The following is a 113,859-nucleotide window of genomic DNA, read 5'->3' on the forward strand; positions in this document are numbered from 1 at the left end:
TACCGCAAGATTGTAGAGGAGAACCGCGATCTTGCTTTTAATGACCAGCTCACATCCTTGCTCAATCGCAGTGCATTCAGCACGAAACTGCGCATACATCTTGAAGGAAAACGCAAAAACGGTTCAAGATTAGGTTTGGTTTATGTAAACATCGACCGATTGCGCAATGTCAATGACTCCTTCGGCCAGGATTCGGGGGACTATGTGTTGTCGGTTATCGCGGAGCGGTTGAAAACTATACTTTGCGCGGAGGATATCATCGGACGTATATCGGGTGATGAATTTGCATTTACACTAACGCAGGCGGTGAATGAACAGGAAGCGCTGCGGCTGACGGAGGAAATAAAGGCTTGCTTGGAAAACCCGATTAGCATTCACGGTGAACTATGTACCATTTCCATTAGCTGTGGGGTTGCACTCTTTCCGAAACATGCAACGACAGCGTCGGAGCTTATAAGAAGAGCGGAAAATGCGCTTCATGACGTGAAGGAGAATGGCGGCGGGAACTATAAAATGTATGAGCCAGGAATAGCGACCAGAACATTGGAACGCATTTTATTGGAAAACGAATTAAGGAAAAGCGTTAAATTGGGGTATTTCACATTGGAATATCAGCCAAAGATGAATTTGTCACGCCGAAACTTATCGGGAGTTGAGGCATTGGTACGCTGGAATCATCCGGATCTTGGCCGGATTCCGCCGGATAAGTTCATACCTTTAGCGGAGGAGACGAAAATCATCCTCCCATTAGGCGAGTGGATTTTGCGGGAAGCTTGCAGGCAGGCAGCCGAATGGAAACGTCAAGGATGCAGCCCTGTCCGCATTGCGGTGAATATGTCGACCGTTCAGCTTGAAGATCCGGAAATCATTGAAACGATCAAGCGGATTTTGTTTGAAGAGAAAGTTGAGCCAGAGCTAATTGAAATTGAACTGACTGAGACATCTTTCGCGGACCGGGATGAGATGCGTGAGACTATTCAATGGATAAGGGATTTTGGCATGCACGTCGCAATTGACGATTTCGGCACGGGATACAGCACGTTCAGTTATATTAAGGAACTGCCGGCAGACGCAGTGAAAATCGACATGTCATTCGTGAAGGACATTGATGTGAATGAAAACAGCAGAGCAATCATCAAAGCGATTGTCGCGTTGGCGGACACGGCCGGGCTCAATGTCATTGCAGAAGGGATCGAGACGGAAGAGCAGGCGAAAATCCTTCACAGTTTAGGGTGCCGGGAAGGGCAAGGATATTACTTCAGCAAACCTGTGCCACCGGCGGACTGTGAATTCTTATTTTCGGAACGTGCGAAAAATGAATAAATATCCGAAAACTTGTCAGGTTGAGCCATTCCATTGAACGAATTACAATAGGAATGGGGGGCTGAACATATGAGAAAATTGGATATATCAGTAATAGGGGTTCCGCTTGATTACGGACAAAGCCGCAGAGGCGTTGACATGGGACCAAGCGCCATCCGTTATGCGGGCGCGATAAAAAGATTGGAAGCGATCGGACATACGCTGAAGGATGAGGGAGATGTCCAAGTAAGCGCAGTCGAGCATAAAGATCGCGAAGCTACGAACTTGAAAAACTTAGAGGAAGTCGTCCAAGCAACAAGTGAACTTGCAAATCGGGTTGCGGAAGTCGTAGAAAAAGGGAACTTTCCGCTCGTTCTCGGGGGCGATCACAGCATTGCCATCGGGACGATTGCCGGCTTGTCCTCGAAATATAAAAACCTTGGCGTCATCTGGTATGATGCGCATGTTGACATGAATACGGCGGAAACGTCACCTTCAGGCAATATCCATGGAATGCCGCTAGCGGTTCTGATGGGGCGGGGCCACGAAAGATTAGTGAATATTTATAAGGATGGGCAGAAAGTGAAGCCTGAAAACATTGTCATTATCGGAGCCCGTTCAGTCGATCCGGGTGAACGTATATTGATAAAAGATTTGGGAATGAAAGTGTTCACGATGCATGAGATTGATCGGGACGGCATGACTTCGGTCATGAAGGAAGCGATTGCTTATTTGCAATCCAAAAATGTGGATGGCGTCCATCTATCCTTGGATTTGGATGGTCTCGATCCGCTCTACACACCTGGAGTCGGGACGCCGGTGCCTGGCGGAATCAGCTATCGGGAAAGCCATCTTGCAATGGAGATGCTTGAGGATTCGGGCATGATTACATCCGCTGAATTCGTCGAGGTCAATCCGATTCTCGATGAAAAGAACAAAACTGCAGATGTCGCAGTCGGACTGATGGGATCATTGTTCGGAGAAAAATTATTATGAGAATGCGCGCTTGGATTCCGATCCAGGTGCTTTTTTCTGAACTAATTTCCCAAAACAACGGAAATAATTATCAATCTTTGGTAAAATAAAAAATATGGATTAAAAAATGAAACCTGTTGAACCCTTCAATCGTATAGAAGGAACAGCCGCATAGAGCGGAGGATGAAAGTCATTGGATGAATTGGTCAATAAAAGAATAAATCAAGTGATCAAAGGCGATCAGGATGCATTCGAAGAAATTGTCACCATGTTTCAACATCGGCTGTATCATGTTTGTTATCGAATGCTCGGCAATCCCCAGGAAGCGGAAGATATAGCTCAAGAAGCATTTGTACGTGCATATGTGAATATCCATACGTACGATCAGAAACGGAAGTTTTCCACTTGGCTATTTCGGATTGCAACAAATTTATGCATCGACAGAATCCGCAAAAAGAAGCCGGATTATTATCTCGATGCGACAGTGCCGGGAACGGACGGACTGAACATGTACTCGCAAATTGCAGCGGACGGCGACTTGCCGGAAGAAGAAGTGGAGCGTATGGAGGCGCAGGATCGTGTCCAGTATGAGATTGGACGGCTGCCCGAAAAATACCGCACCGTCATTATTCTGCGCTATATGGAAGAATTGCCGTTGCAGGAAATCAGTGATATTTTAGAGTTACCGCTTGGAACCGTAAAGACCCGAGTTCACCGTGGACGAGAAGCGCTGCGGAAACAGATGGGTAATATGTAGGAGGGAATAAAGTATGAATACGTGTCAGGAACCAGTTATCCATTTAATGCACGCGTATTTAGACGGGGACATTAGCCGCGAAGATGAGCAGGTGCTGCAAAAGCATTTAGCTACATGTGAAGATTGCAGAGAAATGATGGATGATTTAAAAATGTCGGCTTTATTCCTGAAGGATGCTGCACCAATCCAAGCACCGGAAGGGTTTGTCTCAGGCGTCATGGCACGTCTCCCGAAAGAAAAAAAGCAAGCAGGCTTTCAGCGACTATTACGCAGGCACCCACTCGTGGCTGCGGCCGCACTATTTTTAATTTTAATGAGCGCGACGCTCTTTTCTAGCTTCGGCAATAATCAGCAGTTTTCATTCACAAAGCAGCCGAATCTCGTCGTCGAGGGTGAAACGGTTGTAGTTCCTGCAGGAGAAGTCGTGAAAGGGGACATCGTCGTCAAGAACGGCAATCTCCGGATTGAAGGGCAAGTGGATGGCAATGTAACCGTAATACGCGGATCAAAGTATATGGCTTCAACAGCTGTCGTTACAGGGAAAAGCGAAGAAATTGATCAGGCTTTCGACTGGCTGTGGTATAAGATCAAGTCGACCGTCAAGGATATCTTCCCATCTTCCAAAGAGGAGCCTGAAGCAGAATAGGTTGATAGCGACCGCCTTCCTGGCAACGGGAGAGCGGTCGTTTTTTAGAGTAAATGAACAAACGATCGACACATAGGTAGAGGAAACAAAACATCGACCAAAACGTTCCCATTAGTAACCGGTCCTTGTTCGTTTTCAGGAGCATTGAAACAAGGCTGTATGATATACTGAAGTAAAGAATTTGCGATGAAGGTGAGGGAAGCGCATGCCTGGTTGGGAAATGATTACAAACTCAAGTCCGATTGAAATACTGAAAAATATAGTGGATGTGCTTCTCGTTTGGTTTGTTTTCTATAAATTGATCACCATCATAAAAGGCACGAAGGCAGTACAGCTGTTAAAAGGGATTTTCGTCATTTTATTTGCCCGTATTTTTACTGAATATCTTGGACTTGATACATTGAAGTGGATGTTGGATCAAGTGTTGATGTTCGGTTTCCTTGCGATAATTATTCTCTTTCAACCCGAAATACGCCGTGCGTTGGAGCAGCTTGGAAGAGGCCGTTTGTTTGCGAGATCGGCAATGCAGGAAGAAGAGGAACGCGACCGTATGATTGAAGCGTTCACCAAGTCGGTAAGCTATATGGCGAAGCGGCGGATTGGGGCGCTCATATCGATTGAAAGGGAGACAGGTCTAAGCGAGTATATTGAAACCGGCACTCCGTTGAACTCGATTGTCACATCAGAACTGCTTATTAATATCTTCATTCCAAACACACCGTTGCATGACGGAGCAGTCATTTTGCAAAAGAATCGAATTGCGGCCGCGGGTTGCTATTTGCCACTCTCCGAAAATCCTTTCATTTCCAAGGAGCTTGGAACACGGCACCGGGCGGCCCTCGGCATCAGTGAAGTGACCGATGCCATTACGGTTGTCGTATCCGAAGAGACAGGAGCCGTCAGTATTACCGCTAACGGGGATATCAATCGGAATCTATCCATGGATGAGTTTGAGATGCAGCTTCGTCAAATATGGTTTGGGGCGGAAACCGAAACGTCTTCTACTCCATTCTGGAAATGGGGGAAACAAAAAAATGGTTGATAATTTAATGGATCGCCCATGGTTTCTCCGTTTCACGGCATTGGCGCTTGCGATCATCCTTTTCTTTTCCGTGCAGTCGGAGAATGAAAAAAAGATGAGCTCTACAATCGGTGATTCACACGATATCATTCGCGATGTGCCTGTGGAAGTCCTTTTTGATAATGAAAATTACGTCGTGACCGGAGTCCCTAAGACGGTCAATATGGCAATCGACGGTCCTTCCAGTCTCGTCCAGTCTACAAAACTGTTGAAGGATTTTACATTGAAGGTCGACTTGCGGGAACAGCGGATAGGACGACATACGGTCAAGATCCAAGCTGAAAACATATCAGATAAGCTGAATGTCAGATTGGAACCGGCCACTGTGGACGTCGTCATCGAAGAGAAAGTAACAAAAACGTTCCCAGTCGAGCCTGAATTTAATGAGCGGCTGCTTGCAGAAGGGTTCAATGCCGTGAAGAAGGAAGTCGAGCCTGCGACCATTCAAGTGACTGGCGCGAAAAGCGTCATCGAAGCAATCAGCTTCGTGAAGGTTTCGGCAACCGGAGATCCAGGCGTCAATAAATCATTTGAACAAAAAGCGCGTGTCCGGGTGCTTGACCGGGATCTGAATAAATTGAGTGTCACGATCGAACCCGAAGAGGTGAACGTAAAGGTAGAAGTGAAAGAAAATAGCAAAGAGGTTCCAGTTGTCCTCAGACAAAGAGGAATGCCGGGTGAGAACATCGTCATCGACTCGGTTTTCACCGATACGAATACGGTAACTCTTTTCGGTCCGCAGAAGACGCTCGAGTCCATTGACGAACTTCGGGTGGATGTCGATATCTCGAAAGTGAAGGAATCAGGAACAGTAGAAATAAACCTTCCAAAGCCAACGGGAGTTTCCAAGCTTTCTGAGGAGAAAATCAAAGTGAACATTAGCGTGACGATCTTGGATGGAGAGGATCCGCCGCCTGATGTATCGATGGAACCAACAACTGATGTGGAAAAGGATGTAACTAAGGAATTTAAAAACATCCCTGTCACTGTGAAAGGGCTGGATGAGAAATATAGCAGCACCTTTTTGAAACCTGCAAATGGAGTTGTCGATGTGACGGTGACTGCCAAAGAGGAAGTCATAAAATCACTCGAAAGTTCGGATTTTGATATTAGCGTCGATGCTTCCGGGACGGATCAGGAAGGGGAGCATTCATATCCGCTGACTGTAGTAGGTCCTGATAATATTGCTTGGAAGCTTTCAGAGAATGAAGTGACATTGGAAATTAGGCTTGCATGATGAAGAAGCTGATTAAGAGCATTGAAAGGGAGTATGGATTATGACAAAGTATTTCGGAACGGATGGCGTCCGTGGGATAGCAAATAAGGAATTAACGCCGGAGCTTGCATTTAAACTAGGCAGAATCGGCGGGCATGTATTAACGAAAGAATCCCAGGAGAAAGCACAAGTCCTTGTTGGACGGGATACCCGTATATCCGGCCATTTGCTGGAAAATGCATTAATTGCAGGTCTGTTGTCGATGGGAATCGAAGTGATGAGGCTCGGAATCATCAGCACACCGGGTGTCGCATATTTGACGCGCGCCATGAACGCACAGGCAGGTGTCATGATTTCAGCATCCCACAATCCTTTCGAGGATAACGGCATCAAGTTTTTCGGTGCTGACGGGTTCAAATTGACGGATGAGCAGGAAGATGAAATCGAATCCCTCTTGCATGAAGAGTCGGATCAACTGCCTCGTCCGGTAGGTGCGGATGTCGGCACAGTGACGGATTACTTTGAAGGCGGCCATAAATACATCCAATACTTGAAACAGACAGTGGATGAAGACTTCACGGATCTTCATGTCGCCCTTGACTGTGCGCATGGTGCAACTTCATCATTGGCAACCCATGTCTTTGCTGATCTGGATGCGGATTTGACGACAATCGGTGCGTCCCCGAATGGCTTGAACATCAATGACGGCGTCGGGTCGACTCATCCGGAAGGCCTCAGCCAGCTTGTGGTAGATAAAGGCGCAGACATCGGGCTAGCGTTTGATGGGGATGGAGACCGTCTCATTGCGGTCGATGAACTAGGACGGATCATTGACGGTGACCAGATCATGTTCATCATTGGCCACCATCTCCAATCGAAAGGCCGATTGAAATCCGACACGATCGTTTCCACGATCATGAGCAACCTCGGCTTCTACAAAGCATTAGAGCGCCACGGGATGACGAGCGTCAAAACTGCTGTCGGTGACCGTTACGTCGTCGAGGAGATGAGAAAAGGGAATTACAATCTCGGCGGGGAACAATCTGGCCACATCATCTTCCTCGATTATAATACGACAGGCGATGGCCTCTTGACTGCCTTGCAACTTGTCAACATCATGAAGCGGACAGGTAGGAAGCTGTCCGATCTTGCAAGTGAGATGACGGTTTATCCGCAGGAGCTTGTCAACGTCCGGGTGACGGATAAAAACAAAGTGACTGAAAATGCAAAAGTCGCAGCGGTTATCAAGGAAGTTGAAGAGGAGATGGCTGGCAACGGCAGAATCCTCGTCCGTCCATCCGGAACGGAGCCGCTCGTCCGCGTCATGGTCGAATCACCGAATCACGACGACTGCGAACGCTTCGTCAACCGCATCGCGGAAGTTGTTCGTGAGGAAATGGGTATAGAAGAATAAGAAATGTGATGGATGAAGGAAAGTGTTACAACTTTCCTTCATCCTTTTTTTTGGAGCTGTTATCAGGCGGTCACCATGCTGCATTAGGCGGTTTGAGCGGATTATCAGGCAGTCACCGTGTCACTTCAGGCGGTTATGTAACGAATTAAAAAATCGCACCCTCAATCGGATGCGATTAGAAAACACGATTAAAACACACGCTGGAATTTATTCCGGATAATGATCGCCGTGGAATTCAAAACGAACAACGCCACTAGCAAAACAATAATCGTGGCGGCTGCCAAATTGGCATATTCCGCGACCAACGAAGCATCCAGTGTCCAGTAATAGATCTGCATAGGCAACACTGTAAAGCGGTCCAAGATGCCGCCCGGGAACGGAATGAGCAATGCCGGGATTCCGATGACGACGAGCGGGGCCGTTTCACCGATTGCACGGGACAAGGAAAGAATCGCGCCCGTCAAGATTCCTGGAAGTGCAGCCGGCAAGATGATCCGTTGAATCGTTTGCCATTTCGTTGCGCCCAGTCCGTAAGATGCCTCGCTTAAATAGAATGGGATGGAGCGGATCGCTTCCTGGCTCGCGACGATGACAATCGGCAAAATCAACAGCGACATCGTCAAACCGCCGGCAAGGACAACATTACCAAGATCTAGCGCCCGAACGAATACAGTCAAACCGAGAATTCCGTATACGATGGAAGGGACACCGGCTAAATTGGAGATATTCGTTTGAATGAAACTGACCAAGCGGCCTTTTTTCGCATACATCTCCAAGTAAATTGCCGTGCCGACTCCGACGAACATCGTAACGGGGGCGACGACCAGCATAAGCCAAAACGTTCCGAGAATCGCGCCCATGATGCCTGCGCGTCCCGGTTGCGTCGATAATTTTCCGGTCAAGAAATCCAAATTGATGGAACCGATACCGTCACTCACAACTTTGACGAGCAATACGACAAGAAAGAACAGTCCAAAGAACGCGGATAGCATGAAAATGGACTTTGAAAACCGGTTCAGGAATAAACGGCGTTTCGTCCGCCGTACATGTTGTTTTTCGCTCAGTTGATTCATCTTAATATTCCTCCCTGAACTTTTTGGAAACAGCTCTTGCAATCAAGTTCATCACAAGTGTGAAAACGAACAGCGTCATTGCCACTGCATACAAGCTGTAATAGACCGTCGATCCTGCAGCGGCGTCCCCGCCTGTCACTTCGACGATATAAGCGGTCATCGTCTGCATCGATTTTGTAATATCGAAAGTGAAGTTTTTCGTACTGCCGCTCGCAATCGTCACAATCATCGTTTCCCCGATTGCACGGGAGATCCCTAGCACGAACGAAGCAATGATGCCCGATAATGCCGCTGGGATGACAACTTTACGAGTCACTTCAAGCTTCGTCGCTCCTAATCCATAAGCGCCTTCACGCATTGCGTTCGGCACGGAGCTCATCGCGTCTTCGGATAGGGAGGCGATCATAGGGATGATCATGACACCCATCACCAAGCCGGGGCTAAGAATATTCGTCGCTTGGAGGCTTGGAATGAATTCACGTAAAAGCGGCGTGACAAAAGTGAATGCGAAAAATCCATAGACGATTGTCGGTACTCCCGCCAGCAGCTCAAGCACAGGCTTGACGACTTTCCGTACTTTCGGGGAGGCGTACTCACTCAAGTAAATGGCTGCCATCAGCCCGATCGGAACAGCTACCGCCATCGCAATCAAAGATGAAGTGACGGTGCCCATCAATAAAGGAAGCACCCCAAATTCAGGGTTCTGGCTCAACGGTTTCAGGACGGTGCCCGTAAAGAAATCGAGGAATGGCACCCGCTTGAAAAACTCAACCGTTTCGGATAACAGTGTCCAAATGATGCCGATAGTCGTCAGGACGGATAATGAGGCGAGCAATGTGAGGAAGATGGGAATAAGCCGTTCAATTCGTCTTCTAATCGAATTACCGTGTTGGTTTTGGTCGATCATGTCCCGAATATTCGTTTTTTCTGCTTTTGGTAGTTCTTGATTTATCATTAATGATACCCCTTCCGGTAAGATGCAAGAGGATGAAGGCTTATGCCTCCATCCTACCCTCATCTAGACTCCAGCGCTTTTGATGCTATTACAGGCCTTCTAGGAAGCTGATGTTTTCTTTTACTTCAGTTTCCGGAATCGGTGCAAATCCTGTTTCGCCTGCGAATTTATTAATATTGTTCATGACGTAAATGGCAAAGTCTTTCACTTGTGGCTTTTCTTTTGCTTGATTCACATTCAAGTATGTGAAGACCGGGCGGGTGAAGTCTGCATAAGCTCCATCCTCGGCGATCGTATCTAGCGCCGGCTCGACAGGTCCGTTTCCGAAGTCCACTGCAACGGCATTCATCTTGTCTTTGTTATTGACGTAGTAGCCGAATCCGAAGAACGCGATACCGTTCTTATCTTTAGATACAAGGTTTACAAGTGTCGAATAATCCTGTTGCAAGTTCACTGAGCTGTCCATATCTTGTTTATCCAAGATTTTTTCATAGAAGAATTCATATGTTCCGTGGTTTTCGTTCGGTCCCATTGCATTGATTTTTTCGTCTGGCCAATCTGGGTTGATGTCCGACCATTTTTCAACCTTGCTATCAGCAAGGAAAATGCTGATCAATTGTTCAGGCGTCATTTCAGTAGCCCAATCATTTTCTTTATTAATAACGAAAGTAAGGCCGTCTAGGGCAACTTTCAATTCTTTCACTTCGATGCCGAGCTTATCCGCTTCAGCTGCTTCTTCGTCTTTGATTTGTCGGGAAGCGTCGTTGAAGTCCGTTCCGTTTTCAACGAGGAATTTCTTGAAGCCTGCACTCGTGCCCGCACGGCTCACTTCTACGGATACGTTCTCTTGTTCGTTCACCATATACTCCTCAGCTAGACGTGCCATAAGCGGGTACACTGTTCCCGAACCGTCAATAGCGACACTGCCTTCCAGTTCCGCACCTTTCGCAGATGCATTGTTTTTGTCCGTGGAGCCGCCATCTTTGCCACATGCTGCAAGAACAACTGCAAACGCAGCGATGATCATGAATAAAAGAGACTTTTTGAACTTCATTGATAAATCCTCCCCTAGGTTTATGTTCTAATGTCGATGAAGGAATCTCCCTCACAACTACATATTAATGGCTTATTGTTAAGTGAGTATTGTTAATATGTAAAGGTATTGTAAATTAGTGTTAATTAATAAATAAAAACCCGCTCATATGTTGAGCGGATTCTGAATTCATCCAGCTATGGACGCCAGCCCCTCGAGTCGCTTCGGTCTTGCATCAAAAGGCAAAAATCACCTTTTGTTTCAAGACCTCCAGCGCTTGTCGGGGCTAGGCAGGCGTCCTTCGCTTTTGTTTTAGCCAAAACGGCCATTAATATAGTCGTCTGTCAATGTATCTGAAGGATTGTTGAAGATGGTTGTCGTCCGATCTTCTTCGATGACTTCGCCGTTCAGGAAGAAGGCGGTGCGATCGGAAATCCGTGCAGCTTGTTGCATATTGTGGGTAACGATAGCGATTGTGACATCGTTTTTAATGGAGCTGATCAGTTCTTCAATTTTATGCGTCGAAACCGGGTCAAGTGCGGATGTCGGTTCATCCATCAAAATCACTTCCGGATCAATGGCAAGACATCTTGCGATACATAGCCGCTGTTGTTGTCCGCCGGAAAGGCTGTACGCACTTTTATGGAGACGGTCTTTCACTTCATCCCATAATGCTGCTTTTTTCAAGCTTTCTTCCACGATCATGTCGAGTGTCGCCTTGTTGCGAATGCCATGCACTTTCGGTCCGAATGCGACGTTTTCGTAAATCGACTTCGGGAAGGGGTTCGGCTTTTGGAACACCATGCCGACTTTGGAGCGAAGAATTTCGACAGGCATTGCCTTGCCCAAAACATTATTCCCTTTGAACGTGACATTGCCTGAGATGGAGACGTCAGCCGCTGTTTCCACCATTCGGTTCAATGTTTTCAGGAACGTCGATTTTCCGCAACCCGATGGACCGATGATGGCGGTCACTTCGCGTTCATTTATTGAGAGATCAATGTTTTTTAAAGCATGCGACGTGCCGTACCAAAGGTTCAAGCCGTTCGTTTCATAAATCGGCTTATGCCAGCTTTCGTTTCGTACGACTGATAATGGTTTTTCTTTTATACGATCAAGTAGTAATGTCATTTAAAATCCTCCTAGTTGTTTTGAGGCTTACGTTTAGTGTACGGGAGGATTATTGAGGGAGTATGAACGAAGTGTAAAGGTTTTGTAAATGAATAAAAAGGCCATCCCCACTCGGATAGCCTTTTCGTTCATTCAAAAATATAATGCAATGCCTTCACGGCTTGGTCGACGGTTTCAACCGTTGCATGCGCTTTGCGGGAAAGCTCCTTCAATGGATGGTGATGCTGCTCGGAACGGATAAGGATGAGCGGCTTGCCGTACGCAACCGCGGCGCTCGCGTCCATCGCCGTGTTCCATTGCTTGTACTGCTCGCCGAAAAGGGCGATGACTAGATCGGCTTTCTTCATTAATAGCTCCGTCCGCAAATTATTGAAGCTGGAGGCGGCTGCGTCCTTGAAAATCGCATTCGGCTGCTTGCCTAAAATCTCCTCTCCGATATTATCAGAGCGGTCGTGATCTTCCATTGGTCCAACGAAGTCAATTGGCAAATTCAAAGCCGCAACTTTCTGTTTCACCTCTTCACGCCAAGACGTATGGATTTCCCCTGCAAGATATACAGTCAATCTCATAAAAAAATCCCTCCCTGTAATGATGGTTCCATTATAGCATTCCCTCGAATTAGATTGCTCAACGTTGCACGAAAGTTTAGAATTAAGGAAAGAAAAGGGGGAGTCAGGATGAAAACGATTTGGCATAACGGCAAGCTGTATACGATGGAAAAGGAAGGGGAAACCGTGGAGGCGTTACTGACTGAAAACGGAAAGATCATCGCGGTGGGCACATATGAGGAGTTGAAGAGTGAAGCCGAAAATGAAATCGACCTGAAAGGGTCAGTGCTTTATCCCGGGTTCATTGACAACCATATGCATATGATCGGGCACGGGCAGAAGTTGCTCAGCCTTGACTTGTCGAAAGCGAAATCCTCGGATGAAATGATGGATATGCTTATGAACGCCTACCCTGATTTGAAAGAGGATGAGTGGTTCATCGGCGAAGGGTGGAATGAAAACAATTTTGCGGATAAAAAGATTTTCACACGTTATGAATTGGATAAAGTGACGAATTCTCCAATGTACTTGAAACGGACGTGCAGGCATGCGGCAATCGTTAATTCGAAAGCGTTGGAGCTAGCCGGCATTACGAAAGATACACCAGATCCGGATGATGGGGTCATTGAGCGGGATGAAAACGGAGAACCGACAGGCGTATTGAAGGAAGGCCCAATGGATCGCGTGCTGCAACTTATACCGGAGCCGACGGAGGAGATGCTGACGAAGGCTCTTGAGAAATCGGTCGATGATCTGTTGTCACTAGGATTGACCGGCGCGGTGACGGATGACTTGGGCTATTACGGGGATTACCGCAACCCCTTGCAAGCATTCCGGAATGTCATCGGCGAAAAGAAGAAGTTTCGTGCGCATTTATTGCGGAGGTCGACGGTGTTTACCCAACTGATGGAGGATGAAGCGACGTATGACGAACCATGGATTGAGCCAGGGGAAATGAAATTCTTCATCGACGGTGCGCTTGGAGGAAGTACTGCTTTGTTAAGCGAACCGTATGCTGATAATCCGTCCACTTCGGGTAATGCAGTTTTGACAGATGAAGAGATTGATCGGAATGTGGCGACTGCTCGGAAATACGGGCAAGCGGTAGCCATGCATATGATCGGCGACGGAGCTGTTGAAAAAGGGTTGGACGCAATCGAAAGGCATCCGGTGCCGGAAGGGAAGCGCGACCGTCTCATCCATGTGAATGTGCTGCGGGATGACTTGGTCGAGCGAATGAAGAAACTTCCGGTCGTCTTGGACATACAACCCGTTTTCGTATCGTCCGATTTTCCATGGGTAATGGAACGTCTAGGGGAGAATCGCCTCGACTGGGCATATGCATGGAAGCGATTAATCGACGAAGGGTTCATCTGCGGCGCGGGCTCGGATGCACCGATCGAAGAAGTCGATCCGTTGCTCGGCATCTACGCGGCTGCAACGAGGAGAAAACCGGGGGAGACGCACGAAGGGTATTTGCCGAAAGAAAACCTAAGCATGTTTGAGGCGGTCAGTTTATTCACATCAGGAAGCGCGGCGACAATTGGCAAGGCAGATTCGCGCGGAAAGCTCGGCGTCGGTTTTGTTGCGGATTTCACGGTGTTGGATAAGGATTTGTTTAAGGCTGAAGAGGAGGAGATTCTTGACGCCACTGTTGTTATGACGGTCGTGGCAGGAGACGTCATGTATCAATTCCAAGGCTGATTTATTTTGAAGGAGGAGAAGGGATGCGGAGACTTTTACCGGGAATTGTATGTTTAGCAGTCATACTCATTGGTTGTTCAGATCAGTCTAACGGAGATCAGACACAAGAAATTGAGGAACTGAATAAGCAGATTCAGCAGATTTCTTTGGAAAATGAATCCCTAGTAAAGATGATAGAAGAACAAAAGACGGCGCTCGAATTGGTTGAAACGGATACATCGGATGAAACACCAATGTATCACAACGATGATTATGCTATGATTCCTGCAAAAACGATTGAAAAGTATCCGCAAACCCTTTATAAGAAAACCACTTTGGACATTGACGGGGATGGCGAAGAAGAAGCAATCGAATTGCATGTGAATGCTGGAAAAACAGATAGCGGCCTTTTTGCCTGGGACGATGGACAGAACTGGTTATTAGTAGTTAAAGACGGAGAGAAAACGTACCCGCTATTTGATGATTTTGTTCAGCTTGGTTCAATCGATTTCAGTACAGGCATGTTTGATCGGAAACCGGGAATCGTGATGATCAAAAGGTCGCATTCTGACAGAACAGTACAGAAATTCACATACGATCAAACTGAAGATGGCTATCAGAAAGAAACTTTTTACAAGAAAGAGAACACACATGATATCGATAATCGGCCTGCCTCCTATGCCTTTTTCAAGGATGCATTCAACTTATTGGATACGGCGTTTACAACAAAAACGGCAGCAGTTCTAGAAGCGGGTGAGGAGACTCTTCAGGACTCTCAGGAGAGAATGGCGATCATGTATCCAATCTTGGATGATGTTTATAATGCACAACGATTTTTGGAAATGGTCGCGGAGCTGAATCGAGAGATATATGTCTCTTTAAATGACGCGGTTGACTTGCTCCACCAAATGGTGAATAAGCCACCGGCAGACGAGCAATTGGGACAGTTGCAATTCATTCATGATGTGTTCAAAAGTATTGGCTCTGGTGAGTTGATCATTGAAGAGGAAAATCAAATTCATCCGGAGCTGAAGGAGAAGCTGCAAAGAATTAACTTTCATCCTTAAAAAGTAGACTCCGTCAATACAAAATCCATATCAAAATTACAACAGTGGGAAACGAGCATTCCCACTGTTTGTTTTGGGGAATTTGGGGAGGTGAACTAAATGACAATTGAAATTAGAACAATTCAACCAACAGATTTCAACGATTTAGTCGAGTTGATGAGTGAATTAGGTTATCCGACGACACTTGATGAATTAACGCAACGATTGGAGTTAATACGGAAACATATAGATTATGAAGGATTAGTGGCTGTTAAGAACAATCAGGTTATAGGTTTTGCAGGGGTGTGTAAGGCACTTGCTTTTGAATTTACTGGTATATATGTACGTATTACAGCGTTTGTTGTAAGTTCCAAACAACGTAAGCAAGGAATTGGAACAATGCTTTTAAAAGCTTGTGAAGAATGGGCAGTTCAAAAAGGTGCAATAGCTATAACTTTAAATAGTGGTAATCGGGAAGAGCGCCAAGCGGCACATGTTTTTTATACAAGTAACGGCTATGTAGGTAAAAGCACAGGATTTTCAAAAAGTATCATTTGAGATCATAGACATCAGCAGTCAGGCGAAAGCTGTGTACAGGATGTACCAGAATCGTCCCGGTAACATAATAACAAGTATTTTTTGGGGGGATACTATGTTTTATCGGAGAAAGTTTTATACTGTAAAAAAAGAGTTTGTGGAAATCTTTAATGAACATTTCAATAACACCAACTTGCCTAACCAACTGAAACACGGTTCCCGGTTAATCGGCCGTTGGATGAAGGAAAATGAGGACGATACTGCCGAGATCTTTGCTATATGGGAATATGACAGTTATGAAGATTATGTAGAAATTGAATCCAAGATACGAAGTGATCAAGCTCACGTAGAGCGCGTGAGAGACTGGTACGCAAAGAACGGCGGCCGCGATTACGTATTGAAAGAATACATACTGGAAATGAAAAATGAAGCGTTAATATCTACTGTAGATGAGAGGATGTAGTGATCTCTAACTAAAATCGTATAGGAGGGTGGATATGATACAGTCTTTGATATTCGATATGGACGGCACACTTTTTCAAACTGATAGAATCCTAGAAGTAGCTCTCGATGATACGTTTGAACACTTACGGTCAATAGATAAATGGAACAGTGCCACGCCTATAGAGAAGTACCGTGAAATTATGGGAGTTCCTTTACCGAAAGTATGGGAAACATTGATGCCCAAACATTCTAAGGAAGAGAGGGAACTCACTGATGCGTATTTTCTTGAAAGGTTGCTTGAAAATATAAGAAACGGGAACGGCGCTTTATATCCTAATGTAACGGAAGTTTTCACTTATTTAACAGAGAATAATTGCTCAATCTACATAGCAAGTAACGGGTTAATTGACTATCTCGAAGCCATAGTGAGCTATTATCGTTTGGATCGTTGGGTTACAGAAACATTCAGCATCGAACATGTTGAATCGCTGAATAAATCGGATCTTGTCCGGAGTATTGTTCAAAAGTATGGCATTACCAACGGAGCGGTAGTAGGTGATCGACTATCTGATATAAACGCAGCGAAAGATAACGGTTTACTTCCTATAGGTTGTAACTTCGATTTTGCAAGGTAAGACGAACTTGCTCAGGCGGATGTCATAATTGACGACTTAAATGAGTTGAAAATGATCATATGTGAGGACAGTTAGGAGGGGGAACGAAATGATAGATCTAAGACATAAACCGTTGATAGAAGGAGAAAAAGTCATTCTCAGACCAATTCAGTCTGAGGACTTTCCTTACATAAAGGAATGTCTAAAGGACCCTGAAGTACTGAAACTGACAGGAAGCACAACAGACTTTGACTGGGATATTACTCGCAAATGGTACGAAACAAGGAATGAACAAACCGATCGCTTGGATCTGGCGATTGTTGACACAACTCAAGGTATCTTTGTGGGAGAGGCAGTGGTCAATTTATACGATGAAAAGAATCATAGCATGAATTTCAGGATTCTAATTGGCCCGAGGGGGAGAAATCGGGGATTAGGAACGGAAGCAACTCAACTTCTCATTGATTATATATTTCAAACTACGACACTTAACAAACTTACCTTAAGTGTTTTTGACTTTAATCCTAGGGCAAAGCATGTGTATGAAAAGATCGGATTTGTCCAGGTGAGTGTTGATGAAAAAGATTTGGAGTTTGAAGGGGAATGGATTGATTCGATCAATATGAAATTGACGAGGGGAAATTGGTTAGAGCGCAAAAAGTTCACTGAACGCACATTGTAGCATAAAAGCGCTGAGACGATCTGAGGGAGGCATAGGACATGACTGAGTTTGAACATATTACTTTTTCACGATTGTACTTCAATGGATCTATCGAGTTTTTCTTCATTCAAGGTGTCAACAGCTATGAAAACTTTACATTATGGTGGGATGGAAGATCGTATAAGGTGGTAGGATATCTCGCTTCCTACTTTGATGCTGTAGAGGATGAGAGAAAGAGTATAATCTATCTTATTGAAAAAGAGGGGCGTGATTTTGACAGGATCATTAAACATACCCGAAAGTTCATCGAACAAATGAGTACATCCGGCCATTTATCCGAATGGGAAAATGCAGAAGTCGTCATGACGGGGGTCATTGGCGATTCAGTTCTTCCCCCTTTTACGGAATTCGTAAAAAAAGTCATTAAGCATGAAGTACCTCAATCCGTCTTGAATGAGATAAGGGAGAAACAGTAAACAGTAAACGAAGCAGAAAGGGGAGCGTTGCAGCCTTCCTGCTTCGTATTTCCTATTTATCCAATGAATACAGCTCAATAACTTCGCTCGCTGTCATCGGTTTATCAAACGGTAAAAAGCGGCTGTACACTTCCTTGAAATCAACATCTTCATCAAAGTGGTCAACTAGTTCAAACACGTCGAGAATGGTGACAAAACTCCAGGTCGTCTGTCCGCCAACTGCATTTTCATATGTGAGATTCACGAAATGGTCACGGATTTGCGTTTCGATATCGTCTTGACCGGATGCTCGGAGTAACACAATCGTTTCCTCGAACGTCTTTGATGAATTGTCATTTGGTATTACGGTTGATTCCAACAGGAGCTTGACTGAATAGAGTTTCATGAACATCCCCCCAATGTCTATTCCTTTACAAATAAAACACTACTCCGCAGTCCCAGTAATAATCCCTTCAATCTCTCCAATCGGCAAAGGTCCGTACTCTCGGCTATCGGATCCACGCCACCATTGATCGACAAGGATGAACACCGTATTTTCTTCTACAGTTACCGCTGCCATGTTCATATTGAAGTACTCTCTTGTAGCTTGTTCATTGACAATCACTTTGCTTGAGACCATATTGAAATACTCTTCCTCGCCCAAGCCGTGCATTGTTGCTTTACCATAAAACGTGTCAAGTTTCTTTCCATCAATATACACTTGGCCGCCTTTAATTTCGACCGTTTCACCGGGTAACCCAACTACTCTTCCGATATACATTTCAGGAACTGCCGGATTTTTGGCGATGACGGAAGACGGCATATGATAATAAACGGCTTGCCCCCGCTGTAGTTCGTCGAAATCCGTTGAAACGACAAGCTTTCCATGTTCCTGGGTATAAAAATCATGATCCCCTCGATCCATCGCATCCGAACCCCATTCAATCAGAAATGTATGTTCATTTTGAGGGGCAATTTCCAATCGTTCTGGTGTTATGTCATCGGTGATGTCCTCAAGTGTGTCCAAATAAATCCTTGTGGAATATTCGACACCGTCTTCACCTACAAGAATTCGAGGTCCTTTCTTTACCAAGTTGTAAGTGAATCCTGTCTCACCTTCGACCTTAAGAGTGTAGGTGCTGCCATTCTGTGTCATTGTGTAATTTTCGTACGTTCCAGGGATTAACAAAGGCTCCTTAATTTTATAGCCACGTAAGTATGCTTCCCTATCCACTTTATTTGATATAAAACTTGAACCAAGGAAATCATCTTTAATCGTCAATGAAGCTCCCTTGAATTCCAAAACATATCTTGTAGGGCTCGTTAGACTTGATTGTTCTAAAAGCATGCCATCCCATGAAGCCGTTACATTCGTTGTATCAGACCCACCAATGTTTACATATAATCCGATGCCGACCCAAAGTAGAACAATAAGTGAAACGATGGATGGAAGTAATGAATTTATGCGAAACCTCTTTTTAGGGTTGGGTGGATGGAAGACTAGACGGCGAACTTTCTCCTTTTGCATAGAAGTCGGTTGAAAGGCATTCACTAGCTTCTCCAACTCTTGCGCTATGTCATCATCGGATAAGTGTTTCATTCGTAAAACCACCTTTCTCTAATCCCTCTTTGAAAGCGGCGAGCGCCCTCGACAGACTCATCTTTACTTTTCCTTCCGACCATTTGAGGATGGTTGACGTTTCTTTTGTTGAAAACCCTTGGATCTTCCGTAAAATAATCACTTGCTGGTAACTTGGCTTTAGCTGGCTGAGGGCTTCGTAAAATTGCTTTTGCTGTGAATTAAGAAGGGCAATTTCCTCCGATGAACGTTCGTGCTTGGTGCTATGAGTATACAAATCAAAATAATACGTAATCGGATTCTTCTTTCTGAAATAACTCATCGTCGTCGTGTAGGCGATACGGAAAATCCATGTTTTGACGAGAGAGTCCCCCTTGAATTGATGTTCATTCCGGATAACTTTCATAAATGTGTCCTGGGACAAGTCCTCAGCTGTATGGGGATCTCTCACGAGCATGAGGATATAACTATAGACGGCATCATAATATTCATCGAACCACGCTTCACTGGACAAATCGTTCACCTCACTTATTACTTACTTAGACGCAAACTTTGAACATCGGTAACGTTTAAATCAATACTCTTAAATAAATAATATACTAATCGTTCAAACTACAACAAAAGGCTACATTCACACTTTTTGAAGACGTGTGAAAGCAGCCTCTACAAATATTGTCTAGTTTTCACCAAGCAACGGAACTTGCCATGGCTTTTCAACAGGGTTATAGAATGTCATCGAAACGAGGTATAGCGTCAATTCATCGGGTACTTCTTTCAAACCTTCTAATTCCAGAGATAATCTTGCATCATGGCGGCCGTTTGTGCCCGTCGAAACCGAAATGAAGGAGCCAGTGAGATTGGCAGTGTAGCTATTTCCTTTGTCGTCTACGGCTATCCAGTTGCCCATGTCTGAGTTAAGTGAGTTTATCCGACCATCCAAATAGATAGTGACAGATTTTTCTTGTCCGGACATTGGCTTTATCACCCTTTTGACCTTTAAATGATTTCCTTTATAGTCTAACGATACAGGATGTTTAGTAAGATCTTTCGGTTTGATTGTCAAGGCAATGTCTGTAAGTTCCTTTTTATAGACTCCATCCAATACAAAGGTCAATTGATCTTCATTCTTAGGGATGTATGAATGGGTCCAATTGGTGTGGCCGAATTTATCCATATTTTCGCCCATCCCTTGCAGCATGCCAGTTGTTCTTGAAAAGTGGCTCGATGAATAAATCACTTCGTTCTCTGCATTTTTAATATGATAGGAAATTCCTGAAGTATTCCCGCCGACAAGAAAACCCATTTTCTCTTTGCCGTACTTATCCTCAAACTCTCGCATTGCTCTTTCATATTTCTTTTTTTCCTCTTCTGTGAATGAGGTCTCGAAAAATAATCCAAAAGAAGAGGGGGCGATTTGCAGCTTCTTTAACTCGATTTGCACAGCGTGATGGACGGCGGATGCATCCTTTATATCCACCAGTTTTGTAAGCTTTCGATTTTCAGACAGATCGACTGGGACCTGTAACTGCCAAGTGCCCTTTACTCCATTTAGTTCGACAAGATCGAATTGAATCATAAGTTTTTCTATAGTATTGCCTTGATCATGAAGATTGAACTCTACGAATCCATAGCCACTCTCTCTATACCAGCCTGATCCTAATGGTCTCATTTCGTTGCCGTTTTGATCGAAGGCTGTAATTTTATTGTTCCACTTCAAAAAAGTATCTTGAGAAATTCCATATTCATTTAGCACTTTGTAGGAGAGTGTAACCCTTGAAGTATCGGCAATGACTTCTTCTACTACAAACGTCAGTCCCTGATCTTCAACTTGCAAATCAACCCGTTGCGTAAGCCCAGCCTCCGAAGCTATATTCAGCCCTTTATCGACATGGTCGGAAGAGAACAATCCACCGATAAATTGAGCAAAGGCAGGATTAACGGTTGCACCGATGCTTACCGCTAAAACAACACCCGCAGCAGCAAGTGCTACTCGTTTCCAAACGGATTTGCGTTGTTTATTCAATTTCCCATATGGCTCCAATTGATCCAATACAAGATCAGTGAAATTCTCAGGCAAGGTCGGTGTCTGCAATGTTTCTTCAATAAAACGCTGTTCCTCTTGAAATGCATTCACAACTTTTCCACAGGGAGTGCATGACTGTACATGCGCTTCGATTTCAGTCATCTCCTGTTTAGGTAGCAACTGGTCGACAAATTGTGAAATCTTATCCGCCGTTGGACAGTTCATGAAAATATCCTCCTTCACGTTTCACTGTTTCCCTCATCTTTTTCTTTGCCCGATGCAGTTTGTTGCGGACTGTTGATAAAGGCACGTCCATCACTTCACCAATTTCCTCGTAACTGATTTCATTCACATATCGGAGAAGAATGATCAGCCGTTCGTCTTCAGGCAAAGTGGCAATCAGCCGTTCCAATTGCCGGCTTTTCTCTTTCTTTAAGAAGACCACTTCTGGATGCTCACGATTGACCACTTTCGCTTCGTCTATTTCTACTTGGATTGTGGAATACCGTTTTTTCCGGAATTCATCCATGCAATGATTGATGGCCACCCGGTAGAGCCAGCTGGAAAATGAACCACTCGCGTCATATTTACCGAGGTTGCGGTACACTTTGATGAATGCATCTTGGACAAGGTCCTGCGCATCTTGTGGATTTTTCGTCATCCGCAAGATGGTCGCATATAGTTGGTTTTTATATTTGTTAATGATGTGTGCATAGGCTTGTTTATCGCCTGCCAGCACTTGCTGGATCAATCGCTGTTCGTCCTCCATGGTGACCTCCTAACTGAATCAGACATGCGCATGTCGATTAGTGTTTCATTAAGTATAACGGGTTTACTCACAGGAAAATTTCATTTTCAGAAAATTTTATATGATTTTGTAGTGTAAATGAAGTAAAACGGGGCGAGTCGGTTGTAAACTCCCGAGAGTCGGTGGTAACACCACAAGAGCCGGTGATAACGGATCCGCCTGGTTTGCGAATGGCTCTGTCAGGGACACGATATGATAAACTTAGGGAAATCATCGTGAAAGGGACGGATGGCTGATGACGAATTTTTGGCATGAGCGTTTTTCTACAGAGGAGTACATATACGGAAAAGAGCCGAATCAGTTTGTCGTGGAGGCTGCGCGCGTGCTGACGAAAGGGAAAGTGCTTTGCATTGCGGAAGGGGAGGGGCGCAATGCTGTCTACTTGGCTTCACTCGGATTTGATGTAACCGCTTGGGACTATGCGCAGGCAGGTCTGGATAAGACGCAGCAACTAGCGGAAGAACGCGATGTTTTCGTAAAGACAGAACTTCGAGACTTAGCTGAAGTGGAATGGCAAGAAGAACAGTGGGATGCAATCGTTCACATCTTCGGCCATTTCCCAGCGGATGTCATGGAAAGAACGTTGGCCGGCATTCAAAAGTCACTAAAAGTCGGCGGTTATTATATCAGCGAATTATATACGAAAGAGCAGCTCCGATATGGAACAGGCGGCCCACGCGATGCGGCAATGCTTATGGATCCAGCGGACATCCTAGAAAAGTTCGATGGATATTTCATTAAACATTTCCACGTCGGCGAAGTGAACCGTGAAGAGGGGCAGCTTCATACAGGAACGGCCCATGTCGTACAAAGCATATTTCAAAAGAGAGAGGAAGCGAACTAATGGACGGACGTAATCGAAGTGATGTGAAGCCGGGAATGAAAGTCGCGGTCATTTTGAAGAAGGATCAGCGAACAGGCGTGAAAACGGAAGGGGTCGTCAAGGATTTATTGACAAACTCAAGCTTTCATCCGCATGGCATCAAAGTGCGGCTGGAGGACGGACAAGTCGGTAGAGTAAGCGATATTTTGGAATAAGTTTTTTGGATCGTCCCCAATGAAGACAGTTCCACGCCCAAAGAGTCTGCCCGCGCGTTCAAAGAAGCGTGCTGTCGAACAAGGAACCATATAATTATAGGTGCTGAACGGATTCTTTCTGTTTGGCATCTTTTTTTAATTCAAAATAATGTATACTAAATGAAGGAGAGATTACGAGGGGGGAATAGATTGAAAACGTTTTGGGGTATATTATCTGTTTTATTCATATGGGCATTAGTATTTCCGTTTGCAGGCATGGCTGCGTTTTTATTATATATATCAAATAAAGGTTTTTTTGTACCGCTCGTTATCGCGGCCTACCTATCATTCGGTGCAATGCTTGTCATGGCCCGCTTTGAGCTGTTCAACTACAAAAAGCATTTCTGGCTCGGCGCAGCGGCTCTCATCGCTGTGTCGCTTCTGTTCACCATACCGGCTGTCTATGATAAAACACGGCCTATCATCACCGATGGCCAAGTTGAATTAGCCGCATATCAGCCGTTTGAAAAGAGAACAAAAGCCGTATCTTTAGATGAGCCTGCATCTTTGCACATCGAGGACGATTTGCCGATCATCGATGGAGCCACAGCGCTTTATCCGGTTTACGCGGCATTTGCGCAAGCTGTTTATCCTGAAAAAGAATACCAGCCTTATGACAGCGAAGTGATGTCGAATCGGACCGGAGCTGCCTATACGAACTTGAGAGAGGGAAAGGCGGATATCATTTTCGGTTTGGGTCCGTCAACAACGCAACTGAACCAAGCGGAAAACGCGGGCAAGGAGTTGAAACTGACGCCGATCGGGAAAGAAGCGTTCGTTTTCTTCGTCAATTCCAAGAACCCGGTGGATAGCTTGACGGAGGATGAAATCAAAGGGATTTATTCTGGAAAAATAACAAATTGGAAAGAGGTCGGCGGGAAAAACGATGAAATCCGTGCATTCCAACGTCCTGAAAATAGCGGCAGCCAAACGGCACTGCAGAATTTCATGGGCCTCACGCCGATCATGAAGCCGCCGACAGAGGATGTCATGTCCCTCATGGGCACGGTCATCGGAGAAGTTTCCGACTATAAAAACCATAAAAACGCAATCGGCTACACATTCAGGTACTACTCAACGACGATGGTGAAAAATAATAGGATCCGTCTTCTTGGCGTGAACGGTGTTGAACCGACGATAGATACAATCAAGTCCGGGGAATATCCGCTTACGAACGAATTCTATGCCGTGACGGCAGGAAGCGACAATCCGCATGTCGAAGCATTCATTGAATGGATTCTGTCGGACGAGGGGCAGGAAATTATCGAGAAGACAGGGTACGTGCCGGTAGGGAAGTGAAAAGGATGGGGAGCGATACTATGACTTTTACTGAAACTTTAGGAATCCAGCACCCAATCATCCAAGCTCCGATGGCGGGTGTGACGACGCCGGAATTCGTGGCGGCTGCGGCGGAAGCTGGCGCGTTAGGATCCATCGGGGCTGGCTATTTATCCGCGGAAGCGACTCGGGATTTCATCCGCGAAGTGAAGAAGCTCACGGATAAACCGTTTGCCGTCAATCTATTCGTCCCTGAACACGTTGAAATGGATCAAGAGCAGCTGCGCCAAGCATATTTGGCATTGCAGCCGATTGGCAAGAAGCTCGGGATGCCATTTTGGAAGGCGCCGCTGTCCGAACCATCATTCGACGAGCAGGTCGATGTCATTATTGAAGAAGGCGTTGGCATCTGTTCATTCACGTTCGGCCTGCCCGAAGAAACGGTTGTACAGAAATTAAAGAGGCATAATGTCTACTTGATCGGCACCGCAACGACAGTTGAAGAAGCTGTCCTGGCCGAACAAGTCGGAATGGATGCGGTTGTCGCACAAGGCAAGGAAGCCGGAGGACATCGCGGCTCGTTCATCGGCGAACAGCTAGTGCCGCTTGAAGAATTGCTGCCTTCAATCGTGGGGGCGGTCGGCATTCCGGTCATTGCGGCTGGTGGGATCGCTAACAAGGAGCATCTGGACCATCAACTCCTCCGCGGAGCGGCAGCCGTCCAAATCGGCACCGCATTGCTGGCGACGGAAGAAAGCGGGGCGCATCCGCTCTATAAAGAAGCCGTCTTGGCGTCTGTCGAAAATAACACCGTACTCACAAAAGCTTTCTCTGGAAAATCGGCACGAGGCATCCATAACGAGTTCATTGACATGACGGCAAGCGTTCCGATTGCTCCTTATCCATACCAAAACGACTTGACGAAGAAAATACGGAGCGAAGCGGCGAGGCTCGGAAAGCCGGAATTCATGTCGCTTTGGGCGGGGGAGAACGTGCGGGAGACGATGGGTGGAACGGTGAAGGAGATCATCGCAAAATTCATATGAAAAGGGAATTGGAAAGAAGCATGCGACTGAACTTACGCATGCTTTTTATATTTATTTGCGGGTCATTTACTCATCTGCAACATTTTGAAAAACCAGAAAATACGTTTTATTATAGGGTGAAATGAAGTATACTAGTTTCAAGCTTTCAGGTTCTGAAAGAAATAATGCCATTGGGGAGAGGGGAAGAAGAAATGGTCACGTTTTTATTCGGTGTCGTCTTATTAATCGTCGGTTATTTCACGTATGGCAAATTCATCGAGAAGATGTTTGGGGTGAAGGAAGATCGTGCGACACCCGCGTATACGAGTGGGGACGGCGTAGACTATGTGCCGATGAGCACGAAGAAAAACTCGCTGATCCAGCTGTTGAACATTGCGGGGGTAGGTCCGATATTCGGTCCGATCATGGGAGCGCTTTATGGTCCGATTGCTTTCATTTGGATTGTGGTTGGCGCGATTTTCGCAGGTGCTGTCCATGACTATTTAACAGGAATGATCTCCATCCGTAACCGTGGAGCTCATTTACCTGAGCTTGCAGGCAAGTTTTTAGGGAAATTCATGAAACATATCGTTAATGCTTTTGCAATTCTATTATTGGTGCTCGTTGGAACGGTTTTCGTTTCCGCGCCAGCAGGCTTGCTGTACAACTTGATGAACGGTTGGATGGCGATGGGCATTATTGTTACACTTATTTTTGCTTACTATATTCTTGCTACACTTTTGCCGATCGATAAAATCATCGGTCGCTTCTATCCGATTTTCGGTGCGCTATTAATCATCAGTGCTGTCGGGGTTGGCGGAATGATGGTCATCAAAGGAGTCCCTATTCCAGAGTTGACGTTTGCCAATATGCACCCTGACAAATTAGCAATCTTCCCGCTTTTATTCTTAACGATTTCATGTGGTGCATTGTCAGGCTTCCATGCGACACAGTCACCAATCATTTCACGTACAACGCAAAAAGAAGGACAAGGCCGTAAGATTTTCTATGGCATGATGATTGCGGAGGCAATCATCGCAATGATCTGGGCAGCTGCAGGAATGGCGCTGTTCAACGGGTATGGCGGGTTGAACGAGATGTTGGCTGCAGGCGGTCCTGCATTGATTGTCAGCGAAGCATCCACGATGATGTTGGGTGCTGTTGGTGGAACACTCGCAATCTTGGGTGTCATCATCCTTCCGATCACTTCCGGGGATACGGCTTTCCGTAGCGCACGTATGATCATTGCAGACTATTTCAAGTTACCGCAAGTGAAGATGGTGAGCCGTCTTTGGATTGCTGTACCGATGTTCGTCATTTCCATTGCGTTGACTCAAGTCGACTTTAATATTCTATGGCGCTACTTCTCATGGGCGAACCAATCAACAGCGGTCATTGCGTTATTCGTAGGTGCGATGTATCTGTTCATTGCACGGAAGAACTACTGGGTGGCGCTTATCCCGGGGACGTTCATGCTGATGGCGACGATGACGTATATTTTGAACGCGACGATCGGATTTGGCTTGCCGATGAATGTGGCATATATTGGGGCAACGGTCATTTCGCTATTCCTCGTCGTGCTGTTCTTCCTCGCCGCAGTCCGGGCAAGAGCTGCACAAATTCCATTGGAAGAAGACATTTCTCATTGGAAAGGTGCAACGACAAACTAATATCATTAATAAAGAGGTGGCCAAGGCCGCCTCTTTTTACATATACCACAGCAAATCATACTTCATCTTCTTCCCTTTCTCGCTATCTTGGTCAATGACTTTCCAAATGCCGTTCTCATTCAGGACTTTGTAATAATAATTGGTCCCGTCGGCTTTTTTGAACAGGATGAAGCCTTCATTCCCTCTAATGAACGTCACAGGGCTGATCACATTTTTATAGGGCGGTTGGATTTCCGTGCTAAGGATATTGATGACAATTTCTTCTGCGATATGTGCCAATGAATTGAACTCATTTTGCTTTTCCGCCTTGTACCGCAACTGGTTATATTCGTATCGTTCATAAGGAAGCAAATTTAAGCGGAACGACTTTTTAATGTCAATGATTGCATCCTTATAAAATCGGGACAATTTCTTTTCCTCTTCATCTCCGATATGTGTAAAATCGAGCAACTTGATGCCTTTCGGACTGATCCTGAATTGTAATGTCTCTTTTCCGTATGGCGGATTTTCCGCTGTTTCGAATGTATTCACCTGAACGTCGACAGTGAATGAAAATCCGCCTTTCCCCTCTCGATGGATACCCATGATTTTCGCATCGTGCAATCCGTATGATTTGTCATAGCCGTAGTAGTCGATGATTCCATCCGAAATGTATGGCGAAAGGGTTATCAGCAATGCATCCTGAATGGAGTGTTGGTCCTTATTGATCCGTTCAGCATGGGGTGTAAGAGGTTGGATAAGCATTGAAATCAAAATGAATGGAACTAGGAAATGTAAAAGTTTCAATCGGGAAACCTCCTAACCGTGTTTTATCCTTAGGTTTTCCTGTGTCGATGAAACGATACATGAATGAAATTTTCAAAACATGCCTTTGAATGATTACAGTTACGCTATAATGAAATAAATTAACTACTTTGAAACCGGGGGATTGTATGAAGAAGTATATTGGTGAAATTGGATTGCTGCTAACAGCAATTATTTGGGGAAGCGGGTTTGTCGGCAGTGCAGTTGCTTTGGATACATACACGCCCTATCAGATATTGGCAGGCAGGTTTCTAATTGGCGCTGTTTTATTATGCGCGGTATTTTATAAAAAAATGAAATTCATTTCAAAAAGCACATTGGTAAAAGGTGCGATATTGGGAGTCTTCCTGTACATAGCATTTGCGCTGCAAACGGTCGGACTTCAATTTACGACACCTTCCAAAAATGCATTTTTAACTGCCGTGAATGTCGTTGTTGTTCCGTTTATAGGGCTTGCGATTTATAGAAGGAAATTGGATTTATTCGAAGTCATTGGAGCCTTTCTCGCAATGTTCGGCGTGGCGGTCTTGTCGCTTCAATGGTCGGCGGGACTCAATATTGGCGATTTCCTTTCATTCTGCTGTGCAATCGGTTTCGCGTTCCATATTTTTTACACATCCCAATTCGTGAAGACGGAAGATCCGATCGCTTTGACGATTGTCCAAATGGCGACAGCGACGTTCATCGGCTTAATCGTTGTGCTGATGAAAGGCGAAATGGTATTTAGTACGCAGCCGGAAGGTTTGTGGTCGTTGCTCTATTTAGGCGTATTCTCGACGACGATTGCATTTTTATTGCAAACCGTCTCACAGAAATTCATTTCAGAAACAAAGGCAGCAATCATCCTGTCGACGGAATCATTATGGGGAATGGTCTTTTCCGTCATTCTTTTGAGCGAAATCCTTACGCTTAAGATGGGAATCGGGGCTGTTTTAATACTTGCTGCGATTATATTATCGGAAACGAAGTTGAGCTTCTTGGTGAAAGGGAGTCATCCTGCAAGGTTGGAATAAAACGATGAAGGGGTGGGTGTATGTATAGTGCTGACGAAAGAAACGATTTTTTTGCAAAAACGGTTAAGAGATTAGAGTCCTCCGATTTAATTGAAGGAATCGTTCAGTTAGGTTCCGGGACGATCGGATATAGGGATGAATACTCCGATATTGATTTAATGGTTTCGACTTCTAAAGCTGAAGATGTTGCAAGTACAAAAAGTACTGTTCATGAGATTCTTAGTGAGTTCAATCCCATCTATATAAAAGAGAAGCAGTTTAGCAGGGATATCTATTTGCTTATCGCATTCATGGAAAATTCATTGGAGTTCAATGTGTCTATTCTTCCAAGTGATTTATTGAATGTGAAGTCGCCTTTATGGAAAGTGATCGTTGATAAGACCGGATTCGTGTCCGAAAAGATGAATGCTGAAAATGAAGTTTTTCAAAATAAGCCAGTCAAATACGATGTGAACATCGATATCGCTTTTGAATTCGTCTATTGTGCGTTAAGTATGGACAAAGAGTTGAAACGGCATAACTTCATCTATTCAATGAAGATGCTTGAGAAAATGAGAGACTATTTACTGCTGGCACAAGCGATGAATGAAAACAAGAAACTGCACCAGTTTAAAGCATACGACACATTGGCCCCTTCGTTTATTGAGGCATATCTTTCAACTTACCCGGATGAAATCACTGTAGATAAATTGACGGCTTCATCAAAGAAGCTGAAGGAACTATTTACTGAAGTAGTCGGCCAAAGCTCCACTATCACGATGGATAAGGATTTACAACAGCTTTTAAATTCTTGATAGATAAGTGTTGACCTGTCCCTTGGAGGCAGGTTTAAAGTGAATGTAGAGGGAGGGAGGCTATGTTATCGATCGGGAAAACAGCACATCTTGTCGGGCTGACGGCGAAGGCCATCAAACATTATGAAGAGATCGGACTCATCGAGCCAGCTTATGTGAGCCCGGAGTCAGGATACCGGTTTTATTCCCAAAAAGAACAGCAACAGCTCGTGCGGATCAGGACATTGAGGAAGTTCGGGGTGTCCCTTTCCGACATTTTGCGCGAGGGGGACGAACAGATGGAACGTTTGTTGATGAACCGGAAAAGGGAAATCGTGAATGAAATCAATGAGCTGCAGGGGAAGATGGAAGGAATCGATCAATTATTAAGCAAAGGGGAGAAGGAAATGGAAACACGCATTGAAGTAAGCGAAGGGTTTACAGTAAAAGGGTATGAGGTAATGGGGCCAGTGTCCGCAATCCCGGCGGAATGGGATCGCTTGATCAAGGAAATTAATGAGAACGATGTTGCGGCAGAAGAATCATTTGGGGTCTGCTTGAAGATGGAGAATGACATCATCCATTATATTGCAGGGCTAAAATCAGAGTTGGCTGAAGGATTCCCGGACACAAAAGAGGTTGTCATTCCGGCAGGCAAGTTTATCGTTGCGAAAGTCGAAGGAGGAATTCCAGGCATCCCGGCAGCGTATGACTACATCATTCAAATGGACGATATCAAACTGAGGGATTGCTACGATTTCGAGCGCTACGTCCATCCGGCTGGGGTGTCGGAAGACGATATTGAGATTTGGATGCCGATTGAGTGAAGGGGATGGGAGAAATGGAGACACGTATTGAACATGTCGAGCAATTTACGGTTAAAGGCTATGAAATGAATGGGCCAGTAACGGATATACCGAAGCTATGGGATGAGTTGAACCGTATTATTGAAGAAAAGGGTGCTAAGCCTGAAGAATCCTTCGGGATCACGTTAGGAATGGGCAATGGTACATTCCACTACTTGGCGGGGATTAAATCGGAGGTGGCGGAAGAGTTTACGGATACCAAGGAATTATTGATTCCAAGCGGTAAATTTATTGTCGCAAAGGTCGAAGGCGGAGTGGATGCGATCCCGGCTGCTTTTGATGCATTGCTGCGCAATCCAGATGTGAAACTTAGACATAGTTATGGGTTTGAGCGATATATCCATCCTGCAGGTTCTACCGGGTTTGAGACGGAAGTTTGGGTAGCGATTGAGTAGCGGAGATCTGGCTTTTAGCCGGGTCTTTTTTTATTCATACCACTAATAGTGAATCCAAATGGATTATATACCGTAGATAGTAGTAGAAAAATTGACAAAGGAGGGGCATTCGAATGTGGATAATCATATTTTTACTTCTTATCATATCACTGTTGTTTTCTATATCTTACAGTCTATCAAAAATTATTGATCAATTGAAATTGATTTCAGAACACTTCAATGTGAAAGAAAAGGAAGAAGTTGTAATAAGTGATGAAGAAATTGAAAAGGAATTGGAAGATGAATCTAAGGAGAAATAGGCGTGGGATGCGACAGGGATTACAAGGAAAAAACCCACCAGGTTATGGTGGGAATAGTCATAATTAAATTTGTATGAGTAACAAAATAATCGAAGATAGACATAGACATGCACTAGCTAAAAACAAAAAGGCAAGAACCTGCTTTGGTTTCAAGCCAGCACGCAGTAAACGATAGTGGATTTGACTAGCATCTGCTTGGAAGATAGATTTGCCTTGCATATATCGTTTAACGACGACGAAGAGATTGTCAAAGATCGGCACTCCCAATGCCAAGATGGGAATGAACAATGAAAGAACAGTCGCTTGCTTGAAAGCTCCATCTAATGCGATGACCGCAAGCAAGAAACCTAGGAGGCTTGCACCCGCATCCCCCATGAAAATCTTGGCGGGAGGCTTATTAAAACGTAAATAGGCAACAGAAATTCCTACCAGCACAATGGCCATCATGGCGGAATTCGGTTGGCCTTTGGCAATCGCAACAATAAAAAGCGTAACAGCCGATATCGCAACAAGCCCACCCGCTAGCCCATCCATGCCATCCGAAAAATTAATTACCGTCGTCACTCCGAATATCCATAAGATCGTTAGAATGAACTGTAGAATAAATGGGAGGGTGACATATTCACCTGACAGCGGGTTGACGAAACCATTGAATGTTATACCCGACGCAAAAACTAGAATCGCTGCGGATATTTGCACAATGAATTTCGGAAAGGCAGGGAAATCCTTTCCTTTCGTTTTAAACCAGTCATCAATCGTCCCAATGGTTAACAGCAATACGCCGCCTCCAAAAAGCGCACCGGTTTCCCAATTAAACTCTCTAGTGAAAAGAAGATAGACAGAAAAAAAGCCGATAAAAAGTGCATAGCTCGCCGTTAGTGGAATCGGTTTACGGTGTAATTTACGTTCAACGTTTTCCTGGGGCTTGTCCACAAAATCGAGCTGGAAAGCAAGCTTTCGCAATGGGGGGATTAAAGTATATACGAATAGAAATGATACTAAAAATGCCAATATGTACAAGATTATTCTCACCACCATTTAAACAATTTTCTATTAATAGACATGTATAATAGTGGACGTATTACTTTTTGTTTGGTTCCCCGTTTACTCCAGTCATTTCCCATTTAATCATATCGCCGTCCTGGTTCGACTTTTTCATTCCCAACTTATCTAACAAACTAGATATCTGTTGTAAATTCTTTTTTAGTTTGTATTGACTCTCACGTTACGTCATACTCTATAGTCAATAGTGAAGGGAGGCGGGAGCTATGAAAGTGAAGGAAGTTGCGGATTTGACCGGTGTGAGTGTGCGCACGCTCCATCATTATGATGAAATCGGTTTGCTTGTTCCGGACAACGTGACGGAGGCGGGCTATCGGGTTTATTCCGATGAAAACCTGACGACCCTCCAGCAAATCCTGTTCTTCCGTGAAGTCGGCTTCCCTTTGAAGAAAATCAAGGAGCTGCTTGAGAGTCCATCTTTCAACCGGTTGGAGGCGTTCGAGCTGCAACGAGATATGTTAGTGGCAAAGCGCCGGCAATTGGAGACGATGATTGAGACAATCGACAAGACACTCCAATCGGAGAGAGGAGAAATGACAATGACGAACGAAGAGAAATTTAAAGGGTTCGACTTCAGTTCGAATCCATATGAGCGGGAAGCGAGAGAACGGTGGGGAGATGAAGCGGTCGACAAGGCGAATAAAAATGTCGCGCAGTTCGGCAAGGAAGCCCAAGAGGACATGAACCGCATTTATTTCAAACTCGCGGAACTCCGCAATACCGATCCTGCTTCAGCGGAATCTCAAGCTGCAATTGGCGAGTGGTATACTTTCTTGAATAAAATCGGCGATTATTCATTAGAAGCATTCGCTGGCTTAGGTGAAATGTATGTCGCAGACGAACGCTTTACGAAGAATATTGACCAATTCGGCGAAGGCTTGGCTGTATTCATGCAGGATGCGATGAAAGTATATGCGGAAAGAAAATAACTACTATTGGGCACCCGGATTTTCCGGGTGTCTTTTCAATATAAAGAAAATCGATATAGACGTCTCTAGTAAGTTGACGTATTATTTGAAGAAATACATTTTCGGGAGTGATTGCAGATGAACGTAGCGGAATTTTGCGAACGATATGCAGTGGAACGGAAAGGGACGAATTCATTAAAATGGGATGCGCTTGATGTACGGTTCGGCGACCCGGATCTCGTCGCCGCCTGGGTGGCTGATATGGAATTCAAAGCTCCGGAAGCAGTCTTGGACGCACTGCATCAACGGATTGCACATGGCGTGTTCGGCTACTCATTCGTGCCTGAATCCTTCTATGGGGCCTTCATTGATTGGGAGAAAAGCCGGCATGGCTACGAAGTGAAAAAAGAATGGATGCGTTTTTCAACTGGCGTCGTCACAGCACTATACTGGTTCGTCAATGCATTCACAAAGCCGGACGACGCCGTCTTGATTTTGACACCCGTCTATTATCCGTTCCACAACGCCGTGAAAGACACCGGAAGGAAATTGGTGACATGCGAGCTTGTGAATGAAAATGGGACTTATCAAATCGACTTCGACGGATTCGAGAAAAGCATCGTCGACAATGACGTGAAACTGTTCATCCACTGCTCGCCGCATAATCCGGTCGGTCGGGTGTGGACGGAAGAGGAATTGAAAAAGATCCTGTCGATCTGCAATAAACATAACGTTCTCGTCGTTTCTGATGAAATTCACCAGGATCTTGTCATGGAAGGGCATAACCATATTCCGTCGGCAATCGTCAATAACGGGGAATTCGCGGACCGGCTCATTACCGTCACAGCTCCTTCCAAGACGTTCAATCTTGCAGGGCTATTGACGTCGTTCATCATCATCGAGAATGAACAATTGCGATCGGAATTTGATGCGTATGTGAAAACGGTAAACCAGACAGAAGTGAACATATTAGGTCTTGCTGCTGCTGAAGCGGCTTATCGGCATGGGCAAGAATGGCTTGACGGACTAAATGCTGTTATCCGCCATAATTATGAGCATGTGAAGCAGCATCTGAATGAGAAGGCTCCAGGAATCATCATCTCACCTTTGGAGGGTACGTATTTGATCTGGCTTGATTTGCGTAATGTCATCGACCGGGAGAAAACGAAGGAATTCATTCAGGACCGTTGCCGGATTGCTGTCGACTTCGGTGAATGGTTCAGTGCGGAAGGAAAAGGATTCATCCGATTGAACATGGCGACGGAGCCACGTTTTGTCGAGCTCGCCGTTGAAAATATATTGGCGAATTTGGAAAAATGATAGGACGAATCGAGCGTACTTAAAAATTTTTAGGTACAATCGTCCCGTTTAGTAGTATAATAAGAAAACCATCGTTGGAAGACCGATTATTCTTTTCATAACCCCCAATACCCATTCCGAGATTCAAAAACTTACGGAAAATGAAACTCTACATATAGGTAATACGTATAATACATATATAGACAAAACCTTGACCTGTCCGCGCCCCGCATCTTGTCTACAACTTAGGACTTAGAAGGTTTCCGCCTGCAGACGGTTTAGGTTCCCGAAAATATTGTACATACTTGTAGAGAGAGATGAGTTAGGGGTTGGGATGATGGGGAAAACAATCTATATCGTACTTACTGACACGGGAACGTTGTTGTCAAAGGCGATTGGTATGTATACACGTAAAGATTTGAATCATGCATCCATTGCATTCGACGAGCAGCTGACCGAAATATATAGTTTCGGCCGGAAGCAACAATACAATCCGTTCATCGGTGGGTTTGTACGTGAGAATGTTGCGGAAGGCATTTTTCAGGAGGCCGATTGCGCTGTGTACCGTTGCGAAGTTTCTACAGAAGCGTATATGCGGATCCAGCAGAAAATCGTTCAATTCGAGTTGAATCAAAGGGACTATAAATATAATTTTATCGGTTTGTTCGGCGTGGCGTTGAATAAAGAGATTCGACGGAAGAGGGCGTTTTTCTGTTCGCAATTCGTCGCGACCGTCATGCAGGAGAGTGAGATGCACCGACTGCTGACGAGGCCTAGCCTGACAATGCCGCATCATCTGACGTATTTGCCGCATATGGAACTAATGTATGAAGGCGATTTAAAAACGTATTTAAATCATGTAAGAGGGCCGCAATTGGAACGTCCGCTTCGAATGGGACTATTGAAAAGTTTGGCGTTCCGCCTGCTTGCTTGATATGGAAGCTTCTCCGTTATGGGAAGCTTTTTTCATGTCCAGCTACTGGCGCCAGAGACTCGGGGTCATAAGGCAAAGCTGTTCTGTGGCAAAGAGCGCCACGCCACATCTTTGCCTTATGCCTGTCGTCTCTAAGCAGGCGCTCTTCGCTTTTCTACTGTCTTCATGCGATAATGAAAAAAAATGATGGAAAAAGGATGACACGATGACAAAAACAATTGATGTACAAGTGAACGCGCAAAGCATTGCGGCTTTTAAGAGGGGTTACCCCTTAATATTGAAAGACGCAGTATTGAATCCGGAAGTGTTAAAAGAAGAGGGAACAATCATCCGTTTGGTTGATAAATACCGCAAATTTGTTGCAAAAGGCTATTATGGCAATCAAAACAAAGGGATCGGCTGGGTATTGACAAGAGATGATAACGAGGAAATCGATTTCGCGTTTTTTGAATCAAAGATTTCTGCAGCGTTATCAAGACGCGAGTCCTTCTTCGAGGATAGCGAGACGACCGCATTCCGCGTCTTTAACGGCGAAGGCGATGGAATCGGCGGATTGACGATCGATTATTTCGATGGCTACTACATGGTGAGCTGGTATAGCGAAGGAATTTATTCCATTAAGCATCATGTGTATGGCGTATTGGACAAGCTTGTGGACTACAAGGCAGTCTATGAGAAAAAGCGATTCGATACGAAAGGTCAATACATCGAACAGGATGATTTCGTGAAGGGGACCCCTGGCGACTTCCCAATCATCGTGAAGGAAAACGGCATGAACTTTGCTGTCGATTTGAATGATGGCGCGATGACGGGAATTTTCCTCGATCAGCGTGACGTGCGAAAGGCGTTGCGCGACAAGTATTCAGAAGGCAAGCATGTGCTGAATACATTCTCGTATACGGGCGCGTTTTCGGTTGCTGCTGCACTTGGCGGGGCACGCGAAACGACGAGCGTCGATTTGGCGAAACGCAGTTTGCCGAAGACGATTGAGCAGTTCAGCGTAAATGGAATTGACTACGAAGCGCAGGACATCAAAGTGATGGACGTATTCGATTATTTCCGTTATGCGAAAAGGCATGAGCTGAAATTCGATGTTGTTGTTTTAGATCCACCGAGTTTTGCACGCTCCAAGAAATATACATTCAGCACGGCGAAGGATTACCCGGCATTGCTGAAGGATGCAATCGATATTACAGAAAAGAACGGCATCATCATTGCATCGACAAATAACGCTAGCTTCAGCATGAAGAAGTTTAAAACGTTCATCGAAAAAGGATTCACGGATGCGGGTTCGCGCTACAAGATCCTCGAGGAATCTTCATTGCCAAAGGATTTCCGCACAAACCGCGACTTCCCGGAATTCAATTACTTGAAGGTCGTCATTTTGCAGAAGTTGAAATAATAAATGAGAAGCCATCTCCGTTTAGGGGGTGGTTTTTTGGTTATCAATCTGTGGATGTTGCAATTATCAGAAGAAAGCCTTTCAATAGATAGAAAGAGAGAAGGGGGAGAGGGAATGATTGAGGCGGTTTTACATGGCGCCATTTTGGCACTGGGCTTGATATTGCCGTTAGGCGCTCAAAATGTGTTTGTGTTCAACCAGGGGGCATTGCAGCCGAAGTTGGTGAGAGCACTTCCCGTCGTGGTGACCGCAGGGATTTGCGATACGATTTTAATCGTGGCGGCAGTATCGGGCGTTTCCCTGCTAATCCTGACATTCCATTGGTTGGAAACAATCATGTTTGCCGTCGGTATCTTGTTTTTACTCTATATCGGAATTTCCCTTTGGCGGAGCGCTCCCGCGTCAATGGAGGCAGAAGCGGAACGGTTTTCTCCGAAAAAACAAATTCTGTTTGCAGCATCCGTCTCTTTACTGAATCCTCATGCCATCATCGATACGATCGGCGTCATCGGGTCGAATGCCTTAAGTTATTCGGGGGAGGCCCGTTTCGCATTCACGTTGACGACAATCATCATTTCATGGTGCTGGTTTTTCGGACTCGCACTTGCAGGAAGAATACTAGGCAAGTTGGATACAAACGGAAAATTCATCGGCATGTTGAATAAAATCTCCGCCGTGGTTGTCTGGGCAGTCGCCGTATACATGGCTATCCGTCTACTCGGCAAGTTTTTTTGACGGTGCCTGTGCATGACACATTTATGACAATTCAACAGCGTGGATATTAATACAGAATCAAAGCCGACGAAGATTGATTTCGTTGGCTTTAACATTACTCTTTATACAATTGTAGTTCATAATCTGAATAGTGTCTTGCACAGGCACCTAAATAAAAGTTACAATCCCCTCAGCTCATCATTCAATTGCGCCGCCTGCTTCTTGAAATACATGTAGAACGATAGCCAAATAATCGTGTAGAATACGATGAAAATGCCAAGCATTCCGATGAAGCCTTTCAATGTGAATGGAATCCATCCGATGACAAAGGCGACGATGAAAAACAACACAGTTACAGAAGTGAAATGCAATGTCGTTTGCACGGGCAATGTCAGTTTTTCATTTTCGAACAGTAAAGGAGTCACTGTGAAGAACCAGCCGCAAAAGACAGTGCCGAGCACATTTTTCCCGAGAATTGATGCATCTAGCATTTCTTTATTACCAATATAAATAACTGCTAGAATTGTAACGATTGCCAGGAATGAGCCGAAAAAGATGCCCAGAATGCTTCTCGTCAAGAACGTTTTCATCCGTTTTTCCTCCTGTTCATTTTGAGCGCTTCTTTGATGCCACTCACGTATGTCCGCGACACATACTCCTTCGCCCCCGATTTGAAATGGACGACCAACGTACCGTTAAAAGAAGCTTCGAAGCGGCTCAACTCATGGAGGTTGGCGATGACCGATTTCGATAGCCTGATGAATTTCGCGGGAGGCAGCATTTCCTCAAGCTCATAAAGCTTCTCCTTCAATGAAAAGGAGCCCTCAGCTGTGACTGCCATGACGCCTTCCTTTTCGGTATGGAAAAAATGAATGTCGTCGGGCTTTAAAATATGCTGCATCTCGCCATCTCTTCCGACGAGGAACTCCGTCTTCTTTCCCTTTAAAAAATCAAGGACTTCCTTTATCGAATCATCCACTTCATTGCAATGGATGGTCACTTTCGTCTCTTCGTAAATTTCATCAATGTCCAGTGTAACCTTCATCCCCCACATCTCCTCCTCGGTCCCTATTAGTAGGATACCATTTGAAGGAAGATTTTCGCAGACTATTTCCAAAACGAAGAACCAATAAGGAGATGGCTGTGACGATAATGATAAACCCGATTGATTTGAGCGTCTCCCCGTTCCATTCCAATTGTCCGTTCCAAACGGCGATGAAGATTTGATTCATATGATAGATCGGATTGAAATCGGCAATGACTTGAACGAATTTCGGCATCATGGCAATCGGCATTGTGAATCCACCGGTGAACATAACGATTTGGAAAATGACAATGGAGAAGACCAACGCGCCATTCATGCTCTTGAAGAACGAGTAGATCGCCGAAGAAATGACGAGCAATGCTGCATTCAACAACATGAACGTCCCAAATGCCAAGACGAAGTTGAGCGGCTGGAATGAAAGGTCATAAGCGATTAAGCCGATGAAAAAAACTAGAAAATAACCAAAGCTCGTTATGATGATCGACCTTAAAATATTCGATAACAGCAATGTCCTTTTTGGAACTGGTGATAAATTGATCCGCTTTTCCACTCCGGTCGTCCGGTTCATCACCTGGTCGAACCCGAATGCGAAAAAGACGACGCCGAATGTGATGAGCAGGATGAAGGATGGCGTATACGTTTCCGCATAACTGAGATTGCCGGCATACGTAGAGTCCCCGAAAAGCTGCCCCATGAATAAATACGAAACCGGCGGAATGATGATTGTGAACACCATATAAAAAATCTCCCTCGAAAACATGAGCAAGTCATATTTCAATTGAGTGAGTAACATGCAAATTCCTCCTTATATAGACACTTTTGATAAGTAAAAGTCATTGATTGATTTATAGCCCGTGGATAAAATCCCTTCCGTCGTATCAAACACTTCGTTAATGCCTTCATTCAACAGCATCACTTTATCGCAATACAATTCGACTTCATCCATATTATGTGTCGTCAAAATGACGGTTCCGCCCGTGCGTTTATTGTAGTCGGTAATATACGTCCACAGCATATTTCGCATATGCGGGTCGAGGCCTGTCGTCGGTTCATCCAAAATGAGCATTTTCGGTTCGGATAAAAAGGCGATTGCCAAGCTAACGATTTGTTTCCACCCGCCCGATAACTTATCGAAGTATTTTCTTCGATGCGGCTGGAGTTTGAAGTCGGCGATGATCTGCTCGATATCGACCGGTGAGTTGTAATACGCTTTGAACAGTTTCAGCAGCTCTACGACTTTCAATGTTTTGTAAAACTGTGTCGGCTGCAGAACGGCCGATATGTCTTTTCGTATTTGTTCAAGCTGGCTCGTGGATAAGACCCGAAGTTCTTTATCGAATAAAAGCACATTCCCTTCATCATAGGGCTTCAATGTCATCAAGATTTCAAGGAACGTCGATTTGCCTGCTCCATTTTTGCCGATGACCCCAATGACTTCCCCGGCATTCGCTGTAAACTCGATTCCCTTTAACACTTTGTTGTCCCCATACGCCTTTTGTAAATTGCTGACGCGCACGATCTCCATTCACAATCCCTCCGTCGCTGTTCTTTGTACACTTACTATATACAGAATCAACGAATGCGTATGCAGGTTTTCGATGACCGGTCGTTTTTCCCCGGTCAGTTGCAAAAAAGCACGTGTGAGTTGCATCGGACGGACAAGTCGTTGGGATTATGCGCGGATTTGGGGGAGTTTTGCTCGAGTTTGGGTATGTTATGCGCGAGTTTGATAGGCTTATGCTCGAATTCGGATGAGTTATGCGCGTTTTTGCTGTACTTATGCTCATCTTGGGACCTTTGATGCATCGCGAGTCATATGGTAATGAAGGATAATGGAGAAAATTCATTGAATTAAGATCAGGCTGGAGGTGGCTCTATTGGTTTCATTAAAACCGATTAGACGAAGCAAACTGAGGATTTTCGCAGGAAAGAAAGTATATAGACTGAAACGTTATGGTGAATGGCTCTTTGACGGGAAAAAGTATGCGAGTAAAAGGCTTGACGATAAACTTCCCTATGTAATTATGAAACATCGGACCCCTTTGCTGAGGCAATTGAAGGATGTCGACATGCAACTGCAAAGAAATAAAATAACGAATCTCCAGATTGCAGCAAAACGATTGCATAAAATCGTCATTGAGCCAGGCGAAACCTTTTCATACTGGCGCCTTATTGGCAATACGACGAAGCGGAAAGGGTATGTGGACGGCATGATCCTCCATTATGGAAAAGTGACTGTCGGGACAGGGGGAGGGCTTTGCCAACTGTCGAACTTGATTTATTGGATCACCTTACATACACCGCTGACCGTGACGGAGCGCTACCGCCATAGCTACGACGTCTTCCCCGATTCGAACCGGAGTCAGCCGTTCGGCAGCGGGGCGACTTGTGCTTACAATTATTTGGATTTGCAAATCAAGAATGAAACGCAAACTCCTTATCAGCTGATGATCTATTTGACAGATACACATCTCAACGGGGAGTGGCGTTCGATTGCGCCGGCAACCCGGACGTATGAGATTTACGAGAAAGAGCATCATTTCACACGAGAATTATGGGGCGGATACGTCCGACATAATTCGATTTTTCGGAAAGTTTTCGACGTTGAAGGGAACCAGATCGATGATGAATTCGTCACAGAGAATCATGCGATAACAATGTATGAGCCGTTTCTTACATATGAGGGAGATGGGGAATGATTGTCATGATCAATGGGGCGTTTGGTGTCGGAAAGACTTCCGTTGCTGATGAACTGCTGCGTAGATTGGACGGGGCAATGTTGTTTGATCCGGAAGTAGTCGGGTTCATGCTGAGGCATCTCATACCGGATGAAATGAAATTGGAAGGCGAAAAAACAGGGGATTTTCAAGACTTGGAAATGTGGAAGCCATTGACGGTCGAAGTGGCAAGGCAGTTACGTGTCACTTACGGCAAGGATTTGATTGTGCCAATGACGATTTACAATAAGGATTACTTTAATGCAATTCATGACGGGTTTTTAGAAATTGACCCCGAAACGTATCACTTCTGTTTGACTGCAAATAAGGAAACGATCCATGAGCGGTTGCTAGAACGCGGAGAAGAGGAAGGAAATTGGTGCTTTGCGCAGACGGATAAATGTCTCGCAGGCTATGAAGATGCGTGCTTTGAACAATTCATTTCTACGGAAGATGTCGGAATCGAAGAGATTGCCGAATTCATTTGCAAGGAGATTGGACAAAGAGCATCGTAAATACTTACGGGCAGAAGCGGGAGGCGGTAAAGATGAGCCATCAAGACATACCTTTGGAAAAGCAATCGAAGCTGAACATCTTAAGAGCCTTTAAACAACTTGTCCACTTCGGCTGGCAGCAGGCTCTATCCTGTTTGTTCCCGGTCGTGATTTTTGCGTCATTGGCGTTGACAAAAATCATTCCGCTTCCCATCCTGCCGCGATATGACTGGCTTTTGATCATTTGCGTTCTGATGCAGTGGTGGATGTTACGTTCAGGATTGGAAACAAAAGATGAACTAAAAGTAATTACGTTGTTCCACCTTATTGGACTGACCCTTGAAATTTTCAAGGTGAATATGGGTTCGTGGTCGTATCCGGGGGAAGGGTATTTCAAAATTTTCGGTGTGCCTTTATATAGCGGATTCATGTATGCAAGTGTAGCGAGTTACCTATGCCAAGCGTGGAGGAGGCTGGACGTCGACCTCATTAAATGGCCGCCATTTTGGATCGTCGTACCTCTTGCAGCTGCAATTTATTTGAACTTTTTCACCCACCATTTTTGGATTGACGTTCGTTGGTGGCTATCCGCGCTTGTCATCATCGTCTTTTGGAAATCATGGGTTATCTATGAAGTGAACGGAACTCAGTATCGGATGCCGATTGCCCTTTCCTTTGTCCTCATCGGATTTTTCATATGGGTAGCTGAAAATATCGCAACGTTCTTCGGCGCGTGGCAATATCCGAACCAATCCGATGCATGGAGTCTTGTTCACCTTGGAAAAGTAAGCTCGTGGCTTTTATTAGTTATCGTCAGCTTTCTGATCGTAGCGACGTTGAAACAGGTGAAAGGGAAAAACTTTGAGAATATCTGAGTAATGAGGCATAGGGGGAATTAATGATGAGAGCAATCATATTTGATTTTGATGGGACATTGGCGAATACATTGCCAATTTGTTATTACGCATTTCAAAGCGTATTTAAAGAATTTGATAATAGAGAGATTACGCCAAGCGAAATTATAGAGATGTTTGGTCCTTCAGAAGTTGGCATTATTAGAAAAAATCTTTTAAGCCCTCATAAGGAAGAGGCAATTGAACATTTCTATCAACAATATTCACAGTTCCATAAAGACTTAGTTGAAGCTAATCACGATATATATGAGTTAGTCACGTCTTTAAAAGGGACGGACATAAAGTTGGGGATTTTCACAGGCAAGGCAAAAAGAAGCTTAGACATCTCCTTGGAAAAATTACATATGGAAGGGTTGTTTGATGTTATCATAACCGGTGATGATGTACGCAATCCAAAGCCTGATCCAGAAGGGCTATTGAAAGCTTTATCTTTAATAGATGTGAAAAATTCCGAAGCGGTTTTTGTTGGAGATAGTGATGCAGATGTAATTGCCGGAAAGCAATCCGATGTTTTTACAATTGGAGTTCAATGGCTGCCTGAATATCAAGCTGCAACATTTAGCGAACAACCGAATCTGATGATGAATAGTGTGAAGGAATTTACGAATTACGTGAAGGCAGGGGTCAAATGAATACGCAATGGTTAGATTGGGCGAAAAGGATTCAGGCATTGTCCCAATCTGGGTTGGCGTTTTCCAAGGATATATATGATATCGAGCGTTATGAGGAGTTGCGTCAAATCAGTGTAGAAATTATGGCGGAGCATACCGATCTTGAAATACATAAAATTGAAGATTTATTCACGAATGAAACAGGCTACCAAACGCCAAAAGTGGACGTACGGGGCGTTGTTTTTAAAGATGGACAAATATTAATGGTGAAAGAAAGTATCGATGATAAATGGGCTCTGCCAGGCGGCTTTTGCGATATTGGATTATCTCCTTCAGAAAATGTAGTGAAGGAGATTCAAGAGGAATCTGGTTATGATGTGATGCCAGTGAAATTACTCGCCTTACTGGATAAAAACAAGCACCCTCATCCTCCAGAGCCATATCATTACTATAAGATTTTTATTTTGTGCGAAATTATCGGGGGAGAGCCTGCTGCAGGATCGGAAACAAATCAAGTTGAGTTCTTTTCGGAACACAATTTACCTTCGCTTTCCATCAATCGAAATACCGAGTCGCAAATTAAAACAATGTTTGAGTTCTTGAAGGACCCAAAAAAGGAAACGGTAATTGATTGAGTTCATTCCACCAGCAGTAGAATCAAGTATTCAACCAATAGTTGATAGGCGGCTAGAGGGCGATATGCTACGCTGAAGTTAACAGTGCGCGCTGAAACTTATTGGGGAGGTTGTAGGGATGTTGGATACAATGAAGGTTGGGAGCTTCATATCAAAGCTTCGAAAGGAACAGGACTGGACGCAAATGGGATTGGCAGATCGTTTGAACGTAAGCCATCAAGCTGTTTCGAAATGGGAGCGTGGTGATTCGTTGCCGGATATTGGAACATTGATGCAGATTGGACAAGTCTTCAATGTGACAGTCGATGAATTGATGAATGGGGGAGCAGACAGGGAAAGCCCGACTTATATCCACAATCTTGGCCGGATCATGACAGGGTTTACCGAAAACCGTCGAGATGAAGTTGCCGAAATGATCAATGCGGGGGAAGCAGATATGGAGGGGCTGATTGAAGTAGCACCCTTATTAAAAGCCAGTGAGTTGGCGGAAGTGACGGATAGAGTGGACAAGCGGCTATTCAATCAGGATTTAGTTGTGCGACTGGCTCCATTTGTCGAAACTGAACTATTGGATGGATTGGTGACAGGGGCGATGGATGAGGATGTAGATATGAAATTTGTTCAAAAACTGGCTCCGTTCGTTAGCAGAGAAGCTTTGCTCCGTTTAGTTGATAGAGCTAATAAAGATGGAATGGATTTGAATGTCGTTGTTCGGCTTGCACCGTTTATCGGGAAGGAAACCGTCGATAAACTCATTGAGCAAGCGGTAGAGGGAGGGATTGAATGGAAGCACATTGTTCGCTTGGCACCTTTCTGCAGTAGAGAAAAATTATGGAGCTTAGTGGATCGGACTGTGGATGGTAAGTTGGATTCAAGTTGTCTCGTTTCACTCGCTCCTTTTCTTGGAAGGGAATTTTTGAAACAGCTTGTGGATGAAAAGGAAATTAGCAATATGGATCCGGAGACAATTGCGCGATTAGCCCCTTTTGTCGACAAAACAACACTAAGCAAATGGATTCAAAGTCTATTGGTTAAGTGATGGAAGAAGGCAGTACCAAAGTCATTTTTGGTGCTGCTTTTTCTAATGATGGAGGATTTGCTTTTTGTTTTGTTGAATAGTAGCAGAAGAGAATGGAATTTGTATATTTATGTGTATTTGGCTGATGGCTGACTGGGGGATAAGAAATGATTGTGAAAAGTGAACGGCTGGCAATCAGGGAACTTAGTGAAGATGATAAATTTTTATTGGCCAAATGGCTGTCTGATCCTGAAGTTCTCCAGTTTTACGAGGGAAGGGACCGTCCGTTGGATCTAGCGCAAGTCGAAGAGGATTTTTACGGAGAAGCGGACGGTGAAACAAGATGCCTCATTTTGTACGACGAGGCGCCGATTGGGTATATGCAGTTTTACCCGGTCGTGGAAGAGGAAAGGCGGATTTATGGCTATTCTGATCCGGCGGAAATTCTCTTCGGGATGGACCAGTTCATCGGAGAACCCATGTATTGGAATAAAGGAATTGGAACGCAACTTGTCGAAATGATCGTTGCGTATTTGGTGGATGAAAAAAGTGCAGACCGCATTGTCATGGATCCGCAAACATGGAATGAGCGGGCGATCCGTTGCTATGAGAAGTGCGGGTTCAAGAAAGTGAAGCTCTTGCCGAAGCACGAGTGGCATGAAGGGGAGTACCGGGATTGCTGGCTGATTGAATATAGAAATGAAAGAATAGAAATCTGAAAAGTGGTTGGAGGAACCAAGAGTGAAAAGGATGAAAAGAATGAAAGCGCCATTTGCAGCCAAACGATTTGTCGATGAATACTTCCCCCATTGCCAGGCTGCGGTCCTGGCGGGAAGCGTCGTCAGAGGAGAAGAGACACCTACATCAGATCTGGATATCGTTGTTTTTGATAATCAAATCGAAGGACCCTATCGTGAATCCCGCATCGAATATGGCTGGCCGATAGAAATATTTGTACATTCTTTAACCTCCTATAAAACCTATTTTAGAAGTGATGCCGAAAGGGCGCGCCCCTCATTGCCGCGAATGGTCGCTGAGGGGATTGTTTTAAAGGATTCCGGTATTTTATCACTCATCAAAAACGAAGCTGCTGAACTGTTGAACGAAGGGCCAGCCCCTTGGTCGGAAGTAATTTTGTTGACAAAGCGGTATATGCTGACAGACGTGCTTGGGGATTTTCTTGGAACGCAAAATGAGACGGAGGCGCTTTTCATCGCCAATACACTAGCCGAAGCAATCCATGAATTTGTTCTTCGAACGAATAGGCAATGGATAGGTGCCTCCAAATGGATCGTTCGGGCGCTGAAACAATATGACGAGGACTTTGCTGAAAGATTTGTGGCGGCATTTCAATTATTTTATAAGACCGGCAACCGGGAAGGCGTCATTCAAATTACAGATGAAGTGTTAGCACCATTTGGCGGAAGATTATTCGAAGGGTATTCTGTAGGGAAATGAGGGGGCGGCAGTGACGGTTACGTATGTTGATTGGGGCGGACATCAGTTGAAGCTCACGTGGATGCAAGGTCTAATGCCTGACCGGGAATTGATCACAAGCGTCCATGCTTTTTGTTTTCATGAGGGGAAGCTGCTCATCGTTAATTTGAATGATCGCGGTTGGGATTTTCCCGGAGGGCATATCGAGACTGGTGAAACTGTGGAAGCATGCGTCAGTCGTGAAGTGATGGAAGAGGCTTACGTGGCGGGCGATTGCACGCTTTTGGGTGCAATTGAAGTGAACCATGAAGAAAATCCGCTATAGAGTGAATCCAGCCCCTATCCGAAAGTAGGCTATCAAGTGTTTTACCGAATGGATATTACAGAGTTTTTGCCATTTGACGCAGGTTTTGAATCATCGGAGCGGATGCTAATTCAGCCTGAAGAGGCAGCCCACTATCATAAGGGCTGGCAGAAGGGTTTTGATGAAATTATGGAAGAGGCAACCCGTGTTCGTGGATTCTCTATTGAATAACAAGGCTGGTGGCTCAAATGAAGATACGAAAATTGCAGCATGATGAAGTACCGCCTTATGATCTGCTTCTACTTGCCGACCCTTCACGGGAACTCGTAGAAGCGTATATAGCGGAAGGTGAATGTTATATTGCGGAGGAAAAAGACGGCATAATCGGGGTATTTGTTATCGTACCATTAACTAAAGAAACAGTGGAGATAAAAAATATCGCAGTCTGTGAAGACAAACAAGGCCGTGGGATTGGCAAGAAGCTGTTGTTAGAAGCAATCAAGGTCGCAAAAAGCAACGGCTATAATATTTTTGAAATCGGAACGGGCAATTCAAGCATCGGTCAGCTTGCCCTCTATCAAAAATGCGGATTCCGTATTTCGGGAGTGATCAAAGATTTCTTCGTGCAGCATTACGACACGGTCATCATGGAGAACGGCATTCAATGCAAGGATATGATTCGGCTTAGGTTGGAAATTTACTAAATGAAAAGGGGGATTACGATGCGAATACCAGAGAAGTTAAAGCGAGGAGACGAAATACGGATCATCGCACCGAGTCGCAGTGCGAGCCTTTTATCCGAGGAAGGCGTTCACGCTGCAAAGGAACGATTAGAGAATTTAGGTTTTGTCGTTTCATTTGGCAAAAACGTCTTTGACAATGACTTACAAAACTCCACTTCCATTCAGCAAAGGGTGGAGGATCTGCATGAGGCATTTGCTGATAAAAGTGTAAAAGGCATTTTAACGGTCATTGGCGGTTTCAATTCAAATGAACTTCTCCCATATATAAATTATGAATTGATAAAAGAGAATCCAAAAGTTTTCTGCGGATATAGCGATATAACGGCAATCGGAACAGCGATATCAACACAAACCGGAATGGTCACATACTCAGGTCCCCATTTCTCAAGCTTTCAAATGAAAAAAGCGCAGGAATACCAAACGCATTTCTTTAAACATTGTCTCATGCAGGATTCGCCGTTTGAATTGAAGCCATCTGAACAATGGAGCGATGATGCTTGGTATTTGGATCAGGAAAACCGGGTCTTTGAGGAGACGGCATGGAAGACGTATAATGCGGGGGCTACAAGCGGCGAGCTATGGGGCGGCAATTTGTGCACGCTTAATTTGCTGCAAGGGACAAAGTATATGCCAAGAATCGAAAATGCGATTCTTTTTGTTGAAGATGATGAGATGACAATCCCTGAAACGTTCGCAAGGGATTTGACGTCTTTATTGCAAAATACGCAGTCCATAAAAGCTCTCGTAATTGGCAGATTCCAACGGGCATCAAAAATTTCTGAGGAGCAATTGCTGTTCATTCTAGACAAACATCCAATGTTGAAGGAAATTCCTGTACTTTATGACGTGGATTTCGGGCACACACAGCCAATGTTCACATTCCCGATTGGGGGAGAGGGGCAAGTGGATGCTTCAAAAGGTTTCTTGAGACTTGAGAAGTTTTAAAGGTGTGAGGGAGGAGTATTCGTGTTAATGAATTTAAATGTATGGTCATTTATAGCCGCATTACTTTGCTTTCCTTTATTGTTATTTACAATATTCACTCCTTCCATCTTTAAACTGTTTCAAATGACTGGAACGCATCCATTAAATATCGTTTTTGGTATGACAGTGATTGTATTTTTCCTTAGTCTGATCGGCTTGAAAGACGTTAGTGAATGGAAATCAATGACAAGAAGTATGGTGTCCCTAATCCTAACAGGCTTACTGATGGTGTTAATTGGTTTTATTATAACTGTTGGCGGTTTGCTCGGTTGATGTCTAGCTCCAGCGGCTAGATGCGCGGGTCATAAGTCGAAGTTGCTACATGGCAAAAGGCGCCACTTCGCATCTTCGCCTTATGCCTGTCGCATCTGAGCGAGCCGCTTCCGCTTTTCTTGTCACAAATCTGTCGGGAGACAAACAGCGGCTTTCCAATTACGCTAAAGGTAACAGATGTGAAGTTTCCGTGGGGAGGTTACTGTGGTGAGGTGGATGTTAATTCCGATGTTGCTTTTTGCCGCTGTAATGATGACAGGTTGTGTATATGAGTATACGGAGGAAGATGGCTATCGGATGGCGGTCATCAATGAAGGGTTTCCGGTTCCGAAAAATGCCTATGAACTGAAGCCGGCAGACTGCACATCGGAAATTGCGAAGTCGGCGAAATATAAGTTGAAGGGCATTGGGGATGAAGAGGGGACCCCTCCCGCAGATTATTTGGAGGAAATCCAAAGATGGGGATGGAACGAGCTTGAAGACAAGCGGGTTGGCCATGTTCATTACTTCGAGAAAAAGGGTAAAATCATGTCGCTCATCATTCAGGAAAATGTGTTTGATGTGTTTGAGATGAGTGATGATGTTGAGCTATGACAGGGGATGAAGACGAATTGAGTCTTCATCTCCTGTTTTTAAGATGAATCTTCAAATAGTCATCCGTGCACCTTCCGCACGGATGGTAATAGTGTTATGATATACATATCAAAGGAAGGGGATGGTAAGAGTGGTGGAATCTGAAAAGATTACAATCAATATGAACGTCGTCGATTTGGGGAAAGTCGATCTATTGGTTGAACAAGGGTTTTATTCCAACAGGACAGACTTCATAAGGACTGCAATTCGCAGTCAATTGGAAACGCATGCTGATGAAGTCAAGGACATTGTCATCAGGAAATCGTATGTCGTCGGGGTAGTGCGATATGGAAGAAAAGAGTTGGAAGAACTTCGCGATTCAAGGACGAAAGTAGATGTGAAGGTTGTTGGATTGCTAGTGATTGCGGAGGATGTTGATGCGGAACTTGTACACCAGACATTGACTTCGGTGCAAGTAAGAGGTGTGTTGAAGGCGAATGCGGAAGTGAAATCGGCTATACAGCAGCTATAAAAAAACGCCTCCCGGTGAATTATGACTTGGGAGGCACTTATGTGTCATTCAAACAACGCAACTTCAGGGTCCTTCCCCACACAATGTAGAAGCATGGCATGCAACTGTCCGCGGTGATGATAGAGGTGGGAAGAGATTTCTAGCAGCCACTCGAACCGTGAATAGGAAACGCCCCAGTAGGAAGTTGTCGTTTGCATTAATTCGTCCTCGGTGTAATGAAGATACCGGTTTTCCAATAAAGCAAAGTTTTCGAGCAGGGCTTCTTTCATCTCAGATGTGTTTTGAAGCCGGTTTGAGGAATAAAAGTTGCGCATCTGTTCCTCGGAAGCTTCATCTGCAATGAGCAGATCCGCCTGGCAAATCAGGGAAATATGAGCTAGCAGCTGCCTGATGGAATACTTGTTTTCCATTGGTTGTACATCTAAATCGCCTGGTTCCAATTTGTCCACCATATCAGTGATGGAGCGCACTGCTATTGAGATTTGATTCAACGTTGCCTTCACATACGTATTCATATTGTCACCTGTTCTTTCTAAAACTAGTAGGAGCAGACTTCTATACGGTTTCCATCTGGATCTTGAGCTATAAGGTATTTTGCTCCGTCTTCCATGATATTGCTCACATCGGTACCGTGAGACGTAAGATAGGCTTGCGCTTCAACTATAGATGCCGTATACAAGCTGAATAGACTGCGATTCGTTTGTTGTTCATGTTCGTGTTGATTAGTGCATAGCGTGACAGATGTGTCTCCGAATGTCACTGCTTGATAGACTCCGTTATCGTCCTTCCAACCGGGTGTCCCGCCCAACACATCGACATAAAAATGCAACGCTGAATCAAGATTTCGAACGGGAATAAAAACTGTATCAATTTTTTCAAATAGCATTGTCCTCATAATCCTTCCTTTAGGAAATTGCATCAAATGCCCTCAGAACCTTCAGATTATCAAGCGTCAGCACACCGCTCCATTCCTGCTTTGCGGTTTCCCAAACATCTTCATATCGTCCCCATGCCCATGCAGGCTTCCAGCTGCCGTCTTCCGCTTGGTTGGAAGCGAGATGCCGGATGTTTGCGGGGATGATTTCCTTAAAGTCTTCATACAAAAAAGACGCTGGGGAAGACACGACTTGAAGAGGAAGCAGGCAATAATCATGCCATTTATCCGGATTTGTCGTCACGCTGTGGCGAGCAATCTCGCGAACCCTAACGGCAATCTTCTCTGCTTCTTCCACAGGTAATTCTTTCATCAATTTCACTAAGCACTGCAATTCATGGAAGTCGTTCGTCGCTTCTTCGTTGATATACTCAACTGCGTGGCCTTTCAGCTTTTCCAGAAAATCTTCTGGAACGAGACCTTTATAATGATGAAGCAATCCGGTCATCTCAGCGCTTGGATTTCCCCATGGCCAATCGCCGCCATAATTCCACCAGATGGCACGCGGCGCGTTCTCCACTTCTTTCGGGACAATCTCCCATCCTACCTTTTCTTCATCAAATGTATTGAGAGCATATTGAATAGCTTTTTGAACCATCGGCTCCGATTCATCCGCCCCAATGCGAATCAAGTGCTGAAGCCCAATTGTCGTCGCTAACGCTGAAGATGCCTCACACCTGAAATCGGGCTCTAATCCATTTCCGAAACCGCCATCTTCGCTTTGATAAACCTTCAATTCCTCCAACACTTGCTCGCGGCTGCCATTTTCAAATTCAAATTCGAATAGCGCTTTTTCCAATGGACGTGCTTTTGATTTGAGAAAATCTGTAGCTTGAAGATATTGTTCAGTCGATAATTTCTCCAAATGAACCCCCACTTTCGAGATGAATGATTGATATGAATACTTTCGCTGTTGTCGTCAGTTAATCCTTCCTTTACAGAAATAAAACCCTAAGGCGTTTCGACCATCTGAATCCGAGCTCGAACCGCCTAATAGCCGGATTTGGAATCATGCTACAAAATAGGAAAAAGATGAAGGAGGAATTCCCTTCATCTTTTTTCATTAAAACTCATATTCTGCAAGCACTTTCGCAATTGCGTCTTCTATCGGCGTGACTGGTCCTGTAATGTAATTGTTGATCATGATGGAGAAGACTAGTTCTGTGCCGTCTTTCGCGGTGACGTATCCGGAAAGGGTGGAGACGCCTGTGATGGAGCCGGTTTTCGCTGTAACATTTCCAGCCGTCAATCCACTGCCCATCCGGTTGCGGAGCGTGCCGCCGACCATCCGATCAGGGACGCCGGCAATTGGCAGGGACGCCTCGAATGCAGGGAACCAGCTTTTCCCTTGAACGCTATACAACAGTTTCGTTAATTCATCTGCTGAAACGAGATTCTTATGGGACATGCCTGAGCCGTCGCGAAGAACTACAGTGTCCGTGTTGACGCCGAATTGCTTCAGCTTCTCCTTCATGACTGCGAGACCTGCACTCCAACTACCTTCTCCGCGTTGCACTTTACCCATTTCCTTCACCAAAGTTTCAGCATGCCCGTTGTTGCTCAACTTCATGAATGGAATGAAAAGCTCATTCAGCGGCATCGATTTTTTCGATACAAGGACAGTTGCATTGCCTGGTGTAATACCAGTCTCCATTCCACCGTTTCCGACAAATTCGATGCCTTGTTCGGCGAGCGATTTCTTAAAGACGTCAAGCGCTAACCCTGTCGGCTCCCAAACAGCTGACCATGATTGGGATCTTGTACCTTCTACAGGAATTTTCCCTTCGATGATGATTCTGTTCGTTCCGTGCTCACGCGCGATGGAGATGCTTTTCGCTTCGCCTTTCGCCACTGTTGTCGCGCGGTTTACGATTTCTACATAGTTAGTTTCCGGAGTGAGTGTCACTTTCGGAAGATCTCCTGCTTTACTGCCAGCATTAACTTCGACGATGACAGTTCCCGCATCGTAGTCTTCGTTTGGAGAAAGCGTCAGTGCAGAAACTTGTGCTCCGACGTAATTATGCTCATCCGACCAGTTCAAATCCTGTGAATAGCGGTCATCGTCATACCAGCTGTCGTCTGCAATCAGGTTGCCGTTGATTTTTTCGATCCCTTTCGCTTTCAAATCCTTTGCAAATTGGTCCAAATCATTTTTCATCAATGTCGGGTCGCCTTTACCTTTCAGATAAAGATTCCCATGAATCATTTTCCCTTTCACTTCTCCGTCCGTCAGCACTTCTGTGGAAAACTGATAATCAGGACCCAATATGTCCATTGCCGTCGATCCTGTCAGCAGTTTCATATTGGAGGCAGGGCGGAGACGGATATCTCCGAAGTTGGAATAAATCTTTTCACCTGTATCGGCTTTCCGTACGCTGACACCGGTAATCCCCCCTTGGAGCTTCGGGTCTTTCAAGATGGCGTCTATTTTCTGATCTAAAGTTGTCGAAACAATGGATGCTTCGGGAGTTGTGTCCCCGGATGCGGCGGCAGTTGAAGAAAGTGATCCTTCATGTGCTACCGGAAATAAGGCGATCAAAGCAATAGCCATTGCCAGGAAGGCCCGTTTGAGAATACTTCGCTGTTTCATTAAAATGCTCACATCCTTTCATCCTTTGTAATTTGATTGTACTTCAACAACTATAAGGTGGGTAGATTAAAATGCAGAAAATTGGCAATTGAATCATTATGCCTAAGTGGGTAGGTAGTTTTTATTAATTATATGTTTGGACAGGCGTTGCTCATACATACTGGTTGTAAGTAGAAATGCGGAAGCGGCTTGTTCAGATGCGACAGGCATAAGACGAAGATGTGAAGTGGCGCTCTTTGCCACGCAACATCTTCGACTTATGACCCGAGCATCTAGCCGCTGGAGCTGGACAAGTGATTCAGGTAGAATTATGTATATTCATACTATAAGGAAGTGTCGGCGAAATGCAGTACACTTTGTCACCATTGGGCGACCAAGCTGTTGTCATTGAAGTTGGCAAGGAGATCAATGCATCATCCGAGCGGAGAGTGAAGGCGATTGTTTCCCGGTTGGAAGCAGAACCGCCCTCTTGGATGATTGAATATATCCCTGCTTATACGACGGTCACTCTTATTTATTCGATACAGTCCTTCTTGGAAGAGGACAGTCCGTATGAAGCGGTTTGCGAGCGGATCCGTGAATTACTGAAAAATGTTGAGGAAGCGAAGACCATGCAGCAAAAGGTTGTGAAGATCCCTGTTTTATATGGCGGCGAATACGGCCCGGATCTGGATTTTGTTGCAGCGCATAATGGTTTGACCCCGAGTGAAGTCATTGCAATCCATACATCTGGTGATTACACGGTACATATGATTGGCTTTGCGCCGGGCTTTCCGTTCATTGGCGGCATGTCCGAACAGATTGGTGCTCCAAGAAGGAAGACGCCGCGGTTGAAGATACCCGCCCGTTCAGTTGGAATTGCAGGCGTGCAGACGGGTGTTTATCCGATTGAAACACCAGGGGGCTGGCAACTTATCGGCAGAACACCGCTTGAACTGTTTCTTCCGAATGAAAATCCTCCGAGCTTGCTATCGGCAGGGGATAAAATACGGTTTTACAAGATTATGAGTGAAGAGTATGAGGACCTGCGAGGTGACGCGGAATGATTGCGGTTAGTAAACCTGGTATTCATGATACGATTCAGGATTTAGGAAGGTCCGGATACCAGAAATTCGGTGTTGTGGCGGGCGGTGTCATGGATTCGTTCTCCCATCGGGTTGCGAACATGCTAGTCGGAAATGATGAGACGGAAGCGACGCTTGAAATGACGCTCGTCGGTCCGCGGCTTTTATTCGAGGTAGATGCTCTGATCGCTATTGGTGGCGGGGATTTATCCCCGAACATTGAAGGGTTGCCTGTACCGATGTGGAAACCGGTATTCATTCGAAAGGGAAGCGAGTTGCGGTTTGGAGCGGCAAGGGCAGGTAGCCGGTCGTATTTGGCGGTCGCTGGCGGGTTTCATGTACCGGTTGTGCTCGGAAGCCTTTCGACGTATGTGAAGGCGGGGCTTGGTGGGGTTGATGGAAGGACGTTGCAGAAAGGGGATAGCCTTCATGTTGCTCCGCCATCTGTGCTTTCTCGGAACTTAAAGGAAAAGCTGGCATCTAGCATGCCGTTTCATGCGACAGACTGGCAAATTGCACAGAAGCTCCTTCCGAATCTATCGAACCATTATGAGATTCGGGTCATGAGCGGAAGGCAATATGAGCTGTTTGACGAAGAAAGCCAGGAAAGGTTTTGGAATGAACCTTTCACCGTCAGTTCGCAGTCGGATCGGATGGGCTACCGAATCAGTGGTCCTGCGTTGCAGCTGATAGAGCCGATGGAAATGGTATCAGAAGCTGTCACCTATGGATCCATCCAAGTCCCGCAAGATGGGAATCCGATTATATTAGCAGCAGATCGGCAGACGACAGGCGGTTATCCGAAAATCGGACAGATGGCGACGATTGATTTCACCAAGCTTGCGCAGGCGAAGGCGGGCGATCGACTTTCATTCAAGGAAGTAACGATTGAGGAATCACAAATGCTCTTTGCGAAACAGGACAGGAATTTGAAAGAATTACGTGCGGCAATACGGGTTAAATTCAGTTAGGAGTGAGTGAAATGGGGTTTGTCGTCGATTTGAATTGTGATATGGGCGAGAGCTACGGCGCATATGTAATGGGGAATGATGAAGCGATTTTGGAGACGATCACGTCTGCGAATATCGCGTGCGGTTTTCATGCAGGCGATCCCACGACGATGCGGAGGACCGTACGGATGGCGTTAGAGAAAAGTGTCGGCATAGGTGTGCATCCGGGTTTACCGGATCTAGCCGGATTCGGTAGGCGTGAAATGGCAATTACGGCTGAAGAAGCATTCGATCTTGTTGTTTATCAAATCGGCGCATTGTCCGCATTTGTTAAGGCGGAGGGCGGGCGTTTACAGCATGTGAAGCCGCATGGTGCACTATATAATATGGCCGCTGTGAACGGAAGTCTAGCCGGGGCGATTGCGGAAGCTGTGTATAAAGTCGATCCGGAATTAATTCTCTTCGGGCTTGCAGGCAGCGAGCTGGTGAGGGCGGGGGAAAGAAACGGGTTGAAGACGGCACATGAAGTGTTCGCGGATCGGACTTATCAAGCAGACGGGACATTGACATCACGAAGGGAGCCGAACCCATTGATCACCGACCACGAAGTCGCCATTCGCCAAATCGTCCGGATGGTGAAGGAAGGAAAAGTGCGTGCGACGGATGGAACGGATATCACAATCAAGGCGGATACGATTTGTATTCATGGGGATGGGAAGACAGCGGTGGAGTTTGCGAAGGTGATACCGGGTGCTTTACGTGAGGAAGGGATTGAGGTCAGGAAGATTGGCGACTTTCTATGAATGGAAGTCGTTCGATTTCAAGTGGTCCGTGTAATACATCAGGCGGTCACCCGATGGTTTCAGGCGGTTGACGTTGAACATCAGGCGGTCACTCGATGGTATAAGGCGGTTGGCGTTGAACATCAGGCGGTCACTCGATGATTTCAGGCGGTAAAGTTCAAACATCAGGCGGTTGCCCGATGATTTCAAGCGAACAATAAAAAAACCGCCAGTCGTGGCGGTTTTTAATGTGTTATTCACCTAAATCAACATTATGATAAACTTGCTGAACGTCTTCCAAGTCGTCTAGCGCATCGATCATTTTCTCGAATTGCGCTTGTGCGTCGGCATCCAACTCTACATCGTTTTGTGCCAACATTGTTAGTTCAGCTACAGAGAATTCAGTGATGCCGGCACCTTTCAAAGCTTCTTGCACGGCATGGAATTGGTCTGGTTCTGCATAGACGATGACTGTGTCTTCTTCTTCTAAAATATCGCGGACTTCAATGTCTTCTTCCATTAGAAGTTCGAGCACTTCATCCGCAGTTTTGCCTTCCAAACCGAAAACAGCAGTCGCATCGAACATGTACGCAACGGAGCCGCTAACGCCCATGTTTCCGCCGTTTTTCCCAAATGCTGCACGCACTTCAGAAGCGGTACGGTTGACGTTATTTGTAAGCGCATCGACGATGACCATAGATCCGTTCGGGCCGAAGCCCTCGTAACGAAGCTCGTCATAGTTTTCCTCAGCGCCGCCTTTTGCCTTCTCGATTGCGCGATCAATGATCGCCCTTGGCACATTGTATGTTTTTGCCCGTTCAATGACCATTTTAAGATTTTGGTTCAACTCGGGATCAGGTTCACCCTGTTTTGCTGCCACATATAATTCACGCCCGAACTTTGCGTAAATACGACTCGTATTCGCATCCTTCGAAGCTTTTTTCTCTTTAATATTATTCCATTTCCGGCCCATCTTTTTCACACTCTCTTTCAATCTGAGCATAGATTTCATCGAGCTATTATACACCCGTTGCATGAATGCTGACAAGCGAAAAATCCTTTAAATGGAATGGCGCGAGTTCTAGTTAAGCCTTAAACTTTGCTCCAATCAAGTTTTCACTTTTTATACGATGGAAAGTGCCTTATACTATAAGTGAACAAAGAACTTTGCTATATAAGATAGACTGAGCGCAGCGAGGGAGATTGAAGACTGCCTTAATTTCTGCAAAAAACGCAGAAATTAAGGCAAATCGAACTCTGCGTGGTTCGATTCACTACATTTTCGAATAGAGAGGAAACGTGGGCATGGAACTTGTTTATAAAGGAAAGACGAAAGATGTTTATAAATTGGAAGATGGCAATGTATTATTGAAATTTAAAGATGACGTGACCGGGGAGGATGGCGTGTTTGATCCGGGCGCGAATACAGTAGGATTGACGATTGAAGGCGCGGGGCAATCGGGCTTGCGCATGACGAAGTTCTTCTTTGAAAAGTTGGCGGATAAAGGGATTCCAACACATTATGTCGGTGCGGATATCGATGCGGCGACGATGACTGTGAAGCCGGCGACCGTATTCGGTAAAGGGCTGGAAGTCATTTGCCGTTTCCGCGCTGTCGGAAGCTTCCTTCGTCGCTACGGAGCATATTGCGAAGAAGGACAACCGTTGGACGCATTCGTAGAAGTTACAATCAAAGACGATGATCGCAACGACCCGCCGATTACGAAAGATGCGCTTGCACAGCTCGGGATTTTGACGAACGAGGAATATGATATCCTTGAGCCGCTTACGAAGGAAATTTCCTCCGTCGTGAAAGAAGAGCTTGCGGCGAAGGGGCTTGAACTGTACGACATCAAGCTTGAATTCGGACGTGATCCTGAAGGGAATATCATGCTGATCGACGAAATCTCCGGTGGCAATATGCGTGTTTATAAAGATGGGGTATATATTGCTCCACTTGATCTTGAAAAATTGATGCTAGCATAAATGAAAAAACGCTGTTCATTCCAATGAAAAGGAATGTGCAGCGTTGTTTTTTGTTCCCTTCTCGACAAATTGTCGGGAAAACTTACCACTCATAAATTTTCTCCAGTTGGGCATGCTTGGCAGGAATAAATGTGGAGGAGGAATCATTGTGAAACACAAACTGGTAGTTGTACTGTTAATTAGCGTCATTCTTGTGATTGCGGGATGTGGAAAAGCAAAGCAAAAGGTGCCTGTCAGCGGGGAACAGATGGAAGCGATAGTCTCTCCATTATTGAACACGGAAGGGGAGGAAATCGGTGAAGTGACATTGGTCCAGGAGGACAAAGGAGTGCTCATCACTGTGCAGGCGGAAGACTTGCCACCTGGGACGCATGGTATCCACATCCATGAAACCGGCGTATGTACACCGCCGGACTTCACTTCCGCCGGAGCGCACTTCAATCCGACAGGGAAGCAACATGGCTTTGACAATCCGAAAGGCTTCCATTTAGGCGATTTGCCGAATATCGAAGTCCCTGAAGACGGGAAAGTGTCCATTCAGTTGCCGACAGCTGAAATCACGCTGAAGAAAGGCAAGGAAAACTCCATTCTCGATCAGGACGGAAGCGCAATCGTCATCCATGAAAAGGCGGATGACTACAAAACGGATCCGGCAGGGAATTCGGGCGCGCGTATCGCCTGCGCAGCAATTACAGGGAAGAAATAAGAAAACGGTCCATGCAATGAATGCGTGGACCGATTCTTCTGTTTACGGCTTTAAAATCACTTTTATACACTCATCTTCATGTTCATAGAAATGATGATAAGCGGCTGAGGCTTCCTCGATCGGTACGACATGCGTGATGATTTCCGTCGGATCGAATTCGCCTTTCGTAATCTTATCAAACAATGTAGGCATGTAGTGGATGACAGGCGCTTGTCCCATCTTGAGCGTAATATTCCGTTCAAACAGATTCCCGAGCGGAAACATGTTATAAAGCGATCCGTAAACGCCCGTCAGATGGATCGTCCCGAACTTGCGGACGGCCTGATAGCCGATTTCAACGGCACTTAACGTACCTCCTTGCATCTTCAACTTCTGTCCGACCTTCTCCGCGATGTTTTTCTTTCCGTCCATCCCGACACAATCGATGACGATATCGACACCGCCGCGGGTGATTTCTTTAATATGCGCGCCCATATTATCATAGTCATCGAAATTGAACGCTTCCACCTTGTTCATCTTAATAGCGTGGCGGAGCCTGTAGGGGACATGGTCGACCGCGATGACGCGTTTCGCGCCTTTCATCCACGCGAATTTCTGTGCCATCAATCCGACAGGACCGCACCCAAGAACAGCGACGGTATCGCCTTTTTTCACGCCTGCATGCTCAACGCTCCAGTAGGCGGTCGGCAACACATCGGACAGAAACAGAAGCGCCTCGTCAGGAAGCTCACAAGATTCCGGTACGACGAACGGCGTGAAATTGCCATACGGGACGCGCAAATATTCCGCCTGACCACCGGGATAATCTCCATACCGTTCTGTGAATCCGAAATACCCACCTGTATCGACATGCGGGTTGCGGTTCGAATGATCACATTGGCTCTCCATCTGATGCTCGCAATAAAAGCATTGGCCGCAAGAAATATTGAACGGAATGATGACCCGGTCGCCTTTCTTCACTTTCGTCACGTTCGGACCGGTCTCCTCAACAATTCCCATCGGTTCATGGCCGATAACATACCCCTTATGCGTCGGCAAAGCGCCTAAATAAATATGCAAATCGGATCCGCAAATGGCTGTGGATGTTACCTTGACGATAATATCATCGGGCTTCTCGATTTTCGGCGCTTCAACCTTTTTCACTTGGATATCTTTCACACCTTGGAACGTTACAGCTTTCATTCGAACTCCTCCTTCTCTATCTGTTCCTTCCTATATTCCCCAGAAGGGAGAAATATAGTCGTGAAGGATTCATGGAAGGAAAAAGTTCTCCGTATAATACGGCTGTGATTTTTCATTGAAAGCGACGCCGATACCGAGATGGCTGTAATCTTTGATTAAAATATTCTCCCGGTGCCCTTTCGAATTCATCAGCCCTTCATGCGCGAAGATGCTGCTCGACTGTCCGTACGCCAAGTTTTCACCCGCCCTGCGGAACTTGATATGATCCGCTTTCATCCGATCGAAAGGCGACAGTCCCTGCAAGTTTTCATGGCTGAAATAATCATTGATCGCCATGTCCTGGCTATGCTTGCGGGCAGTTTCGGAAATCGCATCGTCCCACTGCAAGATCGAGCGTCCGTGCCGGACACGCGCGGCGTTCGTCAAATCGAATAGCTGCTGCTCGAACCCGTTGCGCAAAGATACATCCCCGCCTGCGTACATCCCGGATTTCCTTTGTTCCAATGCGGTCGTGATGAGCTGGATGGCTGTTACGGTTTCATTCTGATGAAGATCGTAAAAAACATACATATAGACATCGCCGACTTTAAAGAGATCCATCCCTTCATTTTCTTGCAGAACATAAATGCTTAAGCCTTTTCGGATCTCCTTCATTGGCTCGCCATAAGCTTTGCGGACATCGGCTTTCGGTGTACCGTACTGGATACCCGCTTTCGACGAAATGAGGTCGTCATTCGTGTAGATTGCATTCACTTTCGATTTCTCGTCGAAGGAAATCATGACGAAGTTCTGGTAATCCTCATGGTAAGTGAACCATTCCGTGCCGTATTCATTCAATGAATAGCTTTTCGGCTCGCCCAGTTCCGCTTTCACTTGTTCCTCTGTCGCGCCGATCTCGATGTTATGGATGGACATTGCGGAGTGATCGGGCTTATCCAATATCGGCCTAGCCACTTTATCGGGAATCATCTGCTCCACTTCTGAAGACTTCGAAGATATATAAAGGAAGAATTTATCGACTGTGTTAAGAATGGAGTTCATCGTGGATGTAACGGGTTCTTTCTCCAATACATTCTCTATCTTTTCATCGACCGGATTAAGGAAGGAGAGGTCGACGTATTTCGAAACGGGCTCTTCCCATAAAGGTTTTGCAAGATAAAGTGCAACTATGAAAATGATGAACAATAAAATCCGCTTCACGGAAATCGCCTCCTTTCTAGTATTGTACCCGCTGAAGGGGCGATAGATACAGTGGGACCTATTGATAGTTTGAGTCCGGGCGGAAAGGCGGTATACTGGTAGAACAATAATGGAACGGAGCATCTGAAATGAAATTGACGAAGAAAATGCAAAGCGCCCTAGTAATGGACAAAAATATAGGACTGTTTAAATGTCCGATTTGTTCCGTGGAAATGGAAATTGAGGAGCAATCGCGTCTCGTCTGCAAGAATCTGCACTCGTTCGATGTTGCGAAAAGCGGCTACGTCAATTTGGCGCCGCAAGCGCATTCGACGAAGTATGATAAATCGCTGTTCGAAGCACGAACGGCGGTTATGAATAGCGGCTTTTTCGGACCTGTCCTTGAAAATATCATTGTCCGTTTGGACAATCATTTGACGGGAGTTGAATGTCCTGTCATCTTGGACGCGGGCTGCGGGGAAGGGACCCATTTGCAGGCGGTCCATTCACGAATGCCGGTCGGAAGTGTCAGCATCGGCATCGATCTGGCGAAGGAGGGCATTGTCGCGGCTTCGAAAGCTTATCCCGGAATCATTTGGAACGTGGCGGATCTTGCAGCCATGCCATTTGCGGATTCCAGTGTGGACGCGATATTAAATATCTTGTCGCCCGCGAATTATGCGGAATTCAACCGGCTGCTGAAACCGGGTAGCATTGTCGTGAAAGTCGTGCCGGAAAGCGGGTATTTGCAGGAATTACGCGAAGCTTTCTATGACGGGAAACAACAGAAGGAGGAAGCCGACCCGGTGGAGCGCTTCCGCGAACAGTTCGACGCGGTCGAGACAGAGCCGGTGACATATACTTTTGCCTTGCCGGAAGATCTGCTTGCGCCATTGATCCGCATGACCCCGCTCACCTGGAATGCGCGTGAGGAGCGGGTGAGAGAAGTGCTTGCGACAGGAATGAAAGAAATCACGATTGATTTGCGGGTGATTTCGGGAGTTCGAAGATAAGCTAACCAGGAAAGGGAGAGGGTAGGATGTTCAGCGGGATTAGCGCGGTTCCGAGTTGGTTTTATATGATGGCTTTCGTTGTTGTCATACTGCTCGTCATTATTATTGAATGGAAGACAAGATAGGAGGGATTGCATGGCGGAGAAAAAGGACAAGCTTGTGAAGCCGAAATTGTCGGCGGAACATGAACTATTGAGACCATCCGACATATGGAGTAGGGATAGGTTTATTGAAAAGGCAAGGTTTGAAGGCGGAGAAATGCCAAGTGCAGACGGGGAGCGCCTTGTATTCGACAATTGCGTGTTCAAGGATATGTCATTTGCGAATAGTGATTGGAGAGGCGTGGAATTCGTCGATGTTTTATTCCAAACATGCGACTTTTCGAATGTCCAAATGGAAAGCGCCATGCTCCACCGATGCGAAATCATTAATTCGAAGCTGACGGGAGCGGATATGGCCAATACCAATTTGGGCCATCTTTTGATGAAGGAAAGTGACATCCGTTATGCCAACTTCAATTTTTCGGAAATGAAAGAAGTGGAATTCGCGGGAAGCAACTTGGAGGACAGTGATTTTTACGAATGCCAGTTCAATGAGGTCCGGTTTAAAAAGTGCAAGCTCGACAATGCGAATTTCTCGGAAACCGATTTGGATGGCGTAGATTTATCCGGCAGTACATATGACCGAATCGAAGTGACAGTGCCGAAGATTGCAGGGTGCATCGTATCGATGGAGCAGGCGCTCGGCTTTGCGCGTGCACTCGGTCTGACGGTGAAGGATGAATGATGGTATACTGGAAAGACATTTGACAAAGAAAGAGTGGCCAAAGCATGCTTACATTCGAACAAAAACAGCAAATCATTGAGGAGACTTTCCCGGAACTGGTGCGGAAAGAAGTGTCGATGAAACGGCTCAATTACCATTATGAAGATAGCCTATATGATAAAACGGTCGTCGTGCAGCATCTTCATCCGAACGGCAATGGTTTTGTATATGTGGAAGGAATTCAGGGCTATGAGACGGATGATCGCGGACTCGTCAACATCCGTGAAGCGACGGAAGAGGAATTGATTGCGACGATCCGTGACGCCATCGGTGCGCTATCCACTGGGGAAGAGGAAGAAGAGCCGATTGAGGAAGTATGGGTGAATGAGCAAGGCCAAAAGCTGACATTGCTTGAGGAAGAAGGCTTTTTCAATATTTATCATGGCTACAACTTGGAGGAAGGCTTCGGTGATTACAAGGAAGCTGTTGATTATTTGAAGGAAGAGAACTTCAAACTTAGCAGGGGGTGACGCCAAATGAAGGGAAAAACGCTTGTCATCGGGCTCGTCGTCTTCGTCCTGGCAGTCGTCGCTGTCATCTATTTCGCGATGACAGCACAGTTTGATAAAGATCGGCAGGAAGACGGGGTCACAACTACAATTGTGGATTAAAATGAAAAACTGTCCGGACAAGCGTCCAGACAGTTTTTTTATCGGTTATCATCCAGCTTCAGACGGCAGCCTCTCGGGTCGCTTCGATCTTGAAAGAAAAGGCAAAAAGCGCCTTTTTTCAAGTTCTCCAGCGAACGCCGTCACGCAGAACGGCGTTTGCGAGTAAAAGCGAAGCGTTACGAGCACTATGCACGATGCCTTTATTTCTGCAAAGAACGCAGAAATACGGCAAATCGAACCCTTCGCTGTTCGATTGGCTAAACGCCGCCTTCCGCATTTGTTTAATGCCAATTTCCAGCTTTATACGGACCTTTCCTGAAAGGCATCCACCAGTTCCATTTCCCGAACAGCTTCATCAAACTAGGTACAAGCAACAAACGGATGATCGTCGCATCGATGGCTACCGCAATCGCGATACCGACGCCGATCTGTTTGACGGGCATGACATCCGTGAACGCGAATGCCCCAGTCAAAACAATCATGATCAATGCGGCGGATGTAATGATCTTGCTCGTTGTCGCAAGACCCTCGACTGTCGAATGGTCATTATCGAATGTGTTCGCGTATTCCTCCTGCATGCGTGAAATGAGGAACACTTCATAGTCCATGCTCAAGCCGAAAACGAGGCTGAAGACGAGTATCGGTATGATGAGCGCGATCGTTCCGGGATGCATCCCGAAATGACCGTATTGGAAAATATAAACGAGAATCCCGAACGTCGCAGACAGCCCGACGATGTTCATCAAAATCGCCTTCAATGGTATGAGCACCGAGCGGAACGCAATCATGAGAATGATGAACGTAGATACGAGGATAATTGCCAGCACAGATACGATATTGCCGAAAATCTCATCGAAAATCTCCTGATTGAACTTCGCTTGACCGCCAATTAGCAGATTCCATTCTGTCTGCTCCGACCAATCCCGAACCCATTGCTGCGCTTCTTCTGACGTACCTTTAGCCTTTAGCGTTATAGGAATCAATAATTGATCATCTTTCACGAATGATTCAAGAAGCGGTTCAAGCTGCGCCTTCATTTCAGGGACTTGTGCCGCTTGCTCCCACTCTTCGGGAGAAACGACTCCGCTAGCGGTGAAAATTGTCGTCAGTTTGTCTACCAGGGGATCATCGGACAAATCCTTTTCCAGCGCCTTCATTGCCTTTAAGCCTTCCGCATCAGACCAGCCGCCGTCCCGTTCCGCGATCATGTACACATTCGAGCGCTTTCCGAGCCCGAACTTGTCATCCATCAATTCATACGAAGCCCGTGTATCATAAGAGGCCGGCAGCGAATCGATCTGGGGAATCGTCAAATCCATATTTTTCACGGGAATCAAAGCGATGCCTAGCAAAACAAGTGCTGCAATCGTAATAAGGACCGGCCGCTTAATCACCGCATTGGCGAACTGCCTCCATCTGTCGGAACCGTTTTCCTTCACTTTCAGAATGCGACCATTATTCAAACGGTCGCCAAGCAGTATCAAAATCGATGGCAGCAGTGTAACCGAGCTGAGCACCGCCATGCCGACGACAATCATGCCGCCGAGCGCGATATTCTGGAAAATCTCGACTTTTATAATGAACATCGCACCAAGCCCGATAAACACGCAAAATGCCGAAAAAATGACGGACCGGCCAGCCGTCCGGATCGTTGTCGCAACTGCTTCAAGCACATCGCTCTTCAATCGCTCCTCCCGGTAGCGGCTAATGAAGAGAAGCGAAAAGTCGATGCTCAAAGCAAGACCGAGCATTGGGACGATATTCAATACGAAAATGGCCAAATCCATCTGTCCGCCAACAAGCGCCAGTACACCGAACGTCGATATGACTGTCGCCACCCCGACAATCAACGGAACCATCGACGCCATAAGCGACCCGAATGCGAAGAGAAGGACGATGATTGCGATTGGCAAACCGATCGCCTCCGCCTTCATCAAGTCGCGCTGGCTCGCACTGTTGATATCTTTTGTGATTGCTGATTGACCGGTTAATACAATACCTTTTTTATCACCAATTGCTTTCCGGATATCCGTGACGACTTTGGACATGTCTCTGTCGTTCTTTTCAAAATGAAGCAAGGCATAAGAGACATCTTTCGTATATTGCTCATCATTTTCCAGTGGGGAAACGACTTCGGACGCGAGATTCAGCTTCTCAATATCCGCCAAAGTGGATGCAATCGTTTCGTCGTGTACTTTATCGAAAACGACAAACATCGTTTCCGCAGGCAAATCGAATTTCTCGGAAGCGATCTTCATCACTTCTTCATGCTCCGCATCCATCCTGAACCCATCGCCCGCAAGCAGCCCAGGCAATCGGATCGCCATAATGGCCATTGCAATGAATAGCGCAATCCAGGCAATCATGATTGTTTTATAATACTTCGTAACAAAACGCGCTAACGTGCGCATACCATCGTCCTCCCCGAATGAATCATATCTTTCTATTCCCTTATCATAACGAAGATGTATGGAATTGTCTTTTCTAAAGGAATAGTTTAGGAGAATCGTGTCTCATGCAGGCCGTCGCGCATCAAACAAGGTCTATAACAACGAAAAAAACCACTCCCCGAAGGAAGTGGTTTTGAATGGTTAATTCAAATTAGTTTTTTTCAACGTTAGTTGCTTGAAGTCCGCGTTGACCTTGTTCGATTTCGAAAGTCACGTCTTGGCCTTCTTCAAGAGTCTTGAAGCCGTCGCCTTGGATAGCGGAGAAGTGTACGAATACATCGTCGCCATCTTCACGTTCGATGAAGCCATAACCTTTTTCTGCGTTAAACCATTTTACTTTACCTTGTTCCATGTTTGTTTCCTCCTTGTGTGCTGTGCACACATTGTGTTACTATCCTTGCTCAAGTCTTGAAGCGGTCAAGCATTGCCGTGACCATCACGCCGAACAAAAATAATTCTTCTTTATCATAACAGAGGATTTTTGGCAATGCAAGTGAAAAGTTTTTTAAAATTTTTTTATTAGAAGAACAAGTTCAAAATTTGATATACGATTGCAGCAAGGGCTGCTGAAATCGGCAACGTGATCACCCATGTGATGACGATCTTCCTTGCGACTCCCCATTTTACCCCTTTAACACGTTGCGCAGAGCCGACGCCCATGATGGCGGAAGAGATAACATGCGTCGTGCTGACAGGCAAATGGATGAGCGTTGCGCCGAAAATGATCATCGCGGATGTCAAATCGGCAGCGGCGCCGTTGACAGGACGGATTTTCATGATTTTTCCGCCGACCGTCTTGATGATCTTATATCCGCCGATCGATGTTCCGAGACCCATCGCAGTAGCAGCTGCGATCCGGACCCAAAGCTGGATGTCATCGCCCGTCTGCAATTGCGCCGCAATCAATGCCATCGTAATGATCCCCATCGCCTTTTGAGCGTCGTTCGTACCGTGCGTGAACGATTGGAGAGCGGCTGTTCCGATTTGCAAATAGCGGATCCGTTTATTCGCCTTGAATAAATTCCTGTTCCTCAATAAAACCTTGAACAGCGACATCATGAGGAACCCGCCTGCAATGGCGATGAACGGGGACAGGATGAGGGCTTCCATGATTTTAATGAAGCCGCCATAATTCAAAATGCCGAACCCTGCAGCTGAAATGGCTGCACCTGCGATCGAGCCGATCAATGCATGCGATGAACTTGACGGAATCCCGTAATACCAGGTGATCAGGTTCCATGCAATCGCAGCAGTAAGGGCTGCCAAAATGACAAGTGATCCTTTATCCAACATAAACGGATCGACAATGTCTTTGGAAATCGTCTTGGCGACTCCTGTAAACGTTAACGCACCAATGAAATTCATCGTTGCTGCCATGTAAACCGCTGTACGCGGCTTCAATGCACGCGTCGAAACCGAAGTCGCAATGGCGTTTGCTGTGTCGTGGAATCCGTTGATGAAATCGAAAGCCAACGCAAAAACAACGACAGCAATCGTGAGAACTAATATCGTATCCATGAATAGCTACTCCTTACGCGTTTCGCATGATGATTGTTTCGATTGTGTTAGCCACGTCCTGGCAATGGTCCGCAATGTCTTCCAGCAGCTCATAAATATCCTTGAACTGGATGATGCGGATCGGATCCTTTTCGCGGATGAACAACTGTTTGATCGATGTGCGCAGGACTTCATCGCAAATGCGCTCATATTCTTTGATCAATACAGCATGATCACGCATTTGTACGAGCTTCCTCTTCGCCAGCAGCTCCATCGCCTTGACGATTTCATCGGAGCTTTTCACGATATTATCCATGAATTTCTGGACATACTCATCGATTTCCGTGAGTGAGAACATCTCCAGATTCGCTGCGAAATGTTCGATGCCATCTAGGATATCGTCCATTTTAATGGCCAATTGCAAGATGTCTTCCCGTTCAATCGGCGTCATGAATGAGATATTAAGCTTGGAGATGAGATCATGGATCATATCATCGCCGGATGTTTCGTATTCCTTTAGCTTAATGCTTACTTCCTTTAAGTCTGCTACTGATGTCACTTTATAGTCATTCGCATAGTGCATCGCTTCCTTGACATGCTCAGCAATCTCCAAAAGAGCTGCGAAAAAAGGATCGGTTTTACGTGGACTGAACATTTTTAAGCCTCCATCCGTTTCCGGAATCAATTTTTTAGTAGTCCTATCATAGCAAAAAATAATAAAAATAAGTACAGATATACTTCCTTATTTCTTATTACAAGTGACAATTTTGTTGAGTTTTAATATTGGAAAGTCCAAAAAATACTTCTGGGAATATTGAAACTTTATTACCGGCCGACCGTATGTATAGTAGAATTCAAATAGGAGAAGGCGAGGTGAGAGGATGGAAGTGTTCGGAATGCCGGTTATCAATGTCTATTTGACCGTGCTTATCATCGCGGGATTAGCAACCGTGCTGTATATTCTCTTCAGTGATATTGCAGAGGGGATAGGTGACGCGAGTCCACTTTTGGATCCCGCAGTCATTCTTGCATTCATTTCATTTACATCTGCAGTCGGTTATATTTTGGAGTTGACGACAGAATGGAATCATTTGCTGATCTTGATCATTGCACTTGTAGCGGCGACCGCATTGGACTTCCTTCTATATTTCTTCGTGCTCCTTCCTTTGAAATCCGCGGAAGTATCGCTTGCCTATACGGATGAATCACTCACGGGCCAAGTCGGCAAAGTCATCGTTCCGATTCCAGTTGACGGCTTCGGCGAAATCATCATCGAATCGGTAAATGGCATCATTTCGAAAAGGGCCGCCGGGTACGAAAACAAAGCGATCGACTACGGAAAAGAAGTGCTGATCATCGAAGTGAAGGAAGGAACGTTCATCGTAAAGGAATATGAGCCTTTCCGCTTCAAATGAGCAAATCAAAACTAATTAATTAAGGGGGAATCAGAATGCCAGGAATTTCAGGAATGTTTATTGTCATCGGGATTGTTGTATTCATTTTGCTAGCTGTCATCCTTGTCTACATTTCGAAGTACAAGACAGTCGGGCCGGATGAAGCGCTCATCGTGACAGGAAGCTATTTAGGGTCAAAAAACGTACATACGGATGACTCGGGCAACCGGATCAAAATCATCCGTGGCGGGGGAACGTTCGTCTTCCCTGTGTTCCAACAATCGGAGCCGCTCAGCTTGCTTTCAAGCAAATTGGAAGTAACGACGCCTGAAGTGTACACAGAACAAGGTGTTCCGGTCATGGCCGACGGAACCGCCATCATTAAGATCGGAGGATCGATTTCTGAAATCGCGACGGCAGCGGAGCAGTTTTTAGGAAAATCGAAAGCCGACCGCGAAAATGAAGCGAAGGAAGTGCTGGAAGGACATTTGCGTTCCATTCTAGGATCGATGACGGTCGAAGAGATTTATAAGAACCGTGATAAGTTCTCCCAGGAAGTGCAACGTGTCGCTTCGCAAGACTTGGCTAAAATGGGGCTTGTCATCGTTTCATTTACGATCAAAGATGTACGCGATAAAAACGGTTATTTGGATTCACTCGGTAAACCGCGTATCGCCCAAGTGAAACGCGATGCCGACATTGCGACGGTTGAAGCTGAGAAAGAGACGCGCATCAAGAATGCCGAAGCATCGAAAGAAGCGCAAAAAGCTGAAATCGAACGTGCAACTGAAATTGCGGAAGCAGAGAAGGAAAATCAATTGAAAGTCGCTGACTATCGCCGCGAGCAAGATATTGCGAAAGCGCGCGCCGACCAAGCGTATGAGCTAGAATCCGCACGTGCGAAGCAGGAAGTTACGGAGCAGGAGATGCAAGTCCGCATCATCGAGCGTCAAAAGCAGATCGAATTGGAAGAGAAAGAGATTCTGCGCCGTGAGAAGCAATACGATTCCGAAGTTAAGAAGAAGGCCGATGCGGATCGCTATGCAATCGAGCAAAACGCAGCCGCTGAAAAATCCCGTCAAATGGCGGAGGCGGATGCAGAGAAATACCGCATCGAAGCACGTGCTGCGGCGGATGCAGAGAAAATCCGACTCGATGGTTTGGCAAAAGCCGACTCGCAACGCGCACAAGGTGAATCGGAAGCAGACGTCATCCGCTTGAAAGGTCTTGCGGAAGCCGAAGCGAAGCGCAAGATCGCGGAAGCATTCGAACAATACGGCCAGGCAGCTGTGCTTGACATGATCGTTAAGATGATTCCAGAATACGCGAAGCAAGTCGCAAGCCCGCTTTCGAACATCGACAAGATCACAGTCGTCGACACAGGCGGCGGTGAAGGCGGCGGTGCCAATAAAGTGACATCGTACGCAACGAATCTTATGTCAACATTGCAGGAATCATTGAAAGCCTCTTCAGGCATCGACGTAAAAGAAATGATGGAAAGCTACGTCGGAAAGAATAACTTAAGACCAAGCCTAGACAACTTGGCTGAAGAAATGCGCTCATCCAAACCGGTAGCTGTTAAACCGAAGCCGGTTGATGAGGAATAAGAAGTAGACACCCAAACCGCTCCGCGGTTTGGGTGTTTTTTTATGGTTAACCGCCTGATGTAGGTTGATAACCGCCTGATCGTTATGCTTCTAATCCCACATCTTAAGAATTTCTTCATTTTTCTCCTCACTCTCCCTTAAGATTCTCCCCCTACAATGAGAAACAGTTACTACGTTGGAGGGGAATATATGATACACGTTCAGGAATTGACACATTCATTCAAAATCGGAAAGAAAGGCAAGGAGCGGCAAGTGCCGGTGCTAAAAGGGCTGTCGTTCAAAATCAATGAAGGAGAAATCGTATCGATTGTCGGCCGAAGTGGATCCGGGAAGTCGACACTGCTTCATATATTGGCAGGATTTCTCAAACCGGATGCCGGCATCATTCAAATCGGCAACGCGCGGACGTCTGCCTTCAATGAGACGGAGAGCGCAAAGTTCCGCCTCGATCATTTCGGCTTCATCTTTCAGAATTTCCAGCTCATGCCGGGTCTCACGGCATTCGAAAATGTGGAGTTGCCTCTGAAACTCGCGGGCGTCACTAAAAGGGAGCGCCGACGAAAAGTCAAACAGCTTCTTCAGCTTGTTGGACTCACCGAAGTACAAGACCATTATCCGAATGAATTATCAGGTGGTCAGCAACAGCGAGTGAGCATTGCCCGTGCGCTGGTCACCGATCCACCGATCATCTTTGCGGATGAGCCTACCGGTAGCCTCGACTCAGAGACGGAGCAGGACATCCTTCTCCTCATCCAATCACTTAATAAATCCCGTGGGATCACATTCATCATCATTACGCATGACGACACGGTGGCGGAAACGGCCGACCGCATGTACCGCATGCACGACGGTGAATTAACAGAAGGAGGTGTCGTTCATGCAATTTAACGATCAAATCGATTTCGTCCGCCAGCATATTAAAAAGAATAAACTGCGCGTCTTCATGACAATTTTAGCTGCAACAATGGGAACGGCATTCCTGATCGTCCTTGCATCCGTCGGCTTCGGTATCCACGACACAATGCGAAAAGAAATACTCGATAACCGGTTGGTGAACCAGATTGAAGTATATTCCAGTGAGATGGACCAGGCTAAAGTGGAAGAGCTGAAAAAACGTGACAAAGTGAAGGCTGTTGTCTTCCGCCAGTCTGTAGGTATTAATCAGCAAACGGAACTGGACGGATATACCGGCAACAATACGATGACCGTTACAGATTTCCAAGAAGAAAAGAAAGTGGGCTTCGCCCTAAAAGATGGCCGCCTGCCGGAGAATAAACACGAAGTCGTCGTTGGCAGTCATTTCGCAGAAAGTCTGCTTGAGCAGAAAGCGGCCGAAGCGGCATCGGAACCTTCAACATACAAGGAGCCACTAATCGGCAAACAGTTCACATACAAAATGGGATTGTATGAAAAGAATGAACTGTTTCCCGAAGAGACAAGAATGACTATCGTCGGCATTGCAAAAGAGCCCGCGAAAGATTGGCTCATGGACACGAACATTTATGCGGACGCGGCAATCATGCCCGAGTTGAATCAAATTTTCATCAACCACGTTGAGGACGAAAATAGTGAATTATTCTACGGAAACGTCAATGTCTATGCGGACAATCTGGAAAACGTCACTGCCGTAAGCAAGGCGCTCAAAGACGAAGGATATTCAGTTTATTCGATTGCCGACCAGCTTGAACAACTTGATGTTTTCTTCCTCGCATTCAAAGCGGGTCTCGTCTTCGTTGGTACGATCGCAATCTTAATTGCCTCAATCGGAATTTTCAACACGATGACAATGGCGGTAACAGAACGGACGCGCGAAATCGGGGTCATGAAAGCGATCGGTGCAAGCCCGAAACTGATCCAAAGACTGTTCCTCATGGAGAGCGCATGGATTGGTATCATAGGAACCATCATCGCAGTCATCATCTCGTATGGCGTCAGCTTCATCGCCAATATGGTCTTGCCAATCATCGTTTCTACGGCGCTCGGGGAAGAGGAATTCGCAAGCTTGGATATCACGTTTTCCATCATTCCATGGCAGCTCGTCGTCATCGCATCAGCAATCAGCATTTCAGTCGCAATGATTTCAGGTTGGCGTCCCGCGCGTAAAGCAACAAAAATTGATGTCATTCAAGCGTTGAGACAGGAGATTTAAAAGAAAGTATATTCTATTTATTCAAAAAGAATTGTAGAAGTCCCGGGCATTTTCCGTTATAATGGGAGAAACAATCGGAAGAAGTCGAAATCTGCTTGACGGAGGATGCCTATGGGAAAAACCCGAAATTGCTCGCAACGACAAACAGATGGCCAGTACCCTGTTTTACGGATGACATCCGGAAAAATCACTCTTATGGGACGTTGGAATAATGTTGCGGAAGCCCTCTTTTCGGTATGCGAAGGGGGATCGTTCTGCGCCCAATACAACCCGGAGAATACGATTGTCGAAACGTATACATTATTGGACGGCAATGTCGAAATCGAATACCGCGGCAATCGTACGAAAATGGAAATCGGAGAAACGTTAGACGCTTCCTGTTACGACAAGGTTGTCACGTTTTACGGCACATCAGACGCGGAAATCCTCATGAAAATGGATGCAGACTTCTATGAGCAATTATTTTTCGAAACGCTGACCTTGCAAAACGAGATGGATGCCGTCTCGCAAGTCGACGGGTATACGTATCACCATTGCGACCGGATCAGGCAATACGCCATCGAAGTGTGGAAACGGATGGACCGGCCGAAAGAAAGCCTCAAATTGCTGCGGTGGGGTTCCTTCTTCCACGATATCGGCAAGCTCGCGATTCCTCTCGAGATTTTGAATAAACCCGGAAAGCTCACGCCGGAAGAATGGGAAACGATGAAATCGCATTCCTTGATCGGCGCCAACATCATGCGGGCCCACCCGGTGGAATGGCTGAAAGATGCCGCGTTCATCGTCGAGCAGCATCACGAACGATATGATGGCAAAGGGTATCCTTATGGTTTGAAAGAGGACGAAATCTCCATCGAGGCCGCCATCGTCTCCGTCGTCGATGCTTACGACGCCATGACAACGGAGCGGGTTTACAAGCAGGCGATGACGGCGGAAGAAGCGATTGCAGAATTGGAAAGTGGAAAAGGGGCGCAATTTCACCCGGCTGTAGTGGATAGATTTATAGAACTCTTTCTGGAAAATAAACTTGCAAGAATCTGAAAGACTCGGAAAACCGGGTCTTTTCATTTTATTTCAACTCAAAAAAGGTGCATGATAGAAGGAGAGTTATCAATTATTCATATGTGAAAGGCGGAGGGAACATGGAATATCGTATCGAGCATGACACATTTGGAGAAATCAAAGTACCAGCGGATAAGTTATGGGGCGCGCAAACACAGCGAAGCAAACAGAACTTCAAAATCGGCGGAGAACGGATTCCGCTCGGCGTCATCCGTGCGTTCGCCCATTTGAAAAAATCTGCAGCAATTGCGAGCAACTCTTTCGGCAATCTATCTGACGCGAAAATGAAAGCGATCAAGACCGCTGCGGAAGAAGTGATCGAAGGCAAATGGGACGATCATTTCCCGCTCGTCGTCTGGCAAACAGGCAGCGGAACGCAATCGAACATGAACATGAACGAAGTGCTTGCGAACCGCGGCAACCAGCTGTTAGAAGAATGGGGCGAAGAGGAACGACTGCATCCGAACGACGATGTGAATAAATCTCAAAGCTCGAACGATACATTCCCGACAGCTTTGCACGTCGCAGGCGTTATCGCGGTGGAACGTGAATTGCTTCCTTCATTGAAAGAGTTGAAAGAAACCCTCGGCAAGAAATCGGATGAATTCATGGACATCATCAAGATTGGCCGTACGCATCTGCAAGACGCGACGCCGCTCACGTTGGGCCAGGAAATCAGCGGCTGGCATCGCATGCTTGAAAAGACGGAAAAAATGCTGAATGACAGCGTCCAATCGATGAAAGAACTTGCTATCGGTGGAACCGCGGTCGGCACGGGCTTGAATGCACCGAAAGGATTCGGAGAGAAAGTTGCTGAAGAAATATCAAAGTCGGTCGGCATTGCTTTCACATCAGCTGAAAATAAATTCCACGCGCTGACGAGCTATGACGAAGTCGTTTATACACATGGTGCGATGAAGGCCCTTGCAGCGGATTTGATGAAAATCGCGAACGATGTCAGATGGTTAGCAAGCGGCCCGCGTTCAGGGATCGGCGAAATCACCATTCCGGAAAATGAACCGGGAAGCTCCATCATGCCGGGCAAGGTCAACCCGACGCAAAGTGAAGCTCTTACAATGGTCGTTGCACAAGTGATGGGGAATGATGCAACAATCGGATTTTCTGCGAGTCAAGGAAACTTCGAATTGAACGTCTTCAAGCCGGTCATCATCTACAACTTCCTGCAATCTGCAAAGCTTCTTGCAGACGGAATGCGCAGCTTCAACGACAATTGCGCGGTCGGCATCGAACCGAACCGGGAAGAGATTGATAACAAAGTGAAAAACTCGCTCATGCTTGTAACGGCATTGAATCCGTATATCGGTTATGAAAACGCAGCGAAAATCGCGAAGACAGCCCATAAGGAAGGCACGACATTGAAGGAAGCGGCGCTCAAAACCGGTCTATTGACGGCGGAACAATTCGATGAATACGTCGATCCTTCGAAGATGATCGGGCGTTAACATGTACGTGGAAAATTGCCCATACTGCAACTTGACCGCGGATTCCGAGCAGCAAATCATTTTTGAAACAGAGACTTGCGTGTATATCCAAAAACCTTCCGAGCAAACAGTGTTGGAAGGCAGCGGCTTAATCATACCGAAACGGCATGCGGCCGATGTGTTTTCATTAACAGCTGAAGAGTGGCGGGATACGCAGGAGCTTCTGTTAAAAGCGAAGACCTATTTGGAAGAGCGTTATGATCACGAAGGCTATTCGGTTGGCTGGAATACAGGCGAAGTGGGCGGGCAGTCTATTCCGCACGCCCATCTGCATGTCATCCCCCGGTTTGCGGACGAACCGCTAGCCGGGAAAGGCATTCGCCACTGGATCAAGCAGAAGGATAATATCCGCGCCGCAATGTCCACAAAGTTGTAACCTACTCCAAGCGGATTTCCGCTATGATGGAAGGACAAGGAACTTAAAAGGAGTCGACATGAATGAAGAAAATCATGCCTTTCATGCTTATACTGATGCTTGTCCTTTCTGCTTGCGGTAACAAGGCGCAGCAGCACTCGGAAGATGAACATTTGGAAGTGGGCCATGAAAAACACTTGCCGAATGGCGATTTGCAGGAAGTGACCGAATCCGCAGCAGTCCTGCCGAAGTTCTTGGATGACAAACCGGAAGACATGCGTCTCGTGTATCAAGTGGCGGCATCCGCCTCGGACGTACTCGCCTATATGCCATGCTACTGCGGCTGCGGTGAAAGTGCAGGACACAGAAGCAACTTGAACTGCTTCGTCGATGAAATACGCAAAGACGGATCTGTCGTCTGGGACGACCACGGCACACGCTGCCTCGTATGCCTGGAAATCGCAGTTAAATCCGTTCAAATGAAACAAGAAGGCAAATCGATGAAGGAAATCCGTGAATTCATCGATGACACATACAAAGAAGGCTACGCAGAACCGACAGACACGCCGATGCCTGCATAATAACACCGCTCCATCCCATTCGGATGGAGCGTTTTTTACGATCCGCGCATAAACTCAGGGAAAGACGCATAAATTGCTCCAAGGACGCATATATCATTTCACATACGCATAAATCACGAAAATGCCTCATAAATGCCCCTAGATACGCATAAATCCTATCAAACACGCATAAATAATCCAAATTACAAATATTACCAACATCTTATTTTTCTGAATATGTTTCTATCACTTTAAATTTTCTCCAAAACGTCGTATGCTGTGGGAGTAAATTGAAAGCCCCTAATTCGTTCTACATGAGGAGAGATATAATGGTTTTTGAGGGGAATAATAAAATCCGCAGAAAAATCTATCAAACCATCGATGGGATGACCGATGAAGAGTTTAACGGAACACCGTCAACAGGCGGCTGGTCTCCGAAGCAGATTCTGGAGCATCTTGCATTGATGGAAACATATATAGCTTCAAAAATATCGGGAGAATTGAAGAATCCGGCGAGCCCGAAAGCCTCCAAGAAAATGATCGTCCTTTCAGGAAGCCTGCTCGTCAAAGGTGAACTCCCTTTGCAAACCCGCCCGACAAATACGTACAAAACGATTGCTGAAATAAAAGAGGAGCTTCATAATTCCAGGATTTATTTGCTAGATGTCTACGACGGCAGCTGCAAGGACCAATTGCGTGAAAAGTCGTTCAAGCATCCGAACCTCGGCTTGATTCCTTTGGAACAATGGTTCCCCGTCATCGGCTTGTACGAAAAATGCCATTTGAAGCAATTGAAGAAAACGATTGACGAATTGCGAATAAACGGCTGCTCGCTGGAAGCGGCTGAATAAGGAAAGTCCCCGACACGATAATGTAGGGGACTTTTTTGATTCAACGATTATCGGATGTATAGATCGCTCACCAACAGATCCTTCACAACTTCCGTTGGGATTTCAAATGTGACGACACCCATATATCCAGGGGCAACTTCATATTTATCAAACGAAATGACGAGCTTCTGGTCGTTTGTAATGTAGAAGTTCTGATCAGGCTTAATCGTCGTAAAGCCTTCTCCATACTCATCGTTGATGAAATAAGAGATGTTCTCATCTGCTGCCATCTGCCGTTCCATCTCGTCTGCGATATAGGAATTGATCGTTTCGATATACGAATCATCCTTGAAGAGGCTAGGCAGAGTAATCAAGACATTATCGATTTTATCGATCGTGTCGTACGTCATCGTCGTCGATGAGGAAGCGACCGTATTCACTTGATAGCGCATGATCGAAAGAATCCGATCGTTATCGGTCAGCACCTCATAGCCTGCGTCCACTCCAAGATGACCGCCGCCAGCTTCTTTTAACTCCGCAATCTCCTTTTCGAACTGCTCAAATAGCTCTTTGTTTTCCTCTGCATACTTTTCATTCAAAGCGGCTTGCAGTTTTTCGTCTTCTAATCCGGTAATGATTGGTGTGGTTACGTCTGCTTGATAAGTGTCTTCATCGACTGTTAATTGCTGAACAGTGAACACTTCCACAATCGATCCTAAAATCGGCACATTCGCCATTGATTTGGCGAAGGCTGGGCTGACATTGATGCTGCCGATAAAAAGTGCCGCCGCAGCTGCAGCGCCAATGAAGCTGTTCCTAAAAACCGGACGTTTCTTTGTACGCTTCATTTGCGCTTTCTGTATGGAAGCCCTCACCAGGCTATCCAATTCTTCAGGAATATCAATGTCCTCATAATCCTTCTTCAATTTATCCATTTTACTCATACACTTGCTCCTCTCCCATTTCAACACGCAATTTCCGCAGCGCGGAATATAGCCGTGTCTTCACCGTATTGACGTTGTCTCCGGTGATTTCGGCAATTTCATCGATTTTCAAATCCTCGAAAAACCGCAGGATGATAATTGTTTTGTACGTAGGCGGCAGTTGATCGACCGCTTCCTGTAAATCCAGATCACTCATCTCATTTTCCGAAGCCGGTAAATGGCTTTCCAACATATCGTCTTCCATTATGGACACCCGCTGATGTTTGCGAATGAAATCAATGGAGGTGTTGACGACAATTCTGTATAGCCATGTCTTCAAATAGTTCACTTCGTCGAGCCGGTCAATGGATCGGAGTGCTTTAAAGATGGCTTCCTGCACAATATCAAGCGCATTCTCCTTATTTTTCACATAACTGAATGCAAGGCGATAATAGGCTTGTTGATTTTCTACAATATATTTTTCCGCCAATTCGAATTTCTCATCTTTTGTCATGACAATCGGGTCACCTTCTCTAAAAATAACGTATCGCGATCACGTCTCACTAGTATGGACGGTTGATACGTGAAAATAGTTTTCCAAGACTATGCTATGATTTTATTACTATATCGTAGGGGGGCATGTTCAAATGAATAAAGAATCATTTGTCGCTTCGTGGAGTGGCGGGAAGGACTCGGCGCTGGCGTATTACCGCGCGCTTCAGTCAGGGGGAGTGCCGGAACGGATTTGGACGATGTTCGAGGAAGATGAAGAGCGTTCGAAATCTCACGCATTGCCATTGGAAATTATCCAAGCGCAGGCGGGCAGCATCGGTGTGCCTTTGATGATCCGGGGTGCTGACTGGAATGGGTATGAGGAGCGATTTTTAGATGCAATGAAAGAATGCGTCGATGCAGGCATCCCGAATGGGGTTTTCGGGGATATCGATCTTGAAGATCATTTGACATGGGTGCAAACGGCATGCGCCAAAGTCGGTATGAAGGCGATTCACCCCCTATGGTTGGAACCTCGACGGAAGCTGTTGGAGGAATTCGTTAACGCAGGTTTTGAGGCATATATTGTTGTCGTTAATACGAAAATGATGCCGGCAGATTTCATCGGGCGTGAATTCACAATTGAATTGATGGATGAACTGGAATCCCTCGGAATCGATTCATGCGGAGAATCGGGGGAATTCCATACCGTTGTCGTCGATGGGCCGATTTTCAAGAAACGAGTACCGATCGAGTTTAAGGGACGGCATAAGCGGGATGGATATGTATTTTTGGATGTCGGTCTGGAATGAAAAATGTGACCTGCCAACTTAGTCAGTTAGCAGGTTTTTGACAATTTGGTGTAAGTTGGGATTTTTCTATTGAAAAATAGCCGTTATTTATTTATAATGAAAAAGTTGCTTGTGAAAAGCTCCTGAATGAAAAAGATACATGCCAATTTGGCTAACATAGATAGAAACTTAACAGTAAAGGGTGTCAGGGAAAGAGAATGATAGAACGAATGACGGAATCGCAAATCGTCGCTATGATCGAATCGACCATCCGTGCCGTATACATGGATGTGGAGCTGAAGCAGGAGAGTACAGGCGTCAATATGATGTATGATTTCATCAAGGATGAAGTGATTGTCGACATTGCCCGTGTACAAAAAGCTTGCCAAGAACTCCCCGAACCGATGCCACTGGAAACATATCTTCGCGTGTTAACCATCCACGAGCTTGGCCATGCGATGGATCGCCAAGCCTTACTAAACTCTCTCGGCCGAACAAAAGAAATCATCATAATGAAAAAACAAGCCGCTGCCGAAAAACGGCCGACCGATCTGCCGTTCATGACGATGGTAATTGAGGAACATGAAGCAGACATCGCCTTCGAAGAAACTGCCTGGGCCAATGCCGAACTATTGAACAGCTTTTTCGAAATTGTCGATGGGGACACCTTTGAGAATGTGAAAGTGCATAGCCTTTCGACATATCGTGCCGCATATGAGGCCGATTTAAAAATCTTCAATGGTTTCATTCGCACGCAAGAGGAATTATTATCTATATAACAATAAAGAAACCGCCAGCCTGAGGAAATCAGGGGCGGTTTTATTTATTGTAAGTACCCGGCTTCTTTTAATTCACGTTCTAGGAACGGCTTTGCGTTCAGTAAATCCCGAAACGCTTCATACTTTCCAACGGATTCCGTTGACGGTTTCTTGCCTGTTTTATAAGCGCGTATCAAAATATTCTTCGGTGTATGCTCCATATCAATGAACTCAAGCAACTGGGCGTCGTAGCCGACAAGCGTCAGGAGTTCAGCACGGATGGAGTCTGTCGCAAGAGCTGAGAAGCGCTCTTTGATTAACCCATGCTGGAGCATGACGTCAAGCGCAGGCGACTGGATTTGCGAGAATAGTTCATGCTGGCAGCAAGGGACGCTCAAAATGACTTCAGCTCCCCATTTGACAGCGCGCGCCAACGCCATATCTGTTGCAACATCGCATGCATGCAAAGTGACGACCATGTCGACGGACGTTTCTTCGTTATAGTCGTTAATATCACCGACAAGGAATTCAAGTTGTTCATAGCCTAGATCTTTGGCAATCAGATTACATTCCTCAATAACTTCCTTTTTCAAATCGAGCCCTGTCACCCGGATGTCCAATCCTTTTTCGATGTGCAAATAGTGATAGAGGGCAAACGTCAAATAGGATTTACCGGAACCGAAGTCCAAAATACGGACAGGACGGTCTTTCGGCAAGTGGACGAGTGCGTCATCGATGAATTCGACGAAGCGGTTGATTTGCCGGAACTTATCGTATTTCTGCTTCTTCACTTTTCCTTCCGCCGATTGCACGCCAAGGCGGATGAGGAAAGGATAAGGAGTTTCATCGTCCAAGAGATAATTCTTTTTCCGATTATGCGACAAGTCGACTTTCTTCGTTGACGCCGCCTTCTCGCCTTTCCACGAAACTTTGAACTTTTTTGTCAGCTGGATATGAACTTTCTCATCCGTGAACTCTGCCTGCATCTGCTTGAATTGCTCCAATAATTGACGGAGAACTGGCTGGACGTCTGGAATTTTTATATTTTCATGTTTCAAAATGCGTTCGTAGTGATATTCAAATTGAATATGGACTTCTTTCTTGATTTCTACAGGCTTCAGTTTCACTTTCTGCAAGCCTGCTGATTTGTAGCGCGGCTGACTGATTGTCCCGTAGATGAACGTCCCTTCCTGGATTCGGCGGTCGATTTCATCGACTAGTTCTTCAAACTGCATAATGCTGGACCTCTCTTCGTACAAATATGTACTTATAAGAATACAACAAGGGACTGGCTTTTGACCAATCCCCTGAAGTGAATCCAGTTTATGAGTGGAAATTTCAATTTATGCGTGCTTTTGACGATTTATGAGTTTTTCTGCAAGTTTATGCGTGAAAAAAACGTTTTATGCGTGAATAAATGGATTTATGCGCTTTTGGAACGTTTTATGCGCGACTCAACCGTTCAGTTCTTCATTTAAACGTAAATCCGCGTTTCGCCAAGAATTCTTTCATATACGTCCGTCTCGGTGCGGCGAGGAAGTCGGCCATTTGCACGGACCATGCGGTATCCTTCTGATTCGACCCGCGATTAAGGTAATAGTCGTGCATCGTTTGATCGTAAGCTGGAACAATTTCATCGTATTTGGCAGCGTCATAGCTGTTCTCATGAATGATCGCTTCCACTGGCAATCTCGGTTTCACTTCGTTCGCTTCGTCAGGGACGCCGATCGACATGGCGAACATCGGCGCTACGCCGTCCGGAAGTTCTAATAGCTCGCTGATTTCCTCCGGGGCGTTGCGGATGCCTCCGATATAGCAGATGCCGTATCCTTTTGACTCTGCCGCAATGGCGACGTTTTGGGCGAAGAGTGCAACGTCGATGGAGCCGACGAGGACATTTTCAGCATGGGAATAATCGATTTCCTTATCATGCAATGCTGCGGCTTTTGCCAATCGGCAGTAATCTGCACAGAAGATCAGTACTGCGCCGGCAGAAAGGAACTGCCTTTTATTCTTCGACAGTTCAGCCAGTTGTTCCCGTTTTTCCTGATTGGTTACGTGAATGACGGAGTAGGCTTGGACGAAATGGGAGCTCGCGGCATGCTGGCCTGCATGGACCAGTTCCCGGACGTCCTCCTTTGAAAGTGGAATGTCCTTGTATTTCCGTACGGAAGCGTGTGATGTCAATAATTCGATGACCATATGGTTCCCTCCAGAATATTTGTTTATTCTATATTGTGTGAATATGTTCATGGTACACTACTCGTAACGCTTAGAAAAGGGGTGTCCTCATGGATTGGTTTGAAGGTATATCGTTGACGACGACATTGCTCGTCCTTATTTTAGTCATCATTCCTATTTCAATCGCTATCTATCTTTATTTTTATGACAAACGACAGAAGCAGCATGCGATTCTCCGGAATTATCCTGTCCTTGGACGGATGCGATATGTGTTGGAAAAGACAGGACCTGAGCTGCGACAATATTTATTCAATGCGGACCATGAAGGGAAGCCTTTCAACCGGGAAGAATATTTGCATATGGTGCTGCCCGGGAAGTATTTGAACAGCATTATCGGCTTCGGCTCAAAACGTAATTTTGAAGAGGCGGGCTATTACATCCGCAACGCGCTGTTTACGAAGCAGAATGAAGAAATGCGCGTTGATAATGATGAATTGATCAATACGATGCGCTATCGTGTCGATGAGGATAATCTATTCTCAAGGAAGGAGCATCGGGAGGAAATCCCGGCACTTCCTTGGTTGTTGCCTGAAGAGGATGCAATTGTCATCGGACCGAACTGCGAGCATCCTTTCCATGTCAGGAGCCTCCTCGGCCAATCTGCTATGAGTTACGGAGCACTTGGGGAAAATGCCATTACCGCGTTGTCGAAAGGGATCGGCATGGCGAAAGAGGCGTGGATGAATACAGGGGAGGGCGGACTGTCCCCTTACCATTTGGCGGGGGATGCCCATATCATAGCGCAAATCGGTTCTGGGTTATTCGGTTACCGCACGGAGGAAGGGGAGTTCAGCTGGGAGCGTCTCCGGGAAAAGGCGGAAATTCCGCAAGTGAAAGCTTTTGAAATCAAGATGGCACAAGGTGCAAAAATGCGGGGAGGCCACGTTGAAGGTGAGAAAGTGACGGAGGAGATCGCAAAGATCCGGAATGTCGTCCCGTATACAACAATCAACAGTCCTAACCGTTTCAAGCAGTTTTCCGATTATCCGACGTTGTTTGATTTTATTGAACAGATCAGGGACCGTGGCGGAAAGCCGGTCGGGATTAAAATCGTCATCGGTGGCAAGGAGGATGCGGAAGAGCTTGCATCGTTCATGCATGAAACCGGCAAAGGACCTGACTTCATTTCGTTGGATGGAGCGGAAGGGGGATCTGGGGCGACGTATCAGGATTTGGCGGACAGTGTCGGATTGCCGCTCAAGTCGGCGCTCGTCTTATTGGATGATGCACTTCGGAAGTATGAAGTGCGTGACCAAGTGAAGGTCATCGCTTCAGGGAAGATTACGACGCCTGACAAAGCTGCAATCGCTTTGGCGATGGGCGCGGATCTTGTCCAAATTGCCCGTGGCTTCATGATTTCGGTCGGCTGCATCATGGCTGAGCGGTGCCACACGAATGAGTGTCCAGCGGGTGTAGCGACGACAGATAAAAACCTGCAAAGAGGACTTGTCGTCGAGGAGAAGAAATTCCGTGTCACGAATTATATTTTGACGATGCGTGAAGGTTTGTTCCGGATTGCAGCAGCTGCGGGGCTCGATTCTCCGACAAAATTCGAGCGCAATCACGTTGTTTACAAGGATGAAAGGGGACGTGTTTTCCCCGTGGAATAAGGTTATTAAGTCGTTTTGCCTAATTGGCGGAACGGCTTTTTTTGAATTGAAATGCCTAAGACACCTTCTGAATTTTGTGATAATATGTAAATAACTATAGATTCATAGAAAGGGGTTAGATGAATGTCTTTGTTGAGTAAAACGGTTGGCGAGGTCGTAAGGGATTGGGCGAAAGCGTTGCCGGAGCAAGGGGCCTATGTATATCCGGAACATGGTATAAGAAGGACATATGAAGAGTTTGACCGAGAGACAGATGAGCTGGCGAAGGCATTCATCGGGATGGGAATCCAGCGCGGGGAGCATATCGCCATTTGGTCCGATAACAAACCGCAATGGTTGCTGAGTCAGTTTGCTACGGGGAAAATGGGGGCTGTCCTCGTTACGGTGAATACGAATTACCAAGCGAACGAGCTCGAATATTTACTGAAACAATCGGACGCGACAACGCTTATTCTGGATGAAGGGTTCAAAGGGACGTGCTATATCGACATTATCCGCTCCATTTGTCCAGAATTGATGGATAGCAAAGGCGGTGTGGTTACCACCGAAAAGCTGCCTAAATTGAAAAGAGTCATTCTTATGTCGAATCGGGAGGAATCCGGGATCTATAAATGGTCGGAATTCCTTGCCCACGCTGAAGGCATTACGGATGAAGAGTTGACGGAGCGGGAGAAGAGTCTGTCTCCTGATGATGTTATCAATATTCAATATACGTCCGGGACGACCGGATTTCCAAAAGGCGTCATGTTGACGCACAACAATATTGTGAACAACGCAAAAATCATTGGAGATTTCATGAAATTGACGGAGAAAGACCGTCTTTGCATTCCCGTGCCATTCTTCCATTGCTTCGGTGCGGTATTGAGCAATTTGGCAGCGGTGACGCACGGTTCGACAATGGTCATCCTCGAGCAGTTTGACGCCCTCCGCGTACTAGAGGCGGTGCAGGATGAGAAATGTACGGCCCTTAACGGGGTGCCGACGATGTTCATTGCCGAATTGAATCATCCTGACTTCAAGAAATTCGATACGTCGACATTGCGGACCGGCATCATGGCGGGCTCTACTTGTCCGATTGAAGTGATGAAGCAAGTGATCCACGACATGGGTGCGGATGAAATTACAATTTGCTACGGACAGACGGAAGCATCACCTGTCATTACCCAGACGCAAACCGATGATCCGATTGAAAAGCGTGTATCCACTGTCGGAAAACCGCATCCTTTTGTCGAAGTGAAAATCATCGATCCGTTGACAGGTGACGAGATGCCTGTCGGTAGTCCGGGTGAACTGTGCACGCGCGGCTATCACGTGATGAAAGGCTATTATAATAATGCGGAAGCGACGCGCGAGGCGATTGATGAAGATGGCTGGCTCCGTACAGGGGACATCGCCGTCATGGATGAAGATGGCTATATAGACATTACGGGACGAATAAAAGACGTCATCATCCGCGGTGGGGAAAACATCTATCCACGTGAAGTGGAAGAGTTCCTTTATAAACATCCTGGTATATCGGATGTTCAAATCGTCGGGGTGCCGGACCCTAAATACGGTGAGGAATTGATGGCATGGATCATTCCGAAAAAGGGAGCAGCCATTGACGAGGAAGCTGTCCGGTCATTTTGTCAAGGTAATATTTCGTACCATAAAATTCCGAGGTACATTAAATTCATTGACGAATATCCAATGACCGCATCAGGGAAAATCCAGAAATTCAAACTTCGTGAAATGTCGATTGCTGAATCTTTGAGTCATCAAATGTAAAAAGCAACAGGCGGGGGAAATGTAAATCCCTCGCCTGTTTATTTATTTGCAGCTTTGTATGGAAAGAACATTTAAGCTCATCTTAACTGGAGTTGCGAAATCATTCGTATAACGTCGATTCGAGTGATCCGTCAGCATGGTAGACGGCTAGGATTCCGTTATGATCATTGACATACGGTTTGGCTTTATCAAGTAGATCATCCTTTGTGTCCTCCTTGAAAATTGCACGTTCGCCGCCTTCTTTCATGAGAATCCAGTCCTCGTTGCGTGCTTTCGCCTCGTATTTTGGTCGGTTGGCACTATCGCCATGCACGTATTCCCTCGCTTTTGCAGTCGCAATGGAGATCGCACGGCCTTCTTCATTTCCTTCTCGTAATAATGCATTTGCTATTTCGATTGCCTTATTTCGAACGTCAGGCTCAAGATTTTTGAATGAATCAGGATAGTCGTTTTTCGTCCACGGCATGAGAGTCGCCTCCTTACGTAGACAATTCCCTTTTCCGGCTCGCTTAAACGCCTTTCAATTGGAATTATTCCAGTTGTCGAACGATGCACATTTCCCGGGAAATGTGTAGGAAATGATATGAATTTGTTTCGTCAGCTCCCTTTTAGAAATAATGAAATGATTTTTAAAAAATCGTTTTTAATTGATAAAAGAATGTTATTATAAAGAAAAATGAATATGGGAGGGAAAACTTGTGTCCAGTGATTTTTATCAATTGATTGCCATTGTTGTGTATATGGTGGCCATGCTCTTCATCGGCTGGTATGCATACAGGAAAACGACAAATTTGAATGATTACATGCTTGGTGGGCGTTCGCTCGGACCTGCAGTCACTGCACTGAGTGCTGGCGCGGCAGATATGTCGGGTTGGCTGCTCATGGGTCTTCCGGGGGCCATATATGCAGTCGGGCTGACGGAAGCTTGGATTGCCATCGGTTTGACAGTAGGTGCGTATTTGAACTGGCTCCTCGTCGCACCAAGACTTCGCGTCTATACACAAGTATCAAGCGACTCGATTACGATTCCGAGCTATTTGGAAAGCCGGTTGAAAGATAAGTCGCGACTTCTACGGATCGCTTCCGGAATTATCATTCTTGTTTTCTTCACATTCTATGTCTCTTCAGGCATGGTTGCCGGCGGAAAATTCTTTATGAGTTCATTCGGACTCAATTATCATTCAGGAATGTTGATTGTTTCCGCGGTCGTCATCGCCTATACGCTATTCGGAGGATTTCTGGCCGTCAGTTATACGGATTTCGTACAAGGGCTCACGATGTTTTTCGCTCTATTATTAGTTCCGATTATCGGTTTGACATTAACAGGCGGTTTCGCGGAAACAGCTGCCAGCATCAGAGAAGTCGATCCTTCCAGGCTTAGTCTTATAAAAGGGGCCACGATAGCAGGAGTCATATCTTCTGTTGCTTGGGGGCTCGGCTATTTTGGTCAGCCGCATATTATCGTCCGTTTCATGGCGATCAAATCGGTGAAGGAGACGAAAAGCGCACGCCGGATCGGAATCGGTTGGATGGCGTTGAGCTTGTTCGGTGCTATCGCTACTGCGCTGGTGGGGATTGCCTATTACCAGCAAAACGCAGGCTCCGAGTTGGTCGATCCGGAAACAGTGTTCATTGCATTAGGGCAGGTCATTTTCCATCCGTTTATAGCAGGAATCATGCTTGCAGCGGTTCTTGCCGCTATTATGAGTACGATCTCTTCGCAGTTGATCGTCACTTCATCAGCCCTTATTGAAGACTTATACAAGGCGATCATCAAGTCGGATGCGACAGATAAGCAATATGTCTTCCTTGGAAGAATGGCTGTACTCGTCGTTTCTCTAATTGCAATGGCGCTCGCCTGGCCAAACAATGAATCAATACTAAAGCTTGTATCATTTGCATGGGCCGGCTTCGGAGGTGCATTTGGACCGATTATCCTCCTATCCCTTTTCTGGCGCAAGCTGACTTCGACTGGCGCATTATGGGGAATGGTGGCAGGTGCGATCACTGTCGGTATTTGGGGTAGCATTGACGCGCTGTCGGATACGCTTTATGAAATCGTACCGGGCTTTGTTATCTGTTTAGTCGTCGCGTATTTCGTCAGCTTGATGACATACCGCCCGAATGCGGAAATCGACAAGGAATTCTATGACGCAATGGTTTTATTGAAAAAAGAAAGATAATGGAAACGACCTCCTGCAACTGTAGCGGAGGTCGTATTTTTTTGGATATGGTAATGTATTAATAAGAGGGGGATGAATCAGATGAAGCTTGATCATGTTGTTTATTTCACATCAAAAAGTCCTGATGAAATTGTTGAAGAGCAAAAAAATGAAGGCTCACATACCGTCGTCGGCGGCAGGCATGAACACTGGGGGACGCATAATGCGTTGATGTATGTGAAAAATGCATATGTGGAATGGCTATCCGTGGAGCGCCCCGAATTTGCCGCGCAAGTGGACCATCCGTTGACCCGATTGCTGTTGCATGATTTGAAGGAGAAGGACGGATGGGGCACAATATGTTTATCCGTAACCGATATTGAGCAATTTAATGAGGATATTACAAACAAAGGGTTCGCGACTTCCGGTGTATTGAATGCAGAGCGTCGGACGGGCAGCGGAGAATTGAAGAAGTGGAAAATTCTATTTGTCGATCAGCCCGTTTCCGATGAGCTGCCGTATCCTTTTTTCATAGAGTGGGAAACGCCTGAAGAAATCCGTTTTGAGCAGCTGCGTGCGGAAGGGATATTGACTGCTGAGAATGAGGAGCTTGAAATCCGCGAGTGTATTTTCGCTGTCGAAGATCCGCTTCGGGATACCGGAGAATGGGCAGTGCTCCTTTCGCAGAAGGTCGGGGATTCGAATGACATCATGATAGGGGATGTCCGTTTGAAGTTCGTTCAACAAGAGGGCGGGAAAAATCGGCTACAGGAAGTTGTTATACGGTAAAGAAAGGGGTTTTTTAATGGACATATTAGTGGAATATGCGGTTCTTGTCGGAGTGCAGGAACAGAACGATGAGCATTTTGAATATGAAATGGAAGAATTGAAAAACTTGGCGGAAGCCATCGATGTGAACGTCGTCGGCACGGTGACGCAAAACTTGGAGCGCAGGCACCCGACCACGTATGTCGGAAAAGGGAAAATCGCAGAAATTAAGCGGTTTTACGAAGAGACGGAAGCCAATTTGATCATTTTCAATGATGAGCTTTCCCCGTCCCAAATCCGCAACTTGGAACAGGAGCTCGAAGTGAAGGTCATTGACCGGACGATGCTTATCCTCGACATTTTCGCAAGACGGGCACGGACCCATGAGGCGAGGATGCAAGTCGAATTGGCACAGCTCCAATACACACTTCCTCGGCTCGTCGGTTTGCGCGCATCTTTGAGCAGGCAAGGCGGCGGAACGGGCGGAGGCTTCCAGAACAAGGGGGCAGGGGAGACGAAGCTTGAGCTCGATCGCCGGAAAATCGAAGACCAGATTTCGAAGCTTCGAAGAGATCTCGAGCATGTACGCGACCGGCGCGATACACAGCGGAAACAACGGAAGAAAAGCGGCATTCAGGTCGTATCGATTGTCGGCTATACGAATGCGGGCAAATCGACGCTGATGAATGCACTGCTGCGGAAGATGGACGAGGAAAATACGAAGCAGGTATATGAAGAAAATATGCTTTTCGCGACGCTTGATACGTCGGTGCGTCATTTGAAGTTTGCCGACAATAAGGAATTCCTGCTGACGGACACGGTCGGCTTCGTATCAAAGCTTCCCCATCATTTGATCAAGGCGTTCCGTTCCACATTGGAAGAGGCGCGAGGGGCGGACCTCCTACTGCATGTCGTTGACGTTTCCAATCCTGAATACCGCTATATGATGGAAGTGACGAATGAAACGCTGCATGACGTCGGTGTTGAAAACATTACGACGATCAATGTATACAACAAAGCTGACCTTGCAGGAGTTCCGTATCCAAAAGAGACTGCAGATAGCGTCTGGATTTCAGCCAAAGAGGCGGAAGGCTTGGATGAACTGCTGGAGTTGATTAAGAAGAAAATCTTCGAACAATACATCACTTGCAAATTGCTCGTTCCGTTCGACCGCGGGGACGTCGTGTCCTATTTGAATGATAAGGCGAATGTGAAGAAGACGGAGTATGAGGAAGAGGGTACATTGATGACCGTCGAAATGGATGGTTCTGAAAGAATCAAGTTTGAGGAATTCATTGTTAGTCATTAACGAAAAACGGAAGGCGCCTGTAGCTGGACACTAATCCAATAACGAAAAAACCGTACCGTGTGACTCGCAAGTCGCCGGTACGGTTTTTATCTATAAAGAGAAAGGGGGTGGGATGGTACTAGTATCCCCGATTCACAAAATGTTAAACCTCTTGGAATTGAATATTATGGAGACGGGCAAAAATACCGCCTTTTCTTACTAACTCGTCGTATTTTCCATCTTCCGCAATTCCGTCCTCTGTTACGACGATGACCCTGTCCGCATCACGGATTGTCGCCAATCGGTGGGCAATGACGAGTGTCGTCCGATTTTCTGCTAACTCATTCAATGATTGCTGGATGATGCGTTCCGTTTCTGTATCAAGTGCAGACGTCGCTTCATCCAAAATGAGAATCGGAGGATTTTTCAAGAACATGCGCGCAATTGCAAGACGCTGCTTCTGACCGCCGGATAATTTCAATCCCCGTTCACCGATCTGCGTCTCATACCCGTCAGGCAGCGAAGCTATGAATTCTTCCAAATGCGCCTTTTGCGCGGCGGCCATCACTTCTTCATCGGTTGCATCCAAGTTTCCATACGCGATGTTTTCTTTGATCGTCCCTGTGAATAAAAAGACGTCCTGCAGCACGATTCCGATCTGCGAACGCAACGATTGCTGTGTCATGTTGCGGATATCGATGCCGTCAATCGAAATCGCACCGGAATCGACGTCGTAGAATCTCGGGATAAGGGAACAGATCGTTGTCTTTCCGGCACCGGAAGGACCCACGAACGCAATCGTCTCACCGGATCTTATCGAAAGATCGATGCCGTTCAATACATATTTATTATCATCGTATTGAAAATGGACTTCATCGAAAAGGATATCCCCACTCAAGTGGCTGACAGCCTTCGCACCTGCTCGGTCTTTGATTTCCGGTTCCTGTTCAATCAAATCAAGGAATCTGCGGAAACCAGCCATCCCTTTCGGATATAGCTCAAGCAATGCGCTGATCTTATCAACAGGTTTGATAAGAATATTGACGAAAAGGATGAATGCAACAAGATCCCCGATTGTCAATCGATCATTGAATGTAAACCACGCACCGACAACAAGGACGACCAATGTCACCAGCCTTGTCATCATATACATACTCGAATGCGTCCATGCCATGACGTTGTAAGCGACAAGTTTCGCCAGCCTGAAACTGCCATTGTCTTTTTTGAATCGCGAAATTTCGAAGTCTTCGTTTGTGAATGACTTAACGACCCGCGCGCCAGACACCGAATCCTCGACGCGCGCATTGACATCGGCAATCTTCCCGTACATATTCTGCCACGCTGCATTCATTTTAATATTACAGAATGTCACAAGCACGACGAGAAGAGGGACCATACAGATGGCAATGATGGCGAGTTCAGGATTAATCCCATACATCAGAATAAAAGCTCCGATCATCGTCATGACCGCAATGAACGCATCTTCGGGTCCGTGATGGGCGAGCTCGCCGATATCGAACAGGTCATTTGTGATCCGGCTCATAATATGCCCGGTCTTCGTATTGTCGAAGAAGCGGAATGATTGCCGATGGACATGGTTGAACAGCTGCTGCCTCATATCTGTCTCGATATTGATGCCAAGCTTATGCCCTAAATAACTGACGATGTATTGAAGGAAAGTACTAAGCAAATAGACGAGCAGCAATAATATGCTTATTGTTACGATTTTCCCCCAATCTCCGGATGGGAGAAGTTTGTCGATGAACCATTGGACGGCCATCGGAAATGCCAGCTCAAGCAATGCGACGAATATTGCGCTTGAAAAGTCGATGATGAAAAGCCGTTTGTGTGGCTTATAATAGGAAAAAAATTTTTTCAGCATAGTTTGATGTCCTTTCTATTGTCCCCGTTATTATAGCGGATTTCATTCCGAAGTGACATAAAAACTTCAGTATTCGAAATAATCGAAGGTAGTGGGAAAGGCTCAGAGGTTTTTTGTGGTAGGAATGATTCAAATTTTAGGAAAGTATTAAAATGGTGGAACCCTTTTCTTTTAATACCGTATGATTAGATGTGACGTAAAGAGAAACAAAGAAGGGAAGCGAATCGAATGAAAAAATGGTTAAAGGGTCTTGGTGTCGGTGTTCTCGCGCTTGGATTGGCTGCCTGCGGATCTGCGGCAGAACCGAAAAAGGATGCAGAAACCGGTGAAGAAGTCGAGCTTGAAAATAAAAGTGAGATGACGGCGCAAGAAGTATACAGCAAAGCGATGGAAGCGTCAGAAGAGCAAAAGAGCATGCATGCTGTCATGGATATCAACCAAAAAATGTCCATTCCAAGTCAAGATCTTGAAATGGATTCAAAAATCAAGATGGACATGGATGTTATCGTCGAGCCATTGGCAATGCACCAAAACATGAAGATGGACATGGGCGAGATGGGCAAAATGGACATGGAGCTGTACATGAATGAATCAGGTTTCTTCATGCATGATCCGGAGTCCGGTCAATGGATTAAGATGCCGAAGGATATGTACGATGAAATGATGGCGCAAATGGGCGGCGAAACGGATCCGACGTTGGATATGAAAATGTTCAATGAGTTCAAGGATGATTTCAAATTCGAACAGACAGATGATGAGTACATTTTGACGCTTTCTGCATCAGGCGATAAGTTCAGCGGCCTGATGAAGGAATTGATGGGATCTGCTCTTCCTGCGGATATGGACATGACTGAGGAAGACGCTGAAATGTTGGATAACATGGACGTGAAAAGCCTTAAAGTAGTCATGTACATCGACAAGGAAACATTCTACACGAATGCATTTGACCTTGATATGGATATGACGATGAAAGTCGAAGAGGAAGAAATGCGCATCGTTCAAAAGATGAAATCCGTCATTTCGAAAATCAACGAAATCGATGAGATCGTCGTTCCTCAAGAAGTGATCGACGAAGCGGTTGATCTTGAAGAATTGATGAATCAAACACAAGAATAAGAGTGAGAAAGTGGTCATGGATAGCCAAAAACGGCTTTTCATGACCGCTTTTTTCTACCAACTGGTACTCTTTTAAAGAACTATAATCCAATCAGGTCTGCTCACTCATTAGGTGAGCCGGCCTTTTTTTGCTATTATGAAAGTAAAACAGCGGCTCGAGGTGAGGGTATGGAGAAGTCCGTGACTGCAAAATCACTGACTGGCGATGAATTCTTTTATGACGGAAATGTCGACATACGAAGCGGTAATATCCAGTTCGATGGGGATGTCCGTATCGGAAAGGGCGTGGAAGCCTCCATGTTCGTCAGTGCGACAGGAAAGGTTTTCATTCAAGGATCCGTCCAAAAAGCGACTGTCGAGGCAGGAACATCCGCCATCATCGAAGGAAACGTCCTTTCATCCACCGTTGAGGTCGGCATGCAGGAAGTGTTGGAGGAAGTGTTGGCGGCGCAATTAAGCGGCCTTCTTACTTATTTGGATAGAATTAGCGGCGCGATCCTCGAAATCATCCACATACGAGGCGTCCAGCCTGCAGAAGTCGATGCAAAGGAATTAAAAGACCTTGTTCGGGTCACTCTAAAAGAGGAATACTTAGAATTCCAACATGACAAGCTTGAATTCATTCAAAAAGTAAAGAATCATTCCACCCAATTATCCTCGGACTGGGAACGGATCACCGGAAAATTATATAACATCTTTACAAATACTTCGATGACAGTCGTCCGGAACGCGGAGGAATTTTCACAACTGCTGAAGGAAGCGCACATGCTAATTGAACAATATTCCGCAATGGGAAGCGGGGGCTCGCAGTTGAAGCTTCCGTACGCCATCAACAGTGTACTTTCTTGCAACGGTACAATCGAGGTGACGGATTTCGGACTATACAATTGTTCTGTGACCGCCAAGAATCGTGTGTCAGTCGAAGGTTGCTGCCGCGGCGGCGTCATTGTTGCGGGCGAAAAGGTATCCATAAAGGAGACCGGTTCCACGAAAGGCGTGAAAACAGTCGTCAAGACGGAAAGCGGCGGGACGATTACGATCGGCCTTGCGCGCTGCGGCACAGAGATATGGGTAGGAGACGAAGTGTATCATGTTGATGCAGATGAATTGGGGATCCATGCGCGCATGAAAGACGGGCAATTACAGATTCATTAAAAAAACTTCTTGTGAATAGTCGTTGTCCGGGAGTATAATGACAAGTGTCAAGACACCAAAACTCTACAACGAAGGGCAGACTACTTGTGAACAATAAAACAGGCGGAATTTCCCGCAATAAATTACTCGCAATTTCCGGGACGGGCTGGATGTTTGACGCGATGGACGTCGGAATCCTCTCGTTTGTCATTGCGGCCATCTCAGTCGAATGGCATTTGTCGACAACGGAAATGGGCTGGATCGGGAGCATGAACTCGATCGGGATGGCAATTGGAGCTTTCGGTTTCGGATTGCTAGCGGATCGAATCGGAAGGAAAAATGTTTTCATGATGACGCTCGTGCTGTTTTCATTGGCGAGCGGATTATCGGCGCTGACAACGACATTGACCGTCTTTCTTATTTTGCGCTTCTTTGTGGGTGCGGGTCTCGGAGGGGAGCTTCCGGTAGCCTCCACGCTCGTATCGGAAAGTGTATCCGCAAAGGAACGTGGTCGCGTCGTCGTCCTCTTGGAAAGCTTCTGGGCGGCAGGCTGGCTTATCGCCGCATTGCTTGCGTACTTCATCATCCCGGAATTCGGTTGGCGGATTGCGCTGATCCTAACAGCACTCCCGGCATTTTACGCCATCTATTTACGAAGGAACTTGCCGGATTCCCCGAAATTCGAAAGGGAAGGGGAGCCGAAGCAGTCTTTCGGCAAAAAGCTGAAACTTATTTGGTCCAAGCCATACGCGCGCAAGACGACGATGCTTTGGATCGTCTGGTTCACCGTCGTGTTCTCCTATTACGGCATGTTCCTTTGGCTGCCGAGCGTCATGGTCATGAAAGGGTTCGACATGATCCATAGCTTCAAATACGTGCTTATCATGACACTGGCGCAATTGCCGGGCTACTTCACAGCTGCCTGGCTCATTGAGAAGGTCGGGCGTAAATTTGTGCTTTCCACGTACTTGCTCGGAACTGCGGTGAGCGCGTTACTATTTGGAAACGCCGAATCGCTTACGTTGCTTCTCGTATTCGGCGCTTTCCTTTCATTCTTCAACTTAGGGGCATGGGGTGCGTTATACGCCTATTCGCCGGAACAATATCCGACTTCTGTCCGGGCGACCGGCTCGGGAATGGCGGCAGCAGTCGGACGAGTCGGCGGCATCTTCGGCCCATTGCTTGTCGGCTCCCTGTTGACCGCAGGCTACGGTTTCGGAATCATTTTCGGGATTTTCTGCGGCGCTATTATTATCGGGGTCCTGGCGGTTCTGCTGCTTGGGACAGAAACGAAGCAATTGGAATTGGAATGAACGGAAAGGACTGCCCCGGCAGTCCTTTTTTATTTGTTCTCGGAAGTTTCCACAAATTGAAACTTCCATTCAGTTTCATTCGTATTTAGACATATAAAGAGAGGGGATGTTGGTATGTCAGTAAAGAACTTCACCGTGTCGATTTCACCAGGGGAAGCGGTGGACATCGTTCAATCGGAAATCCTCCGCGGAAGTATCAGTGGAACGCTGGTAGATCATTATGTAAGGAATGCGGGCTCGTCGGAAGTCCATGTATTGATTATGGAGAAATACTATATGCGCTCAAATAACAGGGCGTCTGTCACAGCAACGATTGATAACTTTGACGGAACGACGCGCGTCCATGTCGTTGCGGCAGGCAGCTCGGAAGGCGTATTCTTCCGATTCGATTGGGGAGCGGGCAACAGTTTTGCGACAAGCGTAGAACGTGCGTTGGAACGACATATCATTGGGGGATAATAAATTGATTAATGAGGTAATCCAACAGTATCTTCCGGACCCTGTAACCCGCCATGAAATTCTGCGGGACAAAGACAGACTTGTTGCGGAAGTGGAAGTGGATGGGGAAGTATATTTTCTGAAGGGTGAGAAGCAGGCGGTCCAGTTTATTGAAACGGTTATTGCTTTCACGGAACTTATGATTGAGGCTGGACTGCCTTTCATCATGCCAGAAAAAACGTTGAACGGAGAGCGCTTTGCCAGGCACGAAGACCTTCTTTTCATTCTGGAACGAAAAGGTGTTGGGACGGAGGTTAAAGTTCTCCGGCTGGAACATTTTAAAGAGATTGGAAAAATGCTTGGTAAACAGCACGAAACATCTTCAGCGATGGACTTCCGGTTCGGTGTAGGAACGAGTTGGGGCATGTTCGGCGGGAACGAAACCGAAGCGCTCGGAGATTATGATGAAAATGAATTAAGCTATTTGGATCTCATTCAAAGCGTTGAGGAAACAGGCATGTATACAATGGAGCTTGCCACAATTAAAGAGTTATATCAAAGCAGAAGGTCAACGTTGAAAGAAGCGTGGAATTTACTTCCGTTGGGGCCTGTACAAGGGGATTTCTGTCCTTATAATCTTTTATTTCAACAAGACAAAATTTCCACCGTTTTTGATTACAACATTGCAGGGGATGAAGTCCTGATCAATGAGTGCATAGGCGTTGGTATTTTCCTGGCATGGCATCACGACTTTGAGGGAGATGAAGCACCAGAAGAACGCTTCGATGCATACATAGAAGCTTATACATCCGAAAGACCGTTGTCGAATCGCGAAATGGAGATGATTCCCTATCTATTCGCAATCATCCGCGCATTTCGCTATGATCGGGTAGAAGAAGGAATTGAGAAGATCAAACAGGGTGACGGAAAAGCGTTTTTGGATAAAACAATCATGCTGTTGCGAGGCTGAAAGGGAGTGTGCCGATGTTTCGAATACCTGAATCGATTGCTGAACTTGGCAGGGAACGGATTAAAAGATTTCCAGTAGAAGGGTTTGTCTATGGGGAGGGGCCACAGAAGCCGGAGCTGATGTTGATCGGTGAAGCGCCTGGGGAATTCGAGGCTATAGACGGCATCCCTTTCATCGGCAGGGCCGGCAAGGAATTGATGAAGTCGCTTGATTCGATTGGATTGACGAGGGATGACGTCTATATTACGAGTACGGTCCGCAGCAGGCCATATAAATGGGGCGAGAAGCGGGAAAGGGACGGCACGATGACGAAGCGGAAATACAATCGGCCGCCTACAACGAAAGAGATTTTGGCACACGCCCCGGTGCTCGATTATGAAATAGCAAATATTGAGCCGAAGCTGATTGTGGCGCTCGGGAATTTCGGGCTGCAAAGGTTGCTCGGCAAAAATGCGAAAGTGACGGAGCTGCACGGGCAGTTGTTGGAACGACCGATTCGTTTCCTCCCCGATCTCGATAGCACGACGTTCGAGTGGACGGATAAGGTATACCGAATCGTCCCGACATTCCATCCGGCGGCTGTCTTTTATCGACCGTCGCATAGGCCGAATTTGGATGCGGATTGGTTGAAGATTGGACAGTTCCTGGAGGATTTGCGGAATGAATGAAAGATCATATAAACGGATTCTCATAATCGGATGCAGCGGCGCAGGAAAATCGACGTTATCGATCGAACTCGCGGAGTTTCTGCGATTGCCCCTCCTCCATTTGGACGCCCTTTTTTGGAATGAAGGATGGGTGCCTACCCCGAAGCCGGAATTTCGTGAAAAACTTCAAAGTGAACTGGAAAAGCCCGCATGGATCATCGATGGAAATTTCAACTCCACGATTGAGATGCGGGCTCAATATGCTGATTTGATCATCTTCCTCGACTTCCCGAACTGGCTATGCCTGTCGCGGGTCTTCAAGAGAAGATGGATGTATCGGGGGAAAACGCGTCCGGATATGGCGGAGGGATGTCCGGAGAAAGTCGATTGGGAGTTTGTGAAGTTCATATGGACGTATCCGAAGAAGAAGCGGCCGGGCGTTTTGCAAATGCTTGAACGTGCCGATGCGGAAGTGTTGATTTTGAAATCGCCGCGGGAAGTAGAGAAATGGTTTACGACATTGGGTCAGGGGGATGTTGGGTGAAAAAGAGATTGTGGAGTGGCTTAATTTTTATCGTACTGGTCTGTTTTGTGACGTTATTTTTCCCGTATTCGCCTTTCAGCTTCTATCAATCCGTTTCAGTCAGTACGGAACTTCCTATTTTGCAAGACTACAAAATGAAATTGTATGAATTTAGGAAGGTGTATGAGGAGAATGAAGGACGGAAACGAGAAGAGTTTTTTACTAAAGATGAGGTAGGGTATCATACTGAATACATTCTCCAAACATATGAAATGGATATAATGACGACTTCCAGATCGAGTATCGGTAAAAGTGACTTGAATATTATTTTTGAAGACCTCAGATTCTTGCAGGACAGGTTATTAGATATCACTTTTGAGGAGGCACACACGTCGGAATCCAGAAAGTATCTAGATGCGACTTTGCGGTGGAGCCGAGCAGCTGAGGAAGGGATTTTGAAGATTAAAAGTTCCCCTTATTATTCGAGGTTCCATATGATCTATCGTCTTGAAGAAATTCAAGATGAGATTAGAAAGAGCTTTGATATGTATACGGAATTTTATAATGCTTATTATTGGTATGAGGGAGAATAGAGCATACGGAAATGTTTACGTGATTGGACAGGGATTGTCGTGAAAGTATCATAGTTGTAGCGTATATGGGTAAAATAAGGGGAATATGAAGTTAATTATCGGAGGAAATATGGAATGGCAACAAAGAAGTCGCTGGAGGATTATCAAAGAGAATATGAGGAAATCATACATGCAGACCAACCAAAAAAAGATATGCTCCTCGTCGGTTTAATGACCGAGTTGGAAAAGCAATTCAAGATTCCTTCGCCAAGAAATAAAGAATGGGAAAGAGAGAACCCCCAAATCGCAGCGATGTATCGGAAATTAATCATAACGAGATCACTGTAAAATATGGAGAACTTTGCACGGACGGAGGGATGCTGTTGTACGAGCCGGTTGATAAGACATTTTTTGAGCCACATGTGCTGGAGCTTGCGCGGAATCTTGTGGGTCAATATATTGTGCATGAGCGTCCGGACGGGGTGATTGCCGCACGAATTGTTGAGACGGAAGCGTATCATGGTCCTGAGGATCGTGCCGCCCACAGTTTTGGGAACCGGCGGACGAAGCGGACGGAGATCATGTTCGGCGCTGCGGGACTCGTGTACACTTACCAAATGCACACCCATACGCTGATGAATGTCGTCAGTGGACCGATTGGGACGCCGCACGCAGTTCTCATCCGGGCCGCAGAGCCGGTTGAGGGACTTGAGCTGATGAGGGAAAACCGGGGTCCACATTTGAAAATGAAGGATTGGACGAATGGACCGGGGAAGCTGTCGAAAGCGCTTGGCGTGACGATGAAGTATTACGGACATCATTGGGCGGATGAGCCGCTTTTCATTGCCAACGGGCCAGGCGCAAGCGAGATTGAAACGGGTCCCCGTGTAGGAATCGGCAATACCGGAGAAGCCGTCCATTATCCGTGGCGTTTTTTTGAAAAGGATAATCCTTATGTCTCAAAGTATCGCCCTTAAGTTTAGCGTCGCCCTACTGTGGAATAGTAGTAAGGCGACGATAATTGAAAGGGTGGATGATTGAATGGCTAAAATTGCTACAGTAATTACGAATCTATTCGAAGACTCGGAGTACACGGAGCCGGCAAAGGCGTTCGAAGAAGCGGGGCATGAAGTTGTTACGATCGAGAAGGAAGCCGGCAAGGAAGTGAAGGGCAAGCAAGGGGAGTCGACGGTCAAGATTGACGTCGGCATTGACGACGCTTCGCCTGAAGACTTTGATGCGCTATTCATCCCGGGCGGCTTTTCTCCGGATCAGCTGCGGGCGGATGACCGATTCGTTCAATTCGTGAAGAAGTTCATGGACGATAAGAAACCGGTTTTCGCCATCTGCCATGGCCCCCAGCTTTTGCTGACGGCAAAGACGTTGGAAGGGCGCGATGCAACGGGTTATAAATCCATCAAAGTGGATATGGAATATGCAGGCGCGAAGTATGCGGATAAAGAAGTTGTCGTGTGCCAAAATCAGTTGGTGACAAGCCGGACGCCTGATGATTTGCCGGCGTTCATCCGCGAGTCGAATAACTTACTGGAAAAGTGATGCAGAAGGACCGTCCCTTGGCTGGGGCGGTCCGTTTTTTATTTCTGAATGAAAAAAGTGGCTTTTGCCACCTGTTACTTTGGATTATTCTTCTCTTCCTGTTGCAGTTTCCTAATGGCACGGATTTTATTCAGGATTCTCTTGTTCTCGATTTTTGCGAAATTCCCGATTCCTGGATAGGTGTTCACTTCAAATAATACCGGATTTGCATTTGCATCAATTCCAAAATCAATACCATACTCCAAACGGGGAAATTCTTTGGAAACCAATTTTGCCGCGGTAAGGGCAATTTCTTCGATGGATTCAATCAGTCTGCTTGTGTCTTCATTGTCCAACCCGAGATGTATGGATAATAATTCGGATATGGTCATCACTTGGGATCCCTGATTTGCATTGACAATCCCATTTTCATATGTCCTCGCACTGGCAACCTTCCCATACATCCCGCTGACGCCCCATTCACCGTTTAATAATTGAACATGGACACGAACTGCAAGTGGCATCCCATGTAAAGTACTGCTGTTAATTCCCTCCTGAACAATATAGGTGCGATCTAAAAGTCCGCCAAACCCCATATATGGATAAGTTTCGGGTTTGAAATCTTCAATTGTTGCAATGGAAATTTTTAATTCCTCGCCTTTGGGTGTAAAGCCATTCAAGCAATATCTGCCATTTTCTTCCTTATAAACTTTGTAAATTCCTTTGCCTTGTCCACCTCTGTCATGCTTTATATAGACGGTTTCATACAGCTTTAAAAAATCCAAGAGGTTTTCGGCATTGTAAACCCTTGTATGAGGGATAACGCCGGAAGTTAATGGATCGCTGGAAAATAAAATATACTGGTACCACTTACCCATTCTGTATTGCAATATCATCACCTCGCTTTGTCATCAATACCAGTATATGGGGGATGGACATGTATTGTGAGGGTGTGTATGGCAACTTGTAATAATATTGTAAAGCCGTGTATACACATAATAGATTAGACTTATGAGAGACGTATAAATAAATAAAGGAAAATGTATTATTGAAATGGGTTAATTCGCGTGTTAAATTAAATCAATACAAATTACTCCGCGTTGAAAATTCGGATTATTCGGCATGTGATAGATTTTTTACGGGGACACCAAGGGGGAAAAACAGTATGAAAAAGATACTGAAAATGGGAAGTGCATTCATCGGCATCATCGTTGGTGCCGGTTTTGCTTCCGGGCAGGAGATCCTGCTGTATTTTACGAGTTTTGGAATGATGGGAATTGTTGCAGCGGTTTTATCCACGATTCTTTTTGCTTATTTGGGAATGGTGTTAACGAGGATTGGCAGCCGGATGCGAACGACTTCCCATAAGGAAGTCATTTACAAAATCAGTGGGCGCTACGTTGGAATCGTCATTGACTTCGTCATTATTTTCACGTTATTTGGTACAGGCGTTGTCATGTTGGCAGGGGCGGGTTCCAATTTGCATCAGCAGTTTGGATTGCACCCGATCGTAGGAACGATCGTAATGGTCATCCTTGTTTATTTAACAATCCTGCTGAATGTGGATAAAGTTGTTGCCGTTATAGGGAGCATTACGCCATTTCTCATTTTGGCGGTCGTCATCATTTCGGTTTATTCTTTGGCGACGATGGATCAGTCGTTCAGCTCGTTGAATCAAACTGCTCTCAACTTGGAGACGCCATTGCCGAACTGGTTTTTTTCCGCCATTAACTACGTATCCTTCAATATAACCGTAGGTGCATCGATGGCCTTGGTGATGGGCGGAGCCGAGAAGGATGAAAAATCCGCTGCAATTGGCGGTTTGGTAGGCGGGTTAGGGTTGGGGATATTAATTATCCTCAGTCATTTGGCGATTTTTTCAAAAGTGGACGTCGTAGGGGAAGCGGAGCTGCCGATGCTTGCGATCATCAATGATATTTCGCCTATACTTGGGACGTTCATGGCGTTCATTCTTTATGGAATGATTTTTAATACGGCGGTAAGCATGTTTTATGCTTTCGGTGCAAGGTTCGTCAAGATTGATACGGATAAATTCAGGGTTTTCGTCCTGATTACATTGGTTGCCGGATTTGCTCTGAGCTTCCGGGGCTTTAAGGAGTTGGTCGGCGATTTCTATCCGATTGTCGGGTACTCCGGTTTATTCCTTGTAGGGGCACTCATTGTCGCGTCATTCAGGCTTCCGAATAAAATAAGAAGATAAAAAGCGCGCTCCTCTTAAGGGAGTCGCGCTTTTGTTTTATGCATTTATTAGTTCCAATTGTTCTTTCGGACCGAAGAATTCGAAGTGGATGTTATCCTCGGATACACCGTTTGCGTGCAATGCAGAAATGACGGCTTGCATGAATGGAGTTGGTCCGCAGACGTAAATGTCGCTGCCTTCCGCTACATGTTTTGCAAGGAATTCACGGTTGATGAACCCGTCGCCTTCTTCGGAATAAAGCACTTCGTATTTCGCATTTGGAAGTGAATCGGTCGTGTCGCGCAATACTTCATCGAACGCTTGGTGCTTGCGTGTACGTGCAGAATGAAGGAATGCCACTTGACGTTCCGGTGTTTCTTTCGCAATCGTTTCAAGCATCGCCATCATCGGTGTGATGCCGACGCCTCCGCTGATCAATGTGACCGGTGTTGTGCTTTCTGTATCTAAATAGAAGTCTCCTGCTGGAGCGCTCACTTCGATCGTATCGCCGATGTTCATGTTTCGGTGAAGGTGGACGGACGCTTTTCCGTTCGGCACGCATTCGTCTTCCCGTTTTACAGAGATGCGGAATGTGTCTTTTCCTGGTGCTTGGGACAAGCTGTATTGACGGTTCAATGTGTATTCATCCCCAGGAGTCCGGAAACGAACTGTAATGTACTGACCTGGTTTATACGTAGGAAGTTGCTTGCCGTCTGCCGGTTTCAAGTAGAACGATGTGATGACGTCACTTTCCGTAGCTTTGTCGACGATGACAAAATCCTTGAATGTTCTCCAGCCGCCTTCAGCCTCTTCTGTCGCATCATACATGTCCTTCTCAACGCCGATGAACGCGTCTGCGATGACTTCATATGCTTCTCCCCATGCTGCGATGATTTCAGGAGTTGCCGCGTCGCCGAGCACTTCTTTGATTGCGCCAAGAAGATGGTATCCGACGATTGGATAATGTTCTTTTTGGATGCCTAGGGAACGGTGCTTATGGGCGATTTGGATGACTGCAGGGATGATGGCTCCAAGATTGTCGATATTTGCAGCTGCTGCGTAAACGGTATTGGCAAGAGCCGTTTGCTGACGGCCTCTCGATTGGTTTGCATGGTTGAAGATATTTAATAGCTCGGGATGAGCGGCGAACATATTTTTATAAAAAACGGTTGTAATTGTTTTACCATGTTGCTCAAGAACTGGAGCTGTAGATTTTACGATATCAATAGTTTGTTGGGATAACATAAGGTGCACAACCTTTCTTGTTTTATTAATTTCACTATAAAACATTTTTTTGTCTAAAGATATATGTTAAATACATCTTTAAGTTTGGTGTGCTATTTTGGACACATTTCTTTCACGATACTGCCATAATCGTTATAATAGGTTGGTGAATGGAAGTGAATTTATGCGGCTAACATTATATACCGATTTTTCTCTGCGGGTGTTAATGTACTTAGGCACAAAGGAACCCGGAGAGCTATCGACGATACAGGACATATCGGATCGATATGGAATTTCGAAAAACCATCTGACAAAGGTTGTCCATGAATTGGGGAAGATGGGACTTGTGGAAACGGTGCGAGGCCGCGGAGGTGGTATTCGTTTGAACGTGGAGCCGCAAGATATAAATGTGGGTGAGCTTGTCCGGAAAACGGAAGATGATTTTTATCTCGTTGAATGTTTCCGGAAGGATGGCAATCAGTGCATCTTGTCGTCTGCATGCCGGTTGAAAGGTGCATTGCATGAAGCGCTCGCCGCTTATTTGGCCGTGTTGGACAAGTACACAATCGCCGATTTTCTAGTGAACAAAGAGGAGCTTGCGGCAATTTTGTTAAGCGAATCTTTGTGATAAAATAAATAGGAATATACCTGTAGGAGGATTACGATGGGGAAAGTATTAGTATTTGGACATAAAAACCCTGACACCGATTCAATTACATCGGCGATCAGCTATGCTTATTTGAAACAACAGCTTGGAATGGATGCAGAGGCAGTTCGGCTCGGTTCCATTTCAGGTGAAACTGCTTATGCGCTCGGCCAATTCGGATTTGAAGCTCCGCGTTTGATTGAAAAAGCGGCGCCGGATGCACAGCAAGTCATCCTTGTCGACCATAATGAAAAGCAGCAAAGCGTCGATGATTTGGATGAAGTACAAGTCATCGAAGTGGTCGATCATCATCGGATCGCGAATTTCCAGACGGCTGACCCGCTTTATTACCGCGCTGAACCGGTCGGTTGCACGGCGACGATCCTGAAAAAGCTTTATAAGGAAAATGGCGTCGACATTCCAAAGGATATTGCAGGGCTTATGCTTTCCGCAATCATTTCAGATTCATTGCTATTCAAGTCGCCGACGTTCACGGAAGAGGATCGCGCAGCGGCAGAAGAATTGGCTGCAATCGCGGAAGTGGATGCACAAGTGTATGGTCTCGAAATGTTGAAGGCTGGCGCGGATTTGAGCGGAAAATCGCTTGAGGAACTCGTTTCGCTTGATGCGAAAGAATTCACGATCGGTGACGCGAAAATTGAAATCGCGCAAGTGAACGCGATTGAAGTCGATGACGTCATGAATCGCCAAGCTGAGGTGGAAGTTCTTTTGAACAGCATCATCGAGGAAAAAGGCTTGGATCTGTTCCTGTTCGTCGTAACGGATATCCTGAACAACGATTCGACTGTCATTGCACTCGGTAAGGCAGCTGAACGTGCTTGTGCCGCATTCAACGTCCCATTGACGAACAATACGGCCATCTTCAAAGGCGTCGTCTCCAGGAAGAAGCAAATCGTTCCGGTTTTGACGGAAGCATTGAAATAATCAAAAGCGGAGGGCGCTTGCACAGCTGCGACAGGCATAAGACGGGCATGCGAAACGGCGCTTTTTGCCGTGCAGCAGGACTGGCTTATGACCCGAGCAGCTAGCGCCCGGAGCTGGATGATAATGGAGGTTGTGTTCTTCTCTCAGGGGAGCACAACCTTTTTTATTTACTAACAAGTTATCGATCAATTCCTGAAGGATATCGGTCAATTAAGAGAAGTTATCGATCAATTCCCGGTAGTTATCGGTCACTTCAGCGGAGTTATCGGTCACTTTTCAATAGTTATCGTCATTTCGGGACCTTTGACTCATCGAAGTAGCGATGAATTTTGAGTATCACAATTATCCCAAATCCAACGGCTTCGTTGCAGGGCCTTCGAGAACAGAGCCATCTTTCCGGAATCGGGATCCGTGGCACGGACAGTCCCATGTCTGATCGGCTTCATTCCACCGCGTCCTGCAGCCCATATGAGTGCAGACAGGGGAGTCGGTCCTCGAAATATGCCCGCCGGTGAATTCCTTCAGCACGAGCCCCGTATTCCTCAAAGCTTGAACGAGGAACGATCCGAAGCCGGTCCGATCGGGAGCATAAAGCGAAGCGGCTCTGTTCTGCCGTCCGACGATCTGGTCGCTGATGATGCGCGCGCTGACAAGTGAATTGGAAAGCCCCCACTTTCTGAAACCTGTATTCAAGTGAACATAGGGCATGCTATTCGAAATGCAGCCAGCATATGGAATGAGGTCAGGGGTCTGCGGATCTTGCGCAGACCAGCCGTATTTCATCGCATCAAGCTGATAGACATTCCTCAACTCAGAGGACAGATTTTCATAATGAACTTGTGTCTCTTTTTCCATACCCGCCTGATGTCCTTCACCGGATAAGAGGAAATGTGTCTTCCCGTCGATATGAGCCGTCCTAACTGAACGCTTCGGATTATCAACCGAAATGTATTGCCCAGTCAACGGCATATTCGCAGGTGCAGAGACAAGATAGGATCGGCTGACAGTCAACTTCAGGATTTGTAATCCACGAAGCGCCTCTATTGGGTAATGGGTACAGAGAACAAGCTCATTGAACTGGATCTCATTTTTTGAATTCGTATAGAGCAAGCGTTTTTTCAAGTCCATCAGCCGCACATCGGAATTTTCGAAAATACGGGCTCCTGCCTTAACGGCGAGCTTCGCCAAATGTTGGCCGAATCGAACAGGATGGATCTGTGCTTCGTCTTTCAATGTCAACGTAGCTTCGGTCCTTAATGGAAGCTCGCTATTCCTTCCGAACTCGCCTACTATGCCAATGTCTTCGTACGCCCTCTTTTCATCTTGAAGAAGTTCAGTCCCGTATTTGGATTGTGAGAACAGGATGGATTCTGCGTTCCGCAGTTCATCCCCTTCGGAGAAGGACTTTCCGAACATGACGGCCTCCCGGTTCACTTCATAATAGATTTTTGCATTGTCGCGTCCGAATTGCTTGATCAGATTTGCATAGACAACATCATGCTGAGCTGTCAATTTGCCCGTTGAATTGCCTGTTGCCCCGCACAGGATTTCATCTTTTTCAAGCAGGATGACGTCTTTTCCTTCTTTCGCTAGAAAATAGGCGTTTGCTATTCCGCTCAAACCTCCGCCGATAATGCAAACATCGCATGATATGTCTTTATCCAGAGCGGGGTAGGAATCCCTCCGGTAAGCGGTTTGGAGCCATAGTGAATTGTACATATCAAATCCTCCAATTGATCTTCGATAACGATAGCAGCAAGCATATTCATTGTTGCCATTTTGATTGAAATCTAAAATGAAAGATGAAAGGTGGTTATGGAACGTGAAAATAGAAATCTGGTCAGACTATGTTTGCCCGTTTTGTTACATTGGGAAACGGAGATTGGAAGAAGCATTGAAAGCGACGGACTTTAAAGGTAGTGCGGAAGTGGTATTCAAAGCGTTCCAGTTGGACCCGAATACACCTGTAGGGACGGGAGGTTCCGTACCGGAAGGGTTAGCGGAAAAATACGGCATCAGTTTAGAGGAAGCAAAAAAGATGCTGGATAACGTTGCAGTGCAAGCGAAAACTGTCGGCCTTGATTTTGATGTCGACAGCATGACAGGTGCAAACACATTCGACGCGCACCGACTTGCCAAGCTTGGCGAACAGGAAGGGAAGGGCGCTGCCATCACGGAACGACTTCTGCAAGGTCATTTCGTAAAAGGGGAAGCAGTCGACAATAAAGAAACATTGGCGGCCATTGCCGGGGAGGCGGGGCTATCGGCGGAGCGGGTTCAACAGGTACTTCAATCCGACGAGTTTGCCAAAGATGTGAAAAGGGACATTCAAGAAGCCGGACAGATCGGAGTAAGAGGCGTGCCTTTCTTCGTCATCAACCGCAAATACGCTATTTCAGGGGCACAGCCTGTTGAAGCATTTACAGAAGCGCTGAAAAAAGTGGTGGCTGAAGAAAAGAATTGACCCCAAACAAAAAACGACGGTCTAGCTTTTTTCGCTAGAACCGTCATTTTCGTTTTCCTTCCCATATAAAACTTCACGCAACTCATCTTCCGTTGAAATATCCGCAAGCTTCACCTTCGAGCGGTATGCCGCACGGACAATCAAATGACCTGCGACGGGTGCAGTGAGAAAGACGAACACGATTCCGAGCAGCACCCGAACACTGACAAACTGCTCCCGGAACAAGAAATAGAGAAAAGTGCCCGATAGCGTCAGCAACACTGCCAAGGTCGAGCTCTTCGTCGCAGCGTGTGATCTCGTATAAATATCCGGCAATCGGATAAGCCCGAAAGCACTAATAACACTTGCAATCCCGCCTGTCAAAATCAACAGCGCACCTATGAATTCACCGATCTCGTTTACGCTCAACGATGACCCCCCTCTCAATGGCTTTCGAAAAGGCGATCGTTCCGATGAAGGACAAGATCCCTAAAATCAAAATGACCTCCAAAAACGCTTTCGTCTTCAATATGATCGACACGACAGCAATCATCGCAATCAAATTGACCCCGATCATATCAAGTGCGATGACACGGTCCGGCATGGAGGGGCCAAGGATGATCCGCAGCACGGCAATGGAGATGGTGATGGAAAAAAGGACAAGAGATATCGTCACCATTGTTTCAATCATCGTGTCACCTCCATAATCGCTTTTTCAAAATTCTTCAGTTGTTTGATCAAACCGGCCCGGGACTGCTCGACATCCATCGCATGGATATAAAGCGTGCTGCCTTCAGGGGATACTTCCATAACGACAGACCCCGGCGTCAAGGTGAGGAGAAGCGACAGCATCGTCACTTCCACATCACTTTTCAAAACGGTTTCATATTTAAAAATGCCCGGTTTGATATTCAATTTCGGACTTAAGATCTGCCTCAATACGACAATGCTTGACTGGGTCAATTCCGAGATGAAGATCAACAGCAATTTAAATGAAGAAAATAACCGGCGCAAATAAAACTGGGTGCCGAAAAAGCGGTGCATGAAAAAGATGATTCCGATTCCGACAAGGAAACCGGCGAAGAACGTCGTGAACCTCAATTCATCTTCATCAATCAATGTCATCCATAAAAAAGCGATGAATAGATTCAGTAATAACTGGGCTGGCACTTATCTTCACCTCAACTTTCCACTTAACGATTTCCTTGTAAAACAGCATCAATATATATTTCCGGATTCATTAGCGTCCGGGCTGCATCGCTGACATACGGCGCGAGGCCTTCGACGCCGATTCCAATCGCGACCGTCATGATCGCAAATAGAATGCAAGGAACGAGCATCCCTTTTTTCAAAGGAACGTCGTCGTCCTCACTAATGATCGTCTCTCCCCAAAAACAATTCAGGAAGATGCGCAACAGTGAATACAGGACGAAAATGCCGGATAAAAAGGCTACGATCAAAAGGATGAAGGAGCCTGTTTCGATTGCTCCCTGTCCGATGAACACCTTGCCGATGAACCCGCTTAACGGCGGAACTCCCGCCAGTGATAGCATCGTGATGAAGAAGAGCCAACCGAGCGCCGGATAGTTCCGGATCAAACCGCTCATCTCTTCGATCTTTGCTTTCCCGGTCAAATAGATCATTGTTCCTGCAACAAGGAACAGCAAAGCCTTGACGACCATGTCATGAATCAAATAATAGATGGCGCCTTGGAATGCAATTTCAGATGATATTGCAAGCCCTGCCAAAATGAATCCGACAGCAATGACGACGTTATACGAAACGATTTTTCGGATGTCGTTATAAGCAAGCGCTCCGACGCTTCCGCCGATCATCGTAAGAATCGCCATCACACCGATTGCGGTATGCGTAATGCCCGGTTCATGATAAAAGATGAGGGTGAAAACGCGGAACATCGCGTAAATCCCCACCTTCGTAAGCAAAGCGCCGAAGAGGGCCGCTATGACGGTCGGCGGTGCACTGTACGATCCTGGCAGCCAGAAGTAAAGGAGCAGTCCCGCCTTCAAGCTGAAGACGACTAAAAAGATAAGGCTGATCACCGTTAGCAGTGGGCCTTGGCCGACTGCGGCAATCCTGACCGATAAATGGGCCATATTCAATGTGCCGATCGTTCCGTATAAATATGCGATTCCCATTAAGAAGAACCATGAGGAAAGGACATTGATCGTGACATATTTGATTGATTCAATCAGTTGGATCTTCCTGCCTCCCATTGTAATGAGCACATAGGAGGAGAGGAGCATCACTTCGAAACAGACGAATAAGTTGAACAAGTCCCCCGTCAGGAATGAACCGTTCACTCCCGCAACGAGGAAGAAAACGAACGGGTAAAAAAACATATGCTCATATTGCTTTCCGATCGATGAAAAAGCGTAAATGAGAAGTATCCCTGTCACAAGCGAAGCCGTCACCACAAGCAGCATGGCAAAAGAATCTGCAACGAATAAAATGCCATACGGGGGAAGCCATCCGCCGAAATCGAGCCTTAAAATCCCTTCCTGCTGGATTTTGTGTAAAATGACGAGACTGACAGCTATTGTCGCTATGCTCGATAGGATGCTGAGGAATCGCTGCGTCTTCGTGTAATGACGTAAAAAAACGAGAATAATCCCTGTTACCAAAGGGATGATCATTGGCATCACGACTATGTTATTCATCTTCGAACCCCCTTAACTTTTGGAGGTTATCCGTTCCGGTCTTTTTGTATGTACGATAGGCAAGTACAAGAAGGAATGCAGTGACGGCGAAGCTGATCACGATTGCTGTCAGGATCAGCGCCTGTGGCAACGCATCCGTGTAGCTTTCCGCATTCTCGCCGAGCAGCGGCGCACTGCCTTTCTTCAGTCCTCCCATAGTCATCAATAGCAGATGTGCTGCATGCGACAGGACGGCAGTCCCTAAAATCACGCGTATCAAATTGCGGGACAGCAGCAAATAGACAGCGATCATTACAAGAAAGCCGACAAGTATTGTAATTAAAGTTTCCATCTGCTACACATCCTCACTAATGGTTGAAATAATCGTCACGACTACACCGACAACCGTCAATGCCACCCCCGCTTCGAATACGATCACTGTAGAAAGTTCGGTTTCGCCGAAAACAGGTAAATTGAAATGACGGGCCGCCTGTGTAAGGAAATCCTTGCCGAACAGGACCGAGCCTATGCCTGTACCGACGGCAAGAAACGCCCCTAGAGCCGCGATTTTCTTGAAGTCGAACGGAATGCCTTTATGCACCGTCTCAATATCGTTAACTAAGTAAAGCAATACGAATGCGGAGGAAAGGACGAGACCGCCGATGAAACCGCCGCCGGGATTGTTATGCCCAGACAGGAACAGCTCGACACCAAACGTCAAAATGATGAAAACGACGATTCTCGTCACTGTCTGCAAAATGACATCATTGGTCTTCAATGTCCTTTTCCTCCTTTCGCACTTTCAATTTAATAAGCGTGAACACGCCGATTCCGGCTATGAAGAGGACAACAACTTCCAGCATTGTATCGAACGCCCGGAAATCTCCCAATATTGTATTGACAATATTTTTACCCCCGGCCAGGTTGTATGCATCTTCAAAGTAAACCGAAATGGATTCGAACATTTTATTCCCCTGAACAGTGAGGGCGAGCACCGTCACAATCGTTCCTACGGAAAAGGCGATCAACCCATTCACCAATTTTGTGCTGATTGGCGAACGCTCCTTCTTCCATTCCGGCAAAAAGTAGAAACAAAGTAGGAATAGGGCAGTTGTCACCGTTTCAACGACAGCTTGGGTCAGCGCCAAATCCGGCGCTCGGAAGACGACAAAGAAGAACGCGATGGAATACCCGAGCACTCCATTTAATATGATTGCCGTCATCCGGGACTTTGCAAATAGGATTGAAATCCCCGCAACCGTCATCGCAAGTACAATCAGATATTCATTCGTCGTGATCGGTGAGTCATTCGAAAAATCGAATGAATAGGAGCCCGTATATAATACGGCACCTCCGACCGCCAAGATAAAGAAAGTGAAAATATAAACGAGATAATCCTTCAAATACCCTTTCATGTAAAGACGGGTAAAGAAGTGGGATACCTTTTCAAGCAGGATCAGATTGGCATTGAAGGCGGCATCCAGATTCCAATTCAATGGAGCGATCGTATAAATGCCTTTCCAATAACGCATGAACCTGTAAAGGATGATGCCTAGAATGACGACGCCGATCGTCATCATCAATGCGGCATTGAACCCATGCCATGCGGAGATTTGCGGTATCAATCTCTCAACACCTTCAACTGAAGGGTAGATGGCTTCCAATGCAGGGCGCAGCAAATAGTTTCCGATGACATTCGGGAAGAAAAAGATCCCGACGACAAGAAGAGCCAAAATGGAAGGCGCGATAAGCATTCCGAATGGAGCTTCCTTCGACGGCTTCTCGATCCGATCCGGTTGGAATTCCCCGAAAAACGTTTGAAAAACGATGATCATGCTGTATACAAACGTGAATACGCTCGCAAGCCAGGCAACAATGAGGAAGAGAGTCCCCAAGGTGCTCACTTCGAAAAGATTCAAATTCCGTGCATTCACCAATGCCTCAAAAAACATTTCCTTGCTCAGGAAACCATTAAAAGGAGGCAGTCCGGCCATAGAAAAGCTGCCGATCAAAGCGATACTGAAGGTGACCGGCATGAAAGACATCAGGCCGCCCAATCTGCGGACATCCCGCGTCCCAAGTTCATGGTCGACAATCCCGACTACCATGAAGAGGGCTCCTTTAAATGTGGAATGGTTAATGAGGTGGAATAATGCTGCAAACGTGGCCTGCGAGTAAATGACGAAATTGACGCTATGACCTTCATTGAGTGCAGTGGATCCAAGACCGAAGAGGCTCATGACCAAGCCGAGCTGACTGATCGTCGAATAAGCGAGCAATGCTTTCAAATCAGTTTGTTTGACGGCATTGAAGGAACCCCAGAACAAGGTGAAAATCCCCACACCGCTAACAATATAAAACCAAATCATCTGACCCCCGAAAATAGGTGTGAAACGGGCGACCAAATAGATGCCTGCCTTCACCATCGTTGCGGAGTGCAAATAGGCACTGACCGGCGTAGGTGCTTCCATCGCATCCGGCAGCCAAATATGAAACGGAAATTGCGCGGATTTCGTAAATGCACCTAATAAGACGAGCAGCATGGCGAATAAAAAGAGAGGTTCGTCCGAATACTCTCCAATCGTGACCACTATCTCACGTACACTATACGTTCCTGTCATAGTATGTAGCATGATGAAGCCCGCAAGCATCGCAAATCCGCCCGATACCGTAATGAGCATGGACTTCTGCGCACCATACCTCGATTTTTTCCGATGGTACCAGAAGGCGATGAGCAGGAAGGACGAAATGCTCGTCAATTCCCAAAAGACGTATAACACCATCAGATTATCGGAAAAAACGACACCAAGCATGGCACCCATGAACATGAGAAGGTACACATAAAAGCGTCCCAATGATTCCCGTTCGGATAAATAATAGATGGAATAGAGGATGACCAAACTGCCGACACCCGTAATGAGGAGACCGAATATTAAACTGAGGCCATCAAGATACGTTGTAAAATGGATTCCTGCAGAATCGATCCACCGGAAAGTATGTGTATACGTTTCACCTTTAGCAATAGAAGGGATGAAGCTTGCAAGCGTTGCAAATAGCAGGAATGGAACAAGCAAGACAAACCAGCCGATTTTACGGCTATGTATCCTTTTATATAGAAAGGGAACGAAGATGGCTGCTATGAAGGGAATGAATATGGAAAATGTAATCGACAAACAGCTAACCTCCTGTAAATAAGGGATTTCAACTTCTTATGTAAAATTTTTCTTGATTAACAGGGATGGGCTTGACTCATACCGGAACTGGGGACATAATAGGTAGCTACAGAACCATTCGAATAAGATCATAGTTGAATTATACACTAAACCTATTTTTACCGCACAATGCGGCATTTACATCTTGTCAGCCAATCGTCTTTTATGTATAATATTGTGGTTTTCAATTGTAGATGAAATGGTGTTACAGCTGAACGAAAATAACGCTAAGAGGTGACTACGGTCATGGGCAAAGTAAAAGGTCGTATGGACGAGAGCATACTTGTTTGTGTCTATTACGGTCCAAATGGCGAACGTCTCATTAGACGTGGACATAAAATGGCATCCATCATCGATTGTCCACTATATATATTAACGATTGACCCATTGCCATTCGATGAATTTGACGCCGAAAAATCCGAGTATGTACAAAGATGGAAAGAGCTTGCTGAAGAGCTCGATGTTGAAGATTTCATCGTCATGGATAATGAAAAACGGCCGGTTGCAAAGGTGATCAAAGAGGTAGCTCACAAACATAATATTACGCAGATCATCATCGGTCAAACTGCTCAAAGCAGATGGGAAGAGATCAC

At 46.0% G+C, this 113,859-nt stretch carries 126 protein-coding genes and 2 pseudogenes (2 of these 128 running past the window's edge); 84 read left to right on the forward strand and 44 right to left on the reverse strand.

What is annotated here, in order from left to right; translation table 11 throughout:
- The 7 genes from ACFPTP_RS01785 to glmM form a co-directional block, all read left to right on the forward strand.
- Positions 1-1,323, forward strand: partial view of a putative bifunctional diguanylate cyclase/phosphodiesterase gene (locus tag ACFPTP_RS01785; RefSeq protein WP_381441678.1) — the 3' portion only. Its footprint begins 453 nt before the window's first position; only the last 1,323 of its 1,776 coding nucleotides appear in the window; its start codon lies off the left edge, out of view; its stop codon occupies positions 1,321-1,323.
- Between the two features lie 69 nt (positions 1,324-1,392).
- Positions 1,393-2,298: an arginase gene (gene rocF / locus ACFPTP_RS01790; protein WP_381441679.1), complete on the forward strand. Its 906-nt coding sequence runs from the start codon at positions 1,393-1,395 to the stop codon at positions 2,296-2,298.
- 172 nt (positions 2,299-2,470) lie between these two features.
- A complete protein-coding gene (gene sigW, locus ACFPTP_RS01795; protein WP_381441680.1) occupies positions 2,471-3,034 on the forward strand; it encodes an RNA polymerase sigma factor SigW in 564 nt (187 codons plus the stop codon).
- A gap of 13 nt (positions 3,035-3,047) precedes the next feature.
- Complete coding sequence (locus tag ACFPTP_RS01800; protein WP_381441681.1) at positions 3,048-3,680, forward strand: zf-HC2 domain-containing protein; 633 nt, start codon at positions 3,048-3,050, stop codon at positions 3,678-3,680.
- Positions 3,681-3,885: 205 nt separating this feature from the next.
- Positions 3,886-4,722 carry a diadenylate cyclase CdaA gene (gene cdaA, locus ACFPTP_RS01805; RefSeq protein WP_381441682.1) on the forward strand — a complete coding sequence of 279 codons (837 nt, stop codon included), beginning with the start codon at positions 3,886-3,888 and terminating at the stop codon, positions 4,720-4,722.
- Entirely contained in the window at positions 4,715-5,998 is a 1,284-nt protein-coding gene (locus ACFPTP_RS01810; protein ID WP_381441683.1) for a CdaR family protein, read from the forward strand. The genes cdaA and ACFPTP_RS01810 overlap by 8 nt, the downstream gene beginning before the upstream one ends.
- Before the next feature lie 40 nt (positions 5,999-6,038).
- Positions 6,039-7,391, forward strand: coding sequence for a phosphoglucosamine mutase (glmM, locus tag ACFPTP_RS01815; protein ID WP_381441684.1), 1,353 nt, complete (start codon positions 6,039-6,041; stop codon positions 7,389-7,391).
- Positions 7,392-7,579: 188 nt separating this feature from the next.
- Here the strand turns inward: glmM and pstA are convergent, their stop codons facing one another.
- The 5 genes from pstA to ACFPTP_RS01840 all read right to left on the reverse strand — a co-directional run bounded on the left by pstA (position 7,580) and on the right by ACFPTP_RS01840 (position 12,152).
- Positions 7,580-8,464, reverse strand: coding sequence for a phosphate ABC transporter permease PstA (gene pstA, locus ACFPTP_RS01820; protein WP_381441685.1), 885 nt, complete (start codon positions 8,462-8,464; stop codon positions 7,580-7,582).
- 1 nt (position 8,465) lies between these two features.
- Entirely contained in the window at positions 8,466-9,419 is a 954-nt protein-coding gene (gene pstC / locus ACFPTP_RS01825) for a phosphate ABC transporter permease subunit PstC (RefSeq protein WP_381441686.1), read from the reverse strand.
- An 88-nt stretch (positions 9,420-9,507) separates the two neighbouring features.
- Positions 9,508-10,473: a PstS family phosphate ABC transporter substrate-binding protein gene (locus tag ACFPTP_RS01830; protein ID WP_381441687.1), complete on the reverse strand. Its 966-nt coding sequence runs from the start codon at positions 10,471-10,473 to the stop codon at positions 9,508-9,510.
- A 291-nt stretch (positions 10,474-10,764) separates the two neighbouring features.
- Positions 10,765-11,583, reverse strand: a complete 819-nt coding sequence (gene pstB, locus ACFPTP_RS01835) for a phosphate ABC transporter ATP-binding protein PstB (RefSeq protein WP_381441688.1) — start codon at positions 11,581-11,583, stop codon at positions 10,765-10,767.
- A gap of 128 nt (positions 11,584-11,711) precedes the next feature.
- A complete protein-coding gene (locus tag ACFPTP_RS01840) occupies positions 11,712-12,152 on the reverse strand; it encodes a YtoQ family protein (protein WP_381441689.1) in 441 nt (146 codons plus the stop codon).
- A 108-nt stretch (positions 12,153-12,260) separates the two neighbouring features.
- On the opposite strand from ACFPTP_RS01840, the gene ACFPTP_RS01845 reads away from it, so the two are divergent.
- The 7 genes and pseudogenes from ACFPTP_RS01845 to ACFPTP_RS01875 all read left to right on the forward strand — a co-directional run bounded on the left by ACFPTP_RS01845 (position 12,261) and on the right by ACFPTP_RS01875 (position 17,592).
- Complete coding sequence (locus ACFPTP_RS01845; protein ID WP_381441690.1) at positions 12,261-13,835, forward strand: amidohydrolase; 1,575 nt, start codon at positions 12,261-12,263, stop codon at positions 13,833-13,835.
- A 23-nt stretch (positions 13,836-13,858) separates the two neighbouring features.
- Positions 13,859-14,881 carry a hypothetical protein gene (locus ACFPTP_RS01850; protein ID WP_381441691.1) on the forward strand — a complete coding sequence of 341 codons (1,023 nt, stop codon included), beginning with the start codon at positions 13,859-13,861 and terminating at the stop codon, positions 14,879-14,881.
- Positions 14,882-14,980: 99 nt separating this feature from the next.
- The gene (locus ACFPTP_RS01855) at positions 14,981-15,418 is read left to right on the forward strand and encodes a GNAT family N-acetyltransferase (protein WP_381441692.1); all 438 of its coding nucleotides are present in this window, start codon (positions 14,981-14,983) and stop codon (positions 15,416-15,418) included.
- A 94-nt stretch (positions 15,419-15,512) separates the two neighbouring features.
- Positions 15,513-15,860 carry an NIPSNAP family protein gene (locus ACFPTP_RS01860; protein WP_381441693.1) on the forward strand — a complete coding sequence of 116 codons (348 nt, stop codon included), beginning with the start codon at positions 15,513-15,515 and terminating at the stop codon, positions 15,858-15,860.
- 34 nt (positions 15,861-15,894) lie between these two features.
- A pseudogene (locus tag ACFPTP_RS01865) lies at positions 15,895-16,551 on the forward strand (HAD family hydrolase).
- Between the two features lie 13 nt (positions 16,552-16,564).
- On the forward strand, positions 16,565-17,137 hold the full coding sequence (locus tag ACFPTP_RS01870; protein ID WP_381441694.1) for a GNAT family N-acetyltransferase: 573 nt from the start codon (positions 16,565-16,567) through the stop codon (positions 17,135-17,137).
- Between the two features lie 38 nt (positions 17,138-17,175).
- Entirely contained in the window at positions 17,176-17,592 is a 417-nt protein-coding gene (locus tag ACFPTP_RS01875) for a hypothetical protein (RefSeq protein ID WP_381441695.1), read from the forward strand.
- 52 nt (positions 17,593-17,644) lie between these two features.
- Here the strand turns inward: ACFPTP_RS01875 and ACFPTP_RS01880 are convergent, their stop codons facing one another.
- The 5 genes from ACFPTP_RS01880 to ACFPTP_RS01900 form a co-directional block, all read right to left on the reverse strand.
- Positions 17,645-17,977: a DUF4288 domain-containing protein gene (locus ACFPTP_RS01880; protein WP_381441697.1), complete on the reverse strand. Its 333-nt coding sequence runs from the start codon at positions 17,975-17,977 to the stop codon at positions 17,645-17,647.
- A gap of 39 nt (positions 17,978-18,016) precedes the next feature.
- On the reverse strand, positions 18,017-19,171 hold the full coding sequence (gene lepB, locus ACFPTP_RS01885) for a signal peptidase I (protein WP_381441698.1): 1,155 nt from the start codon (positions 19,169-19,171) through the stop codon (positions 18,017-18,019).
- Positions 19,152-19,664 carry an RNA polymerase sigma factor gene (locus ACFPTP_RS01890; protein WP_381441699.1) on the reverse strand — a complete coding sequence of 171 codons (513 nt, stop codon included), beginning with the start codon at positions 19,662-19,664 and terminating at the stop codon, positions 19,152-19,154. Before ACFPTP_RS01890 ends, lepB begins: the two co-directional genes overlap by 20 nt.
- A 162-nt stretch (positions 19,665-19,826) precedes the next feature.
- Positions 19,827-21,398: a DUF4179 domain-containing protein gene (locus ACFPTP_RS01895; RefSeq protein ID WP_381441700.1), complete on the reverse strand. Its 1,572-nt coding sequence runs from the start codon at positions 21,396-21,398 to the stop codon at positions 19,827-19,829.
- Positions 21,376-21,942 (reverse strand): RNA polymerase sigma factor, encoded by a 567-nt coding sequence (locus ACFPTP_RS01900; RefSeq protein WP_381441701.1) that lies wholly within the window; start codon positions 21,940-21,942, stop codon positions 21,376-21,378. Before ACFPTP_RS01900 ends, ACFPTP_RS01895 begins: the two co-directional genes overlap by 23 nt.
- Positions 21,943-22,216: 274 nt before the next feature.
- Between ACFPTP_RS01900 and ACFPTP_RS01905 the strand changes: the two genes are divergently transcribed.
- From ACFPTP_RS01905 to ACFPTP_RS01925, 5 genes are all read left to right on the forward strand, one after another.
- Positions 22,217-22,825 (forward strand): methyltransferase domain-containing protein, encoded by a 609-nt coding sequence (locus ACFPTP_RS01905; RefSeq protein WP_381441702.1) that lies wholly within the window; start codon positions 22,217-22,219, stop codon positions 22,823-22,825.
- On the forward strand, positions 22,825-23,019 hold the full coding sequence (locus ACFPTP_RS01910; RefSeq protein WP_251699632.1) for a YwbE family protein: 195 nt from the start codon (positions 22,825-22,827) through the stop codon (positions 23,017-23,019). The genes ACFPTP_RS01905 and ACFPTP_RS01910 overlap by 1 nt, the downstream gene beginning before the upstream one ends.
- A gap of 189 nt (positions 23,020-23,208) precedes the next feature.
- On the forward strand, positions 23,209-24,357 hold the full coding sequence (locus ACFPTP_RS01915) for a PstS family phosphate ABC transporter substrate-binding protein (RefSeq protein WP_381441703.1): 1,149 nt from the start codon (positions 23,209-23,211) through the stop codon (positions 24,355-24,357).
- Between the two features lie 20 nt (positions 24,358-24,377).
- Positions 24,378-25,382, forward strand: a complete 1,005-nt coding sequence (locus tag ACFPTP_RS01920) for an NAD(P)H-dependent flavin oxidoreductase (protein ID WP_381441704.1) — start codon at positions 24,378-24,380, stop codon at positions 25,380-25,382.
- A gap of 191 nt (positions 25,383-25,573) precedes the next feature.
- Positions 25,574-27,031 (forward strand): carbon starvation CstA family protein, encoded by a 1,458-nt coding sequence (locus ACFPTP_RS01925; protein ID WP_381441705.1) that lies wholly within the window; start codon positions 25,574-25,576, stop codon positions 27,029-27,031.
- 36 nt (positions 27,032-27,067) lie between these two features.
- Here ACFPTP_RS01925 and ACFPTP_RS01930 read toward each other — a convergent pair whose 3' ends face one another.
- Complete coding sequence (locus tag ACFPTP_RS01930; RefSeq protein ID WP_381441706.1) at positions 27,068-27,817, reverse strand: DUF3888 domain-containing protein; 750 nt, start codon at positions 27,815-27,817, stop codon at positions 27,068-27,070.
- Between the two features lie 146 nt (positions 27,818-27,963).
- On the opposite strand from ACFPTP_RS01930, the gene ACFPTP_RS01935 reads away from it, so the two are divergent.
- From ACFPTP_RS01935 to ACFPTP_RS01955, 5 genes are all read left to right on the forward strand, one after another.
- Positions 27,964-28,848 carry a DMT family transporter gene (locus ACFPTP_RS01935; protein WP_381441707.1) on the forward strand — a complete coding sequence of 295 codons (885 nt, stop codon included), beginning with the start codon at positions 27,964-27,966 and terminating at the stop codon, positions 28,846-28,848.
- A 20-nt stretch (positions 28,849-28,868) separates the two neighbouring features.
- Positions 28,869-29,642, forward strand: a complete 774-nt coding sequence (locus ACFPTP_RS01940; protein WP_381441708.1) for an aminoglycoside 6-adenylyltransferase — start codon at positions 28,869-28,871, stop codon at positions 29,640-29,642.
- A 62-nt stretch (positions 29,643-29,704) separates the two neighbouring features.
- On the forward strand, positions 29,705-30,448 hold the full coding sequence (locus tag ACFPTP_RS01945; protein ID WP_381441710.1) for a GyrI-like domain-containing protein: 744 nt from the start codon (positions 29,705-29,707) through the stop codon (positions 30,446-30,448).
- A gap of 14 nt (positions 30,449-30,462) precedes the next feature.
- Positions 30,463-30,882, forward strand: a complete 420-nt coding sequence (locus tag ACFPTP_RS01950; RefSeq protein ID WP_381441711.1) for a GyrI-like domain-containing protein — start codon at positions 30,463-30,465, stop codon at positions 30,880-30,882.
- Positions 30,883-30,995: 113 nt separating this feature from the next.
- Entirely contained in the window at positions 30,996-31,181 is a 186-nt protein-coding gene (locus ACFPTP_RS01955) for a hypothetical protein (RefSeq protein ID WP_381441713.1), read from the forward strand.
- A 63-nt stretch (positions 31,182-31,244) separates the two neighbouring features.
- Here ACFPTP_RS01955 and ACFPTP_RS01960 read toward each other — a convergent pair whose 3' ends face one another.
- The gene (locus tag ACFPTP_RS01960; RefSeq protein WP_381441714.1) at positions 31,245-32,219 is read right to left on the reverse strand and encodes an MraY family glycosyltransferase; all 975 of its coding nucleotides are present in this window, start codon (positions 32,217-32,219) and stop codon (positions 31,245-31,247) included.
- Between the two features lie 230 nt (positions 32,220-32,449).
- Here ACFPTP_RS01960 and ACFPTP_RS01965 point away from each other — a divergent pair, with 230 nt between their 5' ends.
- The 5 genes from ACFPTP_RS01965 (at position 32,450) to ACFPTP_RS01985 (ending at position 37,521) form a co-directional block, all read left to right on the forward strand.
- Positions 32,450-33,172: a MerR family transcriptional regulator gene (locus ACFPTP_RS01965; RefSeq protein WP_381441716.1), complete on the forward strand. Its 723-nt coding sequence runs from the start codon at positions 32,450-32,452 to the stop codon at positions 33,170-33,172.
- Positions 33,173-33,289: 117 nt separating this feature from the next.
- Positions 33,290-34,471: a MalY/PatB family protein gene (locus ACFPTP_RS01970; protein WP_381441717.1), complete on the forward strand. Its 1,182-nt coding sequence runs from the start codon at positions 33,290-33,292 to the stop codon at positions 34,469-34,471.
- Between the two features lie 316 nt (positions 34,472-34,787).
- A complete protein-coding gene (locus ACFPTP_RS01975; RefSeq protein WP_381441718.1) occupies positions 34,788-35,384 on the forward strand; it encodes a hypothetical protein in 597 nt (198 codons plus the stop codon).
- Between the two features lie 205 nt (positions 35,385-35,589).
- Positions 35,590-36,786: a class I SAM-dependent rRNA methyltransferase gene (locus ACFPTP_RS01980; RefSeq protein ID WP_381441719.1), complete on the forward strand. Its 1,197-nt coding sequence runs from the start codon at positions 35,590-35,592 to the stop codon at positions 36,784-36,786.
- A gap of 114 nt (positions 36,787-36,900) precedes the next feature.
- Positions 36,901-37,521 (forward strand): LysE/ArgO family amino acid transporter, encoded by a 621-nt coding sequence (locus tag ACFPTP_RS01985; protein WP_381441720.1) that lies wholly within the window; start codon positions 36,901-36,903, stop codon positions 37,519-37,521.
- A 158-nt stretch (positions 37,522-37,679) separates the two neighbouring features.
- Here ACFPTP_RS01985 and ACFPTP_RS01990 read toward each other — a convergent pair whose 3' ends face one another.
- From ACFPTP_RS01990 to ACFPTP_RS02005, 4 genes are read right to left on the reverse strand one after another with little or no spacing between them, the layout of a single operon-like run.
- On the reverse strand, positions 37,680-38,090 hold the full coding sequence (locus tag ACFPTP_RS01990) for a DUF3021 domain-containing protein (RefSeq protein ID WP_381441721.1): 411 nt from the start codon (positions 38,088-38,090) through the stop codon (positions 37,680-37,682).
- Positions 38,087-38,545 (reverse strand): LytTR family DNA-binding domain-containing protein, encoded by a 459-nt coding sequence (locus ACFPTP_RS01995; protein ID WP_381441723.1) that lies wholly within the window; start codon positions 38,543-38,545, stop codon positions 38,087-38,089. The genes ACFPTP_RS01990 and ACFPTP_RS01995 overlap by 4 nt, the downstream gene beginning before the upstream one ends.
- The gene (locus ACFPTP_RS02000) at positions 38,523-39,338 is read right to left on the reverse strand and encodes an ABC transporter permease (protein ID WP_381441725.1); all 816 of its coding nucleotides are present in this window, start codon (positions 39,336-39,338) and stop codon (positions 38,523-38,525) included. Before ACFPTP_RS02000 ends, ACFPTP_RS01995 begins: the two co-directional genes overlap by 23 nt.
- Before the next feature lie 12 nt (positions 39,339-39,350).
- Positions 39,351-40,070 carry an ABC transporter ATP-binding protein gene (locus ACFPTP_RS02005; RefSeq protein ID WP_381441726.1) on the reverse strand — a complete coding sequence of 240 codons (720 nt, stop codon included), beginning with the start codon at positions 40,068-40,070 and terminating at the stop codon, positions 39,351-39,353.
- A gap of 352 nt (positions 40,071-40,422) precedes the next feature.
- On the opposite strand from ACFPTP_RS02005, the gene ACFPTP_RS02010 reads away from it, so the two are divergent.
- The 14 genes and pseudogenes from ACFPTP_RS02010 (at position 40,423) to ACFPTP_RS02075 (ending at position 49,780) form a co-directional block, all read left to right on the forward strand.
- Positions 40,423-41,244, forward strand: a complete 822-nt coding sequence (locus ACFPTP_RS02010) for a VanW family protein (protein ID WP_381441728.1) — start codon at positions 40,423-40,425, stop codon at positions 41,242-41,244.
- Positions 41,241-41,777, forward strand: coding sequence for an AAA family ATPase (locus ACFPTP_RS02015; protein ID WP_381441730.1), 537 nt, complete (start codon positions 41,241-41,243; stop codon positions 41,775-41,777). Before ACFPTP_RS02010 ends, ACFPTP_RS02015 begins: the two co-directional genes overlap by 4 nt.
- A gap of 32 nt (positions 41,778-41,809) precedes the next feature.
- A complete protein-coding gene (locus ACFPTP_RS02020) occupies positions 41,810-42,631 on the forward strand; it encodes a DUF817 domain-containing protein (protein WP_381441731.1) in 822 nt (273 codons plus the stop codon).
- Positions 42,632-42,654: 23 nt separating this feature from the next.
- On the forward strand, positions 42,655-43,302 hold the full coding sequence (locus tag ACFPTP_RS02025) for an HAD family hydrolase (protein WP_381441733.1): 648 nt from the start codon (positions 42,655-42,657) through the stop codon (positions 43,300-43,302).
- On the forward strand, positions 43,299-43,916 hold the full coding sequence (locus tag ACFPTP_RS02030; protein WP_381441734.1) for an NUDIX hydrolase: 618 nt from the start codon (positions 43,299-43,301) through the stop codon (positions 43,914-43,916). The genes ACFPTP_RS02025 and ACFPTP_RS02030 overlap by 4 nt, the downstream gene beginning before the upstream one ends.
- 118 nt (positions 43,917-44,034) lie before the next feature.
- Positions 44,035-44,955, forward strand: a complete 921-nt coding sequence (locus ACFPTP_RS02035; protein WP_381441736.1) for a helix-turn-helix domain-containing protein — start codon at positions 44,035-44,037, stop codon at positions 44,953-44,955.
- A gap of 146 nt (positions 44,956-45,101) precedes the next feature.
- Positions 45,102-45,653, forward strand: a complete 552-nt coding sequence (locus ACFPTP_RS02040; RefSeq protein WP_381441737.1) for a GNAT family N-acetyltransferase — start codon at positions 45,102-45,104, stop codon at positions 45,651-45,653.
- A 31-nt stretch (positions 45,654-45,684) separates the two neighbouring features.
- Positions 45,685-46,392: a nucleotidyltransferase domain-containing protein gene (locus tag ACFPTP_RS02045; RefSeq protein ID WP_381441924.1), complete on the forward strand. Its 708-nt coding sequence runs from the start codon at positions 45,685-45,687 to the stop codon at positions 46,390-46,392.
- Between the two features lie 10 nt (positions 46,393-46,402).
- Positions 46,403-46,906 (forward strand): annotated as a pseudogene (locus ACFPTP_RS02050) (NUDIX hydrolase).
- A 17-nt stretch (positions 46,907-46,923) separates the two neighbouring features.
- A complete protein-coding gene (locus ACFPTP_RS02055) occupies positions 46,924-47,379 on the forward strand; it encodes a GNAT family N-acetyltransferase (RefSeq protein WP_381441739.1) in 456 nt (151 codons plus the stop codon).
- An 18-nt stretch (positions 47,380-47,397) separates the two neighbouring features.
- A complete protein-coding gene (locus ACFPTP_RS02060; RefSeq protein ID WP_381441741.1) occupies positions 47,398-48,363 on the forward strand; it encodes a S66 family peptidase in 966 nt (321 codons plus the stop codon).
- A gap of 21 nt (positions 48,364-48,384) precedes the next feature.
- On the forward strand, positions 48,385-48,675 hold the full coding sequence (locus ACFPTP_RS02065; protein ID WP_381441742.1) for a hypothetical protein: 291 nt from the start codon (positions 48,385-48,387) through the stop codon (positions 48,673-48,675).
- A 207-nt stretch (positions 48,676-48,882) separates the two neighbouring features.
- Positions 48,883-49,269, forward strand: coding sequence for a hypothetical protein (locus tag ACFPTP_RS02070; protein WP_381441744.1), 387 nt, complete (start codon positions 48,883-48,885; stop codon positions 49,267-49,269).
- 130 nt (positions 49,270-49,399) lie between these two features.
- The gene (locus ACFPTP_RS02075) at positions 49,400-49,780 is read left to right on the forward strand and encodes a CopG family transcriptional regulator (protein ID WP_381441745.1); all 381 of its coding nucleotides are present in this window, start codon (positions 49,400-49,402) and stop codon (positions 49,778-49,780) included.
- Positions 49,781-49,824: 44 nt separating this feature from the next.
- Here the strand turns inward: ACFPTP_RS02075 and ACFPTP_RS02080 are convergent, their stop codons facing one another.
- The 4 genes from ACFPTP_RS02080 to dacB form a co-directional block, all read right to left on the reverse strand.
- Positions 49,825-50,295, reverse strand: coding sequence for a DinB family protein (locus ACFPTP_RS02080; RefSeq protein WP_381441747.1), 471 nt, complete (start codon positions 50,293-50,295; stop codon positions 49,825-49,827).
- Between the two features lie 23 nt (positions 50,296-50,318).
- Positions 50,319-50,666 (reverse strand): VOC family protein, encoded by a 348-nt coding sequence (locus ACFPTP_RS02085; RefSeq protein ID WP_381441748.1) that lies wholly within the window; start codon positions 50,664-50,666, stop codon positions 50,319-50,321.
- Between the two features lie 19 nt (positions 50,667-50,685).
- The gene (locus tag ACFPTP_RS02090; protein ID WP_381441750.1) at positions 50,686-51,579 is read right to left on the reverse strand and encodes a hypothetical protein; all 894 of its coding nucleotides are present in this window, start codon (positions 51,577-51,579) and stop codon (positions 50,686-50,688) included.
- 198 nt (positions 51,580-51,777) lie between these two features.
- Positions 51,778-53,304: a D-alanyl-D-alanine carboxypeptidase/D-alanyl-D-alanine endopeptidase gene (dacB, locus tag ACFPTP_RS02095; protein WP_381441751.1), complete on the reverse strand. Its 1,527-nt coding sequence runs from the start codon at positions 53,302-53,304 to the stop codon at positions 51,778-51,780.
- Between the two features lie 344 nt (positions 53,305-53,648).
- On the opposite strand from dacB, the gene pxpB reads away from it, so the two are divergent.
- Genes pxpB through ACFPTP_RS02110 form a run of 3 tightly spaced genes read left to right on the forward strand, consistent with a single transcriptional unit; the run spans position 53,649 to position 56,121 of the window.
- Positions 53,649-54,350 (forward strand): 5-oxoprolinase subunit PxpB, encoded by a 702-nt coding sequence (gene pxpB, locus ACFPTP_RS02100; protein WP_381441753.1) that lies wholly within the window; start codon positions 53,649-53,651, stop codon positions 54,348-54,350.
- Entirely contained in the window at positions 54,347-55,339 is a 993-nt protein-coding gene (locus ACFPTP_RS02105; protein ID WP_381441754.1) for a 5-oxoprolinase subunit C family protein, read from the forward strand. The genes pxpB and ACFPTP_RS02105 overlap by 4 nt, the downstream gene beginning before the upstream one ends.
- Before the next feature lie 11 nt (positions 55,340-55,350).
- Positions 55,351-56,121, forward strand: a complete 771-nt coding sequence (locus ACFPTP_RS02110; protein ID WP_381441756.1) for a LamB/YcsF family protein — start codon at positions 55,351-55,353, stop codon at positions 56,119-56,121.
- Here the strand turns inward: ACFPTP_RS02110 and ACFPTP_RS02115 are convergent.
- Together ACFPTP_RS02115 and ACFPTP_RS02120 are read right to left on the reverse strand one after the other, a co-directional pair.
- Positions 56,116-56,361, reverse strand: coding sequence for a hypothetical protein (locus ACFPTP_RS02115; protein WP_381441757.1), 246 nt, complete (start codon positions 56,359-56,361; stop codon positions 56,116-56,118). The two genes, ACFPTP_RS02110 and ACFPTP_RS02115, sit on opposite strands and share 6 nt — an antisense overlap.
- Positions 56,354-57,073 (reverse strand): YebC/PmpR family DNA-binding transcriptional regulator, encoded by a 720-nt coding sequence (locus ACFPTP_RS02120; protein ID WP_381441927.1) that lies wholly within the window; start codon positions 57,071-57,073, stop codon positions 56,354-56,356. The genes ACFPTP_RS02115 and ACFPTP_RS02120 overlap by 8 nt, the downstream gene beginning before the upstream one ends.
- Before the next feature lie 332 nt (positions 57,074-57,405).
- Between ACFPTP_RS02120 and ACFPTP_RS02125 the strand changes: the two genes are divergently transcribed.
- Together ACFPTP_RS02125 and ACFPTP_RS02130 are read left to right on the forward strand one after the other, a co-directional pair.
- Positions 57,406-58,086 (forward strand): phosphoribosylaminoimidazolesuccinocarboxamide synthase, encoded by a 681-nt coding sequence (locus tag ACFPTP_RS02125; protein ID WP_381441759.1) that lies wholly within the window; start codon positions 57,406-57,408, stop codon positions 58,084-58,086.
- A gap of 148 nt (positions 58,087-58,234) precedes the next feature.
- Positions 58,235-58,792 carry a superoxide dismutase family protein gene (locus tag ACFPTP_RS02130; RefSeq protein WP_381441760.1) on the forward strand — a complete coding sequence of 186 codons (558 nt, stop codon included), beginning with the start codon at positions 58,235-58,237 and terminating at the stop codon, positions 58,790-58,792.
- A 42-nt stretch (positions 58,793-58,834) separates the two neighbouring features.
- On the opposite strand, the gene ACFPTP_RS02135 is transcribed toward ACFPTP_RS02130, so the two are convergent.
- Together ACFPTP_RS02135 and ACFPTP_RS02140 are read right to left on the reverse strand one after the other, a co-directional pair.
- Positions 58,835-59,974, reverse strand: coding sequence for a zinc-dependent alcohol dehydrogenase (locus ACFPTP_RS02135; protein WP_381441762.1), 1,140 nt, complete (start codon positions 59,972-59,974; stop codon positions 58,835-58,837).
- Between the two features lie 69 nt (positions 59,975-60,043).
- A complete protein-coding gene (locus ACFPTP_RS02140) occupies positions 60,044-61,174 on the reverse strand; it encodes a CAP domain-containing protein (protein ID WP_381441763.1) in 1,131 nt (376 codons plus the stop codon).
- A gap of 128 nt (positions 61,175-61,302) precedes the next feature.
- Between ACFPTP_RS02140 and ACFPTP_RS02145 the strand changes: the two genes are divergently transcribed.
- The 4 genes from ACFPTP_RS02145 (at position 61,303) to ACFPTP_RS02160 (ending at position 63,602) form a co-directional block, all read left to right on the forward strand.
- On the forward strand, positions 61,303-62,166 hold the full coding sequence (locus tag ACFPTP_RS02145) for a putative RNA methyltransferase (RefSeq protein ID WP_381441765.1): 864 nt from the start codon (positions 61,303-61,305) through the stop codon (positions 62,164-62,166).
- Positions 62,167-62,301: 135 nt separating this feature from the next.
- Positions 62,302-62,952 (forward strand): pentapeptide repeat-containing protein, encoded by a 651-nt coding sequence (locus ACFPTP_RS02150; RefSeq protein ID WP_381441766.1) that lies wholly within the window; start codon positions 62,302-62,304, stop codon positions 62,950-62,952.
- Positions 62,953-62,996: 44 nt separating this feature from the next.
- A complete protein-coding gene (locus ACFPTP_RS02155) occupies positions 62,997-63,461 on the forward strand; it encodes a hypothetical protein (RefSeq protein ID WP_381441767.1) in 465 nt (154 codons plus the stop codon).
- 6 nt (positions 63,462-63,467) lie between these two features.
- A complete protein-coding gene (locus tag ACFPTP_RS02160; RefSeq protein WP_381441768.1) occupies positions 63,468-63,602 on the forward strand; it encodes a hypothetical protein in 135 nt (44 codons plus the stop codon).
- A gap of 281 nt (positions 63,603-63,883) precedes the next feature.
- On the opposite strand, the gene ACFPTP_RS02165 is transcribed toward ACFPTP_RS02160, so the two are convergent.
- The 4 genes from ACFPTP_RS02165 to ACFPTP_RS02180 form a co-directional block, all read right to left on the reverse strand.
- Positions 63,884-66,013 carry an MMPL family transporter gene (locus ACFPTP_RS02165; protein WP_381441770.1) on the reverse strand — a complete coding sequence of 710 codons (2,130 nt, stop codon included), beginning with the start codon at positions 66,011-66,013 and terminating at the stop codon, positions 63,884-63,886.
- A gap of 190 nt (positions 66,014-66,203) precedes the next feature.
- Complete coding sequence (locus tag ACFPTP_RS02170; RefSeq protein WP_060205704.1) at positions 66,204-66,404, reverse strand: cold-shock protein; 201 nt, start codon at positions 66,402-66,404, stop codon at positions 66,204-66,206.
- Between the two features lie 167 nt (positions 66,405-66,571).
- A complete protein-coding gene (locus ACFPTP_RS02175) occupies positions 66,572-67,570 on the reverse strand; it encodes an inorganic phosphate transporter (protein WP_381441771.1) in 999 nt (332 codons plus the stop codon).
- Positions 67,571-67,583: 13 nt separating this feature from the next.
- Positions 67,584-68,204, reverse strand: coding sequence for a DUF47 domain-containing protein (locus ACFPTP_RS02180; protein ID WP_381441773.1), 621 nt, complete (start codon positions 68,202-68,204; stop codon positions 67,584-67,586).
- Between the two features lie 226 nt (positions 68,205-68,430).
- Between ACFPTP_RS02180 and ACFPTP_RS02185 the strand changes: the two genes are divergently transcribed.
- The 9 genes from ACFPTP_RS02185 to ACFPTP_RS02225 all read left to right on the forward strand — a co-directional run bounded on the left by ACFPTP_RS02185 (position 68,431) and on the right by ACFPTP_RS02225 (position 77,029).
- Entirely contained in the window at positions 68,431-68,964 is a 534-nt protein-coding gene (locus ACFPTP_RS02185) for an NfeD family membrane protein (protein ID WP_381441774.1), read from the forward strand.
- A gap of 35 nt (positions 68,965-68,999) precedes the next feature.
- Positions 69,000-70,550 (forward strand): SPFH domain-containing protein, encoded by a 1,551-nt coding sequence (locus ACFPTP_RS02190; RefSeq protein WP_381441776.1) that lies wholly within the window; start codon positions 69,000-69,002, stop codon positions 70,548-70,550.
- Positions 70,551-70,739: 189 nt separating this feature from the next.
- Positions 70,740-71,438, forward strand: a complete 699-nt coding sequence (locus tag ACFPTP_RS02195; RefSeq protein ID WP_381441777.1) for an ABC transporter ATP-binding protein — start codon at positions 70,740-70,742, stop codon at positions 71,436-71,438.
- The gene (locus ACFPTP_RS02200; protein ID WP_381441778.1) at positions 71,428-72,699 is read left to right on the forward strand and encodes an ABC transporter permease; all 1,272 of its coding nucleotides are present in this window, start codon (positions 71,428-71,430) and stop codon (positions 72,697-72,699) included. The genes ACFPTP_RS02195 and ACFPTP_RS02200 overlap by 11 nt, the downstream gene beginning before the upstream one ends.
- Before the next feature lie 111 nt (positions 72,700-72,810).
- Positions 72,811-73,740, forward strand: coding sequence for an HD-GYP domain-containing protein (locus tag ACFPTP_RS02205; RefSeq protein WP_381441779.1), 930 nt, complete (start codon positions 72,811-72,813; stop codon positions 73,738-73,740).
- Between the two features lie 101 nt (positions 73,741-73,841).
- Positions 73,842-75,224: a class II fumarate hydratase gene (gene fumC, locus ACFPTP_RS02210; protein WP_381441780.1), complete on the forward strand. Its 1,383-nt coding sequence runs from the start codon at positions 73,842-73,844 to the stop codon at positions 75,222-75,224.
- Between the two features lies 1 nt (position 75,225).
- The gene (locus ACFPTP_RS02215; protein WP_381441781.1) at positions 75,226-75,639 is read left to right on the forward strand and encodes an HIT family protein; all 414 of its coding nucleotides are present in this window, start codon (positions 75,226-75,228) and stop codon (positions 75,637-75,639) included.
- Positions 75,640-75,701: 62 nt separating this feature from the next.
- The gene (locus tag ACFPTP_RS02220) at positions 75,702-76,199 is read left to right on the forward strand and encodes a PCYCGC motif-containing (lipo)protein (RefSeq protein ID WP_381441782.1); all 498 of its coding nucleotides are present in this window, start codon (positions 75,702-75,704) and stop codon (positions 76,197-76,199) included.
- Positions 76,200-76,507: 308 nt separating this feature from the next.
- A complete protein-coding gene (locus tag ACFPTP_RS02225) occupies positions 76,508-77,029 on the forward strand; it encodes a DinB family protein (RefSeq protein WP_381441783.1) in 522 nt (173 codons plus the stop codon).
- A 47-nt stretch (positions 77,030-77,076) separates the two neighbouring features.
- Here ACFPTP_RS02225 and rsiV read toward each other — a convergent pair whose 3' ends face one another.
- Both rsiV and ACFPTP_RS02235 read right to left on the reverse strand, forming a co-directional pair.
- The gene (gene rsiV, locus ACFPTP_RS02230; RefSeq protein ID WP_381441784.1) at positions 77,077-77,952 is read right to left on the reverse strand and encodes an anti-sigma-V factor RsiV; all 876 of its coding nucleotides are present in this window, start codon (positions 77,950-77,952) and stop codon (positions 77,077-77,079) included.
- Entirely contained in the window at positions 77,945-78,445 is a 501-nt protein-coding gene (locus ACFPTP_RS02235; protein ID WP_381441785.1) for an RNA polymerase sigma factor, read from the reverse strand. The genes rsiV and ACFPTP_RS02235 overlap by 8 nt, the downstream gene beginning before the upstream one ends.
- Positions 78,446-78,578: 133 nt before the next feature.
- Between ACFPTP_RS02235 and ACFPTP_RS02240 the strand changes: the two genes are divergently transcribed.
- Positions 78,579-79,235 carry a Dph6-related ATP pyrophosphatase gene (locus ACFPTP_RS02240; RefSeq protein ID WP_381441786.1) on the forward strand — a complete coding sequence of 219 codons (657 nt, stop codon included), beginning with the start codon at positions 78,579-78,581 and terminating at the stop codon, positions 79,233-79,235.
- A 197-nt stretch (positions 79,236-79,432) separates the two neighbouring features.
- Positions 79,433-79,993 carry an integrase gene (locus ACFPTP_RS02245; protein WP_381441787.1) on the forward strand — a complete coding sequence of 187 codons (561 nt, stop codon included), beginning with the start codon at positions 79,433-79,435 and terminating at the stop codon, positions 79,991-79,993.
- A 44-nt stretch (positions 79,994-80,037) separates the two neighbouring features.
- On the opposite strand, the gene ACFPTP_RS02250 is transcribed toward ACFPTP_RS02245, so the two are convergent.
- Positions 80,038-81,207 (reverse strand): class I SAM-dependent methyltransferase, encoded by a 1,170-nt coding sequence (locus ACFPTP_RS02250; protein ID WP_381441788.1) that lies wholly within the window; start codon positions 81,205-81,207, stop codon positions 80,038-80,040.
- A gap of 235 nt (positions 81,208-81,442) precedes the next feature.
- Positions 81,443-82,174: an oxygen-insensitive NADPH nitroreductase gene (nfsA, locus tag ACFPTP_RS02255; RefSeq protein WP_381441789.1), complete on the reverse strand. Its 732-nt coding sequence runs from the start codon at positions 82,172-82,174 to the stop codon at positions 81,443-81,445.
- 89 nt (positions 82,175-82,263) lie between these two features.
- Here nfsA and ACFPTP_RS02260 point away from each other — a divergent pair, with 89 nt between their 5' ends.
- Together ACFPTP_RS02260 and ACFPTP_RS02265 are read left to right on the forward strand one after the other, a co-directional pair.
- Positions 82,264-83,823 (forward strand): FMN-binding glutamate synthase family protein, encoded by a 1,560-nt coding sequence (locus ACFPTP_RS02260; protein WP_381441790.1) that lies wholly within the window; start codon positions 82,264-82,266, stop codon positions 83,821-83,823.
- Positions 83,824-83,946: 123 nt separating this feature from the next.
- The gene (locus ACFPTP_RS02265; protein WP_381441791.1) at positions 83,947-85,590 is read left to right on the forward strand and encodes an AMP-binding protein; all 1,644 of its coding nucleotides are present in this window, start codon (positions 83,947-83,949) and stop codon (positions 85,588-85,590) included.
- Positions 85,591-85,690: 100 nt separating this feature from the next.
- On the opposite strand, the gene ACFPTP_RS02270 is transcribed toward ACFPTP_RS02265, so the two are convergent.
- The gene (locus tag ACFPTP_RS02270) at positions 85,691-86,056 is read right to left on the reverse strand and encodes a DUF2188 domain-containing protein (RefSeq protein WP_381441792.1); all 366 of its coding nucleotides are present in this window, start codon (positions 86,054-86,056) and stop codon (positions 85,691-85,693) included.
- A gap of 232 nt (positions 86,057-86,288) precedes the next feature.
- Here ACFPTP_RS02270 and putP point away from each other — a divergent pair, with 232 nt between their 5' ends.
- The 3 genes from putP (at position 86,289) to hflX (ending at position 89,829) form a co-directional block, all read left to right on the forward strand.
- The gene (gene putP / locus ACFPTP_RS02275; protein ID WP_381441793.1) at positions 86,289-87,773 is read left to right on the forward strand and encodes a sodium/proline symporter PutP; all 1,485 of its coding nucleotides are present in this window, start codon (positions 86,289-86,291) and stop codon (positions 87,771-87,773) included.
- 81 nt (positions 87,774-87,854) lie between these two features.
- A complete protein-coding gene (locus ACFPTP_RS02280) occupies positions 87,855-88,541 on the forward strand; it encodes a VOC family protein (protein ID WP_381441794.1) in 687 nt (228 codons plus the stop codon).
- 16 nt (positions 88,542-88,557) lie between these two features.
- Positions 88,558-89,829 (forward strand): GTPase HflX, encoded by a 1,272-nt coding sequence (gene hflX, locus ACFPTP_RS02285; RefSeq protein WP_381441795.1) that lies wholly within the window; start codon positions 88,558-88,560, stop codon positions 89,827-89,829.
- Between the two features lie 142 nt (positions 89,830-89,971).
- Here hflX and ACFPTP_RS02290 read toward each other — a convergent pair whose 3' ends face one another.
- Entirely contained in the window at positions 89,972-91,690 is a 1,719-nt protein-coding gene (locus ACFPTP_RS02290) for an ABC transporter ATP-binding protein (protein WP_381441797.1), read from the reverse strand.
- Between the two features lie 228 nt (positions 91,691-91,918).
- On the opposite strand from ACFPTP_RS02290, the gene ACFPTP_RS02295 reads away from it, so the two are divergent.
- The 11 genes from ACFPTP_RS02295 (at position 91,919) to ACFPTP_RS02345 (ending at position 99,960) form a co-directional block, all read left to right on the forward strand.
- Positions 91,919-92,806 (forward strand): DUF6612 family protein, encoded by an 888-nt coding sequence (locus tag ACFPTP_RS02295; RefSeq protein ID WP_381441798.1) that lies wholly within the window; start codon positions 91,919-91,921, stop codon positions 92,804-92,806.
- Between the two features lie 168 nt (positions 92,807-92,974).
- Positions 92,975-93,961, forward strand: coding sequence for a FapA family protein (locus ACFPTP_RS02300; protein WP_381441800.1), 987 nt, complete (start codon positions 92,975-92,977; stop codon positions 93,959-93,961).
- A gap of 149 nt (positions 93,962-94,110) precedes the next feature.
- A complete protein-coding gene (locus ACFPTP_RS02305; protein ID WP_381441930.1) occupies positions 94,111-95,253 on the forward strand; it encodes an MFS transporter in 1,143 nt (380 codons plus the stop codon).
- Positions 95,254-95,367: 114 nt separating this feature from the next.
- Positions 95,368-95,712 (forward strand): DUF6054 family protein, encoded by a 345-nt coding sequence (locus ACFPTP_RS02310; protein ID WP_381441802.1) that lies wholly within the window; start codon positions 95,368-95,370, stop codon positions 95,710-95,712.
- A gap of 4 nt (positions 95,713-95,716) precedes the next feature.
- Positions 95,717-96,661: a phosphotransferase enzyme family protein gene (locus ACFPTP_RS02315; RefSeq protein WP_381441803.1), complete on the forward strand. Its 945-nt coding sequence runs from the start codon at positions 95,717-95,719 to the stop codon at positions 96,659-96,661.
- A 14-nt stretch (positions 96,662-96,675) separates the two neighbouring features.
- Positions 96,676-97,329, forward strand: coding sequence for a uracil-DNA glycosylase (locus ACFPTP_RS02320; RefSeq protein WP_381441805.1), 654 nt, complete (start codon positions 96,676-96,678; stop codon positions 97,327-97,329).
- On the forward strand, positions 97,322-97,852 hold the full coding sequence (locus ACFPTP_RS02325) for a P-loop NTPase family protein (RefSeq protein ID WP_381441806.1): 531 nt from the start codon (positions 97,322-97,324) through the stop codon (positions 97,850-97,852). Before ACFPTP_RS02320 ends, ACFPTP_RS02325 begins: the two co-directional genes overlap by 8 nt.
- Positions 97,849-98,424: a hypothetical protein gene (locus ACFPTP_RS02330; RefSeq protein ID WP_381441807.1), complete on the forward strand. Its 576-nt coding sequence runs from the start codon at positions 97,849-97,851 to the stop codon at positions 98,422-98,424. Before ACFPTP_RS02325 ends, ACFPTP_RS02330 begins: the two co-directional genes overlap by 4 nt.
- A 114-nt stretch (positions 98,425-98,538) precedes the next feature.
- Positions 98,539-98,751: a hypothetical protein gene (locus ACFPTP_RS02335; protein WP_381441808.1), complete on the forward strand. Its 213-nt coding sequence runs from the start codon at positions 98,539-98,541 to the stop codon at positions 98,749-98,751.
- A gap of 29 nt (positions 98,752-98,780) precedes the next feature.
- Positions 98,781-99,380: a DNA-3-methyladenine glycosylase gene (locus ACFPTP_RS02340; protein ID WP_381441931.1), complete on the forward strand. Its 600-nt coding sequence runs from the start codon at positions 98,781-98,783 to the stop codon at positions 99,378-99,380.
- Positions 99,381-99,444: 64 nt separating this feature from the next.
- Positions 99,445-99,960, forward strand: coding sequence for a type 1 glutamine amidotransferase domain-containing protein (locus ACFPTP_RS02345; RefSeq protein ID WP_381441810.1), 516 nt, complete (start codon positions 99,445-99,447; stop codon positions 99,958-99,960).
- A gap of 74 nt (positions 99,961-100,034) precedes the next feature.
- On the opposite strand, the gene ACFPTP_RS02350 is transcribed toward ACFPTP_RS02345, so the two are convergent.
- Positions 100,035-100,829, reverse strand: coding sequence for a YheC/YheD family protein (locus tag ACFPTP_RS02350; RefSeq protein WP_381441811.1), 795 nt, complete (start codon positions 100,827-100,829; stop codon positions 100,035-100,037).
- Between the two features lie 275 nt (positions 100,830-101,104).
- On the opposite strand from ACFPTP_RS02350, the gene ACFPTP_RS02355 reads away from it, so the two are divergent.
- A complete protein-coding gene (locus ACFPTP_RS02355) occupies positions 101,105-102,160 on the forward strand; it encodes a YkvI family membrane protein (protein WP_381441813.1) in 1,056 nt (351 codons plus the stop codon).
- A 36-nt stretch (positions 102,161-102,196) separates the two neighbouring features.
- On the opposite strand, the gene hmpA is transcribed toward ACFPTP_RS02355, so the two are convergent.
- The gene (gene hmpA, locus ACFPTP_RS02360) at positions 102,197-103,384 is read right to left on the reverse strand and encodes an NO-inducible flavohemoprotein (RefSeq protein WP_381441814.1); all 1,188 of its coding nucleotides are present in this window, start codon (positions 103,382-103,384) and stop codon (positions 102,197-102,199) included.
- A 163-nt stretch (positions 103,385-103,547) separates the two neighbouring features.
- Between hmpA and ACFPTP_RS02365 the strand changes: the two genes are divergently transcribed.
- On the forward strand, positions 103,548-103,991 hold the full coding sequence (locus ACFPTP_RS02365) for an RrF2 family transcriptional regulator (RefSeq protein ID WP_381441816.1): 444 nt from the start codon (positions 103,548-103,550) through the stop codon (positions 103,989-103,991).
- 36 nt (positions 103,992-104,027) lie between these two features.
- The gene (locus ACFPTP_RS02370) at positions 104,028-104,954 is read left to right on the forward strand and encodes a manganese-dependent inorganic pyrophosphatase (RefSeq protein ID WP_381441818.1); all 927 of its coding nucleotides are present in this window, start codon (positions 104,028-104,030) and stop codon (positions 104,952-104,954) included.
- 342 nt (positions 104,955-105,296) lie between these two features.
- Here the strand turns inward: ACFPTP_RS02370 and ACFPTP_RS02375 are convergent, their stop codons facing one another.
- Positions 105,297-106,673 carry an FAD-dependent oxidoreductase gene (locus ACFPTP_RS02375; RefSeq protein ID WP_381441819.1) on the reverse strand — a complete coding sequence of 459 codons (1,377 nt, stop codon included), beginning with the start codon at positions 106,671-106,673 and terminating at the stop codon, positions 105,297-105,299.
- Between the two features lie 103 nt (positions 106,674-106,776).
- On the opposite strand from ACFPTP_RS02375, the gene ACFPTP_RS02380 reads away from it, so the two are divergent.
- Positions 106,777-107,418 (forward strand): DsbA family oxidoreductase, encoded by a 642-nt coding sequence (locus ACFPTP_RS02380; protein ID WP_381441821.1) that lies wholly within the window; start codon positions 106,777-106,779, stop codon positions 107,416-107,418.
- 21 nt (positions 107,419-107,439) lie between these two features.
- On the opposite strand, the gene ACFPTP_RS02385 is transcribed toward ACFPTP_RS02380, so the two are convergent.
- The 7 genes from ACFPTP_RS02385 to ACFPTP_RS02415 are packed head-to-tail and all read right to left on the reverse strand — an operon-like array spanning position 107,440 to position 113,227.
- On the reverse strand, positions 107,440-107,826 hold the full coding sequence (locus ACFPTP_RS02385) for a Na+/H+ antiporter subunit G (protein ID WP_381441822.1): 387 nt from the start codon (positions 107,824-107,826) through the stop codon (positions 107,440-107,442).
- On the reverse strand, positions 107,804-108,088 hold the full coding sequence (locus tag ACFPTP_RS02390) for a Na(+)/H(+) antiporter subunit F1 (RefSeq protein WP_381441824.1): 285 nt from the start codon (positions 108,086-108,088) through the stop codon (positions 107,804-107,806). Before ACFPTP_RS02390 ends, ACFPTP_RS02385 begins: the two co-directional genes overlap by 23 nt.
- Positions 108,085-108,567: a Na+/H+ antiporter subunit E gene (locus ACFPTP_RS02395; protein WP_381441826.1), complete on the reverse strand. Its 483-nt coding sequence runs from the start codon at positions 108,565-108,567 to the stop codon at positions 108,085-108,087. The genes ACFPTP_RS02390 and ACFPTP_RS02395 overlap by 4 nt, the downstream gene beginning before the upstream one ends.
- A gap of 23 nt (positions 108,568-108,590) precedes the next feature.
- Entirely contained in the window at positions 108,591-110,075 is a 1,485-nt protein-coding gene (locus ACFPTP_RS02400) for a Na+/H+ antiporter subunit D (protein WP_381441827.1), read from the reverse strand.
- Entirely contained in the window at positions 110,068-110,406 is a 339-nt protein-coding gene (locus ACFPTP_RS02405) for a Na(+)/H(+) antiporter subunit C (protein WP_381441829.1), read from the reverse strand. The genes ACFPTP_RS02400 and ACFPTP_RS02405 overlap by 8 nt, the downstream gene beginning before the upstream one ends.
- Positions 110,407-110,409: 3 nt before the next feature.
- Positions 110,410-110,832, reverse strand: coding sequence for a Na(+)/H(+) antiporter subunit B (locus ACFPTP_RS02410; protein ID WP_381441830.1), 423 nt, complete (start codon positions 110,830-110,832; stop codon positions 110,410-110,412).
- Complete coding sequence (locus ACFPTP_RS02415) at positions 110,819-113,227, reverse strand: Na+/H+ antiporter subunit A (protein WP_381441831.1); 2,409 nt, start codon at positions 113,225-113,227, stop codon at positions 110,819-110,821. Before ACFPTP_RS02415 ends, ACFPTP_RS02410 begins: the two co-directional genes overlap by 14 nt.
- A 285-nt stretch (positions 113,228-113,512) precedes the next feature.
- Between ACFPTP_RS02415 and ACFPTP_RS02420 the strand changes: the two genes are divergently transcribed.
- Positions 113,513-113,859, forward strand: partial view of a histidine kinase gene (locus ACFPTP_RS02420; RefSeq protein WP_381441833.1) — the 5' portion only. It continues 328 nt past the right edge of the window; 347 of the gene's 675 nt are visible here — the first part of the coding sequence; its start codon is at positions 113,513-113,515; its stop codon lies off the right edge, out of view.

This window comes from Sporosarcina koreensis, from assembly GCF_042655825.1.
Lineage (GTDB): Bacteria > Bacillota > Bacilli > Bacillales_A > Planococcaceae > Sporosarcina > Sporosarcina koreensis.

Bases quoted from the DNA above. Each gene is read 5' to 3' on its own strand.
- ACFPTP_RS02400 (WP_381441827.1), bottom strand. From the start codon at position 110,075: ATGAATAACATAGTCGTGATGCCAATGATCATCCCTTTGGTAACAGGG.
- ACFPTP_RS01990 (WP_381441721.1), bottom strand. From the start codon at position 38,090: ATGAAAACGTTCTTGACGAGAAGCATTCTGGGCATCTTTTTCGGCTCA.
- ACFPTP_RS02235 (WP_381441785.1), bottom strand. From the start codon at position 78,445: ATGACAAAAGATGAGAAATTCGAATTGGCGGAAAAATATATTGTAGAA.
- ACFPTP_RS02040 (WP_381441737.1), top strand. From the start codon at position 45,102: ATGATTGTGAAAAGTGAACGGCTGGCAATCAGGGAACTTAGTGAAGAT.
- ACFPTP_RS01895 (WP_381441700.1), bottom strand. From the start codon at position 21,398: ATGAACTGTCCAACGGCGGATAAGATTTCACAATTTGTCGACCAGTTG.
- ACFPTP_RS01910 (WP_251699632.1), top strand. From the start codon at position 22,825: ATGGACGGACGTAATCGAAGTGATGTGAAGCCGGGAATGAAAGTCGCG.
- ACFPTP_RS02025 (WP_381441733.1), top strand. From the start codon at position 42,655: ATGATGAGAGCAATCATATTTGATTTTGATGGGACATTGGCGAATACA.
- ACFPTP_RS01800 (WP_381441681.1), top strand. From the start codon at position 3,048: ATGAATACGTGTCAGGAACCAGTTATCCATTTAATGCACGCGTATTTA.
- ACFPTP_RS01980 (WP_381441719.1), top strand. From the start codon at position 35,590: ATGACAAAAACAATTGATGTACAAGTGAACGCGCAAAGCATTGCGGCT.
- ACFPTP_RS01860 (WP_381441693.1), top strand. From the start codon at position 15,513: ATGTTTTATCGGAGAAAGTTTTATACTGTAAAAAAAGAGTTTGTGGAA.
- ACFPTP_RS01875 (WP_381441695.1), top strand. From the start codon at position 17,176: ATGACTGAGTTTGAACATATTACTTTTTCACGATTGTACTTCAATGGA.
- ACFPTP_RS02335 (WP_381441808.1), top strand. From the start codon at position 98,539: ATGGCAACAAAGAAGTCGCTGGAGGATTATCAAAGAGAATATGAGGAA.
- ACFPTP_RS01880 (WP_381441697.1), bottom strand. From the start codon at position 17,977: ATGAAACTCTATTCAGTCAAGCTCCTGTTGGAATCAACCGTAATACCA.
- ACFPTP_RS01945 (WP_381441710.1), top strand. From the start codon at position 29,705: ATGTTATCGATCGGGAAAACAGCACATCTTGTCGGGCTGACGGCGAAG.
- ACFPTP_RS02060 (WP_381441741.1), top strand. From the start codon at position 47,398: ATGCGAATACCAGAGAAGTTAAAGCGAGGAGACGAAATACGGATCATC.
- pstA (WP_381441685.1), bottom strand. From the start codon at position 8,464: ATGAATCAACTGAGCGAAAAACAACATGTACGGCGGACGAAACGCCGT.
- ACFPTP_RS02225 (WP_381441783.1), top strand. From the start codon at position 76,508: ATGGTTTTTGAGGGGAATAATAAAATCCGCAGAAAAATCTATCAAACC.
- ACFPTP_RS02390 (WP_381441824.1), bottom strand. From the start codon at position 108,088: ATGATTGAAACAATGGTGACGATATCTCTTGTCCTTTTTTCCATCACC.
- ACFPTP_RS02175 (WP_381441771.1), bottom strand. From the start codon at position 67,570: ATGGATACGATATTAGTTCTCACGATTGCTGTCGTTGTTTTTGCGTTG.
- ACFPTP_RS02195 (WP_381441777.1), top strand. From the start codon at position 70,740: ATGATACACGTTCAGGAATTGACACATTCATTCAAAATCGGAAAGAAA.
- pstB (WP_381441688.1), bottom strand. From the start codon at position 11,583: ATGACATTACTACTTGATCGTATAAAAGAAAAACCATTATCAGTCGTA.
- ACFPTP_RS02205 (WP_381441779.1), top strand. From the start codon at position 72,811: ATGGGAAAAACCCGAAATTGCTCGCAACGACAAACAGATGGCCAGTAC.
- ACFPTP_RS02270 (WP_381441792.1), bottom strand. From the start codon at position 86,056: ATGCCGTGGACGAAAAACGACTATCCTGATTCATTCAAAAATCTTGAG.
- ACFPTP_RS02345 (WP_381441810.1), top strand. From the start codon at position 99,445: ATGGCTAAAATTGCTACAGTAATTACGAATCTATTCGAAGACTCGGAG.
- rsiV (WP_381441784.1), bottom strand. From the start codon at position 77,952: ATGAGTAAAATGGATAAATTGAAGAAGGATTATGAGGACATTGATATT.
- ACFPTP_RS02245 (WP_381441787.1), top strand. From the start codon at position 79,433: ATGATAGAACGAATGACGGAATCGCAAATCGTCGCTATGATCGAATCG.
- ACFPTP_RS01920 (WP_381441704.1), top strand. From the start codon at position 24,378: ATGACTTTTACTGAAACTTTAGGAATCCAGCACCCAATCATCCAAGCT.
- ACFPTP_RS02155 (WP_381441767.1), top strand. From the start codon at position 62,997: ATGCTTACATTCGAACAAAAACAGCAAATCATTGAGGAGACTTTCCCG.
- ACFPTP_RS02165 (WP_381441770.1), bottom strand. From the start codon at position 66,013: ATGCGCACGTTAGCGCGTTTTGTTACGAAGTATTATAAAACAATCATG.
- ACFPTP_RS02355 (WP_381441813.1), top strand. From the start codon at position 101,105: ATGAAAAAGATACTGAAAATGGGAAGTGCATTCATCGGCATCATCGTT.
- ACFPTP_RS01955 (WP_381441713.1), top strand. From the start codon at position 30,996: ATGTGGATAATCATATTTTTACTTCTTATCATATCACTGTTGTTTTCT.
- ACFPTP_RS02030 (WP_381441734.1), top strand. From the start codon at position 43,299: ATGAATACGCAATGGTTAGATTGGGCGAAAAGGATTCAGGCATTGTCC.
- ACFPTP_RS01935 (WP_381441707.1), top strand. From the start codon at position 27,964: ATGAAGAAGTATATTGGTGAAATTGGATTGCTGCTAACAGCAATTATT.
- ACFPTP_RS02370 (WP_381441818.1), top strand. From the start codon at position 104,028: ATGGGGAAAGTATTAGTATTTGGACATAAAAACCCTGACACCGATTCA.
- ACFPTP_RS01975 (WP_381441718.1), top strand. From the start codon at position 34,788: ATGGGGAAAACAATCTATATCGTACTTACTGACACGGGAACGTTGTTG.
- ACFPTP_RS02250 (WP_381441788.1), bottom strand. From the start codon at position 81,207: ATGCAGTTTGAAGAACTAGTCGATGAAATCGACCGCCGAATCCAGGAA.
- ACFPTP_RS02300 (WP_381441800.1), top strand. From the start codon at position 92,975: ATGGAGAAGTCCGTGACTGCAAAATCACTGACTGGCGATGAATTCTTT.
- ACFPTP_RS02280 (WP_381441794.1), top strand. From the start codon at position 87,855: ATGAAGCTTGATCATGTTGTTTATTTCACATCAAAAAGTCCTGATGAA.
- ACFPTP_RS02035 (WP_381441736.1), top strand. From the start codon at position 44,035: ATGTTGGATACAATGAAGGTTGGGAGCTTCATATCAAAGCTTCGAAAG.
- ACFPTP_RS01925 (WP_381441705.1), top strand. From the start codon at position 25,574: ATGGTCACGTTTTTATTCGGTGTCGTCTTATTAATCGTCGGTTATTTC.
- ACFPTP_RS02005 (WP_381441726.1), bottom strand. From the start codon at position 40,070: ATGGAGATCGTGCGCGTCAGCAATTTACAAAAGGCGTATGGGGACAAC.
- ACFPTP_RS01840 (WP_381441689.1), bottom strand. From the start codon at position 12,152: ATGAGATTGACTGTATATCTTGCAGGGGAAATCCATACGTCTTGGCGT.
- ACFPTP_RS02120 (WP_381441927.1), bottom strand. From the start codon at position 57,073: ATGGGCCGGAAATGGAATAATATTAAAGAGAAAAAAGCTTCGAAGGAT.
- ACFPTP_RS01970 (WP_381441717.1), top strand. From the start codon at position 33,290: ATGAACGTAGCGGAATTTTGCGAACGATATGCAGTGGAACGGAAAGGG.
- ACFPTP_RS02135 (WP_381441762.1), bottom strand. From the start codon at position 59,974: ATGAAAGCTGTAACGTTCCAAGGTGTGAAAGATATCCAAGTGAAAAAG.
- ACFPTP_RS02240 (WP_381441786.1), top strand. From the start codon at position 78,579: ATGAATAAAGAATCATTTGTCGCTTCGTGGAGTGGCGGGAAGGACTCG.
- ACFPTP_RS02405 (WP_381441829.1), bottom strand. From the start codon at position 110,406: ATGGAAACTTTAATTACAATACTTGTCGGCTTTCTTGTAATGATCGCT.
- ACFPTP_RS02325 (WP_381441806.1), top strand. From the start codon at position 97,322: ATGAATGAAAGATCATATAAACGGATTCTCATAATCGGATGCAGCGGC.
- ACFPTP_RS01950 (WP_381441711.1), top strand. From the start codon at position 30,463: ATGGAGACACGTATTGAACATGTCGAGCAATTTACGGTTAAAGGCTAT.
- lepB (WP_381441698.1), bottom strand. From the start codon at position 19,171: ATGAAACACTTATCCGATGATGACATAGCGCAAGAGTTGGAGAAGCTA.
- cdaA (WP_381441682.1), top strand. From the start codon at position 3,886: ATGCCTGGTTGGGAAATGATTACAAACTCAAGTCCGATTGAAATACTG.
- pstC (WP_381441686.1), bottom strand. From the start codon at position 9,419: ATGATAAATCAAGAACTACCAAAAGCAGAAAAAACGAATATTCGGGAC.
- fumC (WP_381441780.1), top strand. From the start codon at position 73,842: ATGGAATATCGTATCGAGCATGACACATTTGGAGAAATCAAAGTACCA.
- ACFPTP_RS02265 (WP_381441791.1), top strand. From the start codon at position 83,947: ATGTCTTTGTTGAGTAAAACGGTTGGCGAGGTCGTAAGGGATTGGGCG.
- ACFPTP_RS01965 (WP_381441716.1), top strand. From the start codon at position 32,450: ATGAAAGTGAAGGAAGTTGCGGATTTGACCGGTGTGAGTGTGCGCACG.
- ACFPTP_RS02185 (WP_381441774.1), top strand. From the start codon at position 68,431: ATGGAAGTGTTCGGAATGCCGGTTATCAATGTCTATTTGACCGTGCTT.
- ACFPTP_RS01995 (WP_381441723.1), bottom strand. From the start codon at position 38,545: ATGAAGGTTACACTGGACATTGATGAAATTTACGAAGAGACGAAAGTG.
- ACFPTP_RS02170 (WP_060205704.1), bottom strand. From the start codon at position 66,404: ATGGAACAAGGTAAAGTAAAATGGTTTAACGCAGAAAAAGGTTATGGC.
- ACFPTP_RS01855 (WP_381441692.1), top strand. From the start codon at position 14,981: ATGACAATTGAAATTAGAACAATTCAACCAACAGATTTCAACGATTTA.
- ACFPTP_RS01845 (WP_381441690.1), top strand. From the start codon at position 12,261: ATGAAAACGATTTGGCATAACGGCAAGCTGTATACGATGGAAAAGGAA.
- rocF (WP_381441679.1), top strand. From the start codon at position 1,393: ATGAGAAAATTGGATATATCAGTAATAGGGGTTCCGCTTGATTACGGA.
- ACFPTP_RS02260 (WP_381441790.1), top strand. From the start codon at position 82,264: ATGGATTGGTTTGAAGGTATATCGTTGACGACGACATTGCTCGTCCTT.
- ACFPTP_RS02180 (WP_381441773.1), bottom strand. From the start codon at position 68,204: ATGTTCAGTCCACGTAAAACCGATCCTTTTTTCGCAGCTCTTTTGGAG.
- ACFPTP_RS02320 (WP_381441805.1), top strand. From the start codon at position 96,676: ATGTTTCGAATACCTGAATCGATTGCTGAACTTGGCAGGGAACGGATT.
- pxpB (WP_381441753.1), top strand. From the start codon at position 53,649: ATGCAGTACACTTTGTCACCATTGGGCGACCAAGCTGTTGTCATTGAA.
- hflX (WP_381441795.1), top strand. From the start codon at position 88,558: ATGGACATATTAGTGGAATATGCGGTTCTTGTCGGAGTGCAGGAACAG.
- ACFPTP_RS02105 (WP_381441754.1), top strand. From the start codon at position 54,347: ATGATTGCGGTTAGTAAACCTGGTATTCATGATACGATTCAGGATTTA.
- ACFPTP_RS01985 (WP_381441720.1), top strand. From the start codon at position 36,901: ATGATTGAGGCGGTTTTACATGGCGCCATTTTGGCACTGGGCTTGATA.
- ACFPTP_RS01900 (WP_381441701.1), bottom strand. From the start codon at position 21,942: ATGGAGGACGAACAGCGATTGATCCAGCAAGTGCTGGCAGGCGATAAA.
- ACFPTP_RS02340 (WP_381441931.1), top strand. From the start codon at position 98,781: ATGCTGTTGTACGAGCCGGTTGATAAGACATTTTTTGAGCCACATGTG.
- ACFPTP_RS02375 (WP_381441819.1), bottom strand. From the start codon at position 106,673: ATGTACAATTCACTATGGCTCCAAACCGCTTACCGGAGGGATTCCTAC.
- ACFPTP_RS01940 (WP_381441708.1), top strand. From the start codon at position 28,869: ATGTATAGTGCTGACGAAAGAAACGATTTTTTTGCAAAAACGGTTAAG.
- ACFPTP_RS01810 (WP_381441683.1), top strand. From the start codon at position 4,715: ATGGTTGATAATTTAATGGATCGCCCATGGTTTCTCCGTTTCACGGCA.
- ACFPTP_RS02160 (WP_381441768.1), top strand. From the start codon at position 63,468: ATGAAGGGAAAAACGCTTGTCATCGGGCTCGTCGTCTTCGTCCTGGCA.
- ACFPTP_RS02200 (WP_381441778.1), top strand. From the start codon at position 71,428: ATGCAATTTAACGATCAAATCGATTTCGTCCGCCAGCATATTAAAAAG.
- ACFPTP_RS01905 (WP_381441702.1), top strand. From the start codon at position 22,217: ATGACGAATTTTTGGCATGAGCGTTTTTCTACAGAGGAGTACATATAC.
- ACFPTP_RS02190 (WP_381441776.1), top strand. From the start codon at position 69,000: ATGCCAGGAATTTCAGGAATGTTTATTGTCATCGGGATTGTTGTATTC.
- ACFPTP_RS02290 (WP_381441797.1), bottom strand. From the start codon at position 91,690: ATGCTGAAAAAATTTTTTTCCTATTATAAGCCACACAAACGGCTTTTC.
- ACFPTP_RS01850 (WP_381441691.1), top strand. From the start codon at position 13,859: ATGCGGAGACTTTTACCGGGAATTGTATGTTTAGCAGTCATACTCATT.
- ACFPTP_RS02085 (WP_381441748.1), bottom strand. From the start codon at position 50,666: ATGCTATTTGAAAAAATTGATACAGTTTTTATTCCCGTTCGAAATCTT.
- glmM (WP_381441684.1), top strand. From the start codon at position 6,039: ATGACAAAGTATTTCGGAACGGATGGCGTCCGTGGGATAGCAAATAAG.
- ACFPTP_RS02365 (WP_381441816.1), top strand. From the start codon at position 103,548: ATGCGGCTAACATTATATACCGATTTTTCTCTGCGGGTGTTAATGTAC.
- ACFPTP_RS01870 (WP_381441694.1), top strand. From the start codon at position 16,565: ATGATAGATCTAAGACATAAACCGTTGATAGAAGGAGAAAAAGTCATT.
- nfsA (WP_381441789.1), bottom strand. From the start codon at position 82,174: ATGGTCATCGAATTATTGACATCACACGCTTCCGTACGGAAATACAAG.
- ACFPTP_RS02055 (WP_381441739.1), top strand. From the start codon at position 46,924: ATGAAGATACGAAAATTGCAGCATGATGAAGTACCGCCTTATGATCTG.
- ACFPTP_RS02305 (WP_381441930.1), top strand. From the start codon at position 94,111: ATGTTTGACGCGATGGACGTCGGAATCCTCTCGTTTGTCATTGCGGCC.
- ACFPTP_RS01830 (WP_381441687.1), bottom strand. From the start codon at position 10,473: ATGAAGTTCAAAAAGTCTCTTTTATTCATGATCATCGCTGCGTTTGCA.
- ACFPTP_RS02020 (WP_381441731.1), top strand. From the start codon at position 41,810: ATGAGCCATCAAGACATACCTTTGGAAAAGCAATCGAAGCTGAACATC.
- ACFPTP_RS02000 (WP_381441725.1), bottom strand. From the start codon at position 39,338: ATGTTACTCACTCAATTGAAATATGACTTGCTCATGTTTTCGAGGGAG.
- ACFPTP_RS02015 (WP_381441730.1), top strand. From the start codon at position 41,241: ATGATTGTCATGATCAATGGGGCGTTTGGTGTCGGAAAGACTTCCGTT.
- ACFPTP_RS02110 (WP_381441756.1), top strand. From the start codon at position 55,351: ATGGGGTTTGTCGTCGATTTGAATTGTGATATGGGCGAGAGCTACGGC.
- ACFPTP_RS02125 (WP_381441759.1), top strand. From the start codon at position 57,406: ATGGAACTTGTTTATAAAGGAAAGACGAAAGATGTTTATAAATTGGAA.
- ACFPTP_RS02080 (WP_381441747.1), bottom strand. From the start codon at position 50,295: ATGAATACGTATGTGAAGGCAACGTTGAATCAAATCTCAATAGCAGTG.
- ACFPTP_RS02220 (WP_381441782.1), top strand. From the start codon at position 75,702: ATGAAGAAAATCATGCCTTTCATGCTTATACTGATGCTTGTCCTTTCT.
- ACFPTP_RS01960 (WP_381441714.1), bottom strand. From the start codon at position 32,219: ATGGTGGTGAGAATAATCTTGTACATATTGGCATTTTTAGTATCATTT.
- ACFPTP_RS02145 (WP_381441765.1), top strand. From the start codon at position 61,303: ATGAAATTGACGAAGAAAATGCAAAGCGCCCTAGTAATGGACAAAAAT.
- ACFPTP_RS02215 (WP_381441781.1), top strand. From the start codon at position 75,226: ATGTACGTGGAAAATTGCCCATACTGCAACTTGACCGCGGATTCCGAG.
- ACFPTP_RS02295 (WP_381441798.1), top strand. From the start codon at position 91,919: ATGAAAAAATGGTTAAAGGGTCTTGGTGTCGGTGTTCTCGCGCTTGGA.
- ACFPTP_RS02045 (WP_381441924.1), top strand. From the start codon at position 45,685: ATGAAAAGAATGAAAGCGCCATTTGCAGCCAAACGATTTGTCGATGAA.
- ACFPTP_RS02150 (WP_381441766.1), top strand. From the start codon at position 62,302: ATGGCGGAGAAAAAGGACAAGCTTGTGAAGCCGAAATTGTCGGCGGAA.
- ACFPTP_RS02310 (WP_381441802.1), top strand. From the start codon at position 95,368: ATGTCAGTAAAGAACTTCACCGTGTCGATTTCACCAGGGGAAGCGGTG.
- hmpA (WP_381441814.1), bottom strand. From the start codon at position 103,384: ATGTTATCCCAACAAACTATTGATATCGTAAAATCTACAGCTCCAGTT.
- dacB (WP_381441751.1), bottom strand. From the start codon at position 53,304: ATGAAACAGCGAAGTATTCTCAAACGGGCCTTCCTGGCAATGGCTATT.